Raw genomic sequence first — 115,343 nt, forward strand, 5'->3', positions numbered from 1 at the left:
GCCCGCCAGATCGAATCGACGCTCGGTCTCTCAGTCGGGTGGCTCGACATTGAGCGCGTGCACGAGACGGCGCCAACACCGCAAGAGGCCAAATTCCACAAACTCTCTGCCCGCATCTGGTCGCATGGCACAGCCAAGCAAAAAAGGGCGGCTGTAACTGCGCTGATGGAAATCCTCGAATCTGGCTGACTTTCGATGCTCTCAGCGATTTTGGATTTGACGGCGTACTTTTGAGAGGTATGAAAATTAACTGTGACTTGGCCTGGATGCTGTCATCGCATCCGATCAGGGAAACTTGCTGCCAGGTATCAGGAATCGCGTGCACCACCGTCGGACTCCAGCCCCGGTTCATCGTCCACACGAATGTGCACGCACCCCAAGTCTTTCCAACCCGCGTGAGATAGAAAATTGAAAAATTCGGAAGGCAAAATGTCTGCGGGTAGGTGCTGAACGCACGTTCCAGTAAGAGTCGCACCTTCTGGAACTTCTCTACATGGGTCGCGATCATCTCCATCGGTGCGCACGTGTCGATATACGAGATCACTTGTCCAAGGACCTGCGAGCAGAACAAGGCGTCGCCGGTGTAACCCAGTATCTCGGGGTGCTTCTCCGAAGCGAAGATCTTGCGCCCGAGATCCCATCTTCCTTGGTCACCCCATGTGAGCCGACTGTCCGACGCCACGTACACCGCCGTCGCGACGTTTTGATCGATGGCGACCCACGCAATTAGAGTTGTCATTGTTTTGGTTCCGAGCAGTTTCTAAAGTGGTGGATTCATGGATCACTTTAATGGCGCTTGCAAGGGGTCACTTGTGAAGTGAGGTAGTCAGGTGCTAGCTGCGTGCGGCTAGCATGTGGAGCGGGCGCTCACCGCTCTCGATGTCAGACTTTTACCCGCATAGACTATACTGTACAAATTTACATGCTATCGGCCATCACCTGAGAACTCAACTGATGGGAAAAGACACCCGCATTGAATGGACCCACCACACTTTCAACCCGTGGTGGGGTTGTGTCCGCGTATCCGATGCCTGTGACCATTGCTACGCTGAAACTTGGGCAAAGCGCCTTGGGGAAGACGTTTGGGGGCCGAAGTCCGAACGTCGTTTTTTCGGAGACGTACACTGGAAAGAACCTCTGAAGTGGAACCGTGAAGCAGAGCAAAGCAAAACTCGTCGGCGGGTGTTTTGCGCGTCCATGGCGGATGTCTTTGAGAACCGAGAGGACTTGATTCCGCATCGGCTTCGCTTGCTAGACCTCATTGCAGCAACACCTCATTTGGACTGGCTGCTATTGACCAAGCGTATTCACTTGGTGCGCAAGCAGTTGCCCAAGGGCTATGAATTTCCCTCTAACGTTTGGCTTGGCGCAACAGTCGAGAACCAGAGTGCAGCTGACAAGCGATTGAAGCACTTGCTCCAGTTCAAGACACCTGCCGTCCGGTTCTTGTCGTGCGAGCCACTGTTGGGACCATTGGATCTGAGCCGTTGGCTTCAAATTGGGGAACTGGGCACTCGTGTGGACTGGGTGATTGCTGGCGGCGAGTCTGGGCCTGGATCACGTCCTATGGACCCAAAATGGCCTAACGATCTGCGCAAACAATGCAACAAGACCGGGGTGGCTTTTCACTTCAAACAGTGGGGGCACTGGGCGCCGTTGGAGCAAGCGGCACAAGCCGTGACTGGCCGTACGCCGATCTTCATCGTCAGGAATGGTGGCTCGGAGGTCAAACTCGCTGCTGTTGGAAAAGGAAAAGCCGGTCGTTCCTTGGGGGGGCGTCATTGGGATCAATTCCCAAACACCGGGAGTGGGGTGTAGCGGCGTACGACTTCAGCTCTGCAGAAAGGCTTGCTCTTGGCAAAAAGTCACTACAACTGGGAGGACGGACCGGCAGAGATCGATCCGCATAGCGTCACTAAGCACGAGGTGTTGGTCGGCTACCTGATACGGTATTTCGAGCAACGAACCCTCAATGCGCGAGGGCGGGAGCGTCTTCGAATCACGCTCGTTGACGGATTCTGCGGGGGGGGGCTCTACATACTCAAAGGGCAGGCCAAGGAGATACTTGGCTCTCCGCTGCGCATGCTCAACGCAGTCGAAGAGGCCCGAACGCTCATCAATGCCAAGAGGACAAAGCCCATCGAGCTGGATGTCCAATATGTCTTCATTGACAAGGACCGTCGAGCGTTGTCCCATTTGAAGATGGTCCTGCAGAAACGGGGCTTTGGTCACCAGATCGGCAATACAATACACGTCATTCATGAAGACTTTGTTTCAGCTTCGCCTGCTGTTTTCAAGCTGATTCAGGCCCATACGCCGAGAGCACGCACAGCGATCTATTTTCTGGATCAGTATGGATACAGCGAAGTACCAGCGCCGCTGATTCAGCAGATATTCGCGAACTCACCGGGCAGCGAGGTAGTGTTGACATTTCATGTTGCTGCATTTGCCACCTACACCAATGACCAATTCACGGACCAGGTCTCCGAGAAACTAGCGGTAGATATTCGTGCAGCCTTGGGTGGCAGGACCGTCGAGCAGATCAAGGAAGAGGATGCCGCCGATTGGCGCCGCTTCATACAGGCCGCGTTGTATCAAGCGTTGGTGAAGGGATGTGGTGCCGAGTACTTCACGCCTTTTTTCATTCGTGGTGAGGGCAGCGGTCAAGGCGAATACTGGTTGGTTCATCTTTCTCAACATCCCCGTGCACAGGACGTGATGAAGCAGGTGCACTGGCAGCATCAGAACCATTCCATCCACTACGGTGGGGCAGGACTCGACATGCTGGCCTCGCACATGATGGGTTTTCGGCAGGAGTTCACCGGGGGATTCCAGTTCGACGATGTGGCTCTATGCCAATCAGTCGAGGTGTTGCCGCAGCAACTGGCGGAGCACATTTTCGAGCGGCGCCAACCCTTGCAGATCGGCGAGTTGTATGCCTCCACCTGCAACACGTCCCCAGGCACTTCCATCATGTACAAGCAGGCCTTGGAGCGGCTGTCGGGAGATCAGGACATCATTGTTCGATCCGAGGAGGGCGTGACCCGGAAGCAGGCGAAATACATGCGTGATACGGACTGGGTTGAACGCAGCCCCCAAGTGGCCCTGTTTAGCTTGCCGCGGGGAGCAGATTGATGATTTTTCGTCTCGTCAAAGATGCAGATCCCCTGCCGCATTTGCCCATAGAGCATGGTCGGAACGGTGAAGGCGTGGGTTCGTGGGTCCCCGACATGAAGCACACGTTCCTGGCCAAGTACGTGGAGGGTACGCGTCGGGCTAGGGCGAAATTTAAGCAGCGCGTGTACGTTGACCTGTTCAGTGGTCCAGGTCGCATTCAGGTCAAGGGCGAGGCGACAACTCGTCCAGGTGGCGCCCAAGTGGCCTGGGTACATTCACTGCGGGACGACGTGGCGTTTACATCGTGTTTTGTTGGTGATCTGGATGTCGAACGAGCATCCGCCTCTGCGCAACGGCTGAGGGCCATGGGCGCACCTGCAATAGCGTTTCCCGGTGCTGCTGAATCAACGGTCGACCAGGTGATTGGAAGAGTCCCCAGAGGCGCGCTGTGTCTCGCCTATCTTGATCCATACAACCTGCAGTACCTTTCGTTCAGCGTGATCGAAAAGCTGGCAAGGCTGAGTTTTGTTGATTTCGCCGTGCACTTCAGCACGATGGATTTGAGACGCAATGTGCTGATGGAGTACAACCCAGAGAGGGCGCGATTCGACGCAGCGGCACCAGGTTGGCGCGATCACATCGACCCCCTGGCTTTTGTACGCGGCGATGCCGACGAGGCCTTCTTTGACTACTGGTGCGGGCTGGTACGGGGTCTTGGATTCTCGATCAGTCATCGAATGCCACTCGTTCGGGACGATGGAAATCGTCCGCTGTACCACTTGGTGTTTTTCAGCCGACATGAGCTCCCGAACAGGATATGGGGGGATGTGGCACAGGGACCAAACCGGGAGTTCGATTTCTAGCCTCAGGAATTATCCTGCCGCCCCAGCTAAGCGACCGGTCGAGGGGTCGTGCGGTCGTTCAAGATCCAGCCGTTGTGAACGGCCGGTTGAGGTCTCCAGACAAGACTCAGTCTGCGTATTCGGGTGTCCGCAACCAGCCTAAAGCAGGCGGTTAAGATTGAGCTCGTCTTGAAGTCTTCGCTTTAAAAATTCATGGCAACGTGAGGGCATCAATTATGTTGCCGAATTTCGCAAAGGCGCATGGTGGTTTTAAGACACGCCATGCTTCGCAATTTTTCCATTTCATTAGACGATGACCATCAATCTAAACAAGCCGGATCGTTGGAAAGCCGACATTAAAGCGTCAGTCGATCTTTACAACACATGGTTTATGACTTTCGCTCCGCAGACCTTCAGGGACGAACGCAGCCGTTCGTCAAAGCAGGTAGAAAATGCGTTAAAGAGCACCGATAACCTGCGTAACATTACCCCGGCGCTGCTAAAAGAGCACCCGGAGGTTTTGCCTATGCTGCGAATGGCAACCTGCCCACCAATTGCGCGTGATCGACTGATCGGGCTAGCCGGGGTGTCCAAGAACCTTGTGAAGTGTATGGAGGACAAGGAAAAGCCTGCTGTACCTCCAAAAATGCCCATTAAGCGACTCAATGAGGAGCTGGGCCGCATCGGTGACATCATTGCTCGGTTGGCTGATAAGGACATCTTTGTGTGGTTGGAGTCAGGCAATGTCCCGCAGGAATCTGACCTTCATCGTGCTGCCACCATCGTGGCAGATCGTCTCTGCGGTGCGCAATCCGACCCGATCGTGCGAAACGAGCAGGAACGCCGCCAGCTGAGTGAAATTTCCAAGTGGCTTATTGCCCGTGACTATCAGGAAGTCAAATCTACAGCTTTTGACGCAATGAAACCTGGTACCTTTGCGTTCAGGGTCAACGTACCCGTGGCTTTGGCCATAGAGGAAACAGACACCCTAGAAGCGGACGACGAGGAAGCGGAAGAAGATCGCCTCGATGCCAATGGTGCGCCCCTGATATCCAACCCAGAGGAATTGGTCGAGGTCGTCACCGTTAACATTGCAGTGGATGTGGTCATCATGCCTCGCAACGCCAAGGTGGGAGATTTCCCGTTGTTGATTGAAGCCAAATCCGCAGGCGATTTCACCAACGTGAACAAGCGCAGGAAAGAAGAAGCTCAGAAAATCCGTCAATTGAAGCGTCATTACCATGACCATAAGGTCCGGTTTGGTCTCTTCCTCTGTGGTTATTTTGATAGCGGTTACTTGGGTTATGCTGCAGCGGACGGCATCGATTGGGTCTGGGAGCACCGGATCGACGACCTAGCTGGCTACGATCTCTGACGGGCATTTACCTCATGAACAGTTTAGCGACGGGCGAAGTCCAGTCTTTGACTATCTTGGATGATCTCGTCCCACAGTCTCCTGCCTCTTTGGAGGACCAACGCCTGTTGGTCCAAAAGTCATTGGACTCGCAGAAAACCGGATTGCAACGTAACCAGATGGGCCAGTTCGCCACACCGACGGCCCTGGCTCGCGAGATTTTGTCGTATGGATTGACATTGCTTCCGCCTGGCGATGCTGTCCGTTTCCTTGACCCGGCGCTAGGCACTGGATCGTTCTACTCGGCATTACTCAACACAGTAGGCGACCGCCAGGTGGACGTTGCTCAAGGGTACGAGATCGACCCTCACTATGGGCTGCCTGCTCAAGCTTTGTGGCGCGATCATGACCTGAGAATTGATATTGCAGATTTCACATCGATCAAGCCGTCTATAGACGGCTTCAATTTACTGATATGCAATCCACCATACGTGCGGCACCAACACATGGACGCCCTCACGAAGAAATATTTGCTGGCGTCTAGTAAGAAGGCCGCCGGCGTAAAACTTTCCGGATTGGCTGGGCTTTATGTACATTTCATGGCAATGTCGCATCCTTGGATGCGGGATGGCGGCATTGCAGGCTGGTTGATCCCTAGTGAGTTCATGGATGTGAATTACGGTCGTGAACTGAAACGCTATCTCTTGTCCGAGGTAACGTTGCTGCGCATCCACCGTTTCGATCCAAATGATGCACAGTTCGACGATGCCCTGGTCTCTTCCGCTGTCGTTTGGTTCAGGAAGCAGCGCCCACAATTGAATCATCATGTGAATTTCACCTATGGGGGTACTCTCGCCGCACCTGTTCTAGCGAGAGATGTGGCGGTGGCCGACCTAGCCGATGAGACCAAGTGGACACGATTTCCGCGTCAGTCCGTTCGCTTAGCCACAGTTGGTCCCGTTTTGTCCGACCTCTTTGATATCAAGCGTGGCCTCGCTACTGGCGATAATGGATTTTTCATACTTGATCGGCAACGAATTGAAGAACTCGGTTTGCCGATGAATCAGTTTCGCCCAATTTTGCCCAGTCCACGCCACTTGCAGAACGATGAGATAGTTGCGGACGAGCATGGCGTGCCGCTTATCGATCGCCCATTGTTTCTGCTTGATTGCCGGTTGTCGCCAGAGGATATTCAGACTCAATTTCCTGCTTTGTGGGCTTATCTGCAAAGCGGCCTGGAAACTGTAGCAAAAGCTTACCTGTGCAGCAATCGTCGTAATGGCTGGTATCGCCAGGAAGACCGTCAGCCAGCTCCGTTTTTGTGTAGTTACATGGGACGAAGCGACGGTAAATCAGGTAAGCCATTTCGATTCTTGCTTAACCGCTCGCAAGCGACGGCAGCCAACACGTACTTAATGCTTTACCCAAAACCGCAAGTGGCTTCAGTATTGCGGCAAAGACCAGAAGTTGCCCATCGGGTCTGGGAATGCTTGAATGCCATCCAAACTAATCACATGCTGGATGAGGGTCGGGTTTATGGCGGCGGGCTGCATAAGATGGAGCCAAAAGAGTTGGCCAGGGTATCTGCGCAAGCCATCCAAGATGTGCTTGGACTGACCAATAACGAGTAGCTGTAACCCAAGCCGCATCGTTCTACCCGTACCTTTATAGTGCAGGCCTACTTGCTTGCACCATGGTTGAGAACCTTGGCACCTTTAGAAATTAAGGAGCTTCGTTGAATTCACTGTGATTATTCAAGCCATAGCCAAGTTCAGCTTGCCAGTTCGAAGGCAGGATGCCCAATGACTGATCTCAGCCCCGTTTACACAAAATGCCGTACACCCTCCGCAAAGATGGTCCTTGGCAAAGTTTCTAATCGAGTTCACCACGCCCGCGCCCTCACCCACCCAGCTTGGCGCCTGCCCAGGTCCAGGGTTGGTAATACACGCCCATGTAACGTGAGTCGGCGTTGTCGCTGTTGCGAAACAGCCCAGCCGTTGCCGACCACGTGTTGTCGATACGGTACTCAAAGCCCAGCCCTGGGTTGGCGTTGCGCAGGCCTTTGTCGCTGTCAAAGTGCGCCGAGTAAAACCCGGCGTTGACCCAAAACCGCTCAGCCTCAACTCCCGATGCCGCTGCAATCGTGGGCACGGCGGTCTAAAGCACGACCGCTCTGACGGCCAAAGCCCCGCACAGCGCAACTCGCATTCAGCGCACTCCAATCGACGCCAGCATTCTGATCGCACCCAGCTGGTGTCTTCCCGCTTGCCAGCCAAAAATGATTCCCTGGGTGTTTTGACGCACCGTCTTAACAAGTCGTGGCGACATTTTCTTTGTACGCATTCGAATCGCAATGTCATCAGGCTTAACATCGCAACGCGCACTGACCATCGCTGTACACAAAAGTGGAGCGTACCCACGCAAGTCAAGCTTCGCAATCGCTTCCGCGTTGAGTCCGCCCTCGTGCAACACTTGCCTGAGGATCTCGGGCAAGACGACGAAACTGAGCTCGTCGTTGAGTTCCATGCTCGTCAGCTCGCCGCTTTCTTTGAGCCAGGATATGTACTGGTAGTACGCCTCGGTCTCATCCTGCGTGAGCTTCAGATCCGGCTCAAGCCGTGGTTGTCCCTGCGTCAGAACTTCTTTCAACTTGCGTTCGCACTCAAGGAAATACTTCCGCGCCACACGACCGGCGTCTGAGCGCTCAAGCATCGCGAGTTCTTTGGCCATGTCCAGGCTCAGCCAGAAATCCTGACTTTTTCGATCACCACCATGGGCTTCAACTTGATTCCCCCAAACGGGGGAATCAAGTTGGGTTTTCGCCCGTTCGGGGGAATCAAGTTCACCAACCCCCATCTCCCAAAAGTCCGCACCTGCTTCAAAACCATACCGCGTGATGCGGCTTTTGAGCCAACTCGAAAAATCTCGCCCGACACCCAGCGCCTGGTGCACCGCTTTCGCAGACACAACGAGCCCGCGATCACCGTGCTGCACCACCGTCATCACGTGGCCGTCTTCCGCTGTACCAGTTCCAGCCGTCCCAGCTCCCCGGGCGGCACCAGCACCGCCAGCACCCGTCACTTTTGCCTTCGATCTTGAATTTGCCATGTCAATCACCAAAAAAATAGTAGGACTGACACATTCACACAGCAAATCGACCGCTCCAGCTCAAATAACACGCCTTTCGTCACCTCTCTCGACCGCCCAAATTTGGGCGGTCGTCTGAAAAAAAACCTCAGCCAAAAAAAACCGCCCCCGCCCCATCGGGCGGCCTCTCTCAGTTTGTCTGTTTAGCTAGTCGATCGGGGGCAGCCCGTTGAGCCTGCTGTACCCTTGTAAATTGAGCTTGAGCTCAGATCGGAAGTCGAGCGCCTTTCCCATCTTGACGTGACCCCTGGCAGCATCCGCCAGAAGCTTGTCGTACCTGATGTCAAGTAAATCACCCCCACAATCGAGATCCGCAGCCGAAACGCCGTCAATCTTTAGTGCGCCAATCATGCCTTTAGCCCAGTCATAAACGGTCAAACTCTTGCACAAATCCAGGCTGACACAGTCTGCAAAGTATTCCGAATCTATGGTGTCCCATGCTGACATCTTCCCATCAATGACCTCCCGACCTCGACCATACTGACTCAATGCGTGACCTACCTCGTGCCCTGCGATCAATTGAAGCCCCTGCCATGTATGCCGGTGCAGCATCTTCACACCAATCAGCATTGTCGAACCATCCCATGTGGCCCCCACTGAGCACATCTTCACGTCAGTAATCGGCATCCTCCTCGCCCTCACACAATACCGATAGACCAATTCCTTAAACCTCTCAAACCTTTCCTCAACCTTTAGCCTCTCTTGGCTTGAGAGTTTGCTGAGGTACGTCGCCACAATCATCTCGTCAATCTTTGTATTCATACGTCACCTAATCCATTCGTAATTTTGGAACTATCACTCACCCGCAAGCAGCGTCAACCCAATGGTTTGCATCCGATCTTCAACATCAGCAAATATGCCACGGTGTTTTCTTACCAGTTGCTTCACGCTCAGCCGATCCACTTCCCGGCCGTCCAACACAACCTGCGCCGTCACGTAGGCCAGTTGCGCTTTCTCACGCGGCAGCACCGATTCCCCGGGCCGACCCTCAACTGGTTCCGGCTTTTCGCTCACCCACAACAACACCTCGCCCTCACCAAACCCCACAATCGCCTCGCCAAATCGGTGGCCCAGCGATGCGTTGGGCTTGGGTTTGTTGCTCTCTGTACCGATGTAGGCAGACGTGATGATCTCTCTGTTGTGCCCAAGGGTCCTCGATGCGTCGTAACGCGCTGCCGTTCGGCCCCTCTCGCTTGCCATGTCTTTTGTACCGCCCAGGGTCGATGGCAATACGCCCCGCAGCAGCATGATGTCTTCCGCATGCCCAGCCCTGAGCCCGTGCCCAGTCATCCCCAGGTCCTTCTTCGTCAGGCCCAGTTGGCGGTTCAGCCAGTAATAGCGTTGCTCAGCCTGCGCCAGCGTCACATCGGGCCAAGCCATGGACTCCCAGCGTCGGCACTTGCCCTTGGCGTAATCAAGAATCTGCCGCTGCATCTGCCCGTACTCTCCCTCGCGTATGGCAACTTCACGGTAGCGTCCGTTTTTCGTGATCTCGCCCACCAACTCCAGCTTGTCCCCTTTGTCCGCTTTCCACAGCTTGATGAGCAGCACTTCTTTCTTCCGCAGTCCAAACGCCCTCTCAAGCATCAGCATCGCCGCGTACCGGCTGTCAAGCTCACGGGCCTTGCTAAATAGCTCTGCAATGTCAACTTCGGCCCCTCGCCACGACTTGGATTCTTCGGCAACGGTCTTCACTCGAAACCCCTGCGGCAGCTTGTCAACGTAGCGCTCATCTATCCGGCTAACGTAGTCAGCTAGGTTCGGTTTGCCCAGCCAGTGCATGAACTGCTTCACCCTCGATTTTTGGTTCTGTAGTGTTTTGTTCGACAGCTCTTTTTCGTGCACCCAGCTATCAAACACAGCGTTGGCATGACGCTCGCCCAGGTTCTCACACGATTCAACGATGTACCCCTTGTCGTGCAACGTCCGCGCAAACTGCTTCATCACTTCGATCTGCATACGAAACGTCCTCTCAGACGCAACGGCACCGTTCACACGCGTCCTGCCTTTGGCCTCGCACACAGCCTCTATCGTGGCAATCAGTCGCTTCAGCTTGTTGCTATCACCCATCACGCTCATCTCTGTACTCCGCAAAATTTACTCAGCAGCCCAGGCGGTCACACCCCCTTTAGCCGACAACAGCACCTAACACGGCACAGCTCACCGCCCGGCACCATTTCAACCACCAAAAACACCATAGACACACGACTTAAACGAATCTCTGCTTCAACATGAAAGGTGTGTCCAGCCCTTCCATGCCCCCGGCCCTCACGGGTCTCAGGTGGGTCGTATCGCAATCTCTTGCAACACCACCGTAGGGTCGTCTCATGACCCCAATCGCTCCGGCCCACCCCAAAACGGGCGGATTGGGGACCGGATTCCCCTATTCATTACTGGCTTCAATCTGACCCATGCCATACGCACTTCGTCAGCACCGATTCAACTCACATCGCTATCCCTCTCGGACAGTCCTGCAAGTCCGGGCGCTACCCCGCTTCGGTCAACTTCTCGCTTCTTCACCACCGCCATTCGTCGCAAACTCGCAACTCAAATAGCGTTCTGTTGCTTTGCTGTATTGCTTTCTTCAACGTAAGTCGTTGTTTCCATTACGTTTGCTAAGAAAAAATGGACACTCTGTATTGATCTGTCGTACAGACCCGTAAGTGTGAATTGGGGTATTGCGCCAGGTGGGCAACAAAAAAAACGGCGCAGTCATGGCTGACCGGCCTGTTGGTTTCATGGGTAGCCATCATGTTGTTGGCTTTCAGGACCCTTCCGCAATTGCGGTGTTGGGAAATCTGAGCGGTATTGCACCGCGTGAAGGTATTAAACAGCAAAGCCACAAAAAAGTGGGCATCGAATGTCGCGTGTTTTCATGCGTCATTCGAATGCCAAAGGGCGGGCAAGCTCATCAAACTTGGGGACATGACGAATCCGCTGTTTGAGCAACTTCTCGACACTCAGGTGTCAACATTTCGCCGTTTGAGCGACTTCTTGTCACTCGTGTGTCTTGTTCTCGCTGATTCGGCGAGTTCTCAACACTCAAATGTCAACTTCTCGCTGTTTGAGCGGATTGGGGTTGAGGGGGGGCGTCGGCCATGCTGATCAGATTCACCATGTTCCCGATGGAGGCAGACCTCTTGCCAATTTACGAAAGGCTGCTGGCGAGTGACGAGCGAACTGCTGCTCGTGTGTTGCGTGCGCTACTGCACCGGCACGATGCGCCAGGAATGCCTTCGTGGTTCGAGGAGATGCCCAGCAAAGGCTTCCCGAGCACAAGAGCTAGGACGATCCGTCTGAATATCACCGCGTTCGACCCCGCTTTGTCTTCCCTGCGGGATACGTTGGAGCCCCTGAGTGGTACCGAGAGGGTTACAGCATTGAAGGCCGTCTTGCTGCAATTGGTGAAGCCGAAACCGGCAGCACCTCAGCCGACCTTGCCCATGCCTGTCACCGAGACTGCCCTCGCCCTGGTGCCGACAACGACATTTCAAATCAAATCCAGCGAACCCGAAAAGCCAACGATGACCGACGAACAGGGTCAAGCTCATAAGGCGCAATTGACCCGCAGGACGAGTCTGATGTTCGCGTTCTAGTTCGAGGCAAATCCATTACCCCAACCCTAACCCAAACTGAAAGAAAACCATGAGTCAAAACTTGATCAATCGAACCGTCGTTGCGGTCGACATTGGCTACGGCAACACCAAGATGGTCTGTGGCCATGACCTCGACAAGGCCGGGCGTGCCCAGTGGAAAGAGATTGTTTTCCCGTCGATCGCACCCGAGGTGGTGGTCGATGAAGAGGCATCGGGCTTCTCCAACCCCGATCGAATCATGATCAGCCACAACGGTCGCCGCTACTACACAGGCCCCAAGGCCACATCAGGGGTGGTGTCTCGCGTGATCGAGCCGGACTACATCGAGACAGATTTGCACGAATTGATGTTGCTCACAGCCCTGCACTTGGCGATGCGGGAGTCCAAGCGTGTGATACGTGTGATTGACAAGTTGGTGCTCGGCTTGCCGGTCTCTGGGCACAACTCCCAACGCATCCGTCTGAAAGAGTTGGGCATGCAGACTCGCCGAGTGCCGTTGCCGAAAAGTCTCATTCATCCAGGTGGCCCGAAGGAAGTTGAAGTACATGTACGCGACTGCTTGATTTTGCCGCAGCCTTATGGAGCGATGCGTTTGGCGGCGCAGGGGCTACCAGTCCAAGACGTAATTTTCCAAGACGGCAAACTCGCCATGGTGGTTGACCCCGGCTACCGCACGCTCGACTGGTTCGTGTCCGAGGCCATGACGCCGGACATGAAGCTCTCGGGCAGTTATGACGGCGGTGTATCGAGCATCTTGCGCGAAGTCAGCCAAAAGATCGGCTTTGATCATGGCACCGGCTCGCTTGAGTTCGACATGGTTGAGCGTGGTCTGCAAACGGGATCTATCAACCTGGGCCACAAAATCATCGACATGCGCGATTACATCGCGATGGTGCCCGCAATTGCTGGACAAGAAATTGGTGTGTTCGTGACCCGCCTGGGCGGTCGCCGGCAAAACATCGCCAGGGTGTTTATCGCGGGTGGCGGTGCAGCTTACTACGAGCAGGCGATGCGCGATCGATTGCCTGGCTGCGAGATCACGCAACTTGACAGACCCATCTTGAGCAATGCACGCGGCTATTGGCTGGCTGGGTGTGATGCCCTGTCTGACTGATCTCCTGATTTTCGAAATTTGACCTCGCAAAGTTGCGTGCTACCTTGAAAGAAGGCATATCGCCATGAACAACGAAACAGGAAATCAAGATGAACAAATACAAACCGAACTACGAGAGCGATCCGCTCAAACAAGGCGTGTGGAGCCTGATGCAGCCCAAACAAGGCAAAGCCTACCCTCTGGTTCTGGTGCTGGCGGCGATGCTGATGTGGGCAATGGCGGGTCTTTCCTTGCTCGCATTCATCGAACCCAGCGACGAGCTGGCGAGCAAAGCACTCCGGTGCCTTGGTTGGATCTTGTCGGGCCTTTTCGTGCCGCTGACGCTCTCGGGGGCGGCAGATCTGATCAACCGCAGCCGGGCTCCAGTGGACTTGTTCAAGGGTCTGGACTGAGCAGCCCCGACATGGTCTTGAGAGTGATGACCGTCTTGGATGCTGTCTTGCAGGTGAACATGGCCAGACATCAGATCCGAGACTCGCTGATTGAAGCGTCTGGCAGTGCCGAGCAGTCTTGGCACCGGTATCGCCTGGTGCTGACTTGGTGGGCGTTTCGATCCCCGGTGGCATACCTGGTGATTGCAGGCCTCGCCAAATTCGCTGCCCGCAGCCTTGAAGGAGAGACCGGAACGTCCGGTGTCGGGCTCTTTTTCGGGGCTGCGTTCTTGGTGATGTTGGTGATGTCGGTCGTATCGGCATTGCGACTTTTGCCGATCAGGGGGTTACAGCAGCCGCCTAACGACTGGCTTGATAGCCAGAAGCATTTTTTGCGCGTCGGCGAGTAATCGCCAATTTTTAAAATTTGACTCAGTAAGCCAAATGAGCAATTCATCCATCCTTTTTTCCAGCGACCGCAATCCACGCGCCGCATCGAGCATCGAGCGCCCGGACGAAATCATCCAAGAAAGCCTCGCATTCGTGGGCGGAACGATTTACGTCAAGGGGGGCGTACAGATTGACGCCAAATTGAAGAATGTCACCGTTGTCGCCCTTGATGAAAACCCGGTGGTCTTGAGCGCATTGGGGAGCATGGATCACTGCGCCATTGATGCATCGGATGTCCTGATCTGTGGCGATTTCACTGGCGAGGTAAGAGCCAAGGGCGACTGCGAGGTCGCACCTACCGCCAAAGTTCGAGGTCTTATCCTGGTTCGTGGTCGTGTGCTGATCAGTACTTTGGCTGGTGATTCAGAGGAAATCCGGGTGGGTCGGCTGACCAACGAGATGGTGACAGATATCGCATTTACCGAGTCATCAATGGCGGACGGCACCAAATTGTCAGGGACATGACCGGCTGAGTTTGAGTCCGACACGCTTTCGCTAAAAGTGCCTCAGCCAAGCCAACGAAACGAGCATCCATGCCAGATATGAATTTTGAGACTGAGAATCAACGCGCAGACACTGAAATTGCCAAAGCTCTCGCCATGAGTTCTGCCGTCGAAATCAAGCATCGGTATAGGATGTCCCGAATCGAGGCGGAGCAAAAGACGATCCAAGTGCGACTGCGCCGAAATTTTTGGCGCAGTCGCACTGCTCGGAATCTGAATTACACGCTGTGTATCGCATTTGGTTTGGGGCTGGGTGTGCTGGCGCATAGCCAATGGCTGCTTTACGAAAGAGCAAGTGAAGGCGTTGCTCAGGCTGCAACCCAGGCGCAGCTTGTGCTAGGCAATCAGCTCTCGGGTGTCGTTGGTGCGAGTGTGGCCGATGCTACGCCAGCAAAGAAAGCCAAGTCTGCCGAGGCTGCTACCCTTGTTGTGATGGACTCAATAGATGTTCCATTCCTCCGTGCCAAATCCATCTTGGCCAAGAACGGCCTGACGGGAGTGCTGGATTTTGTGAAAGTCAACGACAAAGCCCAGAAAATGCAGGTGACAGGTGTGTATGGGCCAGCTGAAAATCCGGCCATTGCGGCCAAGAGGGCGCTGTTCGTTGTTGATGTGTTGATGAAGGCTGGGCTGTCTCGTCAGGCCGTGGAGGTGATGCCGGTTGTTCCCTCTAAAGAGGATGGAAAGATCATCTCTGGCGCTCGCCTTTCTTCAATGGGGCCACGCCTTCGGGCAGCAGACAGCATCAGCAAAGGAGCGCCACTGGGCCCCGGTGCTGCAGTTTTGCCACTGCCATTCAATTCCGCCTTCTCTCAGGGCGCAACGGTGGCCCCCATGCGCCCCCCAGAAAGCAAGAGCGAACTGACGGCACCTTCTGTCCAGCGCCAAAAGCTCGCAACGGATGATGAAGGAGAAGCCAACGCGAAAGAGCTGGAGAAGGCGGTGCAGTTGGCGGCAAGCAGGCGGCTCATGGAAAACGCTCAGCCAAAGCAGAAGCCACCTCCGGCAAAGGTTGCCAGCAAACCAGAGAGCGGGCTTGAAACCGCGCAGGTGACTGGCAATCAGGATTCAAAGCCAGCCACTGCCACAAAATCCAGCGCTTTCACCATCGTGTCGAAGCTGGAAAACGCCGTACTCATCAGGGTTGGGCGTGAGGTGCGGCATATCCAAGTGGGTGACCCGTTGCCGGATGGCACAGTGCTCGGCAAAAACCTAGAGCCGATCTCCCCTGCACCTTGAGCCTGCTCGAACGCCCAAATTTGGGCGGTCAAAAGGCGTATCGAATTCTCGCCTATTCATGGCACATCGCAACTCGTAAGTTGCAATCGCCTCGACGCTCGGTAGACTCATTACCGAAAGCGGCAAATTTGGCCGCGTTGAAAGGTGCAAATGCAAACTTTGATTCAAGCTGGCGGCGCAATGGATGCTGTCATTCAAGTGGTTTATTGGCTACTGGCCCAAGTTGGTAATGCCTGGGAGTGGGTGAAGGTTGGGATGTCGCTGGTGTGGGCAACCATCGGGTACGGCCTGGATTGGATCTGGCTATGGGTGGACCCATCTGGTAAGGGATTTTTGGCGACCATGTGGGGATATGCCAAAACAGCGCTGATCGCTTTGGGAGTATTGTTTGGGCTTGCGGTGTTTGCCGTCATGGCAGTGGCGGCATCTAAAAATACCAAAAAATCCAAAGCCAAGCCTTCAAAGAAGCAGGAACCCGTTCGAGACGAATACAAGCCAGACGCCTACGAGCCGACATGGCGTTTGGGCAACAGGACCTACACCCACAACCCCGGCCGCGGCGCCCGAGAGGTTTGAGGCGATGACCGGAGAGAAAATTCAAACCAAAGGGGCTGCAGGAGCTGGCCCAAGTGCGCCGATATTTTGCGGCGCGATGGCATCGGCCGCCCATTACAGGGCACTCGCCGGCATTAGCGTGGTTCCAAGAATGCAGATCGAAGAAGCCATAGCGCAAGACCGCATACGTTGGCGCAGGCGGTGGTATCTCTACCCATTTGGCTATGGGCTGGTCGTAGAGATGTTCTGGACGCAAATTCGACGAATAGCCGCTCGCAACCTATTTTGGGCATGGGAGGCCCACGCAAGGACATGGCTTTCTCGCTGGGGCGCAGAGATCGAGACCATCACGAGCCGCGGTGCAGCAGCCGAGGCGGTGGTTCATACGTGGATCGACACGATTTGCAGGGTAAAGGCTCAAGGCCACATGCAAAGCTGGATGCCAGCCTGGAGTGGCATCAAGAGTATTGTCCTGCCCCCAAGCGAAATCAATGACACCAGTCAAGAGATCGATAACCTGTTGGTCACACAGCACGGCATCTACGTCATTGAGGTCAAGGGTTGGAGAAAGATCGGTGCGGACGGTCTTGGTGAAGCCAAAACCGGCGAGTCACTTGGCTCACCCGTGGCGCAATGCTCGAAGAAAGTCGAGCACATCAAGTCCATTGTTGGTTACGGCGTTCCTGTGCGTGTGCTGGCGGTGCTGCCTTATGCCAAGGAAAGCGATGCTGCGTTTGAGTTGGACTCGCGAATCGTTTTTTCTGTCGACCAACTGGGTATCGTTCTTCGCACTGCACACCAGCAGATGGTCAAAACCGGCGCTCACCGCTTGGACGTTGCCGCCTTGAGCCAGAAAATAATGTCCAGACTCGACACCCGTGACGATGCCAAGGTACGTCATATGCTCTGGTTATCTGAGCATCACCCAAGCCCGGACACTCTTCGAGTGAAAGAAATCGTGGCGATGGATGCGGCCCTACGATCTGAAATGAGCGCCCCTTTTACGTTTGAGGACCGCCCTAGAAGGCCGCTTGGGGTGGTGCTGGCCACCCTTGTGAGTTTGTTGCTTTATGTGGGCATGACTGACCCTTTGGCATACGAGCGCCACGGCATACAATTTCCGAAGGTTGAGCGTTCTTTGGCATCGCAAGCGGCTCAACCCAGGCCCGCAGCGAAGACACCAGGAAAAAAGGACGCGCACGAGACATCCACCTCAAAACAACCGCAAGCAAAATAGCCCCTTAACAATTACTCACTGGGAACAAAATGCGACTCATCATTGCCATATTTCTGCCATGGCTCTCATTCTTTTTTATTGGCAAACCGATTGCAGGCGTCATCTGCTTGATCTTGCAAATCACGTTAATTGGCTGGATTCCAGCGGCTATCTGGGCTGTCTACGCGCTGTCGCAGTGGAAAACCGATAAGAAAATTCAAGAAGCTTTGAGCAATAGGCGGACTACTTGAGTGCGAATTTGACCTGATATAACGTTCGTTTGTTTAGGTAGTCCAGCCTCACCCAACCAGTCCACAACATTTCACACACGCATGCATTGAAATGAAGGGTGATGCGCTCCATTTTTGAATCTTTCAACTGTTGTTTTATACACATATATACTCAGGCTCGTGACGTACAAACATGCATCTTTTTTCAGCGGAATCGGAGGCTTTGACATTGGGTTTGAGGCTGCAGGAATCCAATCAGTCAGCCAATGTGAAGTTGACCCTTTTTGTTTGCAGGTTCTAAGAAAGCAGTTTCCCAATGTCCCTAAATTCCAAGACATCAGAACTCTCGACCCGCTTGCAATCCCTGTTGCCGATGTCTGGAGTGGAGGATTCCCATGCCAAGACGTTTCGCTCGCAAGAATGGGACCACGACCAGGACTTGCTGGAAAAAGAACTGGTCTCTTTTACGATTTTGCTCGACTGCTTGAGCAGCACAGCCCCAGAGTTGTTCTCCTCGAAAACGTTGCAGGGCTTCTCAGCTCACATGAAGGAAGAGACTTTGCCGTCGTTACCCGCACGCTGGCCGAGCTCGGGTATTCTGTCGGATGGCGTGTACTTAACAGCCAACACTTCGGAGTACCTCAATCAAGGCAGCGAGTGTTCATTATTGGGTGTCATCGAGACCGGTCGGGTCCACTCCAGATACTTTTTGAACCCAACGGCGGCACAGGGGATACTGAGAAGAACAGACAGAATGGGACGAAACCTCTTTCCCCCTTTAAGGAAGTCATTAGAGGGTCTGGCACAGAAAACCCAGTCTTCCAAAAAATAGCGTATTGCCTGTACGCAACGTCAGCTAGACATACTGGTACCGACTGGAGCAGAACGTATGTTAGCTACCCTGATCAAGGAGAGGTACGTCGACTCACACCTGTTGAGTGTGAAGGGATCATGGGGTTCCCAACTGGATGGACACAACTTGACGAAGTCAATCACGAAGAAGATGTCGACTCACCGCGATACCATGCCCTTGGTAATGCTGTAACACCTCCTGTTGTCGCGACACTTGCTTTACGGATACGAGACTATCTCCATAGTTCTCCCGTCTTGCACGAGGAACCTAAGTAATGCAGATTCGCTTACGTCCCAGTGGTGGTCGCGGCGAATATGAACTTGCAGGTTCACATGGTGCTGTCCGTGGAGCTGACCTTTATGGTCTGGACTTGGTATTCGAATTCGGCCTTGACTTAAGGATTCCACTTTACGCAATCGCTGATGTTCATGATGGCAAACCCAGAATTCGCTTGAGCGATCCACATTCATCATCACACGCGGCAAAAGTGATTGCCGCATTGCTCTTGCTTCCACAACCGATTCGTGAAATTCGTCAAACGAGCGGTACCGATACAGATGTGGACTTTGGACGATGTGCATACTCCTCGATAGTTGTTGATGTCGTTTACAAAGACACAAGCAAAGCCATCCTCCGGCCTAGAACAATTGTTGCGCTTAATGGACTTGGAGCAAAAGAGACGATTGATGTCTTGAATCGATTTGAATTCATCAAATCGATATGGGCAAGAAATGACTTTGACTCTACCGAATTGTTAGATGCAATTGCCAATCATCAATCGGTGGCAAGTGCTGCTTCCATTGATCATCGAACCCTAATAAAAGCGGCAGAGAAAGTGTTGGTCTTACCTAGTGCTTTAACTTTGTTGAATCCAAGGATAACTTTGCCGCCAAGCGAAGAAGCAGGTCTTATCACGCCATCATCCCTAAACGAGGACGACCCAACCAGCCCAATCGAGGTGAATCGAGAAATTCGGAAAAAGCTAGCATGGCGTGTTGAGCGCGGGGCAGAAGGACTGCAATTCAGGAGGGCGATCAATGGTGCCTATGGCTATAGGTGTGCATTCACCGGAGCGCGTCTCCCACCGTTGGATAAAGGTTTCCAGCCTGGTGTTGATGCGGCGCATATCTACCCATGGTCGCGTAACGGTACCAATGATGTAACTAACGGAATTAGTCTGAGCAAGCAAATGCATTGGGCTTTTGACGAAGGTATTTTGCGGCTTCAATATGCATCCATAGAGGACTCGACTTTACTAATTGATGTGCCTGCTGACATTGAAAAAATGGTCGAAATTAAAGGTTTCGATTTGGACGCATTTAAAGCAGTCTGCGGACCAATACCCGAGCAACACCTGCCAATCAATCGCAATCAATGGCCGAGTAGAAAGTCTTTAGACCTATACAACGAACTGATGTTTCCATTGCTATAACCGACAGACTTGTTTGATCGAGATTTCTCGTCGAAGGCGGTTTCGTGCAAACCCTTCGGCTTACTTGAAGCTTGTGAAGCCACTGTTGACCCTGCGACTTTTTTGAGTTGTTACTCACCAGTGTCAGGGATGTCTTTGAAGCAGTACATACAGACGTTCTGTTCATCGACTGGAACTTCGCACTCACAGTTCGGGCAAAAGTCAAAGTGATCAACAGGCTCGGCACCCTCTGCCGGGCTGCTAGTCAGGCCGCCACGTTCAAAGACGTAAGTGCCAATGGGGATGTTTTTTGGATCGTCATTTCAAGCTCCTTCTGTATTCACAGGCCGCGCCAGCGCCTGCTTGATAAGCTCGCACGCGAAATTGAGGGGCAGCAAGCCATGTGGGTGTCTTTGCACAAGCAACGCACGCCATCCATTGTGAGCGCAGCCGCAAGGGTGTTCATCGAAGGACAACATGCTTAAACGATTCCTGCAGCAGAGCGCCAGCGCCCGTAGCCGTGCAGTATATAGAGCAAGACAGACCTCCAGCAAAAAATTAAGGGGCTTTGGGCATTGTTGCAATACGAGCCATCGCTCACGCCCATGCTCACTTGCTCAGGGGTCATGCCCATCTGACCGAGCCAGTTTTGTTGAACGCTTGACAAGGGGCCACCTTGGAGCATGCCATTGATGGTGGCGTAGCCCATGCCGGCACCGGCTGCGATGGTAGTTCCGGCGATGGCATTTGCACCAACAAGGGCAAGGAAACCAGCGTTGCAACTTGACCCGTTCATTCCCCGTGGTATCTTATATTTAAGGCCAAGAAAGCCGAGACAATGTAATCACTTAGGAGAATTATCATGAAAACTTTACGCACTTTTGCACTGCTCGTGTCCACCGCTGCTTTGTTGGGGTTGGGGGGGTGTGCTGACTTCATACACAGCCCAAGGACATGCTTGCTCAATTTGGGACGGGCGAACAAAAGCTGTACTGTAGTTGTGCCAGGACAGCCGAAAAAATTAACAGACGTCAAAGATTTTCAAACGCATTGTGGAAAGCAGGTGCTAAGTGAAATCATGGCGCCATCGGTAAATACTTGGACTGCGGATAATATTTGTCCAGATATCAGTAAATGGCAAATTGTCGCTGGCGTTTACCAAACCAAAGTGTGGGGAATGGAAGGCTTAAAGTCTACAACAGCGTATGCACCAGCGAATTGGAAAATTGATACGGATGATATTCTTGAATTGAGTTTGCATATTTCAGCAGAGGGTCTAATAACGCGGCCCGGAATCGTCAAACGTGTCGCCCGAAAAGCCAAAGACGCCACCAAAGAATCCGGTTGCTGGTGGGATGGCGGAAAAGGTGCCACCACAGCATTCATTGGCGGTGGTGCCGTCTGCGATGGCTGGAACTGGCGCGATCAGAAGTTCGCCAAGGAATGATCTGAATCTTCATGTCGATCACAAAGGGCCGCAATAGCGGCCCTTTGTGTTGGTGCCCTGTCGGCTCAATCGGGGCTGTCAGACTCGTCGGTGAAGTAAGCCGTGGCCATGCAGTTATACAAGGTCTTCTGATCGCGGCCAAAGCCTGCATTGATACACGCCTGACGCTTGCGAGTAAAGTCCTTGGCGTTGTAAGCAATGTTGGGGTGTGTGTCCGCACGGGGTGTGCCACCTGGCTCAAGTCCTTGTGCGAGGCATTGCGCCCGGGTCAAAGTGACCGGGCAGTTGCCCTCGATGAGCTGGCGTGTGCCTTGAAAGTTGTTGCCTGACTCCGGTGTGCCAGGATTGCCAGACTGGATATGCTTGGCCGAAGCGGCTGCATACAAGCCTGTGCAGTGGGCATTGTTGCAATACGAGCCATCGCTCACGCCCATGCTCACTTGCTCAGGTGTCATTCCCATCTGCCCGAGCCAATTTTGCTGAGTACTGGACAGGGGGCCACCTTGGAGCATGCCGTTGATCGTGGCGTAGCCCATGCCGGCACCGGCTGCGATGGTAGTTCCGGCGATGGCATTTGCACCAACAAGGGCAAGGAAACCAGCGTTGCAACTTGACCCGTTCATTCCCCGTGGTATCTTATATTTAAGGCCAAGAAAGCCGAGACAATGTAATCACTTAGGAGAATTATCATGAAAACTTTACGCACTTTTGCACTGCTCGTGTCCACCGCTGCTTTGTTGGGGTTGGGGGGGTGTGCAACGTTAACGCCAAACGACATGCTTTCTATGCATTCACCCGGTGAACAGTCTTTGTATGGAGTCGTAGCTGGTAAACCTAGAAAACTTCATGAGCTGACCGATTACAAGGACTTTCGAGAAAACTGTGGGCAACAAATTCAACCTGATGTAATTGCCGCCTCTGCGAATGAGTGGTTGAAGAAGCACGTTTGCGGAAACATGGAGAAATGGCAATTTGTGCCTATCGTTTACCACACAAAGGTGTGGGGGGCGAAGGGCATCAAGGCTGCAAGGGCTTTTGCTCCTATAGACTTGATTATTGAAGAAGATGATGTTTTGGAGTTCAGCATGGATACGTCCATTGAGGGAAGGAAAATTCGTCCTGATTTAGTCAAGCGCATCGCCCGCAAAGCCAAGGACGCGACCAGAGAATCGGGCTGCTATTGGGATGGTGGTAAGGGCGCCACCACAGCCTTCAAAGGTGGTGGTGCCGTCTGCGATGGCTGGAACTGGCGAGATCAGAAGTTCGCCAAGGAATGATCTGAATCTTCATGTCGATCACAAAGGGCCGCAATAGCGGCCCTTTGTTTTGGAGCGCTTGCCCGGCTCAATCGGGGCTGTCAGACTCGTCGGTGAAATAAGCTGTGGCCATGCAGTTATACAAGGTCTTCTGATCGCTGCCAAAGCCTGCATTGATACACGCCTGACGCTTGCGAGTAAAGTCCTTGGCGTTGTAAGCAATGTTGGGGTGTGTGTCCGCACGGGGTGTGCCACCTGGCTCAAGTCCTTGTGCGAGGCATTGCGCCCGGGTCAAAGTGACCGGGCAGTTGCCCTCGATGAGCTGGCGTGTGCCTTGAAAGTTGTTGCCTGACTCCGGTGTGCCAGGATTGCCAGACTGGATATGCTTGGCCGAAGCGGCTGCATACAAGCCTGTGCAGTGGGCGTTGTTGCAGTAAGACCCATTGCTCACCCCCATGCTCACTTGTTCAGGGGTCATGCCCATCTGGCCCAGCCAGTTTTGCTGAGTACTGGACAGGGGGCCACCTTGGAGCATGCTGTTGATGGTGGCGTAGCCCATGCCGGCACCGGCTGCGATGGTTGTTCCGGCAATAGGCGCTACACCTGCAAGCCCAGATGAAAGACCAACAATTTGCCCTCCGGCAACTCCCCAGCTACCCGTCCCCGCAATCATCGCTCCCGTACCCCAGGTCAGGGCAGCCGTCACCAGCATAAATGCTACGCCTGTCCAGCTGCTCTTGGACTCGACGTTGCGATAGATCTCCTCTTCGATATTGGGAATGTTGCCCCCCTCTAGATGCTCCAACACAAAGCCTGCAAAGGCCAGTTGATCCGGGTGTGTGCACGTCGTGGTCCGGGGGCAAACCACAGCCATCATTGAAGGGGTAACGCTGTTGCGCTGCGTGGACATCGACAAGGGTGCGGCCAGGTAAACCTTGGGCCTTGCGTAGCCCACGGTGGTAGGTGTTGATTTTCTTTCTGAGCAAGTTACCACTGGTGGACTGGCGTTGATCCAGGCGCAGCGAAGTCTCCACAAAGAATGCATAGGGGGCTTGATGGTGCATCATGGCCTGGCCAACGGCCACCTGCGCGGCGGCAATGTTCATGTTGTAGAACGTGGGATCAGAGGGTGCTCCCGAGTGCTTGGGGTAAAACGGATCAATCCCCCGGGTGTAGGGACTCCAGTTTTCCCCTTTGTCGCGGAACATGCGCCGCACCACGTGCCAGCGCCCGTGCTGGGGGGTGTAGTCGGTGACGAGGACTTTTTGTGTCCCGTCGGGGAACTTGTGGTTCTTGATGATGTTGATGCGCAACTCGCCGCGCTCGGGCAAGAATCTGGCCACAACCCAGGGGTGAGGTTGAATCGTGGGCTGCACCCAAGCTTTGAGGCCGACCTCGGCGCTGGACAAGCCTAAGACGCCAGCAGCGTGCTGGCCCAAAGCCATCCACTGCTCCCCGGCGTAGTATTCACGCCCATCGACCTTACCCCTGTGACCCTGCGGGTTAAAAATCGTGGCCACCTCTTGCCACTGGTCCACGGGAACAGGATATTGAAATGCGCAGTCGATCACAGAGCATTCGTTGCGGAAGGTAGGGGTGTACTGATTCGGTGCAGCTTGTGCTTGTTGTAGTGGTGTGCTGAGGGTGGTTAACACAATGGTGTTGGCCAGCAGTGTGCAAACCACTTTTTTGAAGGCGCGAGAAAAGTTAAAGAGAGGGGTTTTCATGATCTTCCTTTTGGGGTCTAGCATCACGCTGCCAGGGGTCAGTCGGTCAGACAAGAGGTGGCATCGATGCGGATCGCGCCTTCACCCCATCCGGCAACGACCGTGCGCATGAAGATGGTGTTTTGGCCCGAACGCAAATAAGGGCGCAGATCCACATTCAAACCAAAAGACCAATCGCCCCTCGTTTCGACATGCCAACGGAAATGCTCGTAAACTTGAACGCCGACACTATAGTACCAGTCGCTTTCGCCGTCATATCCGCGATCGATAACTTCAAGCCTGTCGCCTCCGTATGGGCCCACATAAACCGTTACGCCGTTTACCTGGACTAGAAGCCAATCCTCAAACCAAACGCCTGCCAGAGTGAAGTTGGTATACCAGTCTTTGTTGCTGATGTTGAACGACATGGAGCGGTCATACGTCCTGCCCCATCCCCAGCCCCAATAGTTGTCAGCAATAGTGCCCAGATATAGACTGTATGTGCCGTTACCTCCCGGCACCCAGCTCATCGCCATGTCGCTTTGTGTAGATTCCAGCTGCAGATTGTTTGCGCCGGTGGATGTGCTGGTTGTGGTGACCGGCGCCAGGTATTGAAGACCTAGCACGCTGGACGATGGCACCAATTCATTGGAAAAACTGTCGATCACCTGGTTGGACAGCGACTGGCTGGCCACGACCAGTGTTTTACTCAAGTCAAAGTTTTCTGTGGGAGAAAGGCTGGTCCCCTCAAAGCGGTTCACCAGGGTGGCCGTTGATTCAGATTCCGTCATCTGGTAACGATCTACCGTGGTCTTCAGGGTGTAGCCGCGTCTGCCGACATTTCGGAAGCTTCCTGCACTGCAGCCGGTCCGGTGATACTCGCGCCTGTCATAGCTGACCGCCATTTGCGGCTGATAAATGGTCTCGCCCGATGATGGGTCTTGAGACTCGGAATATGCCGGAGTCACTTTGCGCACATAGTCGATTATGGCCGCGATGGACTCGGTCTCTTTCATAAGGGTTTTGGCGTCAACGTACGCGTTCGGGCACCCAGAGGTCAACTTGTTGGCCAGGCAGTTGATCTTGAATTCACTGTCAACGGAAGATTCATCGAATGCACCTCCGGTGTAGATGGATTGCCACGCCGTGGCTGCGGTGCCGTCGCGCTTTCTGAGTTGCCACTTTAATACGCCGGCATCAGCATACGTCCATGTCTGTGGCAGGCCCGTTTCTGCGGCCAAGGAGGTGTAGAGCATGTAGACCGTGGTGGGGTCAGAGTCAACGACTTTGGGGTCGCCGGCAAAGACGTGCCCCGTTTCAGTGACGGTCACCCCCCAAGCCAGCTTCATGTCGCGGGTAACTCCCTTGGGCCTGACTTGCTGCTCGTAGATAAACACGCCTGAGCCCACTTTGCCTTGAGCCATCACACTTTTGATGACGGTGGCGATCTGATTGGCTTTGGCGGGCGACATGATGGCTTTGGCGGCTGTCACAATTTCTGCCTTGCTCATGGTGCCCGCGCCGTATTCGCGCACAGTGACAGCCATAGGTCGGACATCGGCTACTTTTTGCTGCTGTCTGGCGTTGACCGCTGCAGGCCTACTTCCCCCAAAGTTGACCGCCACGTTCTCCGAGGTGAGTGCGCTTGTAGGGGTGCTCAGGCCAGTAACTGTCTGAGTCGCACGTAAACCTAGAGTGCGTGCGCTTTGGGCGTGTGCGGCAGAAGGAGTCAGGGCGCTAATGAGCGTGAAAAGGAGACATATCGTCAGACCGCGCCAGGACACAAAAAACTCATAAAAGTCACCGCTGTTGCCTGTGCTGATGTCCTGCTGGGTGCCGTCGTGGCATTGGAGCAAATTCATGGTGCAACTCTTTCAATGAGGTGGTGATGGGATTACTGGGGTTTGCTCAGGCTTGGTGGCATTGCGCCGGGCATGAGGCCAGGAATGGCAGGGATGCCCAGCACGCCGGTGGCCGGTTGTACTTGGATGGGTGTCAGTGGAGAGCCTGCGCGTGCGACTTGGCGGATTTGTGAGTCCACCCACTGCACCTGGACATGACCTGCTGCTGGCGTGCTGGCGGCTACGTCGAGGGTCTCGTCTCCAATTCGAATCGTTCCGCTGGCTTTTGTTACAGGCAAGGAATCGGCCGATGCGGAGCTCCATGATGTTGGGTTTGGAGGGTTGCTTGGCGTTGCATTGCCGATTGCTGGTGGTCTTGATGTGGATGTTGGAGGTGTCGTGCCGGGCGAAATTGACACGGGCTTGATCACAGTCACATTGCCCGACTTAGATTGACCTGAAACTGTCATCTGCGCGATGGATTCGGCTCTTGCCCTGGTTTTTTCTGACTCGGCGCGCAGGTTGGCCAACACCAAGTCTGCGGCGTTTTGAGCTTGCTTGACTTGCTCTTGGCCAAGTTGGGTGAGCAGCTTGGATTTGTTCAGTTGGCGGTGAAGATCTTCTTCGGACAATGGTCGTCCAGTCATGGGGTTTATCGCTGCCTGGGTTGCCTCAATGTTGCTGTGCTGCGAAGCGCCCGGGGCGATGGTTTGTGCCCGTGCTTGTGGGGTAACCAAAAGGGAAGTCAAGGCAATACTCAAGATGGATGAAGTGAGGTGGGCAGAGGGTTTCATGGTGGTTCTCCTGGAGTAAAAAGTGGACAGGTTGGGTTGATGGTGTTATCAGTGAAAGGATTTGGGGCAAAGGATCAAGGTGCGGGGCGCGGAATCAATAGGCCCCGACCACCGTGCGCTCCAGAGTCCCTCCGTTGGGCAGGGTGGTGCTGATTCGTGCGGTATAGCCGGGCGATCGCATCGAGACGGTGCTGTTTTCTGGGTTGCGCACAGCATCGGAGCTGTTGTCCAGCCGAAGCGTGCCGCCCCAAGGGTCGGTCACATCGGCTACAGACAAGCCCAGCACTGTGTGCGCCGAGTTGTTCGTAATGGCCACGGCTGCGCCGCCTGTGTTGGGCATGGAGCCTGCGCTGTCGAACTCGGCGCTCGCGGTGCCTGCTCGGTTCGTGCGTGCAAAGTAATTCACCCCCATATCCCGCGAGGCGTTGCTTTGATACCTGGTCATGAAATAACTGGCCAGTGCAGTGCTTGCTCGGTTAATCTGTCCCATGGCCGTTTCCACTAGGTCTCCAACGACCTTGCGGCCGTCAATGACGATGCCTCTGTCATCGCCCCCAAGGGTGAGGACGCCGACCGCGCTCAAAGCCGTGTTGGCATCGACTGCGCCGTCATATCCAGGTGAGACCACGGCAATGGTGTGGTACGGGTAGGTCAAGCCGTTGATCGTCCAGGACTGGCGCGTGGTGATGTAGACGCACATCCCTTGACCAAAACCGTCCATCGCGCTAACGCTGGCCGAGCTGGGCAAATAGCGGGCAATGGGGTTGAATACGTTGGCAGAAGTTTCGCAGCGGCCGGTAGCATTCGGCACTACTGGATTGATGGCACCGCCCGCGACCGTGAACACGGCATTGGGCACAGCGTCCACCAGTCTGGAGTCTTCTTTGTAAGCGCTTTCGATGGCCAGGCGCAAATCAGCCAATTTGGCTGTGGTGTCTTGTTTCCCAAAAAACGCCAGAGCCGGGGTCAAGGCCTCCGCAATCGTATTCAAGAACAGCGCGGCCAAAACAATGGCGACCATCATTTCAGGCAGGCTAAAGCCCTTTTGTTTGCTTTTTTGACTTGCCCGTTGGTTAAATAGCTTGCGGCGTATTTGGCCTCGCTTTGTCGTGTGTTTGATCGTCGGGTCCATCAAGAGCCTCCCAGTCTTTTTTCGAGGTAGTCGCGCTTGGAGCTGGCAGTCAAAGCTGCATCACGGCTGATCAGACCACTCTCGAACAGCTTCTGTAAGCTGAAGTTCATGGTGATTTGCCCTTCCGAGCGACCTGTCTCCATGCTCTGTTCGATCGAGATCAATTGGCCGGTGGCGATATTGGACCGGATCGCTGGAGTGCATAAGAGCAACTCGGCGGCCAGCACGCGCCCGCCTGCGTTGGCTTTGATAAGGCGTTGCGCAATGACGCCGCGCAAGGTCGAAGAGAGCACGGACCTGGCCAAATCTCGTTCTTTTTCCGAATAAAAGGCGAGAACGCGCTCAATGGCCTCGGTCGAGCTATTGGTGTGCAACGTGGCCACTACGAAGTGACCAGTCTGCGCAGCAGCGAGGCATGCTTGCATGGTTTGCTGATCGCGCACTTCGCCGACCATGATGATGTCCGGGTCTTCGCGCATCGCGGCCACGACTCCCCCCGCAAAGCTGAGGCAGTCATGACCTTCGCCGACTTGGCGCTGGCGTACGCGGCAGCGTTTGTCCTTGTGAAGGTACTCAATTGGGTCTTCGAGGGTGATGATGTGCCCGGACAGGCTTGCATTGATCTGGTCAAGGCAGCTTGCAAGGGTGGTCGTTTTGCCCGATCCTGTACCGCCGACGACCAGAACCAGGCCCGTGGGGTGGTCCAGCAACTTGTTGACACCTGCGGGCAAGCCCAACGACGGCAAGGGCGGGATATGGAAGGCCAGCTTCCTGACGGCCACGTTGACCTCACCGGAGCTGATGTAGACATGCATGCGCACGCGCAACTCGCCTAAGTTGATCGCAAAGTCGTCTTGCCCGCCTTTGGCCGCTATCAGCTCATACAGCGTGCTGGACTGGTAGCGCACCGCTGAGAGCCACGAAGTGATTTCGGCGGGGGTGGAGAGGTGTTCACTGCCAAGCAGCGGCTCCATATCGCCAGATCTGCGCAGCCAAATGGCAGCATGCGGACTCAGGTGGATGTCCGAGACATCATCCTGGCTGAGCTGGTCAAGCAGGGTCTGGAGAAAGCTGGTCTGGATCATGTTGTTGGTTCAGAAAATGAGGTGCAAAAGGGGGAAGTCGCCGGGTTCAGTGTTCAGGGCTGGAGCACCGTTTGCCGGATCTGCCCGCCCCATGGCAAGACCACCCGTAAAGCCACGCTGAACGGCGCGACAGTGGAGCTGTCTTGCAAATTGGAAAATTCGATAGCTGTGCCCAAGGGAGCCGTCACATCGGTGGCTGCCAATCCCATCACATTGGCCACGCCCGAACCACTCAGAGCGGCGTAGGCGTCCACACAAGGCAGGCTTGACTCGGGCTGAGCGCAGTCGCTCGCTCGCCAAAAGTTGGTGTCATGGCTGAACACGGGGTTCACCCCTTTGCGTCCAACAAAAAAGTTCATCAGTGCTCTGGCGGTGTCATTGAGCTTGGCTTGGGTCTGGGCGTAGCGCTCAAAATACCAGCCTTGAGCGCTGTAGATGCGCCAGATGGCATCACCCGTGAATTCGCTCACGGGAAGCCCGTCTTGCAGTGTGGTTGCAGCGGGCGCTTGCGTGGCTGGATACCATGCTGCGATCTTGCGCCACGGGATGCAGCCAATGGTGCCTGCACTACAGCCGGGGCTGGCCATGGAGGTGGACATGGCCAGGCGCATGCCGGGGTAAGTGCGAGGTAACGCGGCTTGCAGCTGGGTTTCTGAGGGTGTAATCCCAGACACAGCGATCGTGTCTGCTTGTTGCTCGTACCAGGCTTGCAAATGGAGCAGGACCTCGTCCACCTCGCGTGCCATGCGATCTTCTGCCCCAAATGCGGCTTTGTGCACAGCCAGCGAAGAAAACGACATCACCATGACTGCCACGGCCCCCAAAATGGCCGCAACAACAATGGCCACAGACCCTCGCTCTGAGTGACTTTGAGAGACGCGAGATGATCCGCTTCGGCTGCGCAATGCGTAGCGTTGGAGTTGGGTCCGAGACATCATGATGGGCGTTCCTGATTCAAGGCGACGTTCAACGTGAGTCTGTGATCTTCATGTCCACGGTGCCGAATTCGGTCGCACCGGTTCCCAAGGTTGCGCGGCATTTGCCATTTGCGAACGTGACGGTGGCCACGGCGTCAGTCCCTGCACACTTTTTGATGTACTCGGTGATGATGGGGTTGGGAACGTTGCTTGCCCGCAGAAAGTAGACCCAGGTGTAGTTGCCGCCGTTGGCAGCGCTGGCAGCTTCCCGGTTGATGGAAATGGTGGCCGCGTCCGCAACAGTGCTCACCGTGATGTTGTTAGATGCATCGACAGGTTGACGTTCAACGTAGGGGCCGCCCCATGTTGTGGTGGCTGTGATGCCGTTGAACATGTTGCCTGCCACAGCATCGGTTCGGTTCCATAAAACAGACAAACGGCTTGGAACGCCGCCCAGCTCCATCTTGGCGCGATTGACCGAGTTACCGATGGTGGTCATGTCCGCCAGCAGCTTGGTGGCTTTGCTGCTGTCACCACTGAAGCTGCCAATGATCACGCTGGCCAGAACGGCAATGATGCCCAGTACCACGGCCAATTCCATGAGCGTGAAGCCTTTCTGTTTATGGGCCCGTTTTTGGGCTGGCTGGGTAATGCCGGCGCATATGGGGGAAGTTGCCGAAAACATGCGTCGCTTCAGCGGGGTGGTGATTTGAGGGGGTTTCATGGTGGTTGCTCCTTGAGAAAAAATGGAGATAAGTGGTTTCAGTTGGGAAAAAAATCAATGCGATCGATCAGGTTTTGAACGCTCAGAGGCTGTTGAGAACAGGGCCGGCGATGGGGTAGTACACGACGTAGAAAATCCCCAACACCGCGAAAGCCATGATCACAAGGGACATAAGCTGAAGCCAGGCTTTGGTCTGTGCCGTGAGAAGCTCGATGTCTTCGTTCAACATGGCGGAGAAGGATTTCAGGCCATCGGACAAAGATCCCGAATCACGCGCTGCGCGGTAGCCAGCCACCACGAATTTGGGAAAGCCAGCGCTTTGCACAGCATCGCGGTCATCGCTTCCTGCGGCTAGGCGTTTGCTCATGCGTGCCAAGGCTTCAGAGGTCGATCTGAGTTGGGTGGCGGGCTTGATAACTGTACAAATGTCTTGGCCTGGGATGCCGGCGGCATACATCAGGCCGTAGACGGACCAAATGGAGGCATGTTCGCTTTTAAGGGATAGATCTCGGAACGCTTTGATCTTGAGAGCGAGAGTGGACCAAATGGAGGATTTCCACAGGGCAATGGCACCCAGTCCCATTGCGATGTAAATCAACGCCGCTATTTGGACATTGGCGTTGACCCAGTCAACCAGTCCGTAAATGATCTTGATGGAATCGGGTATGTTGGTGTTTTGCGTCCCAAGACGTTTGAAAAATTTAATGATTTTTGGTCCCAGTCCCAAGAAAAAGGCCGGCAGAGCCAGGTAGAGCACGAGCATCATCAAAATCGGCATCCGCAGGGCAGAACTGAGGGCTGTGTCGCGCTGGTAGCGGGTGCGAGCTTCTGCGGCCAGATCCGTGAATGCCTGGTGGGCGTTACCTGACTCGCTCAGGGCGCGTACCACCATCGCGTCGCGCAGACTAAACCCGGCAGTTTGCATGGCTGAATGCAAAGCCTGTCCGTCAGTGACTTGGGCGGCAAGGATAGCCACGGCACCTTTGAGGCGGCCGTCCTGCAGGTATTCCTGTGCGGAATCAAGTGCCGCGAGCAAGGAGCCGTCGCGTTGGAGGCGTTTACCCAGCGTTTCATACAAACGGGCTTTGTCCCGCAGGTCAAAGTCCGAGTGCACGATCCAGCCAAAACCGGAACTGAGGGTTTGCATGGCATTGACGCGCACCTGGGGCCGCTTGAAGCCCATGCGTTTGACGCGACCCAAGGCATAGCCCTCCGATCTGGCTTGCACCATGCCCTGGATCTTGCGTTTGCCCCCTGCGTTGGACGCTTGCGCCGTGAAGTCCCAATACATGGCAAACCCTTGACGGGGCTTGGAAGCGCTGCTGCTGGAGTTGATGTTTTGCGTGGGCGTGCTCATCATTTATCCTCCAGTGAGCCGAGTTTCTTGGCCTCTTCGATGGAGGTCAGGCCCTGGGCCACCAGGCGCAGCGCATTGGCAATCAGGGTGTATTCGGGGGTGATGCCTTCTTTGCCGATGGCGCTGGGCGGGTGATCGCGCTCGATCATGTCTTTGACAGAGGGCGAGATCTTGAGCAGCTCATAGATCATTCTTCGCCCCCGGTAGCCGGTGTGGTTGCACTCAATGCAGCCCATGGCGCGGTGTGGCTTGAGCGTTTGGTTGCCGCGTTTCAAAAACTGTTGGTTTTGCAACAACGTCATGGTCTCGATCCGGGTGTCGGGCACAGCGCAGTGGCACAAGGTGCGGATCAGCCGCTGAGCCAGCACACCCAAAAGCAAGCTGGCAACAGCGGTCATGTCCAATCCAAAGCCGCGCAACCTGGAGATGGCTAGCGATGCGCTGTTCGTGTGCAGCGAGGTAAAAACCAAGTGACCGGTGTTGCCCGCATCGACCAATTCGTTGCCGATATCGCCTTTTCGGACCTCGCCAAAAAGGATCACGTCTGGTGCAGCACGCAACAGGCCTTTGAGCAGGTTGTAAGCCCCCGTGGCCTCTGGGCCCCCGGTCTCGGTTTGAAACTGAATCCAGAGCCCTTTGGAGTATTCGATGGGGTTTTCGATGGATTCGATCCAGCGGCCGACCGGATCGATTTCGTTGAGCAATGCGTACAGCGTTGTGGTCTTGCCTGAGCCCGTGGGGCCAGTGATCAGCATCAGCCCTGTCGCTCGTTCTTTCACATCTCGCAGGTAGCGCAGCGTCTCGTCGTCAAAATTGAGCGCATCGAGATCTGCTGATTCGGCTTGCTGGTCCAGGATACGCATGACACAACTGACGCTGTGATTTTCTGATTTGCGTCGTTGCAGAAGTTCCATGCGAAAGCCATAGCGCTGGGCGATTTCTCCGTACTGCTCCATGTCCGTGTCTTTGAACTCAAAACGGGTATCGACTGGAGCTTCTTTGACTTTTTCTGTCGCGCCTGCAACGTTGAGCAGGTGCACAATCACGCGTTGCCAGATCTTCGCCTCCAAGAAGGTGAAAATGGTGCCCATGCCGCCCACCTTGTAGCGCACCACGCCGCCGCTGTTGCTGGTCATGGGTGTCAGGGCGATATCGCTGGCCCCCAGATAGCAGCCGTGACGCATCAATGCAAGGACGAATTCGCGCAACACGCGGTCTGCACCTTCATCCTCAAGGCTGATCACTTTGAGCTTGCGGTAAAGGTCCATCGCATCCTTGCCGCTTTGGGCATATGCCCGCCGGTAGATGGTTTGCAGGCTGCGCTCGCTGCAAACGACAAAGTCGTGCTGCCAATAGGGATACAGCAGGTGCGCTTTGGAGGCGTTGCGCGGCTCACAAAGAGCCAGTTGTAGCCGTCCGTTTTGCACACCCACGGGCAGAAGAGGCTCCATCTTGGTGATGCGCACGTTGCGTTCAGACAGAATCTTTTGAATCTCTCGTGTCGCAATGCCGTCGATTTGCCCTGGTGCGAAGTAGGGCCACTGGCTGATCTTGGCCTGCACTCGGGCTACGCCCTCAGGGGTAAGGAAGCCGTATTCGGCTGAGCGCATGATTTCAGTCAGGGGCTCGTGCGTGAGGGATTGGCGCTGCAAGGCAATCTGGATATGACTTTCTGAAATACCCGCATCGCGCAAAGCGCTTATCTGGACATCGTTTGTTGTGCTGTCATTTGACTGTTCATCGCTTTGCAAATGGCTTTGATGGCTCTCGCTTGCCACGATCCCCGCTGTTTCCGTCACTGTCGGTTGAGGAGTCTCTATGGGGGCTTTCGGGTCGTCTGCTCGCGGCTGAGTTTCAAGAACGACGAGTGTTTGCGGCTGAGCTTCTGGCGCTTCAGGCGGTGTCTCTGATGAAGATTTGGCCAAAGCAGGGGGAGAAAACAAATTGAGCATGGTCGTGGGTGCAGCGTGTGGTGCGGGTTGTGTGTGTAGGCTGCGGCAGCTCACTGCTCCCGGCTGTATATGCCCACCAGCAGCTCAAACGTGTCGCCAGACAGCTTGAGTTGCTCTATGGCCACGGCCTGCTCTGCGTTCATCTCTTGCGCCAGATAGCGCAAGAAATCTGTCAAAGACCGGTATTGACCCTTCAGGGTCAGTCGTTGCACGGGCAGACCCGTCAAGGCGTCCACTTCGCTTAAAGCACTCACGTCCACAACGTTTTGCCCCGTGGATGACTGCGGGGTTGCAATTTGCGTCAGCGTGATGCCGTAATCACGGCTGGAGCCGGTCCATGCGTTCACGGCCGAAGATAGGGCCACGGCGCGATCGCTTAGATTCATCGCACGCACAGGCAAGGCTTGGGCTACGCTCATGCGTGCTTGCATGGCTTGATTGGCCGTTTGAGCTTGTTGTTTGCCCATGCTCAGCCGTTGATGTTGGCCCCAGGCGGGAACCAGCATGTAGTTAGCGAGCAACAGTGCTGAGGCGCTGCAGATCAGGGTCAGATGTTTTGCATTCATAGGTCAGGTACAACTCGCTAATTTGGGGCGTGATGGCAGGTGGCACCCGAGTGCAGCCCTGTGGCGGAGTGATGCTCAATGCCTTGGCCAAGGCTTGGGGGGTCTGATCCGGGCTCTGATCAGAGGCCTGGACCTTGTGGCTGACAGTCAACTTGAGGATGTCGGGCGTGCCGTCAACAACAACTTTGGCCCCCTCTTGCCAGACTGCGCTGGCTTTGTCGATGGCGTCCTCGGCCTTCACACTGCGCCGCTCCAGTACGGCTGCCAAGCGGTCGGTGGCCAGCATCTGGGTGAGCGCTTGTTGCTGGGTTTGCAGTTGAATCTTGTTTTGCTGTTCCTGGGCTGTTGCGCTATGGTTCAGGTAGGTCAATGCAGCCAAAGCGGAGCCCGTGCAAGCCAAAGCACCAAAACTGACCACAGAGCCCATGCGCCAAAGTTTGGAGACGGCGATGCCCAGGACTTCAATCTCGCGTGGATATGGGCGCAAGGCCGAGCCCAAACGCAAGATTTCATCGGCTGTAAAAATGGCCGTACGCTCTTGGGTCCATTCTCCTGACGAAGACAAGCGAACCGACTGCACAAATGAGCGTATCGCGGTTGCGGGATCAAGTCCCGCCAGCGGGACATAATCCATTTGGCTCAGCTCACCATTTTCTGAGCAGACCATGAGCACAAGCACTTGAACTTGACTTGCAGTGTCTTCGCTTTCGAACAAGATACCCGTGACAAAAGGCGCTTGCAGGGTGTGCAGCTGCGGCGAAGTGGCAAGAAGTCCTCTAAGTACCGCTATGCCAGATATCATCTGCACACTGTTCGGTAGATTGTTCAATCTGGCTTGCGTTGTGGCGTACAGCCAAGATCCTTTCAATCGGCGAACAATCTCGCTTGCGGGGTTTTGGTAGGCATTGTGTTTCCCTGCCGCTTTGTTGCTGGTCTGAGTTGGTTGGTAACGCAGCGCAAAGACGGGTTCGCCTACATCGCTAATCATGTCTCTGACCAAAACGCGCTGCGCTTTGTCAATTAAAAGGCAAAGGTCGTCCTTTGGGGCAAAAGAGATATAGGTCCCAGGCAGGGGTTCAGCTTCGGGCTGCGAACTTTCCAGTTGCAGATTTGGCGTCAGAGTCCACCAAGCTTCGCGGCTTCCGCTTTGACAGAAAACACCTGTCACTGCGAGGCTTGGAGGGGCAGATCTGCTGGCCGTGGCGGAAGACCAACTGGGCATCCGCAGTGTGGACATGAAGTTTCGGTTCGCCTTCATCAGATGCTCTCCGAGAACACAATATCCATCGGATCGGGTCGGAGGATTCGTGCGTTCATGATGATCACGGTCTGACGTGCTGACGATTCCTTGCTTCGACCGCTCGCGATGGAGCCGATGAGGGGTGCATTGATGACGCCAGGGATGCCTCGATCAACGCTGTTGCCTCGGGTGTAGCGGTTGCCACTGATCACCACTGTTTCGCCCGAGCGGATGGAGATGCGCTGCCCACCGTTGCGCACCGATTGCTCATACATTTGGATCTGATCGCCGAGCAGTTTTTTGAGTTCGCCCAAGGTGACGGCGCTTGGCACAATCGTCAGAACGGCGTTGTCATCGTCCAAAATGTTGGCGTGGATACTCATTTGAATTCCGTCGCTGGCGTAAGCACCACTTCCACTCAAACTGGTCGTGGCGGTGGTTCCTGACCCGGTTGTGGTTGATGTGACGGACGGGAGAAAAGGCTTTTGGGTGCCTTCAAAAATAACGCCAGAGGAGTTATTGGTGATCACCATGCTGGGCGTGCTGGTGACATCCACGTTGGTCAATGTTTCGAGCGCCTCAATCACGCTGGTCACGGATTCCGAAGAAAAACTGAACGAGCCAGGGGGGGCGGTGCTCGTGCCAACGATAGAGCGGGTATTGAGCCCGAATTTGCGAGTGCTTGCGGCGTTGAGTACCTTGTCCCACTTAATGCCATAGCGGAACTCGTTGGACAATGACACCTCTACGACACGGGCGTTTACTTCGATTTGTCGACGGGCATCAAAGGCGTAGCGTGACAGGAAATCATGCACACGCTTAAGTGCTTGGCCGTTGGAGCGGACGGCAATCAGCCCGGCCTCCAGATAGACCTGAACTCTGGCGTTCGAGCCCGCAATTTCCTCAATGAATGCCTGAAATGCGGCTGGCGAGTTCGTGTACTGGCCCTCGACCTTAAATTCTGCTGCGACGGGCGCGAAAGAGGCCCCTCTTGCGCCGCCTCCAGCTCCGGCGCCACCGCCACCGCCACCGCCACCGCCAGCAGAAGAGCCACCTACCGGTGATCCTCCGTAGTTAAAGCTGGTGTTGAGCAATTTTTTAAGCTCATCCGCTGGCACTTTGAAAACCAACGTTGCGTCTTTCGTCAATGTGACGCTGCGGTCTTGATCGTTGATGACTGCAACATAACCGGCATGCCACGCCAGTTGACGCAGGGCTTGAGCCGGTGTGGCCGCTTTGAGATTGATGGTGATCGTTTTGTTGATATCAACTGATGAGAGGGCGCTTAGTCCGTAACCCATGCGTTGGGTCAGCTTGCCAGCAAGGTCATACAAGTTGGCATTGCTCACCTGCATACTCACGGCTTGGCGTTCATCCATTGCATCGAAAGACCGCCCGACGGGTGGCATGTTGCCCGGCGTTCGAACCACTTGCGGCGAGTTGGCTGGTAACGGTTCAGATTTGATCTTGTCCATGCGGTCGTCGACGTTAGTCTGCAGCATTTTTGGGGTGGTGCAGCCTGCCAGCACGGCTGTGCACGCAAGAACAATCGCGGAGATTCGGAGCGTTTGGGAAAAGTCGGACAAAGTCATAGCGTATGGCCTCATGAATTGGTGTGTGGCTGGTCAAGGGCGGGAGTTGGAGGCGTTGCGCACCACCACGGAAGTCGGGGGTAGGCCCGGTGTGCCGGAACTGCCGAGCGTGGGGGCGGTGTCCTGGCGCAAAACATGCGCAGACAGTCCAAATGGGGCCAGCACTTCGGATAGCGTTGGCTCCAGCGCGGCTTGGGAGGCAAGCCAGGCGCTCTCTATTACCACGTCTCTCACTCGTCCAGGCAACGAGCCCGCTGGCTCCCACGATAAGTTGATGTCTTGCGTTTTGAGCCAAAGCGCAAGCGCCTGACTCAGCCTCTGTCCAGGCTGTATGGCCAAAGGCAAAACGGGTTGAACAACCTTGGCCCCACCAATCCATGGCGAAGAAGCGGAGCGAATTGCAGGAGTGGGGGCGGCAAGGCGAGCATTCATGGCTGAAGCAGTGCCCACCGTATCGGGACCAATTGGAATTGGTGTGGTTGGGAGCGCTCGTACCGCAGGAGATGATTGTGATTGCAAAGCGGGTTGTTTATCTACAAACCCTTGCGCAGAAGTGCAAGCAGTAAGGGCTGCTGTGGAGACCGCCGCGATGGCAAATTTATAGATGGTGTTCATGATGAAGTTCCTGAATTCGGTGATTCAAACGGCAAAGTCAAGGCTCAAAAATTATTTGCAATCATTGGACTGCTCGCCCTTGAGCGTGATGCGAACGAGTGGGGGGGTGTTTGGGTAAATGCAGGCCTCAAGGGGGAAGGCCCCAGCGGCGATGCCGGGCGATCGCAAAACCTGATCAATGGCTTCTGGCAGCGAGCCCGTAAAAATGTTGGTGGCTTCGATCATGATGTGCTTGGGAGCGTCCCACAGGACAGACCAGCCAAGTTTCTTGCCCCATCGAGCAAACGTGTTGCCTAGGTGGATGTCCTTGAGATCGATCTCCCAAGATTGGGATGGCAAAGGCGCAGGCTGTGCTGTCGCCTGAGCGGGAGGCTGTTCTTGAGTCGTTGGAGCAGGCGCCCGTGCAGGAGCTTGAGCTGTGGTTGTGGCTGGAGCTGCAACAGCCCCCTGCCCCTGGGCCACGCGACCGGCGTTGAGGTAAAAGCGATTGGTATTCCAGTCCAGGCGAGCAGTCAATTTTTCATTGGACAGCCACTCTTCCAGCGCCTTGACCCATGGCTCGTCTTGGGTCAATCTAGCGCTTGAGGGACGGTTTGTATCAACCCCGTCCTGAGCAAACCCGCTCCAACTTGTGGGAATCAAGAAACGCGATACGCCCGCAATGGTTGACTGCGAAGTGAGCGATTGAGGCCTCGCTTGACGCGAATTGTCTGCGCTATCTTTGATCGTCATCGACAGATTGGCCCGCTCATGCAGTCTTGGCGTGCCAATATGCTCGATGTTTTGAGCTTGTGCTGAAATGGACATAACGGCCCCCATGAAAACGGCGGCAGAAAGACAAATTGAAGTGAACTTGGGCATAAAAGACATTTGGTGGATGTGTTGTGGCTTTTGGAGCTGCAATCAGCAACTCAGAGTCCGTGGTTGCTGGAATGGACTCCGAAGAATCTGCTTTGCTTGGTGCCCCACTCTCTCGATGTAGGTGGTTTTCAGGGTGGGCGTTTTGGAGTGATAGCGACCAACAGCTTCCCTGATACTTCCGGTGCCGCCCAGGTGCTCTTGAATGATCTGGTCAGCGGCACCGATATTGACAAGCGGGTCAAACGCAGATTCAACCGATGCAAATCGCTTGGAGTTGAAGTGCCAATTGATTTGCATGATTCCCACATCGAAAATCGTTTCGCCGCGAGAAATCAGGGCGCGAGCAGTCTTAACGGCCTTTTCCTTTGAATCGAAGAAGTGGCTTTTGCCTTTGTGATTGATGGTCCAGGGCCATGGTCTGCCACCGCGTCCACTTTCTGTCAAAGAAATTGAGGCCAACACATCGGGCGATGTTTTGGTATTGAGCTTTTCGAAAAGGTTGAGCACCGAAGCAAAAGACCAAATCCCTGCTGATTCGAACATCGCAAGTGCAGTGACATCATCGACCCGGCCATCGAGCCAATAGGCGTTGCCAGTTCGGAGGAGCTGTTTATGGGTGCTCACGTCCTTGGCCTGCCAAACTTGATATTTGACTTGACCAGACTCGCAAACGTAAACGCGAAGCGAGTCGCTGGCGTAGCTTGCAGTGGTTATCCAAAAGAGGATGAGTGATGTGAAGATCAGACGCATGCAGACAATTACAAACATGAAGGCGCGTTTGTAATTCGCAAATGACGCACGATTTAAAGGACTTTTCGACCGCCCAAATTTGGGCGGTCCGAAAATTTTCAAAGGTTAAGCGCCAGGTGCAGCATTCGAATTTGACTTGCCGTTGGACGGTGGGAGCATGGTGATTCCAATTAGCACCACCCAAAAGCATAAATGTCCAACCAAAACCCATCACAGATCACAAGTCTCATCGCTTCGACGTACAGCAACATGCGCGATGCATTCAAAGGATTCAGTCCAAGGGTGCAGCAAAAGGACATGATCAAGCGCGTCAGCGGCTTGATATCCAAGAAGCACATTGGCCTGATTGAGGCCCCGACAGGGACAGGTAAAAGCCTGGGATACCTGATCCCCGGGATCATCAGTGCGGCAATGGAGGATCGAATACTGGTGATATCCACCGCGACGGCAAGCCTGCAAGATCAGCTTGCCAAGCGTGACATTCCAAACGCGCTCAAGGCAATTTCAGCAGCCAAGAGCGAAGATGGCGCCACAGTGATCGGTGTCAAAGTAGCCATTGCCAAAGGACGCGAACGACACGTTTGCAACGTCAACTTAAACGCAGCCGCCTCAACTGCCGACCTTTTCAACGAAACGACACCAGAGGTCCGCAGTTTTGTGGAGACAAAACGACTGTTCGATCGAGGCTTGTGGGACGGCACACGAGATACGCTTGAAGTGTCGATGCCTCAATCACAGTGGCGGAAAATCGCGAACAATGCAGCAACTTGCACGGGCCGAAATTGCAGTCAATTCAAGGATTGTCCGTATTACATGGCTCAAGAGGAAATCAAGACAGCTCGTGTGATCGTGACCAACCACGACTACCTGCTGGCATGCATCTCGAACATTCCTAACAGCCCGTTGGCCAATCCAGATTCAATTTACGTTTTTGACGAGGCGCATCACCTCCCGGACAAAATCATTGCAGCCTTTGCGCAGTCCATCCAATTCTCAGCATTCTGGGACAAAGACATGGTTGACCTTTTGCCATGGCTCGGCGAAGACCGGGAATTGGTTGACCTCGCCCAAGAGAGGGTTACAGGACTTTGGCGGGCGTGCGAAAGATCGGTGGAGACCATGCTTGGCGACGGGCGGCAACACAGGTTCACACTGGGCGAGCCGCCACCGCAGTTTGTATCCTTGATGAGGGATCTTGGGGGCGACATTACAGGACTGCGTGACCAGCTTGACAGAGCTAAGGAAAGCTTTCGCAAGCGTGAAACCAGCACAAGGATTGCAGGCGTGGCCACGTTGGCTGAAATGATGTTTGGCAAGGTTCTTGGGCAGATCAACGACGCACTGGCTTGCATCGAAGACTTCACCAGCGAGGAAAACAGGGCCCGGTGGCTTGCCCGTGAGCGTTTTGGGGTGGAGGTGCGGACCTCGCCTTTTGATGCGAGTGGATTTGCCAAGACTCGCCTATGGCCCGTTGCGAAAAACAGCATACTCACCAGCGCCACACTTGCGCCCCTGGGCCAATTTGACCCCGTGCTGCGATCGTTGGGTCTGGGCCATGGCACGCCCACCTTGCGCCTGAGCTCGCCATTTGACTATTCGCGTGCTGCACTCAGAGTGCCCAAGATGGTTCTGGATGGATCTGACCCAGCGCACGCCAAACGAGTAAGGGCGTATCTCGGTGATTTGATCTCTGACCAAAAAAATGCGGGCGTCTTGGTGTACTTTACGAGTCGTCAGATGATGCAGGATTGCTACGACGCTTTGGAGCCACTGGTCCGCAAAAGTGTGCTCTTGCAAGGTGACTTGCAAACATCGGCCATCATTGCCGAGCATTGCAACCGGATCGATGCCGGTGCTCGGTCTGTGATATTCGGATTGGACAGCTTTGGCGAAGGAATTGACCTCCCAGGCAAATACCTGACAAGAGTGGTGATTACCCGCCTGCCCTTCGCACACATGGATGACCCCATCACAGCCACACACGGCGAGCACCTTGAGGAGAAGGGTTTGAATCCCTTCACGATGATCTTGCTGCCCAAAGCTGGGCAAAAGCTGGCTCAGATTTGTGGCCGCCTCATGCGGCGAGAGGACGACCACGGTGATGTGTTGGTGCTCGATAAACGCTTGGTCACGAAGCGGTATGGGCGTCAACTGGTCAACGGCACCTCATTTACCACCGTGCAGCACAGCTGAAGAAATTGCAGGGCCACAACCCGGCCCTGCAATTCCGGTGTTTTTGTCAGAGGTCAATTTCTGCGCCCGGTTCTCGCAGTTCTGGTCTTCGGAGTAAACCAGCTTCGTCAATGAATGGTGACAACGGCTTTGCCCCGCCAGCGCTCGCCATGAGGTGCTTTCGTGCACGAGTCATGGCCACAAAGAACAAACGTCGCTCTTCCTGTGTGGATGCGGACTTATCGGGGAATGTGCCCTCTTCCGCTCCGATGATCCAGACGTAATCGTATTCCAAACCCTTTGATCCATGAGCGGTCAAGAGTGAGACGGCGCCCGTAGATTTGCCTTCCATCTCATTGTTTCCCTTTTGCAGCTTTCGAATTCGCTCCATTCGTTCACTCATCTCCTGGATGCCGTTGCCGTGTCCTACGGGTTTGCGGAAGACGTCAGAGACAGTTTCAAGCCCACGCAAAGTCCACTTATCAGTGGCCACGGAGCTACTCAAAAAACCAAGAACGCCGTCAATGACGAAATTGATGCCACCCGTTCTGAGTAATATCTGCCAGTCAATACGGCGGCGTAGAATTGCCGAAATCGTTGCTTTTGAAGATGTGGACAAAGCCAACTGGTCAAGTTGCTTTTTGGTGATGTATACGAATCCAGACTTACCCAAGGATGCGTGAATCCCCTTGATTTCATCTTCCGTGACTTTAGACCAGGCCAAAACTTCATCGGCATCTAGCATGCTGTCTTGCGTCAGAAGGCCCAAGGCGGCCAAGAAAACCCCCATCTCACGCGACTGCAAAATCGAGCCGCCTTCGGCCCGAACGTAGGGTGTCGAGCCCTTGATGCACTGTGCCTCGATTTTGTTCAGCAAGGTATTGGTCCGAGCGAGAACCCCAACGCTTGCGCCGTTGTTGATCGCCTCTTTGGCCCAATCATGAACTGCGGCTGCCTCAGCCTCACGGGAGCCAAAACGATCCCATTGAGCTGAACCACCAGGGCCTTTGAAGGACACCAGGTCCTTGACCATCCTGTCTTCGTTGATGGATATGAGCGCGGCAGAAGGGGCGAGAACTTCGGCGTGTGACCGATAGTTCATCCCGAGCACGACGCGGGTGGCCTGGAGCCGGTCTTGGAATTCGACCATCCCGCTGTATCCCATGGCCCGTCTGAAGCCATAGATGGATTGATCATCGTCGCCGACGGCCGTGAGAACGCTGCCAGCATCAGCATGAAGCATGGCCCATTTGAACTGAACGCGGTCCGTATCTTGGAATTCATCAATCATCAAAAAGTCAGTTTTGAGAGGACTGATATCGCCATTGCTGATCGCTTTATTGGTTTCGAGGAGAATGTCCTGAAAGTCGATGACGCCGTGACGCTTGAGCAGGTCGACGTAGGTTTTATGCAGCACCGCATGTTGTTCTGTTTCTGGCTTTTCGTGTCCTGATTTAATGGCCTCGACAATGCGAGTCCCCTCTTCGACTTCGAGATCCAGTCCACTGGCATTGATAGCCCGAGCGACGATTGAGCGGCGACTCGATTCTTTGACGATCTCCCATTGGCGGGAAAGACGGGAATAGCCTTTGCTGAGGATTTCGCTGCCCATGCCCGAACGGACACGCTTTGGGAACGCCATGAGCAGATCAATGGAGTGGAATGTTCCCACCAGCAGGCGGGGAAGCGATTCTTCGCCAGAGAGGGCGACAATTCGATCACGCAGCTCTATGGCCGCGTCACGCGTAAATGTGACTGCGCTGACCGTGTTCCCCTTACTCAGAAGGTAAGCCGCTTTCACTGCGAGCGTCTTTGTTTTGCCCGATCCGGGAGCCGCTATGGTCAAACAGTGGCCCATGCACAAAGCGACCTCGCGCTGATCGCTGTTGAGTGAATCTATCTGTTGCGTGATGGTTTCTGGCGAAGACAAATTTCTCTCCAAAATGATGCGAAAAAACCCGGTCGAGCCGGGTTTGATTGGGGGATGTAGATGAAGCCGCTGCCCAGCTACCAGCGTGAGTTAAGCAGCATCACCAGTGGCATCGCCTTCATTCTTTGATGGCTTTGCTTTGGCTTGGGCCATGCTATTGCGCCGCTTGCTGATGCCACCGATGGTGCGCAGACACATGATGTTCAGCGCCATGAACAGACGGCGTTCACGCTGGCGCATCGTGTCGATCTGACCGATGGATGCCGTGTCGTTGAACTCCAGGGCAGCGAAATCCAGAATGGCCTGGTCCCAGACCTGAACGCCTTTGATGAGGCGCACGGTATCACTGGACTTGACGCCAAATTCAACGTCCAGAGTCTTGGTGGTGTAGGTGGGTTCGAGCCAATCGACGACTTTCAATTTGGCTTCGTCGGCCAGGAGCTTCGCCTGAGCAACAGCAGCTGCGCCTTCATGGCAGTAGGTGTCCACGAGGTCACGCAGGATTTCACGCACCTTATCGACCTCGGCCTGGGTCTGATACAGATTGCCGTAACGGTTGAGCAGGTAGAAGGTCCGGTCCACCAGGCCCAGGAAACGCTGTGCAGAACTTGCGATGTTGGTATCCGACACCGCAATTTTTTGCATGATCACGATGGTGCTTTTATAGACCTTGGTGAGTTCGGCCAGTCCCAACTGGCTTTGCTTCTTGGCCGTTTTGCGTGCCAGCTCGCGGCGCTCTTCGGCCGTCAGGCTTCTTCGCTCGACACCTTTGGCGTCTGGGCCGGCATCCCCGGCGTCGCGGGCCTGATTGGCGTATTGGGTTGCCTCTTCAAGGGCGGCATCGGCTTCCTGATTCAGTGCGTCAATGCTGGGTTTGTTTTGAGGATTTTCTGCAGACGCCGTACCGACTGCAGAGGTCGAGTCGGCTGTCAAAGATTCTGTGGATTCGGTAGTGGTATCGGACATGCCTTGTTCTCCAGGTCAAAAGTGAAAGGTTTTGGGACTTCCATTTTTGAAGTTTCAAGACAATCAAAAATCACAAATAACATTAGAAAAACGCAAGCATTCAAAATAAAACATCATCAAACATAGATCAAAATATAAAAAGTTTAAAATAAATATATGTATTATTGTATTTTGTATTTATATTATTTATATTTATCTTGCTGTATTCAAAACTTATTTAAATAAAATTTGAAATTATTTTTAATATTTAACTCCCCTGGGTTTAAAGGTCGTTGGATTTTCTAGCCATGGCTTTCCAACAGTGACCTCGGTTGGCGAAGGCCTCTCACGAAACGGCATTCTCCAATCGACCAGGCCAATTCCCCCTGCCGAAATTAGCGGCAATTGAGTGCCGCCAGTGCCGGTAGAACACCGACGTTGTAGGTGGCTAACTTTGCGAAGCATGGAGTGCCATCCATGTTGCCTCATGGTCTTCTTGACCAAATTGCGCGACATGCCCAGTTTCTTCTGGGCCGGGAGGATGTCAACGGCCAAATTCCCTTGTGGACCGCCCAAATTTGGGCGGTCAAAAGACACCATAAATTCGATCGTATTCATTTCGACAACTTTGGTGCGGTCATCGAAGATGAAACTTGAACCGAACCATCCTGGTGGCAAGATTTTCATCACAAGGACAAATATGCTCAGCCCTCGATACCTTCACCCACTAAAAAATCCTGCTCCCACACCGGTGCATCAAGCGGCAGCGATGCTTCAATTCGTGATCCACACGCTCGAGTCAGAACACGGCATACCAAAAATTCGTGCCGATCTGGACCGCATACAAGGCGAGCTGAAAACGGCAGCTGCGCTTGGCCCATCTTCTGTCACTCCCAACCTCCCCCTTCACTGACCATGGCAAGCAAACATCCTGTCCTCTTTTTCATAGGCCCTCATGGCAGTGGCAAGACAACCGCTGGACGATCTCTGGAGGCTCACCATGGCTTCAAGCACATGAGCCTTGGTGACCTGGGGAGGCTGGCTAGACAGCGAAAAACTGCGGGAGACTTCTCGTTGCGCCTCATGTGCCTACTTGTTGCACAGAAACCCAATCAGCCTCTTGGGCACCATCTGGTCGATGCGTTGCTCAGAAGCATTCATGACATGCGGCAGCGCCAGCCGATCTCAGTGGATGGATTTCCGGCCGAACCTGATCACTTGAAGCTACTTCCGGCCGGCAGCACGGTCATCAATTTCGACGTGCCGGATGATGTGCGAGAAGCCCGTTTGACGAACCGTAGCGAGCATGGCCCGCGCAAATGGGTGCAGGGTGGCCAATCATTGAGGGATGCCAGCTTGCCCGCCCTGTTGAGCGAAGGGGCCGGGGAAATTCAGACGATTGACGCCAAAGTTGATCCTCAGGCCGTCATCAGACAATTGCTTGCATTTGTTTGAGCGTTTCGCCAAATTTTGGCCAAAAAAAAGCCCCCTTTCGGGGGCTTTTCTGTTGCTGGGTCAATGACCTGGCGCATTGCTCGATGCATCTTCCATGACCTGAATGGCCACGGCGATTCCATCTTCACAAATTTGCTCCAGGCGATTTCGCATTTCAAGAATCTTCGCGCCTGAGCCCATGGGGCCGAAAATGGTGCGGAAATACTTGAGAACGAGTCCCCCGTCAATGTTGTTGCTGCAGCAAAAAGCCAAGATGCCCACGTAGTCTTTGGTCTTTTCGCCAAAGCGAGGGACCAATTGACTCCATGTCTCTGATGCAAGCTTCTCGTCGCCATTGAATCGCCCACCAATCCAAATCGCCAAATCATCGGCATATCCGTAATCGGCTGCGTGTCCCTTCATGGCTGCAACATCATCCTGGTTTTTCATGGCGCCACTGGGAACCCCTTGCGGGGTGCTTGATGGCACGGAATGACCGGGCTGAATGTTTTGATTCGCTTCAGGTTTGGGGCTGTTTGCGCTGTTGTGATCAACCAAGATTTCTCCGGTGGACATATCGGCACTCTGAACCCATGCTGAAGGGGCCGCTGATACAGGCAATGCATCGATGATCGGAGATTTTGGAGCGGCAAGTTCGGGCAATGCACCCGTTTGACGCAGCCACAAAACCTTCGGCATCTCGATCTGCATCTCCAAATCAGGCACCCACTGCTCAGACACCTTGGCGTTGCTTTCGGCGTCAAAGTAGGGCCGCTGGACCTTCACTTTGGTAAGCCAAAACAATGGACGGCCTTTTTGGTCATAGTTTGTCAGCTGCCCGTTGGTTGCCCGAATTGCTTCGGACAGTCGCAGGTAGATGTCGGTGGCCGCCTGGGTGCTCCCTGTTGCCAGCTGGAAAACTCCAGCGCCAGCGATGCCGTGAATGTAGAAATTCACAGTACCGTTGAACCTGCAAACGCCAGACGCATATTCCATGCAAGTGGCCGTGTCACACAACCCGCGAATGACAGGCTGTCTTTCTGGCTTGCGCAAAGGCTTTTTGTTGTCGCGCTGCGCTTTGTCATGTGCGACCACTGGTGGCAAATGCTTGCAGACCCTTGCTCCGCTGTCGTCGTAATCGCTCCAATAGCGGATGGTGTTGGGACCACCGCCTTGAACCGACAAGCCCCCTTTGATAAGGGAGTCGATTTTGCCGCCAACCTCGGGGAACACGACCGGAAAGCGGTAAAGCTTCGGCTTGGTGTCTCCTTCCCGCATCTCGCCGTAGAGCGAAAGCAGTTGCTCGGTGATGGCCGCACTGCCGACACCCATGTCCCAGGGATGAGCGTGAAACTCTTCCGTGTTACGTGGGTAAAAGGGGTTTTTGCAACCGAGTTGATCCAGTTGCTTTTCAGCCTCTTTGAAGCTGACTTGCCCAGCGTCCACCTTTTTAAGGATGGCTGCGATGGCTGGATTGGCTTGGCCCGCCTCTCTCGCTCTTTTGGACACTGATTTGGTGCCCACGCGAATCTTGCGACCCACGGAGAAAGATTGCAACTGGCCGCGCTGTTTCAAGCGCTCGTCGAAGAAATTGCTCATTTTTCACTCCAATAGACGGCAACCCGTCTTTGGGTTATCACCAGTCGACATGACTGGCGATCTTCACTTTCCATACGAACGGAATTTGGAAGATCAGAGGGCTCTCAAAATGACCCCATTGGTGTGCTCACGAACTTATGAAAGAAACACCGCGGCACCACCCGCAAACCTGCAACCGACATCGTGAGCACGCCAATGAAGACGCTCAATTGAGAATATGGTTAATCGCTAAATAATGGGAACTGAATGAGGATTGATATTCGCGGTCATTCAAAACTTGCATTCACTTAATTGAGCGGTACTGTTTGGATGTGAATGACTCTTCGAAACTCGCATCAATCGGTTGCCATGAACCTTGGCAGGTTCTGTTGTGCCTGCCCAAAGGCCACGTTGACCGCCGGGGGGCTTACGGTGCGCTGAACCGGGCAACTCGTGGCCGGGCGTGCTTGTTGCGAGCGAGACTTGTGTCGGCGGTTGGGTACGACCGCGCAGACCAGGTGACGAGAAGCCCATACCCTGCGTACATCAAGGCCCAATTGGCATTTGAAGACGAGACGGTGTACACGCGCTTTTACGGGAGCGATCCCGATGAAGTGATTGACTTGATAGGCAAGTCGGTGGTCATCCAAGCCACGGTAGACGGCAATGGGCGTCAGACTTTTTTACGGTCCCCCTCGCTTTCACGCATCACAGGCCGCATTGATCCCGTCTATGTGGGTGCGCAAGGCTTGGTCTCTGGCGAAGTAGTTGAATCTGCTGTCCAATCTGCCCTCAAGTTAGGCGATGCGCTCAACGCTGCGGCCAACGCAATTCATTCCAGCCAGCCGGCCATGGAGGTGCTTGGGCGTCACGGCATCACTCCCCTGCCCTTGCTTCAAGGTCTGCATGCACCCCAGAGCCTTGCATTGGCCGACCTTGCTCTGCGTGTCGCTAAAGAATGCTGCATCAACGAAGTTAAAGCTGCGGCAAGACCGAGCCGAATTCAACTCGCGACCCCTTACAACCTGGACGATGCGTTGATCAAGGTTGTGGCCGAGCAGCCCGAAACGCTCAGTGAGTCGCAACGCAGCGCCCTGAACGTCATTCGAAAGGCCTGCAATTCAAACAGGCCGGCGCACATCCTGCTCAATGGCGACGTGGGCTCAGGTAAGACCTTGGTGTTTCTCACTGCCCTTGCTGCAATTGCGCGGGCCAGCGGTGGAAAGGTTGCCGTCTTGGTACCCAGTGACTTGGTGGCCAGGCAGATTTATGCCAACGCAGCAAAGCGATTCCCTGATCTTTTTCCATGCATCGTGAGCGGTGACCCCGCAGTGGATGCGAAACAGGAGCAAATGGCTGCGTCCTCGATGTTTATCGGCACCCAAGCACTGCTGACGCGTGAACTGCCCTGCCTTGAAGCCCTTGTTGTCGATGAGCAGCACAAACTTTCGGTGGATCAGCGTGGCGCACTTCTGGGGCTCAACACGCACGTCATTGAGGCCAGTGCCACACCAATCCCGAGGACTTTGGCATTGGCTCTCTACGACGGCTGGACCTATGCGGTGATCAAGCATTCACCGGTGGCCAAGACCATCCATAGCCACGTGGTTAATCAGGATGACAGGGCAACGATCTCAAAAATGGTGATGGATCATTTGGGTGCCGGCCGGAAAGTCGTCTTCCTCTATCCCAGTGTGGCCGGCAAGGGGGACGGTGTCATCAAAAAGGCCGAGGCCCTTGGTGCTCACTTTCCTGGCAAGGTAGCCATGCTTCACGGCAAGCTCAAGCCGGCCGAGAAAATACGGGCGCTTGAATCCTTTCGGGAAGGCACATGCCCAATCGTTGTCGCTTCTACGGCCATTGAAGTGGGCGTCGATGTGCCTGATATCGGCCTGATGGTGGTCCTTGGCGCAGATCGGTTTGGCGTTTCTCAGCTTCACCAGCTGCGCGGACGCTTGGTGCGAAATGGCGGTATGGGCGACTTTGTGATGGCGGCCCCGTCAAAGATCAAGGCGCCAACCAGAAAGCGACTCGATGCTGTCGCACAGCACGCTGACGGGTTTTCCTTGGCACAGCGCGACTTGGAGCTTCGCGGCTTCGGCGAGCTTTTAGGGGATGCTCAAGTGGGTGACTCGACGACGCTGTTCAAGCTTAATCGTTTGGAGCCAGAAGACTTTTTGCCGAGGTGAGCTTTCTGCTGGCCCCTGCAAGCAGGTAAGCCAGTAGAAAGCCCCCATTTACGGGGGCTTGAGTGGAGCAAATTTCACTGCCGCTTGGAACGCCTGAACTCCCAGGGCGGAACAGGCTGCGGATCGCTCCACAGTCCGATCCTTGATGCCCTGACGATCGGCTCAAGCGACAGGAGTTCCTTGTCGGTTGCATAACGGGCATAGACCCATGCAAGTCCATTGCCGACCATGTGCTGTTGTGCGTCAACTCCAGAGCAAACCACTCGACTGACAATTCGACCGTACTGGTCTTTATTGGCGGTAGAGATGGTTGCTTCCTTGCCAAAACACACTTCAGACAAAGCTTGCTTTGACTTCGCACCAAAGGCCTGTGAAGACTCGGGCGCATCGATTTCAGCAAGTCGAACGCGCAGGCGCTCGTTCCCTTTGGTCAAAACGGTGATGGTGTCACCGTCGGAAACACCGACAACTCGACCCACCGTCATTGACGAATGCGCTGAAAAAGAAAACGCGACCAGCGCCAGCAGGATGAACGATTGAAATTGATTTTTAAGCATTTTTTTCAGCTCCCATGTGGATGACCGCTTTTTTAATGATGATTCCCGCGATCAATCCGTCCAGAGCGTCTTCGTCATTGACGATTTTGCCTGTTTGGATCGAGGGTCGGGTCAGCCTGACGTGCTTTCGTGTGCCCTCTTCAATGGCCTTGGCCGTCAAATAAGCATCGACCAGCGTTTGCACCTGATCTGGATGACTCATGATGGCCCAAGCCACCATGTCGGCAACCACAGGAGTCACGTCGTTTTGGATTCGCAGATGCGAACCAGCAGCAGATGGTTTTTCGAAAGTGACTCGCATTACACAAGCTCCAGTTGGAATTGAGGAAGGGATTCGGGCAAGCCGGGGATGACTTCTTCTTTGCTGACAGATCGACACCAGGCATAGAGGTCCTGGATCAGCGTAGGCGTTTGGACTTGTTCGACATAAGCCCACAAGTCCCCTTCCACCGTTTTCGGGTTGGTGTAGACGCCTACGGCCGTGGCCAGCGTCTTCATACCCATCAAACGGACGGAATTCTTAGACCGGCAATTTGCTGCGATGGTCTGTTTCAGACGTTCACGGACAATTGAAGCCGAGAAGCGACGTTTGTGAAAATTATTTGACATGGAACTCCTTCAAATGAGGTTGAAAAGGAGGGGGTCAGTGCCTGGGGCGGCATTGACTTTGGGTTGCCACGCAGGCAATCCGAAGCCAACGCTCCGCCCCCAGCGAGTGCTGCGGGGCGGTGTTGGAGGTTTTTAAGTTGGGCCGCAGGATTCGCCGTGAGCGCCCAGCGGCATCACCCATTCCGTCATGCGAACAGATATGCTCAAAACCTTTGAGTTTGCGATTTCGACCCAGTAAGTGTTCGTGACATAAGGCACCCCCTTTTGGGCACGTTGCATCACTGTTTCGCTTCGATGGATCGTGACCTTGAAGGTTCGCTCGTAATCAGCAATTGCCTTGAAGGCGTCAGGCGCCACCTGCCTGACTGTTGCCCATTGGTTGGGACTACCAAAGATGCATTGGCGACAAGAGGTTCTGCCCCAGCCTAAGTAGTAGGCCGGATGCGGAAGGATCTTGTAGCGCTCAATGATTTCCCAGACCTTTGTTTCATCCCACTGATGAATTGGCCTCCAATGGTCGATGTGGCGCTGGTAGCGTTTGCCATGGCGTAAATCACTTCGATGTGGCTCAAATGACAGGTACTTTGCCCGCGCACTGCTTTCTTGAGCTCGCTCTCCGGTGATAACCAATGTTTTCCCGTGGTTGAACACGGTATGGTTAGCCAGGTAGCGTGCACCAACGTCGATTTTCAAGGCGCTGCTACACCAACGGACAGCCAAATTTGCGCTCACCTGGGGAAATTTATTCCTAGTTCCCAATGGACCGTCTCCACCCAAACCAATATGTGAAGTTCCATCTTCTGAGGGAATCCACACAGGCGCAGTTGCTTGACTGTCACGAGTCATCTCGCGCTCGAAGCCGCCTTCTCGCCAGCTTGTGCGGTACGAGCACCCCAGGGCACTTGCAATGGCGGCGCAGTATGCGTCCGTAACCGGCCAGTCCATAAGATCAGACCCCTCGCGACCATCCACCAGATGATGGTGTAGCTCTATGCGATCTGCTGATACGCCCTCATCCAGAAGGTGAAGAACGCAGGCCAATGAGTCTTTGCCGCCAGAGAAAAAAACGATGAAGCGGGCGTATGACGATAGATCTGGAGTTGCGCCACCCAAAATGCTTGAGTTGGCTTCATCGCAGAAAAGGCTTAGTTGGTTCGCAGGTCCGGTTTCTGATTTGTAAAACAATTTTTCCATGGAGTCCTTTCTTGCCAATGCAGGCGTTTTGAAAGGGCTAAGCCGGTGGGCTTTCTGTTACGGCCACGTAGCGGCAAAAGAAAGACTTCACAAACCTCAGGAAGGTGATTTTTAGAAGCTCAGAGCCTATTGCGCAGAGCGAACAAGAACAACCGATTGCTTTGTGTGACGCAGATTGATGCTCCGGTGGCCATCTGGAAATGAGACGACGTAGCAAAACTTGGAACAAGGCGCCGTTACACACTTGGACCAGTACCAACCCTGCTTTTGAGCTTGGGGGCTACCGACCAATGACGTTAATTCCTCGAAAGAAGGAAGTCTCCAATCCGCATGCCCGCGATTGATGTCCCGGCGCAGGTTCACTTCAACAACGAGGGCTGATGCATCACCAGGACGAAAATCACCCATGTTGGTCCATGCCGTTGCGAAGTCAGGCGGCAAGTCCAACACCTCAAGTCGTGACTGGTTACTGATTTTTGAGTTCATGGGGGTTGGTGAATTCTTCCGCAATTGCGTAATTGGTCTCGCTGCGAAAAAAACGCAGAAAGCCTCATTCACCTGAATTGATTGGATACTGCCAGAAGATTTTTGGGTGATTGAATGCAGTTCGTAAAAATCAACAATTCAAAAAAAAGCCCCCGACCCATCGCAAATATGCGGTGGACGGGGGGCTGTTTAATCCTGGCTCAAGGCCAGGGCCGATTTATCATCGGCATCGATTTCCAGTGCTTCATCGATTTCAGCTTGACGCTGCAACGCTTGACTGAGCTTTTGAGCATGTTCGAAAACACGTTCAGAGGCCGAAGAAAAGTTTGCTGCTTCAATGTTCAGCTTGGCGATGATGCTTTTCAGTTCTTGGATTCGCTTGGCAAGTTCTGGTAGGGGCCCACCATCAACAAGCCATTTTTCGATGCGCTCAGCCCCGTAAGGCATGTCGCTGACCACGAAAAAACCTGTCTCCGGCATATCCGCGATCCGAACTTGAAGCTCTTTAGCGAAGAAAGTGATCCGCATGCTTGCGATCAGATTACCCGACTCAAACATGGCCACCTCATTGACCGAAGAACGGTTTTTCTCCATTTTCATCACCTCTGAAGCATGCTTGTTGGCATCCATCAAAGCTTCGCTGGCCTTTTGAGCGGACGCATGTTTAATGCCTCGCACATTGACAGAGCTGACATCCCATCGTGCATTGCTCAGCAGGGTCTCCAGTTTTTTTGCGGTTTTGTCGTAGTACGTGACGTCATCCAACGCCTGAGTGGCCCTTCGCTTGTGGCGTAAGGCATCAGCTTCGTGCACATCTTTGATCGCCATGAGTTTGGCGACCTCAGCGTCCACCGCAGCCTTCTCGATCACGATTGGGTTACCCGATGCCAAAGCTTTCACTTCAGCAAATGACAAAGACTGGCTTGTCACGTCTTCCACGCTTCGGGCTTGACCGTCGTTTTCCATCACTTGCGCGATGAACGAGGCCTTGCGCTCGAGCGTCTGCCACATGTACGCGTCGAAGGTTTGCTCCGTGACGTACCTGAAGATGTGAACAACTTCATTCATGTTGCCTTGGCGAATGATCCGTCCATCGCGCTGTTCAACATCACGAGGGCGCCATGGGGCGTCCAAGTCATGTTTGGCGACCAGGCGGTCTTGCACGTTGGTGCCGAACCCCATCAACTCGGTTGAGCCAATGAGCACGCGAATTTGGCCTGAACGCACCAGGCGGTGCAATTTGGCCTTTTTCGAGTCGGTGTCCCAGTCTTGCGCGAAGGCAATTTCCTGTTCGGGAATGCCTTTTGCAATCAGGAAATCTTTGAGGTGCTGATAGACGGAAAACCCCGACTTATTGGGCACACTGAGATCGCAAAAGACCAGCTGCGTGAGCCGCTGTTCCTTCGTCCGTTCCCAGATCTCAAACACCTTATCGGCACAGACGTTGACCTTGCTTGTTGGATCGTTTTTCGCATTGGGATTGACACAGCGCATGTCCAGGGCAGCTTTGCGGCCGTCACCTGTCACGCACAACATGTTGTCCTCATCAGGTGTAACTTCTCCCGATCGGATATCCTCGGCTCGCTTCACGAGCTCTTGCACGTAGTCCTTCTGAGCCTGACTCGGCTGGACAACGACCACTTCATGGCCGCCACCGTAGAGCTTGGGTTCAGGCAAAGCCAGCATTTTCTTCGTCCGAATCTCGGCGATCTCGCGAAAGACCAGCATGAGTTCCGGGACGTTGACAAAGCGGGCAAACCGGGTGTGAAGCCGGTAACCAGACCCTTCGGGCTTGACCTCGACGCAAGTGACCTCACGCGCAAAGTTAGCCGACCAAGCATCGAAGTTGTCGATGTCCAACTCGCGCAGGCGATCTTCTTGAAGGTACGTCTGCATGATGAACATCTCAGCGATGGAGTTGCTGATCGGCGTGGCCGTTGAGAACATCAAGCCACGACTGCTGTCACCGCGTCGCTCAAACACCACCCTGCTCTTGATGAACAGATCCAGTGCGCGAGACGAGAACGCGCTTGCAATGCCGGGAATGCGCTTTTTCTTGGTGAAGAAGAACAAGTTTTTGAACAAGTCGGCCTCGTCTACCAAGATCATGTCGATTCCCAGATCCTCGAAAGGCAGAATTCCGCTGTCGCGGTCAACACCCATTAGAGATTCAAGCTTTGTTTCCACGGCTTTGGCCGCCCTGGATGCCTCGCGAACAAGGTTTCTGTCCGAAATACCCAACACAGCCTCACGGGCACGCTCTTTGATCGTGTTCGCATGCGATTTGATGGTTTGCTGTCCCAATCCGATTCGCCCGAAGGTGGAGTGCGTCACGATGATGCAGTCCCAGTTACCTGTAGCAGCACGCATGAGCAGGGTCTTGCGACCCTCACCTTCGAAGTCATCCTTTGACGCTGCCAGCACCTTTGCACGTGGGAACGCACGCAGGTATTCGCCGGCGAAGGCTTCAAGCATGTGGTTGGGAACCACCAGAACGGGTTTGTTGGCAATCCCGAGCCGCTTGCTTTCCTGTGCAACACAGATCTGAATGAGCGTTTTGCCACCGCCAACAGCCAACGCATAGAGCGTGTTGCCGCTGACGATTCCACGCCAGATAGAGTCCTTCTGAGCGTCCCGCAATTTGATCATGGGGTTGAGCCCAGGGATCATCATGTGAGAGCCGTCGTAGGTTCGATTGACTGTACCGTTGTAGCGCAGGTTGTAGTCGCACTCCAATGAATGGCGCACGGTGTCTTGCTCAACTAGCCACTTTTCAAAACTTTGGCCGATGGCCTCTGCTTTGGCTTGGGCGGCCAAGGTCTCATCACGGTTGATGACACGCTTGGTTTTGTTGTCGGGCAACTCAATTTCGTCGTACACCTCGGGCGTCTGTTGGTTGAGCATCAAGCGCAGCAGGTCCCAGAATCCCTTGCGGGCAGTTCCCCACTCTGACTTGAAGATCGCCGCTTTTTCCATGTTGCACTCGACCGTCCAAGAGGCGGTTTCGGGCACGTGGTTGACAGAGGCAGTGGTGTGTTCAAGATTACCTTCGCCAAGACGTAGAGTGTCTTTAAGCCACATTTCGATGACATTGGCAGGCATCCACGGCACACCCAAACGGATTGCAACCTGCGAAAGGCTGATCCAAGGGGGTTGCACGGCGTCAAGCGCCTTCACGTTGGCCTCGAAGCTTTGGTTATTCACCGCAGCGTCTTTGGCCAGTTGAAGTTTTAGCCGGACGTTACCGCTCAAGTAGTCCAACGAGTCCACCCACTGCCCCGTAAGGGGGTCCAGGAAAACGCGTTTGTTCTCAAGCAGCTGCGCGACCACATCATCTTCGGAGCAGTCCAATGCCACTGCGATCGTGGACACCTCAAGACGGCCATACTTGTTGTATGACAATGCGATGGCGTCGTCGATGCTTTCTACCTTTTCGGGAAGAGTGGCCACCGAGACCGTACTTCCAGTGAAGATGTCGGCTTTTTTGGCCTGTTCCGACTCATCGTCCCAGAACTCAAGCGACCACAAAAGCGGTGCATGGGAATCTGACCTGTAGAGCCGGCGGTTCACCGGGCTGAGCAAGTAGCCATAACGACTCACAAAACCGTCGTACAACGCGTTGAGCTCTGCGCGAATTTCCTGCGCATGTGATTTTTGGCCAGCGTCGGCTTCCATGAGCCGAAGCACACAGTCGCGGATGCGGGTCATACCCTCAATGCGCAAGATCGATGCACCCGGCAGGTGGTCTTGACTTTCGACTGTGTTGGTGTGGGTCACCCGCATGAGGCGGCCGTCATCAGCAAAGAAGAAGCCCTGGGCCACGAAGCTCTTGGTGCCGGCGGGATCTTTGACTCGGCTTGCCGTCGATTGGTTCTCACCAATGTTTTGCGCCGGATCGAAGACCTTTGGGATGCCGTGGGCGATCTCTCCAAGACGCTGTTGCCAGCAATCATCGGCCGAGACGCCGATGCCGGAGCCGAATCGGCCAGAAACCCTCACCAATTTGCCCAAGACCTGCTCGGGCCGATCTGCGAAGTACGCGTTGATTTTCGGTCTCTGCCAGTTCATGAACTCTTTGCTGCAGCACAGCTGCCCTGGGGCTTGCTTGGCTTGGCAAATGGAGAACACGGGCAAATCAACTACCAACTCGTCTTCAAGAATTGCGCTTCGCTTTTGAAGAAGCACGATGTCCGTTAAGACGTCGGTGCCTCCCAGTCGCTTGAACGCACCGGAGGGCAGGCGCACGATGGACAGGATGTTCGACTTTTGCAGCATTAACCGCTTGATCGAAGAGTCTGCCTTGTCCATCATCGAGGCGGTAGTGATGAGCGCCACCAGGCCGCCAGGGCGAACCATGTCGAGCGATTTGGCCACGAAGTATTCGTGGATGTTGAGCTTCAAACGGTCCAAGCGACGGTCGCTCACTCGGTAGTTGCCGAACGGGATGTTGCCGATCACGAGATCAAAGCAGCCCACGTAGGACGTATCTTCGATACCGCAGTTGCGCACCATGGTGCGATCATCGGCATAGATCTCGACGGCCATTGTCGCGGTCAACGGGTCGATTTCCACCATGTGGATGTGCGACGCTTCACGCAGATCGTCGGGCATGCACCCGACGAAATGACCGTTACCACACGAGGGCTCGATGACTGCACCGCCGGCAAAGCCAGCGCTGCGCACCATCTGCCACATGGCCCGAATCACTTCGGGCTCTGTGTAGTAGGCCGTCAGGACCGAGTCTTGCGCCTGAGCGTATTCGCTTGGGCTCAAGAGTTCGGCCAAGCGACTGCTCGCCTGGGCGTACTCAGAGTTTTTGGCAAATACCTCGGAGAGACCACCCCAGCCCGTGAAGGCTGCCATGGTGCGGCGCTGCTCTTCGGTGGCGGGCTTGCTTGATCCGCGCAGAGAGATCGCCGTTTCGATCGCAGCCATGTTGGCTCGAACTTTGGCGGCTGGACCGCTCAGTGGGTCCAAGATGTCGTCGCTCATGCGGAAGTACGAAGACTTCGCCACAGGTGCGAACGCTTTGGAGATCGAGTTGGCAACTGCTGTTGCCGGTGCGACCTCAACGGGTACTTCGGCCACTTGCGCGGCGTCGAAGAAATCGAAAATGCTCAGTTGCAGCATTGGTTTGCCTTTCGTTTCCCAATCGGGAAGGGGTTAATGAAAGGAAAAAGCCGAGAGGCTTTCTTTTGACGCCGTATGTAGCAGGGCCAAAAGAAAACCCGACATAGCAGGTCAGTGGATTATTTTTTTAACTGAGTAGTCCGCACCAACCGAACACAAAGATCGTTTCGTCGGTTGTTCCCATTCACCAAGCCATCGTTAAAACTAACGAACCAAGCGTGGCTGGAGCCGCACACGAAGAGCGAAGAGGACCAGAACAACCCCCACACCATGCAAGCGGATCAAAACGCCGCCATCAACATTCAAAGGGCGGGGCACGCCCGGTTAGCCTGTGGAGAGGACATCAGTCAAAGCGAAAGCGGTGCAGCCTCAATGAAGCAGGAACACTCCCGTGCGGATCGTGGGAGCCAGTAATGGCATCACACCACGCGCATTGGAATCCCGGTCCTTCAGGGCCGTGAGGATGTCAATCGTGTTCGTTCGCCCATTCCGCACGCAGCGAGTTATTGGAGGCGACGAATCGATTGTTTTGACCAGTGATCAGATTGTGAATTTTCACAGTTGCCGGTATTTTTTGGCAGTTGAATGTTGGCTTGTTCGCACGCTCTTTTGACCGCCCAAATTTGGGCGGTCAAAGATTTCCATCCAGCTATCCACCGCCAAAACTTGGTCGTTTAGGGCCGGGAAATGTCAGCCACGCCAAGAGCGTAGACGTCCATCGTCAACATGGATAAAACCCCGCTCAACGTAGACACCAACGCCGCCGCCGCGAAGGTACTTCGCCGTTTGCGCAAGCTGGGGAGTGGGTGCGCCCAAAGTGCGACCATCCCAAGCCCTGCCCATGGTATGCAAGCTGTCACGGGCCGCACCTTCCGTGAGTTGATTTGTCCGTCCCGATCTGTACCCTGAATGTGTGATTAATGGGGAATTGTCGATGCCGTTTGCACCCAAAACACCCTGCATTCCGCAAAGAATATCGAGCAGCACGGGAGACATCTGCACAGCCTCGCCTTGCCTCACATCTCGTAGAAGCAGGCAGATTTTCAGGTACTCATCCCAGATGATTTTCCCGTCAGCGAAGTAGACCCCTTTGAACTCCTCAACGGTGTTTCGAGCAGTTTGACGACGAAGCCAAAGGTGTCTTGGCTGAGACCAGAAATCAGATGCAAGGCCCAAAGCCGGACTGAGGAAAACACCGGTCACAAGTGCTGAGCCTGCTTTCAAAAAGTGTCGTCTGGTCATATCTGCATCCACCATATTCAATCCCAAGCCTCAAGCTGCATCGCCCATGAGAAAAAAAATAAGCCAGAAAGAAAAATTCATGAATTCGATCGCTCAAACATGGTTTCAATGTCCCGTCGTGGACAAGATACTCAAGACCACAGCAAAACTCTGGGCCAGTGACTGCGACAGCCAATTTAGAGCGCCCTCATCAGGCAAAAAAACCGAATCACGCGCATGTAAATAGTCACAGGGTGGACGTGAATTCTTCGAATGAATGAATGCGAATTATTGGTTTTTTTTGATTAAGAGACGCAATCATCGTCAATCAAGATTGAGTGACAATGAAACAAGAAACCCCATACATTCTCAAATCCGCAGCAGGCAAAATGTCGTTGTATGTCGGTAACCGAACCAACAAAGAAACCGGGGCGTTGATTTTTGAGCCCCTGGTCATTGAGGACGCTCAGATTCTCATGCTCGAAGACCTGGGACCGCAGCTTATTGCGGGCAGTCAATTGTGGCCAGTGAGAACCTACAGGTCTGCGTACAGCCTCGATAAACTGATGTATTCGGATCGCTTCAAAAATAACCCTCAAGCGATTTCGCTGTATTCATTTGAGAGACAAGCCGCAGCAGGCTTTTTCTGCCGCATCGAGCCCGAACCGTCGGAGATGGCAACCTACTCGTATGGTGAGCTTCGATGCGTTGCCTTGAGCACTTTGCGGTCACTAGAAAATCGGGTGCTCGTTCTGCCGACCGAACGCCGAAATGAGCTACGACTTCTCAAGCCTTTTTGTGAGGCTGTGGCCGAGATTGAAGCATCTGCAGCTGTGCGCGGTTGCTGACAAGTGAATCTTTACCCAACCATGAACCCATGAGCCGCAGCCGAGAAAGCGCGTTTTTCATCGTTGCATAGCCGTATCCGGCCTCAATCCAGCTTAGGACCAAAGCATCGACATGGGAACTTTTTAAGCTTCGAGGACTCTTGATGTGGTAGCCGAGATGCCAAATCCGGGTGACACAGGCCACTAGGACCTCCGTGGTGCTTCTTATGGTGGCCTCGGATGCGATCTCCCCGGATTTCGTTTTGCCCGCGTTGGCATGCGACAAAGCCCGCGTTTTAGCAACCAGAACATGCAGTCCTTGGTTGCCAACGGCGGACTTTGAGTTGCGACCGCGGGACTCAATCATTGCCATCTAGCACGGGGAGCAGCAGATGTGGCTTGACGGCGAAGTTTGTCGAAGATTACAAGATCCACGGATTTATTGGCATGCGCGGATTGGGCAGAAAGCACAACATAGGCGCCATCAATTCGCCAAGGAATCGGACGGCCATCAATACCGAGAACATCTTGGACGATTACACCTTTTTCAGGCACGATGTACAGATCGCCATTTGCTCTCAAAAATGCGGTCGATATATCGCGGGCAGGTGGCACAAATATCGCGCCGTCGATATGAGTTTCGAATGGGTTTGCGCACCCAGCTATAGACAGGGCCACCATGCCGGCGGCCATCAAACGATTGAACATATCGATTACCTCAGATAGGGTTCCAGCTCAACGTCACGCGAGAGTGTCAAGGTGAAGGGCGTACCAATGGCCACTGAGCCGGTCGGTGGAATGATGAGGTTACGTGCGATTGTGGACTGAATGACTCGATTCAAGGTCTGGCCTAAGATTGTTCCACTCACGGTGATCTGACCACCTACACCCTCTCTTGATGAAATAGTTTGATCCTGGGTAGGTAACAATTTTGAGACGGCACCCACGATCAGTGCCGTTTTGAATATTTTCCAAAAGTGATTGTTGATCTCGGCAGGAAGTCCGCTTGCGCCTTGCATGTCTGAGGCAGTAGCAGAGCTCAGTGCAAACGATTTGCCGTTGGGAAGCCTGATCCTTGAGCATGCAGCCAGGACCAAAGCCTGTCCTACCATCAACTCGGATTGATACGAACAAGTGATCTCGCTCCCCCGGGGCACCAACAAAGTTCGCTGGGTCACGGAGTCATAAAGATCAGAGCTAACTTTTGCCGTAATTGTTCCGGGCAGATCCGTTTTGAGTGCCCTGGTCAAGACGGTGCGAACAATCGTTCCTTCATAAAGTGTGTGTACGGATCGGGCCGCATTTAACTGAGTTGCCGGAGGCAGGGCCACACCTGCATTTTGTTGGCTCAAGAACCGAGCGTGGGTGCTCTGAACTTCCGAGCTGCCATTGGACGCGGGTTTTCCATCGCCTTGCAGCGCCATTTTTTCGGCAAATTTTTGAGCATCTTCCATCATTTTTTCTGCCTTGGCTTGGCTAGAAAGCAAAATGGTGCCTACGTCAGTGTCTTGGGATTTTGTGGCATCCTTTTTCCGAATCGTCACATCTGTAGCGTCCATGCCCGACAAACGTGCCATTTCTTCTCGTTCATCTGCAAGGCTGGGGGTGGGTGGCGACGTCGGTAGTGGCGGCGTTAAATTTTTGAGAGGGAAATCATTGCCTGATGGACTTACTGGGGGTGTAGGGGACTGCTCTTGTCCAGGGTTCACCACTTCTTTATTTCTCAGCACGTCGTCAACCAAATTGATGGATGTTGGCGCCAGTGGGGGTTCCAAATTCGTTTCTTGGGCGGTTTTTTTGGGCTCAGGCCAAAACAACCATCCCAACAGTAAGACGATTGCAATTACCGAGAGCACCCTTTTCAGGGTTCTGGGAGCAATACCCCTTTGTATCTGGTCACCGTTAGAGCCCACATCGTCGAAATCGGCATTTATGGCCTGCTGTGGTTGCTGGAGGCTGGCCCTGGCCTGTGGGATTTTTGGCCCGTTATTCTGATCGGTCATAAATCTTGGCCTTTATTCTGTAATTCGGACTTGGGCCTTCTCGCCAATCTGCAAGACCCAAATTGGGGCAATGCGATCGATGATCAAAACGTCCCTGTCGCGGGCGTTTTTACGATCAACCACCGTGTAATTGACCGGCATTAGGGTTTCCTTGCCGCGCTGGTTCACCTCGACCATGAATACCGCGGGCAGGTCCTGGATAGCTGGAGGCATGCGTATGTAGGTCCGAATGCCATCGGTATAGGCGTGCATGCCATTGAAGGCAGGGTTGGAGACCTTGACCGTCATGAAACGGAGATCTTCGGGTTCAATAGAATTGGAGCTGAGATTCTGTGATCGAACTGCATCAGCCCTGGATTGGGCTTCTTCGCGGGCAGCAGATGAGGCAGCTTGCAACCTGAGTTGGATCTTTTCTTCGTCATCTGGGTAGCTAAAAATGGCTTTTTGCACTCTCTCGTTGGGTTTTTGAGTCGCTTTCAACTCGAACTGATAAACCCGTTTGCTGGTTACCAGGCTCAAAGATGTATTGATGTCGGGTGCAAGAGCCTTGATGTACAAGTTCTTCTCATTGCCCTCAACCCGCCACCGGATCTTGTCGCCCAATCTGGGTAACTCAATCAGATCTTCATCTGGCCCGAGCACAATGTGTGTGTGCATTCCGACTGTGACATTCAACCCGTACACAACGTCAGGGGTGTATGCGTAGGTGACCACACGAGAATCAAGGTTGCCTGGCAAGGCCGCCACAAGATTACTGCGGTTCGTAGCGTTGGCCGTTGTGACCAGGGAGGTCAAAGAAAAAAGGCTCGCCGAAATGATCGTTGCGACAGCGAGGCTTGATAAATTTTTGAGATGTTTCATGAATTTTCAAAAGTGGTTGCAATGTTTATCGACAGGTCGTTTTATTTGCGCTGGCCAGACTCCATTGAGACGCTGAATCCAGAAACAGCCAGGCCTTCCGGGTTGCGAAAGACATCCTCTCTGGTCTTGTGGCCCACGTTGACGAGGTTGATCGTTGCTGCGTAGGTTGTCTTTTCAGGGTAGGACCCTGGCGAAGGACGGCTAGTAATTTCATACCGCACGATGTACGTCATGTTGGCGATCTTGTTGACCGAGATTCGGGAATACTCGCGCACGTACCCAGGCTTGTCGGCCAAAAGCGCAGCCGGGTTGTTGTCTTGTTTTTCAAGATAGCTGCGAACCTGATCGGCGGCCGTGCCCACCACTTTGGACTGGACGAGCGTGAGATTTCGTTTCCACAGTGCTGGTGACACTTCCACGAGCTCGGACAGAAAACGAGACGCCCATGCCATTTGGATGTCCTCGTCTGCAACAAACTTGCTTGTGGCAGATAGGACTTGCACCTGCCCGTTATCGCCCTTGGCGACTTGGAACACCTCGATATTCGACCGCATGGCCATGGTGACCATGCCTGCTGTACTCACCAAAGCGATGGTTGCAGCGATGAAGCTAGACATACGCCAGGAATTTTTTTCCAGAGACTGCTTCGATCCGCGCTCAAAGTACATGCGAACTGCAGCTTCTTCCATGGGCCCAGGAACGTGGTCTGCAAGTGGTTGTTGCGATCGTGAGTTGGGGGAAAGCATGCGGGTGGTACCTATATTGATTGGACGCAATAAATGATGACCTGCCTAGATTCGTGCTGTCGAATGAATGACGGCGATTTTTCGTGATTTTTTGACCGCCCAAAATTGGGCGGTCCCGCCCAAAATTTCGTTAAAAAAAACCAGCCAATCGGCTGGTTTTGGGCGTAGTACGTGGATTAGGCTTTTCGACTACCAAATTTTTGAGTAACCCTGCAAGGCTGCAACCGGAAATATTGGGTCTGCTGGAGCGATTGGACTGTATCCAGCCGGGACGTTTGAATTGTGGGCTTGCGTCCGATAAACGGTCGGAGCCACATCGTGCCGATGATCTGTTTTTTCTACTGGTCGAGCAGCGAGACGAGATTGGTTTGCGGCTGTCTGTTGGCAAATCGAATTTGCTCTCTCTGCACCAAGGGTGTTCTGCCAAACAAGGGGCGCTACAACATCCCCTGATTCAGTCACTTGGCATTGGATCTTGGACTGGGCGGCAGCCGATCCCGCAAAAATGCACCCAATGAACACGGTGGTTGCAGCCAAGTTAGTGCGAAGAGTTTTTCTCATGGTAAAAATTCCAGGTTGAATTGACACGGCATGAAGGATCATGGTTTTTTACCGCCAGATCCACCAAAATTGGAGTTGAACGAACTTTGGACATTGTTGATCTGACCTTTGGACATTCCAGGGCCCAAACTGCCAGCTGGCGACACTGGTGATGACGATTTAGCGTCGCCAGTCAAAGTCTCGGCGGCGCGAGTGCCGCTTTGTGCGGCACCCGTAGCCATGCCTTCCAAGGCCTTTCCGGCGTCAGATGAACGAGCCTGATCTCCAAATGAACTGATTCCGTTGGTGACAATTTTTGCGGCACTCTTGATTGAATCGCCAGCGCCATTGAGTGCGTTTGTGAGGTTCGTTTTGGCGTTCAATCCAGCAATGGTCGCGTTGGCCACGGCTGCACCGGTAGCAGCAATTTGGCCTGGTCCTGCTTTGGCCAAGTCAAGGGCCATTTTGGCGCCGGCCATACCGGTGACAGCTCCGGCCAAAAGACCCCCACCCATGCCGCTTGCAATAGATCCACCAGCACCGGTCCTGCCTGGGAATAAGGCATCTGTGATAGCCGGGACGGACTCGAATAGTTTGGAAAAACTCAAACTCAAAATAGCAACGCCGATCATGCTCATCAGTGCGCTGTTCCCGCCCACACCAATCCTGTCCACAGTCCCCGTCACGATGGCCGAAATAATCACAAGCACAACTGACGCAACGACCGTCAGCATGGCAGATCCGACTAAGAACTCAAACCACTTGTTGAACCATGGCCGGGTGTAATCTGCGGCAAAGGTTGCAATCATTACAGGGCCAAAAACAATCCCGATTCCAAAATACACAGGCCCCATCACAAAGATGCCAATAATTGTTGCCAGCGAGGTAACCATTAAAAAAATCACCCCAATCATCACAACAAGGGCTCCCACGGCATCGATGACCATAACGGAACCACTAAGAATTCCTACCTCTGACCAAGCGTTTGTGATGTTGGTAAATACTCGGCCCAATGCATCCCAAAAGGTAGATACATAAACTCCAATTGCCGAGCTGCCGTTCGGAGCCAGTGAATTCAATAATGAATTCGCAAGATTCCAGATTTGATCAACCACGATTGAATAACTTGTCAACAAGGCCACAGTGATCGTTGCATAAATAATCACTTCAATCGCAGAACCCATCACAGACTTCTTCTGCAGCATGTCGATGAGCACTTTCCAAACCAAGGATGCGACTGCCAAAGCTGCGGCCAGGCTCAATGCAATTCGGTTGGTTGTGTTTGCCATGGAAAGTGCAGCTGACTTCACGGTATCTGTAAAATTACCCAGTACACCGTTGACAATCCAGTTTGTCATGTCAACAAATGCACCCGCAAGCCCGACAAAATAGCCGGCCCCCAAGGGTGTGGCTGCGTCTCCTGGCTGAATTGGTGCAGCTGCAGTTCCACCACTTTGAGCGTTCGCCACCTGCACAGCAAGCATGGCGAACGAAACCAGCAGTATTTTCAAAAATGGTTTAAGCATTATTTTCGAACCGTTTGGCGCAGGAATTCGGACTCTCTTTCGGAAAGTCTTTGCGCTGACTCAATGTAGGCTTGTTGAGCGGCTTCCTTCTTTTCGCGATCAATGGCCTCTTGCTGAATTTTCTCGCCATCCGCTTGCGCTCCGCTCGACATCATCATCAGCATGGCTTGGTTTTGCTCTATCAAAACACCAACCATTTCAGAGGTTGAAAGCGCCGCATCGGTAACGCCTTGGATTTTTGGCATTTCTTTGGCAATTCGCATATGTTTTTCATAAGCAAGCCGGAGTGACTCTTGTCCAGAGTTGGCAGCTTTGTAAAGAGACTCTGCGGTTTTATCGCCATGAACTCTTCGTTGGCCGATGCTGGCAATAAAGTCTCGCCAAGTCAGGTATTTGTTTCCACCGACGAAAGACCTGTTCAGATCATTTTGAATTTGACTGACTTGGTAGACCGCACCTTTGAGGTTATTGCCTGTTCGGATGAACTGCTTCATGAGCTGTAACTCGTCGGTATCAAGACCCAATTTACCGATGACTACGGAGTCGATATTTCGGGTTGTTTGCCGAACATCCTGAATCGCAGAGATGTAGCTGTTAGCAGTGTTCAAATACTGCTGGATTGACGTATATGTATTCTTTGCGTAATTGGACGGGTCGAATACTATCCGCGCCATCGCTACGCCGGGTGCAATCAAAGCAATGAAAGCGAAAATTTGTACGTAAATGAGACGGCGAAAAACTACTGAGATGACCATGACTCAAGACCTTTCAATTGCGTGATTGATATATGCACTTCTCCAGTCACTCCGTCTTGCAGATGACAACTCATCGTAGAGCTTTTGGAACCGTGGTTCAGAGCGAATTGCAGCAAGAATATGATGATCGAAATTGGTTCGTAAGGTACGGCAAATGTTGCCCGTTACGCGCAAGTAATCACGTTTGGGCATCAGCGTCCCGATCATGTCAATTTGATCGTTGCTCATGCCAAACATGTCCTTGTAGACCCCCCGATGCTGCTCCAGACGCGGATTAGCACCAAGGATCAGATTGGGGATGTTGTCAGCGATGGTGGCCTTCAAAACCTCAGAGTTGATCCCTGAAATACTTTCGGGTGACTGTACTGTCAACCAGACGAATGCATTTTTCTTGCGGAAGGTTTGCAGCCACTCCGTGATGCCAGCTAGGAATGAAGGATTTTTCAGAGCAAAGCTCGCCTCTTCAACGTAAATGAACGTAGGGCGGCCATCAAGCTTTCTCGCGATACTGGTGAATGCGTGATCGAGGAAAGCTCTTGATAGTCGCTCTGACTTCATGATTTCTTTCATCTCAATACAAGTCCATGAGGACAGCTCAAGCTGATCAGATGGACCACCGAAAAATGAGAACGGACCGCCATCGACCCATTCATTGAGCTTGATTTGAATGTCACGCGACAACAACGAATGCAGCGTATTCAAGCTCAGCTCGATATTCTCTGACTTAGCAATCGCACTTATGCGCTGATAAATCTCTTGACGCTGTTCGGCAGTTAAACGCTCTCCGGCCTCTTCAACGCGACGCACGATAAAGTCAGTCGCCCACACAACCTCCAAGTCAGACTCACGAATGTGAGCCAGTGGATTGAGTTGTAACCCTTCGCGCATATCCAGGTGCTCGCCACCAGCAAGGCCTGTGACTATTCGGCAGGAATGATCACGATCAAAAATGATGACTTGTGCGTCAGGAAATCGACTAAATTTCCCAAGGCAATAATTGACATAAGTTGTTTTACCACCGCCAGTTGGGATGACCACCAAGGCGTGTCCCACCTGACCCACAAACGGGTCCATGTGGACCTCAGTACCATACCGTGATGTGAACGTGGCCAGAGCGGGCATGGTTGTGCCATAAACCTCGCTCATGTTCGGTGAGACAGGAGAGCCAGGTCGCAATGATGTGATTGGCATCATGTTGCTGACAAGCTCGGCATTTGCCAGCATGAGTCGCTGGTTGTGCGCCCATTGGCCTGGAATCCCAGACAGAACAGCCGCCTTAAGCCCCAAGCGTTCACGGACGACTGGTAAACGGCCAAGCGACCTCAGCACTGTTGTCGCCAAGGGTGCGAGCGCCATCAGCCGTGCTGGAGAAGAAACTAAGACTACATGAGTGGTAGATAAATCCGAGGTTCTCAGCATTGTTGCGACGCATAGCATCCAAGCACTGAAGCGTATAGATCGTGCATCCCTGGATCAACTTCGGCAGGCTGATTGGTCAAATACGCTGCAACGCGTTGGCGCAGCGTGCTCTGGCTCATTTCGTAGTAGTTGGCATTTTCTTGAACTGCCTGCCGAGACTTGTCGAGGCTTAGACAGTGCAAAACGTGGACCACACGAAATTCAATTGGCATCGCTACGATGTTCGCCAAAGTCTGTACGTTTCCCGGGTACCCATTGAGGGAAACGGTGTAGTTGTACTTCGTTGTGTCAGGCCCGTGAAATGCTACAACCTCACGCCCAAACCTGACGTCAGATGCGGATAACGCTGTATCGAGCAAAGTCCCCGAGCGCAGGTCAATACCGGCTTCAATGTTCAATGTTGGATTTGCGCACCGATACAACACGTCATCCAGATCCATCCCCAAGATGGGTTTGAAGCGAAGAGCGGAGTGCGCAGAGACAAAGGCATTGAAACCGATTTTTGCTTGATCAATGTTGACGTCAAGCTGCCGGGCGTCATACAGCGCCGCCGACTTTGTGGCATTGGATGGATTGAGGGCGTATGCGATCGCAGACATCATGGATGCGCCATCGTCTGTCATGCGTTGGCGGACGTTGTCCATGAAGCGATATACACCCGTGTCACCCGTAAAAAGGATGAACACGTAGGTTTTGAGCGAGAAAACTTGCCCATCCGAGTATCTGGCTGCATCACGTTGAGAGATCAAATCACTCAAAAAGTTGCTTTGCATTCCAGGGAACGGGTCTGCCTCGGTTTTTTTCCGTTTGTCAGTCACGACCCACAAGTAGTAGCGTTCATCCAGTTTCTGCAGTGAGTCCTGCATTTCAAGGAGTGCCCGAGGCAGGTCTTGTCCACCCTCTTCTTCAATGTCCACACCAATGAGTTCATAGGCCGACATGATCGAGCCGTCCTTGTTGAGGATGAGCTCTGGCGTGACTTGTACCAGCCATGGCAGGTGTTCGCTCAAATGACCATCCGAACTTGGCAGTGGCATTCTTGATGGAGTTGGCATGGATGACTTGTCCTATAGCGATGAGCTTTTAGTGAAGAGGCAGGTTTTGGGCATACCCCCTGGGGCGAGAGACCGATGAAGTACCGTGAGAAGGAGAGCCCGCGTGCAATGTGTTGGGGACGACCGCGTGGGTGGAATACACGGACAAAATCCGGTGGTCTTTTTCGTAGAGCCAACGCAACCCGAGGTGCGCCATGGCTCCGAGTGCAAGGCCTAGCAACCCCCATGGAACGCCAAGGATCAACAAAATGATGACCGCAGCAAGCCAGATCATGGTGGCTGTTTTTGCGCCCACTCCCGCCTTCAAACGGGGTTTTCGTAACGCGGGGTAATCTGACAAATTGCTCATCAGCAACCAACGCCGCCTGGCATCACACGCGCAATGATCATCGAAGCAGCTGCGATGACAACAAGTGCCATGACAACACTGGTGATGATCTCGGCAAACAACGATGATTTGCCGAACATCGAATTGATGGCGAAGAGGATGACTGCGAGAACTGCGGTCGCTTTGGCAATCTGTTTCAAGATGTCCACCAGATTACAAATACCGGAGATATCGACACCCTGCGCAACTGCAGTTCCGCTCAGCAAGACAGTAGAAGCTAAGATCAGCCAGAAAAATGATTTCCGGCTTGGTTGGATTTGACTTTTATGCAAGTCATAATCATCTTGCTTCGAAAACAAATTCCATTTCATATGTGCCATTTTTGGATCCTTTAACAGTTGCGACTTCGGTGACTTTTCTCTGACTTTTGAACAGGCCTTCTTCGTCCCGCCAGTAATTGCGTGAGCAGTAAACAACCAGGTTGATGCAGCTTGCGATGTATCTCTGGGACTGCTCTGGTCCCATCTGTACGCCCGGTGGAAGCGACATTTGGAAGAGCATTTCAAGTGTGCTCAAGGCGCCTTCGGCAGACGATGCGTGGAGCGTGGTGACTGATCCGTTATGTCCAGACGAAAGCGCCCGCAGCAAATCGAACGTGTCATCCCCGCGGGTCTCGCTCAAGATGAGGCGGTCATATCGCTCGCGCATAGCGTGTTTGACGAGGACCTTGGCAGTGAGGCCGGACTCGGGTGCGGCCAAGTAACAGTTTTTGTGCAATACCCGCAGAGACATTTCTCGGGCGTCCTCAATGAGACCAATGCGTTCATGAGACGGAAGATGCATCAAAATGGCGTTGGCCAGCGTCGTTTTGCCACCCGATGTAGGTCCAGCAAAAATGCAATTGAGCCGCTTGACGATGATGAGATCAATCAACAGATCGGCCGTCTTCTCGTCCAACATGCCCCACGCAATCAGATTCTCAAGGGTGGGCCTGCTCTCAGGCGGGAGATGTTTGCGAATTGCCAGCGTGGTGCCCAGAGCGTCAACACCTTTGAGGGCGCCGGCAAATCGCAATCCCCCAATGCTGGTTGACACCACTGCGTTTTCCGTGCCGGACTTGAGATCCTTGCCGTGGCCCCCTGCACTCTTGGCGACAGCCGTCAGCGCCATTTCGCGAGCGATTTCTGGAAGGACAATCCCTGTGTTCTCGATAGCCCCGCTGCGCTCAACAAAAACGAGGCCGCCGCCAATGACCATGATTTCCGTGACGAACGGATCATCCATCAGGTGGTTGATAGGCTGCAAGTTCGACGCAATGATGCGTTCGAGATGTGTGGCTGAGAGCATGTGAATGATCTTGCCAACCCAAAGTCCTCAACAAAACATGAATAACACTTTAAAAAATGGAGGATTTGACCGCCCAAATTTGGGCGGTCCTCAATTTGCCAAATCGCAGACGAAAAAAAACCCCGACTGCGAACAGGCGGGGTTTTTCTTGTTAGAACAGTACGTTCCTATTTCATGCACGCGATGGCATGACAACGGCCTTCCAATTGGGGCTGGAGTTCCATGTATCGCCTTCGCGGCTCGCTTGCCGGATGAAGATCTTTGAATCCACCGATTGACCCTTGCGGAACATCACAAACTCGCTTGGAACGCCATCCAGGGAGTTACCCAAGACGGCCGAGGAGAAGGAACAGTGCAAGGCCAAGCCAGCAGCTGAACCCTTGATGCTGTGCACAGGTACGAGGTCTTTTTGTTCGTCATCCAAAGATGAGATCACGACATTTTCGGCCATGAACTCCATCTTGAGATAGTTACCCTCTTTTCCCGACACCGAAGCAACGCGGTTGATTGCGGCTGCAAGAGACCTGCGCGAAAGGACGACTTCGATGCCCTCTTCACTTGAACGAGTTTCATCGGTGAACAAACGCTCACACTCTGGGAAGAGGCCCTCAATGAGGTTCGATACCCAGTACATCTTCTCGGTTTTGAATCCGAGCAGTGTCGTCCCCAGCTTCTCAATGGTGATCACCTCGTCTGGTTCAAACACCGAGATCATCGCTTCAGCACAATTGTGCGGAATGATGACGTTCAGGTCATTGTCCAGCGCGTGGTTGGTGATGTTTGCGTGCATTGCAAAGCCATCCGTGGCTTCGAGAACCAGTTTCCCATCGCGAGACATCAGGTGGACGCCGCAAAGGAAATACCGCATGTCCTTTGTGGCCATGAAGGTTGTGGCTGACTCCGCTGCAAGGCTCAGTTCCTGACCCGTGAGAGTCACGATGGTGGATCTCGTCATTTTCCGGTGCCTGTTGGGGAACAGGCCCTCGATGTACGTGGTGGGCTTCTTCAGTAAGAGGCTTGCACGGGCGTATCGAATACGTGCTCCCCGGTCATCTGACGTGACGGTTAACGCCGTGTCATGTTCCTCGCCCGTCAGCAAGACATTGACCAATGATGCGTCAATTTCCGCCTCGCAACTGTTCCCAATGGGTCCAGTGTTTGGTACTTTGACCGAGGCATAGCCGCCGGCAGTGGCCGCCTCTACGCGCAGTCCATCGCTATCAACGATAAAGATGGCACTTTTTGCGCCCGTGGCGGTCGTAACGCGCTTGAGCGCCGCTTTGAGTTGGCCTACGGTTGTCACTGTAGGGATGATTTTTTGGGTCATAAGACTCCTTTCGATGCCCCGACATGGGGTTGTTAAAAAAGGAGCAAGCCTGAGTGGCTTTCTGATGCAAACACAAACGTGTTGACATGAGAAAGCCCCCGAGGGGGCCTGTTTTAAATTCGCACGCTGGTGATGTCACCGCACTTGAATTCAGGAAGAACACTCGCCAAATGCATGGCGAAATTGATTACCTTTTTTTCCCGCAAATGCGGATGTTGATGAAAGGTGAAGCTGGTGGGCTTTCTTGTGAACTCAGAGCGTGTTCACAAGAAAACCCGCCGAAGCGGGTTTAGGGTTTCAAGCTCTCAAGAAGCTTGATGGTTTGATCATTCAAAGGATCGCACCAAACGAGCCGTGTAGCTGTTGTTGCAGTATTCGCTGGTTTCCCTGCCGTCCTGAAAATTGAAGCAAGCGGCGTAGAACTCATCACCTTTCTCTTGTGATGATGACCAGAAGATGCCGGCCTTCGGTGCGTTTTCGTGACCGAAAATGCTTTTCAGCTCATCAATCGTTGGCAGTCGCCAATTCGAGTGACCGAACCCAAGGGCCGGATCTGTGTTGACCTTTGCGATCAACTCGGATGTATCACCATCACCAGTTCCCCCCGAGCCTGCCCAATTGGTGAGATTGTTCTCCCCTTCGTCAGGTAAAACAAGCCATTGAAGATCGGGTGTTTCGACAACGCATGGCTTATGCGCTTGCGGTTCATGGATCGTGATGTGCCGGGGCTCATTAATTTCGGCCCCCTCTTCTGAAGGCACCCAAATCCATGCGCTGACCCATGCACCATTCTCCGACGCTGCAATCAAAGGCTCATCGTCAATTTCCAGTTCGTCATTGACCTGGGCCCTTGCGATTGCGATGGCGCCAGCATGATTAATGCGGTCCTCATCGATCCTTGTGAGTACATTGGAGAGTTCGCGGACAGCGGCCGCGAGATCGCCCTTCTCCCAGTTTTTGACCACTTCGCGAGCGGCCGATTCAATAATGAGCATGGCTCATCCTTTCAAAAAATATGAAGTTTTGCTTTACCCAGCAGCGTGAGGGTTGAGAACGCGGGCTGGTGATCGAATGCTTTCCGTAGCATGGCCTTACTCAATTGCGCGGGGTAACCGAGTTCCTTAAGTTTGGTGTGGTACGGAGTAGCGATGTCCAGCAGTTCTCGTTGCATGGACTGGGTTGGGGCCTGATTTCTCAGGTGTTTTGATTTGCGTACGAACTCACTGAGGATGGTGTCCTCAATGGTTGTCGTTGTTGCTGTGCTCATTGATGCCTTTCGTGAGCCCAGTCGGGCGTTTAAGAAAAGGCGCAAGCCGTGTGGGCTTTCTGCTGGACTGATGCTCATCACAATCCAGTAGAAAGCCCCCTTGTGAGGGGCTTGGAGCGGTTTTTAAACCGTCTGTGTCTCGGCTTGTGATTTCTTCAAACGTCTCAGTTTGAAGGCCCCAATGTCGCCTTGATTCCAAAGATCATCCCAATCGATGCCCTGGGTGTCCGGGATCTTGATGATCGCCTTGATACCTGCTTCGACGGCTCTTTCTTTGAGAATCTTGGCGTGATGCAGTCCTGGCCGCAGGCCTGTCTTGGGGTTCACTGCATCGTGGTCAGAGGCGATGAGAATCGCCTTTGTGCCCATCGGCCACTTAAATTTAGCCAAGTTGCCGCAGCTGATAGCGGCATAGACCGGATAACGGTTTTTGCAAGCCATGACCCACGCGAGACCTGATTCGATGCCCTCTGTGACGATGACAAGTGCTCCAGTTGCGGTGTTGAGTTGGATTGATTCGCCGCCAATCTTCTCCACCGTAGCCGGCATCAGTTTTTTAACCTGATCCGGGCTTACTCCCGCTTTCTGTCCCGTGCTGCTCAGGTAGGTCCTGTGCAACGTGACTACGTGACTGGGCGATGAGGCATCCACCACCCGCGAAAGCAGACATGGCAAACGCGACTTTTTCGCGGTCTCGCTGTCAAAGTGAAACAACTCATCCCTGAAACGGAATGATGATGCAAGCCAGGACAGATTCAGCCCCACTACCCTGTTTTGAAGGTACAGCTGAGCAGGAGTGTCAATGATTGCTTTGGCTTTGCACCAAGCACGTTTAAGGCCGTCTCTGGCCTTCTCAATCTGCTGAGGTGTTTTGACATCGGGTTCAACCGGTTTGGCTCGTCGAAACTCTGGCTGGTGTTTAGTCCCGCCAATAGCTCCGCGAATCAGTTGAATTGCTCCGCGAACATCTGTGCCATTGACCTTGGCGACCAAAGAGACGCCGTCGCCGGCACCGCAGTGGTTACAGATCCACGTCCCTCTTCCCGCTTTGTTGTCAAAGCGGAACCGGGTTTTCCCGCCGCCCTCAATCGGGCATGGCCCGGATCGCTTGGGATTTTCAATGAGTGCTGGCTCTACCCCAAGCATTGGCAGCACGCGGTGCCAGTCAAGCTCTGCGAAGTTGATTTCCATGTGGTTCCTTTCCGCAATTGCGGGTTGATAAAAACCACTAAGCGATCAGGAAAATCGCTTGCTGCTGAGCCCTGCAATGCAAGGCATCAGGAGCAAGCCCCCTGGGGGACTTGGGAGCGCCCAAATATGAGCGCTCCTTTTTTGATCAAATTGACAAAGCAAAAGCTCGTCGCTTCATTGGGTCAGCGAAGGGGATGTCATCGTCCAGGTCCATGTCGTCAAAACCACCGCCTCCACCCGCTGCACGGGGTGCAGGTTGTTGAGGGGCACGATTTTGATAACCGCCTTGCGATGGCTGTCCCTGTGCAGGCGCGTTACCTTGCGGTTGCGCATTCTGACGAGGCTGGCCGCCAGCAGAATCACCGGAATCACGACCGCCGAGCAATTGAAGCTCGGTGGCCACGATGTCGCAGGTATTCTTTTCAACCCCTGATTGGTCGGTGTACTTGCCGTATTTCAGACGACCTTCGACGTAAACAGGTTTGCCCTTTTTGACGTACTCGCCGGCGATTTCTGCCAAGCGGTCATAAAAGACGATGCGGTGCCACTGCGTGTCTTCAATGACCTCTCCAGTGGCTTTGTTCTTGCGTCGACTGGTGGTGGCGACACTGATGTTGGCAACAGCCCGACCGTCGGGCAGATAGCGAACTTCTGGATCGCGACCGCAATTGCCGATGATTTGGACTTTGTTTAAAGATGCCATGATTTTTTCTCCTGAAGGAATGATTAGGGTTTTTAGGCCCGAGAGGTGAATGAATGAAAGGCCTTAGAGCCCTTCATTTGGTTTAGAGGAATTTCAAGCTGGGAAAACGCCGTAACAGTTACGGTGCGACTTTTTCCACTGCCCGTCTTCCTTGACGTCGACGGTCTGCTTTCCATAGGAAACAATCTGTACCCGGTCGCCAGACTTAAAAGCATCTGTGCCGGTGAACTTTGATTCCAGGTCCACGCCAGTGAAGGCGACTTCCTGGCCGTTTTCTTTTCGCAAGCGAACCGTAAAACTCGAATATGCGGGTCGACCACCCTTGGACGGGTAGTCGCGCATTTCGGCAAACATGACGCGTCCGATGTCACCCTTGGACTTATCGACCGCATTCGCAGTCGAATCGTTGGGCTTCATGCGCTGAGACTCCATGGGGGCGTCTTGCTTTGGTGGAGGGCGTGAACTCGCAGGCTGTTCAACACAGGCCTTTTGCTCGTTTTCAGGGGCTTGCTGATGTGAGCTGCTGTCATCCTTGGCTAACGGCACTGCAGGCGGCTGCTCTTGGGCATCGTCAGTTGCTGGAATGATCTGGCCGGTTGGCGAGACTGCGATCCAGGGGACGGTTTCTTTGAACACACCCTGGTCGAACTGTCGCAGCGTGTAACGCAACGCAGATCCCAGGTCGTTCTCCATGCCTAACGCACAGAGTTCACCTGGAACTATGATGCTCAGCTCGATGGGCCCAACGAATCCATTTTCGTCAATATGGCGGATGAAACGACGGAATTCACCATCGTTACATCTTGCGATATTGAGCAGATTCTTTGGATCAAGCGGATGCTGAACAAAGTCCTCCACAGCTGCTGGTGTCGATGCTGTTGAATAGCCCAATTCCGACTTCCCGTAAAAAATTTCTACGAGTGGAATCGTCAATTTTGGCCAAACCGTTTGAAGTGATTCGACGCCAATGATGATGCCAACGAAAAAGCATGGAAGACCAATTGGGGACGTGATGATTCCCCAAAATATCCACGCAAGTGGAGGCGGGTCTTTACTGAAATCTGGCCCAATTGCCAGGTTAGGTTTTTGCATGGTTTTTTCTCCGATTCTTCCTTTAGAAAAAAGGTGTTGATGAAACGGTGGGCGATATGAAGTCGCTTTCTGATGGGCGCAACGAACGCACATCAGAAAGCGGCTTAGGAGCCGCTTTGGATTGATCAGTTGAGTGGCATGGGCTTTTGTTGTCTGCGCCGCTGGAGAAAAATGAATTTCTTGACCATGGCAACGACAAAAGCAACGATCCAGATGGGTCCACCGAAACAGACGCGAGTTATCACGACCGTTGGCAGCATCATCAAAAAGACAATCGCCGGCACACATCGCGGGCGTGCCCAGCGAAATACGATGGCGATGTAATGAAACAAGCCTTTTTTGTTCAACATGAGGTTTCCTTTGATAGCCCATAGGGCATAGATGGCCCCGGAGGGGGATGGAGTTTTTTGGGGACTGGGTCTTGCAACCAAAAATGGTTACAAGATCCGGGCTAGGCTCTCAGTGCAAGTTAATGCATTTGCTGGGAGAGATCGATGTAGTGACGCATCCGAAGGATCAGATTTGCCCGCTCTTCCGGGTGTTGGGCCACCACGGCTTCAAACATTTGCCGAATCTCTTTTGCAAATGTGTGACTGATGCGCCCACGAATGGATTCGGCATCAGCGTTGACCATGGCGCAGGCTGTATCGAAGGTGATGTAGGCAGGAGTTGCCCACAAGTCGTAGATCCACATGAACTCTTCCCATGCCTCTCGCCTGACTTGCCCAATGGCCTGGGATTCGCCCAGATTCTTGAGTTTGGCGAGCGTTTCAGCCGTTTGCTTGAGTAGCATGCCGTCGAAGACGACATCTTCGAGCACTCTTTCAGACTCATCGTTAGTGAATGCTGGCGTCTGCATGGGTTGCCCCCTGTAGACGTTCATTTCTTGACCAAATAGGTCTTGCATGACTTTCCTTTCCCGACTTAGCGGAGTTGAATAGCCGTGCAGGGTTTCAACCCTTCCAGGAGTCCTCGCCTTGAGGGCTCTTGGAAGGGCTGCAAGCAGCCCCTCGTTTTATTGTTTTAGATCTTCGAGACGTCAATGACCGCGTCACACATACCCAGAAGCTCTGGGGTCTGAGTGATCAGGTATTCGCGCTCGTAGCCACCACGCTCAATCACCGCACGCTTCATCGCCATGTACTGGCGTTTGCGACTGGGATCGAGTGGTCCGTCGGACTCGTCGGAGAACAAAGTCGATGCACGTGTGTCGCTGACCTGGGCCATGTAGAGTGCAATGGCTCGCACCAGACACTCATTGATCCAGACCTTCTCGCCACCCGACATCATCTCCAAGAACTTCGTCTCGCCGCGTTCGTTGTCTTCAACCTGGATTCGGAAAGTTTCCTTGGCTACGCCGGCTTGCGTGTCTTGCTGAGTGACCAGCGAGAGCGCAAACCGACCGCCGTAGCAGTCTTCCAGGAGGTTGTTGGCAATGGACGCAATGGCAGGACCAGCATCGTCGATGGACATAGCGATGATCCCGTCGGTTCCCAAGGCCTTGACGAGCAAGACCCAGTGAGCGATTTCCGCAGCAAGCGCTTCACAGCGCCTGCGTTGCTGGGCCACTACCTCACGACTGAGCCCAGCTTGATGCAGCTTGGCTTGGGCGTGGGCAATGTCCTGACCGCGAGCGGACAGATCGGCTTGGGTCTTCTCGATATCGGCACGCAAACGTGTCTTTTGGTCGGTGAGGACATTCACGTCGTCGCTTTGCGAGATCGCTGGCAACGTAATGCGAATGCGCTCAAGGCCTTCCAATGCATTTGCGTGAGTGGTATTGATGTGCTTGATTTGCACGGCAATCTCACTGTCCACGGCGTTCAGCTTGGCTTGAGCTTCGCGGACGCGAACCTCTGCCTGGGCCAGATCGTCGAGAGCCGTAGTAAGCCGATCACGTATCGCGGGGATGCTTTCTTGGGCTTGCTTGACCGCTTCTGCAGCCAAAGCCGTGTTTTGGCACTGCTGCAACTGCACGTCGATCTTGCCGATCTCAGTTCGAATCCCGGTTGCCTCAACTTCGCAGGCCTTGAGCCGATCAAGCTCCGTGAGTAGCACACTGCGCTGATCAAGCTTTGCGCGATAGCCATCGCGAGCGCCTTGGAGCTTTACCTCGGTATCTGGGATATTTTCTGCTGCCCCGTTGGCTTGCGTAAGCAGTTTGCAACGACCACTCAAGTCGGTCCCTTGGCAAGGCACCTCACTCAAGAGCTTGGCAGTTTCCTGCGCCGCCACAAGTGCGTTGGCCAGATGTTCGCCGTCCTTCTTTGCGTTGGCAAGTTCAGTGGCAAACACCGTGACACCAGACTGCACCGATTCAAGCTTGAGCAACTGCGGTGTCAACTGATCGAGCCGGCCCTGTTTTGAAGCCTTGTCAGTCTGCAATTGAGGGATGGTACGAACGGCCGCATCTACTTTGGCGAACGTGGCTGCTACCTGAGTCAGTCGCTGGAGTTCGTTTTGCAACGAGCCAACAACCTCTCTGGCAGAGCGTTCGCCACTTTGGACAGAGTTGAGTGAGTTGTTGGCCTCACGGCGCAACTCATCTCGTTTGGCGTCAATCCCGGCCAAAAGGTTTTGGTGGGCGGTGACCGCTTCGTTGAGTTGGCGATTGAAGGCTTCGTGCGCTTGACGAGCTGCTGCAAGCTGCTCAGCATCTTTACCCGCCGCCGCGATGCGGGCGATGAGTTCGGACTCGCGTGACGTCATTGTTGCCAATTCCGTCTTTGCGATTTCGCACTGAGCTGAAAGGTCGGCAATGCTCTGAGTGATCACCCCCTCGTCGGGTATGTTCGCCTCAGTGCGGCTAACCTCATCTTGCATCGCCGAGAGTCGCGGCTTGAGGGCCTTGACGATCTCGTTGGCCTTTCCCGAAAGTTCGGATGACCTGTTGGCGCCAATCATATCAGCGATCAGACGTTTTACGTCACTCGCCGACATGTTTCCGATTGGCTCTTTCCCCTGTGCGCTGAACTGCGCTTGGAAAAAGACTTCGGGTTTTCCGAGGACCGCCTCGATGGCCCCATCGTAGGTGTCGGTCTTGCCGTCTGACTGAGCGCCTGTTTTGAGATCTGTCCAAGGTGTTGTCGCACCATTGGCATCGACCACATAGAGGTAAGCCTCTGTCTTTTTGGTTTTGGCCGTTGAGCGAAACCGCAAAACGCTTTGGTACCGAACACCACAGTGCTCCCACAACAACTCCTTTGAGCCCTCGCCGCCTACGATGTGCTCGTAGTAGGAGAAAGCCGAAGGACTTGGCTTGGATGCCCGGGAAGGCATCAGCCTGTATGGCGTGAGGTTGTCCATGATGGTCGTTTTGCCTGCACCGTTAGGGCCGGCAATGGCGACGATTTGGGCGTCCATGGGGACCGACTGTTCCAGATCCAGGATGATCTGTTTCTTGCCTTGTCCGCTGGCGATTCCAGCGAAGTTTTCCAGTGTGAGACGAAGTGGTCTCATGGTTGACCTTTCTCCCGAATGAACGGGGTGTTGATGAAAGGGTCAAGCCTGTGGGCTTTCCAAAACTCACTTTTGAAGTGAGCAATGGAAAACCCACCGAAGTGGGTTGGGTTGGTCTAAGCCAGGTTTGGTCTTGGCTTGAAAGTGAATTTACAAGTTCGCCTGCGCGTCCTGAACGGCCATACCAAATGTCACCCAATCAGGATCGGTGAGTGGATATTTGGAGTCAGAAGCATTTACGGTACCAACATGGATCTCCTTCAAATGCAGCAACTGTTCAGGCGAGAGTCGTTTTGATTCTTGCTTGGAAATCGGGTAAATCTCTTTACTTGGAACTTTCTGAACTTCCGCATGCGGAATAAGCCGCTCACGCAGCCTGCTTGCAAAGTGTTGGCAAACATCATGGCTATTGAATGGAATGGCCGTGACGTTTTTCAGTTCCTCTGCAACTGCTTCGTCAAAAGCGCTTGGTAATGATTGCTGAGCTTTCCCCGCAATCCATTCTTCCAATGACACTTGATCGCGAGTCCAGTCTTTTTCATCGTGGCAGTATGCAAAACGTGCGCACAAACTTCGATGAAAGTTTTTAAACTCGGCTTCCCAATTGCGCTGATTACTGTCGCCTGTTTTGATCATGCCGGGCGGTTGTTGACTCAGATGTTCGGGAAGTTCTTTCAAGCCCTTGAGACCCAGCAAAAGATGGGGCCAAGTGAGGACCGCGTCCGTATTGATGATTCCGTAAGCAACCAGAACATCAATAATTGCCGCTGCAATCGTGGCTTCCTGATCGGTTGTGATGGGGTTTAAATTGGTCATTTGAGACCCTTTCTCCGCAAATGCGGTGTTGTTGAAAAACAAGCAGGCCGGGTGGGCTTTCTGCTGGGTGGGGCCCAGTAGAAAACCCGCCGAAGCGGGTTTGGTTTTTGAGGCGTCAGCACCACTGCAACCGATAACGAAAGCAGTTGTACATGACGTACTTGTTGCGAAGGGTTGGTCTGCCGCTGGAGTACCAGACATGGCGAGCCACGGGCCTGGTGCATTGCGCATCGGAATAAAGGACAACATCCGACCGATCGCCAAGGCCATGAGCCTTTGCGATCGAATCGGTGGTTGCCTCCCGACGCCCGAAGAGCGTCAGGAGTTCCATTACGCAAACGCCATGAGGAGCTTGGACTCTGCTGCTGCCTTGAGGTTGGCGCTGGCGCCAAACATCGAGCTGCTGAAGCGGTTCTCGGCGTTGCGTGCACGGACATGGTGATCCGCGTACTCTGTCACCGCGTTGAGTAAGCCCCACGCAGTTCCGCTGACACCTGGAAGTTCTGAGCCCTTGGCCTCGCCGTTGAACAGCCCCATGATCTTCACGAAAGCCTTGGATTCGCGAACTTCCTTTTCGCCGCCAGTGGTGGCGGGCAAGAGGCTTTCGACGAAGTTTTGGGCGTCGTGTTGGGTCATGTTGACCTTGGCGAGGTTGCGCATGTTGCCCAAGAAGTGGCTGAACGCCTGACTTCCGATGAGGCCCATTTGCTCCTTCACAGCGTCCGGGTTGAACACAGTGTTGTGGCGGACCTTGACGGTTTGACCATCCTCGCAGTGCAACGCGATCGCTTGCGTATTCCAGCAAACAACACGGGTGCTGACAAATTTGGCCGTTGTCGCCAGAGAGCCATCACAGCTCGTGATGAGCAGCAAATAGGCCTTCAAGCGGTCCGAACCGAACACGTCGTTTTCGATGTTGGTCTTGGCCAAGGCCCAGATACGGCGACCTTCTTTGAGAGCCCCCAGGGTCTCGATTGTGAAACCTTCTCGCTCGACGAGCGAACGGAAGAATTCAATCACCTGCTTGGGTTGCACCACCTTGTAGGCGGAGCCGACGATGGACAGGGGTACGTTGTTGTCGCTGCGGTACAGCACCTTGTGTTCGGGGAAATTGCGTAATTCACCATTGGTGAACTGTGCGACCGAATCTTTGATGCTCCACTCCAGGTGTCCCAGCTTGAGCCACTCTTCGAGACTTGCGTCAGGAGGAACGACTTGGCCGAGACCGTGCCATGGTTGTGCGCCTGTGTAGGCCATTTCTGCTTGGCCATTGAAGAGACTGAGATGGTGTGCCATCTTGATTTCCTTTCGTTTCCCAATTGGGAAGGGGTTGATGAAAGGAATAAGCCGGGTGGGCTTTCTGCTGGGTCCTAACTTAGGGACGCCCAGTAGAAAGCCCCCAATGACGGGGGCTTAAAGTGGTTGTGTTTAGGCTACTGCCGTCACTTTGGCAACCAATGCCTCGGCAATTTCGCTCGCTGGAGTTGTTTCCAACAATTGCAAGCGTTCACCAAGTGCGTCAACATCTGGAGTACCTGTAACGGTAGCCCAGAGTCGAAGCTTGTCACCCATGGACACCGTTGAGATGCCTTGAGCGCGTTGCCTTGTGACGATCAGAATTTTTCCCTCAATTTTGAGGTCTGCCGCTTTTTCCAGAATGAGTCTGATGGCGGCTCTGTCCACATTATGGCGGTACTCCTCGTCAACGGCGTACTGAATGCGAACGTAAGCACCCTCACATTCAACTGCCCGAGCCTTGATGACATCAAGATCAGGCGGTCCGTCGAAGACAATGTCCACATTTTTGCGTGACGGCGTGGGCACGAAATCGAGAGATGTCCCCTCCTCCATGGCGTCCTGTTCGGACGACAAGGTGTTGATGGTCCATTCGATCCAGCCTTTTTCGCCAATCTCACCGTGGTGGAATCGTCCGATCGAGCCGGGGTAAGCGATGACTCGCCCGCCCTCTTCCCATTGCTGGTGCTTGTGGATATGGCCCAGCATGACTGCGTTGGCCTGCGAGCCAAACAGTGTGTCAACACCAAGTTCGTGATCTGTGCCCGCCATGGGAACGCCATGCTCCGAGATGGAGTTGAAGACGGTCCCGTGGCTCAGCACCACAGTGGCTCGGCCTTGACGGCGTTGCTCCAGGTGAAAATCTGCCCAGCCGCGAATGATGCCGCTGATGATTCCCCTGGCATGCTCGCTGGCAGCGTCTACCACACCCTCACACAGCGAAGCCACTGCGGCTTTGTTGAGTGTTGGCATAGCGCTCACCACCATGGTTGCCGAGCTTTCGACATCGTGGCCTCTGAGCTGGATGAATCCTGCGTTGGGCACAAGTGCCCATTGCGAGATACCGTCAGCAACGCTGATGGGGTATTTTTCATTCACCATGGAGATCATCCGCAAGAACCCAGGAGGCTCGTGACTGAATGTCCCTTGAAGCATGAGAACCGGACACACTCGACTCAATCTCTTGAGCTGGGCGGCCAGTGCACGTGTAGCCGGTGAATGAGCGTCAAGCGCGTGGTCTGTGCTGTCACCTGTAATGATGACGGCATCGACACCGCGAGAGATGGCTTCTGTCACGCCCGCCGTGAAGCAGCGATCAGCTTCTTCAAGGTGGTTGGGGCAGTAATGGAGATCACTGAACTGCGCGATTTTGATGGTTGGCATTGAAATCCTTTCCGCACTTTGTGCGAGTTGATGAAAAAGGACTTACCGATACGTTGGTTGTCGCATCGGCAAGCCTTCTTTCGAAGGCGTGCTGTTTATGGTTGCCAGCGCTCACGCATCTTTTGGATACGTTCGGCCGTTATCTTGGATTTAGTGAATTTGCCGTTGCCAGGTAGGCCGCGGACGAGGACTAGCTTAGCCATCAGAAGAAGAGATCTTCACAATCCAAGTTCAGCCAAGCTGGTTTACCGGCGACATCAGTACCAAGGTACTTATCGATCCAGTAGCCCCAGCCCACTTTTTCACTCAGGTGCTTTCCAGCTACTTTCTCAAGAGCCAAGGAATTCACGCCAGGAGCGATAAAAAACCGCTGTCCGTCGCTTTCGCGCACCAGGTAGAACCCGGGCGTAAAGCCTGCGTCGTTGGGAGCTGTTGTCGTGATCAATGCTGCCATGGGCCACCTCAGAACAACGCCGGCTGGCTTTGCAAAACGAACTCAGCTTTCACCGAGTCGATCACATAACGCAGCGAATTGCAGGAAGGACTGCTGATTTTGGCCAAATCCCCAAACGTAGTGGAGAACTGAGGCTGTCCGTCATCACCCTGTCCCAGCAAGTCTCGAACTTCACCGATCTTTTCCTTCATCCAGCGATCAGAATATCCTTCGCAGTCAAACCGAATGACGGTGTCATCGGGTAGAGACTTCGGTGACGCAAGGGCATTTTTGAGGGTTTTGAGCAACGGACGCAGCACCTTCTGACCTGTCTTCAGGTGAACATCAAGCGCGGACTTCACCAGCGCCTGTGTGAGGCAGTAGTTGTCGTACTGAATGCCACCGAAGTAAATCGGTTTATCGTTCAACATGGCCACGAAGGCGTTCTCTGGATCGGCGCCGTTGCCATAACCGACGTTGATGTCGGTGGCATAGACCTCCAGATCCAACTTCGCCAATTGCTCGACTGCTTGGATTTCGTCTGTTGGACCGAAGCTACCATCGGCGTGCAGGCAAGTCATGCCATCGCTATAGCGAAAAACCTTCCATGCTGCGATGCCCTTTCTTCGGGTGCGATGGTCATTGATGTCGAGGCCGTCGTACTCAACACTGTTGATGATGCCACGCAAGGCCTGAAAATCATCGTCGAGAACAAATTCAACCTTTTGGCTGGAGTCGCCTGGTTCTTCGATTTTTTCCGCAAGATCAAGGCGACCAATCTCCCGAAGGAATTGGCGAATAGCTGCCCTGTTGTGTGGTGTTATGGCGCCGTAGAAGGCCTTACCGTTGGTGTTTTCCAACAATACCGTCTCACAACGCATGTGACCCGGCGAGTCAAGCTTTTTGAGCATGGCGTCGATGAAGGCGGTGACAGACTGGCCGCCCACCTTGAGCATGCCGCTGGCCACCGATTCGGCCATGAGGTAGATGCGCCGGATGATGTCGGCTTTGTTGCCAAACGCCATCACGCACCAGTTGCTATCACCGTCACCGCGCAGGTCATGTGTTTCCTCTTGCCAGAGGTATACCACCTCACCGGTGGCTGTTGTTCGAGATGTGACGCGGACTGCGTCCAAAACTGTAGCGCCCATAGGGCCCCCTTTCGTTTCTCCGTTATGGAGTGGTTGATAAAAGGGTTGAGCAAGGCTGCTCAGGTGTGCCGTTTGGCACAACTCAGCGGCCTAAAAATTGATTTTTTATAAAGGAGACGCCAGAGGCTTTCTGATGCGATTGGTACGCATGAGAAAGCCCCCGAAGGGACTTAGGTTGAACAAGTCGGTCGAGAGACTTGATTGGTTATGCGTACAAGGCTTCCATGCTGGACAAGTTGCCTTTGAACTCCGTCTCAGGGATTGTGGCAAGGTGCTTGATCACATCGATGGCCGAAACTGAATCCAGATCAAGGAACGCACCGAGGTGTTGACGCTCAATTAAGATTTCTCCGCATGTGCTGACCTCCACCAAAGTACGGTACAACCGAAAACTTTCAATGGACTCGGTTATTGCTTCACGGAGCAGATCAGATGCCTCAATTTCTGATGTTGCCAAGTCATGGCCAACAGTGACTTGCGCTGGTATTTGCCAGCCACTGTCTTCGACTTTGATTCGCAAAGAAGTCATCCACTTGTTGGCGGAGAACCAATCCAAGATCAAGCCTCCGAGGGTGGCAATTTCGCCACGAACTCGAACTTCTTTTGCCCTCGCGGTAAGTCTTGCGAAATGCGCTGCATGACCGTTGCCTCTTGCAAACCCACCATCGTCTTTTTTGCTGCACAGGGCATCGACAGGCGTGAGAACCGTTTGCTCAGTGGGATGCACTGGAGCGTCCCAACTGCGGATGCTTGTGTGCCCACCATCTAGCCACGTTGGCCCGACACAACCGAAGTTATCTTTGGCGATTTTTTGGGCTTGTTCGTAAGTTGAGGCTTCGATCTCCACCACTGCGGTGAACATGGCCTTAACATGGATTTCGTGAGTTTTCACATGACCTTTCTTTTCCTCATGTCTGAGGTTGTTGATGAAAGGATTAAGCTGGCGAGCTTTCTGCTATTCACACCAAATGGGAAGAACAGTAGAAAGCCCCCGAGGGGGCTTATGGAAATCAGAACAGGGCTTTGCGCAGGGCCTGTTTCTCGCAGATGCGCTTGGCCTTGTTCGACTTGCGGTGGACCTTGGTGCCGCCGCCTCGCTTGAGGAGCGCCAAGGCTACGTGGTTGCGTTGCATGTCAGATGCCTTATTGAAATTGAGACCAGGAAGCCAAATTCAATTCATGGGGGCAATCCGCTCGCCCCCGATAAACAGCACCAATTGGCCTTTTGCGAAAACAACGCCGTCAGCTGTGTTTTGAACAAGCGTGACGATGTTCCCACTTTTCAGGATGATAGAGATTTCCTGGCCTTTCAACGATTTGTTTGACCTTCGAGCAACTTCGGCGCCAGCGGCTCCAACAACTGTTGTGCCTAAGGTTTGTCCGACGTATCCTCCTCCAAGCTCAGACCCAATTGCGTGACCAACCAGGCCACCTATGACAGCTCCAAGAACTGCTCGCTGGGGCGAATTGGTAGTCACAACAACGTCTCTCACCGAGACGACCATGGCTTGCTCAGCCCTCTGAGCTTGTTGCACACGCTCGTAACCCGTTGATGTACCGGACATTGGGTTGGTGGCGCAACCAGTGAGGGCAAGGGTGCCTACGGCCACCATAAGGGCGAAAAATTTTTTCATGATTACCTTTCTATTCCGCAGTTGCGGTGTTGATGAAAGGCGGGCCTTGAGGCTTTCTGATGGAGCTAAGGGGGTCCATGAGAAAGCCCCCCGGTTAGGGGAGCTTTGATTTTGTGGTTTTGGCTTGAGTTTGCGTAATCGAATGACGACGCTTTTGGCCCACCTTTTGACCGCCCAAATTTGGGCGGTCGTGGGTTTTGCCTGGCGCTCATGATCAAAAGCGGCTTGCGCCGCCCAAATCACTGACGGGCACGCACCAACCGAACTTGGCCGTTGTAGTTGCGGTTGCTGTCGTAGACGTAGCCGTCGTCGAAATTGACGTTCCAGGCGCCGCTGCTATTGCCCACATGCGGCGAAGACGACCAGAACCAGCCACTTTCGGGTTCGGACTTAGTGCCTATGAGGCTTTTGAGATCCTCAATCGTTGGCAAACGCCAGTCGCTGTGCCCCAGCCCAAGGGCAGGATCACCGTTGGCGTTGGTCACCAAGGAGGATGCGTCACCCTCGCGGCCATCACCGTGGTTGGTGTAATACTTCTCTCCCTCGTTGGGGAGAACCAGCCACTGCAAACCAGGGGTTTCGACGATCTTGGGTTGCAGTTGCATCTTTTCTGCATCCTCGGCGAGCATCTCATCCAAGGCTTCCTTGGCATCTTTGCCCACATGCGGACTCTCCAAGCCGCTGATGGTGCCCTCAACCACGAAGGCCGTAAAGTCATCCTCGTGATTGCTTTGCGTGGCAAGCCATTCAAGCTTAGCCTTCTCGGAATTGAACTCATGGAGTTCTGGGCCGCAAGCGGTGATCGCTATAACGCAAAAAATCTTCTTCATATTGCCTTTCTGTCCCCAAATATGGGTAGTTAAAAAAAGCATAGGCCAGTAGGCTTTCTCATGGCCTCGTAGAACCCATGAGAAAGCCCCCGAAGGGGCTTGAAAAGTCGTGATGTGAATCATGCAAACAATAGCTGCTGATCTTGCATGCCGACATCCTCTTGCGAGGGTTTTGCAGGCTGGTTAGCTGCCGTTGTAGCAATGACGCATGGTTGCAGAGCCGCTAGGACGGATCGTTTTGCTCGGTACGTGCTGCAGTACAACCACTCACCATTTTTGAAGATCTCGTGTTCCACGGAAAAGTGGCGATTGTCAGAATGCGCATTGACGACTTTCAGCCGATCACCGTTCCATTGGAACGTGTCGCCAGCCTTGATCGACCGTGCACGCTTTCGGGTCGAAGCCGCCTCTTGATGATGCTGCTCGACACGTTCTCTCCACGCTATTTCACTCGGATCTTCTGTTGGCGCTAAAAGCGCAAGCAGAGAAAGAGGCATGTCGACTTCATCACGTTCAGACACACTCTTGTGCCCCCAACCATGATGAGGCCAGCCGGATTGGATGAGGTACAAGGCCGGTGAAATTTCCCCGGTGCCCGTGTGCTTGACGATCATCCAAAGGTGGTTACCCACCAGTCGATGTTCGACAAGTCTCCAGACCGCATCGTCTGACTTTTGCCAGGCAACGAGCCTGTTGACCTCGGCGGCTTTGTTGTGGCTTTTGTCGATGGCGTAAGACCAGCCCATTTCACACCTCCCGTCCGATGCGCCATGACTCACGCCAAGATTCCACATCAGATGAGTTGGCGAACAAGGCCACACGTGCATCTACCAGCGTGAGTGCGGCATCAAACTCTGCAGCCGTTAAGCTGCAAGTATCGCGGTTGCCGCCATCCAGGCACAGCCCTTCATTCGAAAATTCCCTGAACTTCAGGGTGGTGTAGTAGTACCGCGAAACGAACCAGCCGCGGCCATCTTGCATGCGACCGTTGGAATTTTTAAGATAAAACTCCACCAGAGGTTCGGCTTTCTCCCATGTGAGCACGTCATTCAGGCCGTATTTCATGCCCTTACGAACGATGCGCACACCGAAGTTGCCGATGTTGCCATCAAGATCATCGCCATTTGTCAGCGCGATTTGTTTGTCAGTTTCCATGACTTCCTTTCGTTCCCCCGTGTTTATGGGGTTGTTGATGAAAGGAAAAAGCCGGTGGGCTTTCCTTTGTGGCCATGGCGGGCCCTCAAAAGAAAACCCGCCGAAGCGGGTCTAATGATCGAACTGTCACGGTAGGTTTACCGACTCAGTTATTTGTTTTTGTTGCCTCATAGGCAAGTGCGAAGGTGCGCACCAAACTGGCATGCAAGGTCCCGATCTTTGGTGAAGAGCCGTATGGCGTCCCTGGCGCGGTTCGAAAAAATCTCTCAGTCCAAGGCAGGTCAACGATCGTCTTCATGTTGAACTTGGTGTCATATGAAAGACCGGCTGTTCTGTAGCCTTCTGGGCTCAGAAGCTGACAGATGGCCACCTCACCAGTTCTGAGATTGTTTAGCTGTTTAGATGTGCCGTATACGACTCGAACGATCGCTCCATCTGATTTCTCAATGACACCAAAGACAAGCGCAGGCCTTGGTTTGGGACCGGGTTTTAGTTCTGGTAACTCTGGAAACAAGCACCAGACTATATCTCCGGGTGTTGGTAGCTTACCCGGCGGCCTCATCCGAACAAAACCTCTTCTCGAATGGTTTCCCCAATGGGCAAAAGGTCGTTTGCATCACGTCTCACTGCTTTGATTTGCCTTTCGCTAAGTGGCCCATCGTCTGGCTCGTAGCTAGGCAGAATTTCGGATGCCAATTTAGACAAAGCCAAGTGAACCACCTGGGTTTCATTGACATCCAATTGTTGAGCAAGCGCTTTGACAGTGAGTCGAGTCACGCCGTGCAAAGAGTCTCTGGTTCTGAACTTCAACAAGAGAGAGTCGTGAGTAGTTGCCATGGCATTTGCTCCAAAAATATATTTTGAATATATATCTTTTATTGGATTAAAGCAATTGGAGTTGCAAATCTGACTGGACTGTTCATGAGACATATTGCCTCCTTCTAAAAAAAGAAAACCCGCCGAAGCGGGTCTGTGATGGTCACCCTGCGGCATGCGCCCGGGCGATGTCTTGACACTGCACCTTGAGCCGATTGAGTCGGCGCAGGCGATTTTTCTTGGCAACCGAGAACTCGTCGCGGCCAATGCCAGAGACATGGAACTCGCCGATGTTGAGCTTGCGGCCAAACGTCTCAATTGCTGCTTGGTCCAGGGCCTTTTCGTAGAGGCCTTGCAGCCGCTGTTCAAAGTCCTTGAATTTTGCTACGGCCAAGCGATGCTCTTGGGCGCCGAACTCCGGGAAGAGTTGGCGGATCATTCGACGATGCATCCCACGGTTCGCGAACGAACTGAAGATCGTGACTGGGCCGCTGATGAGGCGGAATTTAAATTGGTGCTGGTACCGTTGAAGGTTCATGCAGTCCTTTCGTTTCCCCGCGTGGGGTTGTTGATGAAAGGTGGGCCTTGAGGCTTTCATATTTGTTGGCTGGGCCAACAGATACGGAAACCTCCTCCGTTGAAGAGGGCAAAGAAAAACCCACGCCTCAAGGAGACGTGGGCTTCTATCGTCAAGTAGCGTGCCGCTATTTGACTTGTGAAGCATGCTTTTAGGCGTGAGCAAGGGTGACCAATGTCCTCCCTTGGTGATCCACTCCGGTGAGCAAGGGACCCAATGGTTTGGGTCAACCACCGTTAGCGTTTGTGCTGCCTTCGCTTCAGCCTCAAGTACCTCAATGCGCTCGGATAATTCCGTCAAGGTGTTGACAACCTCGTCCACAGACTTTGCGTAGACCTCGTGGCCGCTGCCATCGCCCGGCACAATGGCAAGCATGATTCGTCGCACATCAAGGTGTTCTGGCACAAGTGCTGCGGGGGCTAGATGCTTCTCAAGCAGTTCCGCAGCCTCTAAACATCGGTCAATGCTGTCGCGCCATGTGTGGTGATCTTCACGCAAGCGTCGAATGGTCCCTGAAAAGGCAGCATTCGCCACAGGCTCCTGCACCGGTGGTGCGGTGGGGATGGTGTAGAGCGTGTCAATACTTTTGAGCAACGCAGTGCGATACTGCCCAAGGCTCTGAAAGCTCACGGCCAATGTGTCATCAGCAATAACTCGTCGAAGGTCAGACAGCGCCGATTGCGTTGGCGCTGGCTGTGAGGATGGCACGTCGGTTGATGTGACTGGTTTAGCCTCAACCACTGGTGTGATTTTTTCATTCGTCATAAATTACCTTTCTTGCCTCAAAAGTGGCTGTTAATAAAGGCGTGAAACCGAATGGCTTTCTCATGCACCCTGACATCTGGACGCATGAGAAAACCCACCCGCGTGAGCGGATGAGTTTGGAAAAAAGAACCGACCCACGAGGGGTCAGTTCATTTCGTTTAGCCGCAGCTACCAATAGTGCCGCAGTTGGTGCAGAAGTCGCAGCCGTCTTTTTTGATGACGGCGTGCGCACCGCACTCCTTGCATTCCTTACCGGCCACGACCTGGGAGCTGCCGTGAGCAGTATTCCCTTGGTGCGTATGCCGCTCGGTTTGCTCGGATTGCAACGGTTTGGCGCGTACCTTGGTGGGCACAGGATTGCCATCGACGTCCAGGACGCCTTTGGAGATCAGTGCCTCCTGGACCGCATAAGCGATCAAGGCCACCTCGGAATTGTGGAAATCGTGGCACTTTCGTACCGTCATCCTTCTCGTACCAGCCATAGCGCACACGTCCTTTGTCGGAGCGAACGGCACGGCCATCTTGGAGCGCCTTGGCCAGCATCGGCACACCGGAGCGGGCCAACAGTGATAGGCTTCTGGCATGGATCGCAATCCACTCGCCGGGTACGCCATCAGGCGAAGCAGTGATGAACACTTCGACGGGTCTCTCGACCTCGACATTGACGCCACCAACAACCCCTTGCACGCTGGCAAAGGAGACAGTCAGGTACATCGATGAGTCGCCGGTAGAGCCGCTGTAGGCGACCTTCTTGACGACAGCTTGGAGGTCATCGCCACCGGGGCGGTGCGTGAGCACCACACTTGCGGGGTCCACGTCGGCGGACACAGTCACCTTTTCTTCTGGCTTTTTGGTTTCAGTCGCGGGCGCAGCGGGTGCAGCAACCAGGACAGATCCCAAAATGGCGTTTGGACGGTAGCAAGCTACGCCCTTAAGCCCCAGTTTGTTGGCTTTGAGGTAGATGCCCTTGAAGTCTTCGAACGGGTAATCAGCGGGGACGTTGATCGTCTTGCTGATGGCCGCATCGATGTAAGGCTGCACCGCCGCCAAGACGGACAGGTGCTGATCGACCGAGAGCGTCTGTGCAGTCACGAATGACTTAGGCAGAACATCACTGACCTTGTAGGACTTAGCGTCGAACTCAAACTCAGTTTTGAACTGCACAATCGCATCAAGCAAGGCCTGCTTGAACGCCACCGCATCGCCTCCGACGTGTGCCGATACATCGCCAACCTCAATGAACACGCGCAAGGCGTGATCGAGGACCGCGAAGCTCTCTTTGCCGCCGTCTGCCGTACGCTTGTTACGCATATAGGCCAACGAAAACATAGGCTCAACCCCGTTTGAGCAGTTGTCACCGAATGCCAAGCTGACCGTGCCCACGGGGGCAATAGACAGCAAGTGGCTGTTGCGCAGGCCATGTTCGCGAATTCCTTCGCGTATGTGATCTGGCAAGCGATTTGCAAATCCACTTTGCAAGTACTTCTCGCGATCGAGCAATGGGAATGTCCCGCGCTCTTTGGCGAGTTCGATCGACGCTTCGTATGCCGCATCGCGCATGGCACAGGACACGGACGAGGCGAAATCATCACCGTCGGCGCTGCCGTACTCAATGCCCAACATCGCCATGCAAGAGCCAAGGCCCGTGAAGCCACCGCCAATGCGACGCTTGTTTTGCGCCTCTTGACGTTGCTGCTCAAGCGGCCAATGGGTCACGTCAAGTACGTTGTCCAAGAAGCGCACAAGCGTCTTGACGGTCGCTTTGAAATGGTCGAAATTGAACGATGAGTCCTTCGAAAACGGCTTACTCACGAACTTGGGCAGAATGATCTGACCGAGGTCGCAGCAACCGTATTTAGGCAGGGGATGCTCCGCGCAGTTATGCACATACAAACCATTTGCATCAAATGCGTGCACATCGTTGACCGTCACATCAAAAACTTCTTCATTTCCAATGCTGACCAGGTCAATCACTTCGGAAAAGAATCGTTCTTTGTTTGGCGTCCGTTTGTAGCTTGAAAGAAGCGATTTCAGTTTCTTGGCTTTAGCGTGGTGTTTAAACCCAACTTGATTTTGGAAGAATTGCAGACTGTCGCCCGACACAACCAAATCATGCGTTGGCTTTGTTTTGTACATGCGCTTTTTCCCTTTGCCGTCAGGCAAAAGCATCTCCGCATTGTTACGGCGATTTTGGTAAATCGTCGATATAACGCCAAGTCTCGCCAACATACGCTGAACAGTCTTCAAAGATTCAGGGCTAGATTGCGACAGCCGAACGCTGACGCCTTTCTGTTGTTGTCCTTGAACCGAACCATCTGCATCAAAGAAGCCGCAAAGGAATCCTTTGTAGAAATCCGAGGAGCCCTCTTCTACGGTTGCCGGGATGCTTTTGATACCAGAAGTAATGCCAAATTTCGCGGCAAGGTCACCCAGTCCGCGTGATTTAAGCCGATACTCTGCACGTCCAGAAATTTTCGAGAAACCTTTGAAATCAGAACGACTTTTAAGATCCCGAATGGATTTCCGAACTGTTGCCATCATCGACAACGCACTTTCGTCAAGCACGTCTTTTCTCTCGGTCCACACACTGATCTGCCCCACACCATTGCTGGAGTGAACAAAGCCGTCGCCGAACAATACGCCAAGCATGTAACCCTCATTCCAAGATCCTTTGCCCGCCCACTGTGAAAAACCACGGTGGTTGTGCAAAACGACCTTATCACCGGCATTCAAATTTTTGGCCTCAACCCAAACTTGCTCGCTGCCCTGCTTGACCAAAACCTTGTGGTTTCCTGTCAACTTGAGATCAAAGCCTTTGGATGTTCTGAGCAAGAACACTTCCTTCTTGCCGGTCTCAAAGAAGCCATCGCTTACGGTGGCATAGCCTTCGCCGTTGACCACCGCAGAAAACTTCTTGCCAATCAGGTCCTTGACTTGACGAGGCCCGTCGGTAGTTGTCACCCATGTATCACGAGTGACGCAAGGATTGGTTGCCTCAAGTTTTTCGCAGTACCAGAGGTTGTTTTCACGGGTGAAATTGCTGCCCAGCAAAATGCCTGGTTCAGCGAAGTCGTAGTTCGACTTCATGACCGTGTCCCACATTTCCTTGGCTGACACTTCACGGTAAACCCACAGACCGTCAGCACGCTGACGCACACCGGGGTTGTTGGCCACGAAGCGATCGCTGGGCTTGGCTTTGTGGACCAATTCCCATGTCTCACCCGCTTCCAGTGCTTCAAAGAAATTGTCTTCGACGAACAAACTCACGTTGAAGTTGTTCCAGCGCCCGGGGGTGCGTTTTGCCGTGATGAAATCGAGCACGTCTGGGTGATCCATTCGCAAGACGCCCATTTGGGCACCTCGCCTGGCGCCGGCACTTTCTACGGTGCCACAGGACTTGTCAAACACGTCCATGTAACTGCAAGGGCCGGATGCCTCAGAGTGAGTGCCGCCCACGAAAGCGCCTTGGGGGCGAATGCGCGAGAAGTCATACCCCACACCACCACCGCGACGCATAGTCTCGGCGGCTTCACGAAGGGCCTCGTAAATGCCGGGATTTCCATCCTCGTCAAGACCTTGAATGCAGTCACCCACAGGCTGAACGAAACAATTGATGAGGGTGGCCTTGATGTCGGTGCCTGCGGCGCTCATGATGCGACCGCCGCCGACGCCGCCGTCGTGCATCATTTTCAAAAAAATCTCAGCAAACTGCTCGCGCATCTCTGGGGTTTTTTCGGCTTGAGCGATGCCTCGGGCTACTCGAACGAAAAGATCGTCTGCGGTGTTTTCACCGGATTTGAGGTACTTCTCGGCCAGAATGACCGAACTGATTTTTTGAGGGCTCAAAGAGACCAGATTGTTTGACATTGCAAACTCCTAAAAATTGCAGCATTGAGCTGCGTGGTTGAAAAAGCGGGCATAAGAAAACCACCCAAAGCTTGTCGCCAGGGGTGGTTTTGTTTTGACGCCTTGTGAGGGTCTAGCGGGCGTAGTGAACTGGTCGCTCGTAGCGGCCCTTTTCATCCCGGTAGACGCTCACGAAATGGCCGTTCTTGCTTCCGTCATCGAAAGTGAAGGAGAACGTCTCCCCGTAGGCAAGCGACTTGCCCAGAGGCCAAACACCCACCAGCCCTTCCGCGGCAAGCGCTTCGTTGAGGACTGGAAAGTAGTTATGACGGCTCACCTTTGCAGGTGTCTCGGTTGTTTCGTAGAGGTGCGTCGCGCTGCCATCTGATTGCATTTGCATGGTGACCGTTAGCACCGATTCGCAAGTGTCTTTTGGCCGCATGGTGATGGTCATGCGCCCTTGGGAGAGCATCTGCACAGAGCACTGGACGGGGCTTGCGATGGACGCAGCCAACTTCATGAACTCACTGGGTGTGAGCTGTTTTTTTGACATTGGAGCCTTTCTATTCCGCAGTTGCGGTGTTGATGAAAGGCGGGCCTTGAGGCTTTCTGATGGAGCTGTTGAGGTCCATGAGAAAGCCCCCGGTTAGGGGAGCTTTGATTTTGTGGTTTTGATTGAGGGTTGTGCGTTTGAATAACAACGCATTTGACACACCTTTTGACCGCCCAAATTTGGGCGGTCGTAGGTTTTGCCAACCCGCCAGATGACCAAAGCGGCTTGCGCCGCCCAAATCACTGACGGGCACGCACCAACCGAACTTGAAAGTCGTAGTAGCTGAAGTTGTAGCCGACGTAGTCGTCGCTGAAACTGACGCACCAACCGCTGTAGCGGCTACCGCGCACATACTGCGAAGAAGACCAGAACCAGCCGCCTTTGGGGGCGGACTTAGTGCCGACGAGGCTTTTGAGTTCCTCGATCGTTGGCAAACGCCAGTCGCTGTGCGTCAGCCCGAGGGCAGAGTCAGCGTTGACTTTCGCCACCAGCGCAGACGCATCGCCCTCTCGGCCGTCGCCCCAGTTGGTGTAGCGGGTATCGTCTTCATCGGGCAAGATCAACCAATCAAGCCCTTCTGTGACCACAATGCGGTGCTGTTCAGGCACTTCAACTTGCAAGCTCCCAAGGCTGTCATCTCCTTCTTTGCCTCGTGTGTACACGTCGACGACGATGCCTTTATGAGCAAGGTCGCGGATGCGAACGCTGAAGTTAGGGGTGCCCAGCCAGGCTGCGCCATCGGTTAGCTCATAGTCGCCATCGGGCAACTCCAGATCTGAGGCTTGGAGCCGCAATCCAAAGTCGCTTTTGAGCGTCATGAGCTCGATGCACGTAGTGCTGCAGTTGAACCCGTCGTGGCTCACTGTTTCGAAATGCACGGCGTCTGCGCTGACGACCATCTTTTCAACCTGGGTGTTCAAGACGTTGCCGTCTTTGTCGGCCCAACTCACGACCGTGGACAGGGCTGTTGCTGTGACGAGCTTTTGGTCCAGCACCATCTGTGCAAGTTCGATGATCTTGGCTGCGATCGCCTTGTCGATCATCGCTGTGGCGATAACGATCTTGACCATTGGTTCGCCGGCATGACGGGAATGCAGTTGGTAGCTTTTTGAGTCCATGGGACTTCCTTTCGATTCCCCGTAACTGGGGTGGTTGATGAAAGGAATAAGCTGGTAGGCTTTCTGATACGCCCGCCGGACGCAGTAGAAAACCCGCCGAAGCGGGTGTGGTGATCCTAGACAGCCTACGCCGCCTGGTTGTTACTGGGCAGACTCGTAGTAGCCCTTTGCACGCTCACGGATCGCATCAAGCTTTGTCATTGCCGCCGCATGCGCGGTGTCAATCAGCTTTTGCGTTACGCGTGCGCAAGGAGCCTTGGAGATCACCTCGGCAAAGTCGCCTTTGCCAAATTGACTTATTGAGTAGGCATGGCTTTTGAGACCATCCTCACCCAACCAATAAACCATGGCGCCTGACTTGAGATTACCCGACGACTTGTCGGTCTCGATTTCGAGTTGCGCTTGCTCAGCGCGACCCATCTCATTGCGGCGCAATGGCAGCATTTCTTTGTGCAAGGCTTTGTTCGCCATATATTCCTTTCGATTCCGCAAGCGCGGTTGTTGTAAAGGAATGGGCATAAGTCCATGTCTGCCACAAGGCAGGCATCGAATCACGACTCGAACTAATCTACCAAGAACCTACTAAAAACGGTGCTCGAATGTTGCCGTTGTAGTCGAAGCATTTGGGCTGGCTTTCTTCTGGGCTCATTGAGCGCAGAAGAAAGCCCCCGAAGGGGCTTAATGCGACCTGGCCTGGCCGCTGTTTTAACCTGTAGCTTGCGCCAACCTGTAGGCCGGAACAGTTGAGGTATGGGTCTCTGCACAAGATTCCAAGGACTGACCAATGCGCTTGAACAACGCCTTGACGGGCGCGTACAAAACACTTTGGCCCAGCAATTCATGTGCTTTGGTCTGGGACATGCCTTCTACCAAATGCTCAGGAATTTGCTTGATCCTAGCGTGCTCCTTGGCCGTAAAAAGCCTATACAGGCCTTCCTGGCTCGGATGCTTGAGCAGCGGATCTGTTGAGCCGCCTTTATGGTAGCCCTTGCGCAACACCGGGACGCTGGTGTCGGACGGGTCAACGATTTGCATCGCAAACCCATTGCCCTTCTCCGCGTCACGCACAGCCTTGGTCTTGAGGTACTGGAAGTCCCGCCACGACGCGTCGTTTTCGGGGATTTGCTCCAGCACCTCGCCAACGGTGCGCACCGGTGTACACACTGGAGCCATGGCGTCCAGATCGATGGTGATGCCGTTGGTGGCGGCAACCATGAACCAGCGAGTCCGGTTTTCCAGGACGCCAAAATCCTTCCCGTTGAGAATGACTTCGTTGACCTGGTAGCCGCTGTCTCGCAGGTGCGACCGGATGATCTGTGCGGATGCCGTTTTCTGGTACTCCTTCACGCACTCCACCACCACGATTGCGGGCTGAACACGTTGAACCGCCAAAAGCAAGCTCGCCGCGAGGTGACCGACTTCTGGATGGTCTTCCATCATCTCAAGTCCCCGTTTGGACACGCCAGCTCGGGAGGCTCCCGAGCAAGGAATGCCTACGGCCAAGATATCCACGGGTGGCAGACGATTCATCAGCCACTCATCCTGAACTGCTTCCTGCATGGGTGCTGCGATGCCGATACTGTCCGAATCCCAAACATCGTTGACCGAGCTGGAGTGTTCCAGTAAGGCGCCGTCGAGTTCGTTGGCAAAAGCCAACTCAGGCTTGATGCCAGCTTCCTGGAGACCGTGGTGAGCTGCATTGTCCAGAATCCCACCGCCATGAGACAGTGAGGCGCTAACGATGCGGCCGTTTGCCAGGTTCTCACGCAGGCGGGCGATTCGGCGCTTGGCGTTTGCTTGAGACGCGGTAGCCATCATGCAGATCATGCCATCCTGAATCACCAGGCGAACGGCTTTGAGGCCGTCAAGAGGGCTTAAACCATCTTTGCTGTTGATGTCGATGACCGGCACCGTCTCGCCGCCCTTGTCTTTTTTGGAGACGGTGTAGCGGCCGTTTTCATGCAGGCGCAGGATGAGCTTGCCCTCCTCTTTCAAGCGTTCATACGTAGCGCCGGGTGTGAAACCGGCAGACGTGAGGGCCATGGTATCGAGGTAGATGCGTGGTGCTCCGCGGTGCTCTCCGATTTCTCGGACTATGTAGCGGCGAATCATTGAAGCGCTCATAGGATCACCTTTTTTTCAAAAGAGGCGTCTGCAACATTCGCCAGCCATTGAGGGCCAAGTTGGTTACGAGCCCGAATGCTCAGCACCACAGGGTGACCGAATGCCTTGTTGGCTTGCAATGTCTGAGCGTCCATCACATCAACCCCATTTGTGCCATGCTGGCGATCTCGGTGCGCGTCACGATGAAATGGTCCAAGACCCCGACGTCGATGAGCGCAAGAGACGCTTTGATGGTTTGTGTGAGGAGCTCGTCGGCACGACTGGGCGTCGTAGATCCGCTGGGGTGGTTGTGAGCCAGGATGACCGCGGCTGCATTGTTGTTCAATGCAGCCTTGACGATTTCACGCGGGTAAACGCTGCATTGACTGAGCGTGCCCGTTGCGAGCTTTTGGGTCGTAATGACTTGGTTTTGCGAGTCCAAAAACATGACCCAGAACGACTCAAAAGACTCGTGCCCAATGATTTGCCGGATCTTCTCTTTGACTGCATCTGGTGAAGTCATCGTGGGCAGCTGACTCAGTGCCATGCGCTTTTGAATTTCCATGGCAGCATCGAGTCTGGAGCGCAGTGGATCGCTGTGCCAGTCCATCGCGAAGTGTTCGCCATGCCGCGGGAAAAACTGCTGTTCAGCTTCTTCGGCCTTTTTGCCATTTACGCCGAAAGCAAATGCGATCAGCTGGCTGTTGGTTAATGTTGACAAGTCCATTCTTTCCTCCAGTGGGGGGTTAAAAAAAGGACGAGCGCAGATGCGCATTGCGTTGACAGAAAGACTGCCAAAGCAATGCGCACCAGATCGATTTTTGTGTTTTCTTGTCGGTAAAGTGATTACCGAGCCCCATAAAGGCCAAACCCCCCAACCCACGAGGGGCTGGGGGGTCTACTGAGAGTTGACAATATGTCAACCACTGACGTTGAGGGTAGGCGAATCCACACAAGACCCACATGGGTCTTGCGCGTGGTTGATGCGCATCCCATGTGGGTCCATGATCTTTCTCGTGCTTTTAACTACGAGCAAAGACGGCAGGTTCACCGTTTGTCTGACAAAGACAATTGCCTCAACGGGCGCATTCGAGCTGGGGAGTCTGTTCCAGCAAGGGACCGAAGTCCGGTTAACGGTGATCTCAGTCTAGGAGCAACTAGGTTTTTGAGATCACCACCTTCCGCAGATGCGGTGTGGTTAGTGGTTCTATTATGTCGGTGTGCATTTTTTTTTGTAATTGATTGATGCTTATAAATCGAGCCTATTTAAAAGATTTTTGGGCCCTCTTATCTTGGTTTGTCCTGGACTCTGCTTGGCAAATGTCAGGTTTGTTAAGTGGTTATGAATAGTGCCCCGATTGCGTGAATTTTCAGCAGTAACTGCGCTTGCTCATGCTGACAATCAATTACATGACCAATGCACTTCTCACTTCTTCCGACAGCATCCCCGAATCACAGCTTTTGGCTGCTGAGACGTTGAACGCTGAGATCGATCTTTCCACCGACCCCCTGGTGGTGCAAATGAAGAACACGGATCGTCTGGAGCGCATCCGAACGAGCATGCTGGCCAGAGCCGACCTCATCTTCCAAACGTCACCCGTGTCACGCGTCATGCGCCGGGATTGGAACATTGTGAGTGCCAAGCTGTTTTTGAATTCTCTCGATCCGAAAATCCGCCAGCGAATTTCGGAGGACCTGGTGGAGCTGGTCTGGCAAAGTACGGACCTCCTGGATTCCCTGCAAACCCTGCGCAAGCCAGACGATGAGAACTTGTGGATGCGACCCCGCAAACTTCAACTACAAGTCATCCACCCTCTGGCCGCGCAGTGGCTGCGCTGCATGCGAAACATTGATTCGTGCTACCTGATCATGATCAATGCCGAGAAATCGGGTGTCATCACCCGCAAACACCGCTGGGCCATGCTTGGCCCCACACAGATGGCCTATATGGGTTTCAAGGCGAGCGCCATGAATCTTCCACTCCGCGCCGCCAAAGATCTGCTTGAAGAGATCGGACTCTAAGGTCCAAGTTTTTAGGGAAAAACGACGACCGCCCAAATTTGGGCGGTCAAATAAAGTCGAATTTCATGCGCCTTTTGACCGCCCAAATTTGGGCGGTCCACAAAAAACACGCTTTAGGTACCCGTTTGGAGATTGGCTGCGGTGGTCCACAGGGAGAGCGCGACCCCTGCAACGGCCAAATAAAGCACCGTGACGCTGATTGGAATGGGAAGAAGCGGCAAAATCATAAAAACGCCCGCAACACTGATTGCGCTGTGTGCTGAAGCCCAAAAAATCACCGGGTTATGCTGCCTGAACTGGTCCAATTTACGCCCACGAATGGCCAGTCCGTCAACGATGGCTGGCAAAACGACACACAGCAGCAGCACTGACAAGACGGGCCATAGACCCGCGATTCTCCAGACGGCCCTGTAGACCAGGTGCCAGAACCCGAGGACGTAGCTGTTGCTGACATCAGCGGCAACTTTGACACCGTGTTGTGTGATTGGTGTCGCTGTCGTCAACAATGAATGTGAATATGCCACGGCTCCCGTGTCCACGAACGCGCTTCGAAAGATCGCGTTGGCCTGTTCTGTGATGGCCTTTGTATCTCTGCCAAGGGTCTTCAATGTCTGGATCTCTTCTGCAGGAACCTTGAAATCCTCAGAGTCCAGCATGACTGGAGCCAACAAAAGAAAGAGGACCGGGAGGGTCACTATCCAGAAAAGGATATTGCGGGCAAATTGGTTTTTGATCTCAATCATGCCGGTGCAACCCTTTTCGCTTCGATGAACTCAACGACGCCTTTGAACATTCCACGGCCAGCCACAAACGCAAAATAATGCAGTGGCGGCAAGCGCATCAGCAACTCGGGCGGCACGAGGGCCGAGGCCTGAGATTTGAGCGAGCGTGACGTGTTGGAGCGGAACTCAGTGAACGCCTGACTCGATTCTGAGCCCGAGCTGTATGACACCTCCATAGAGCGTGTCATGACCTCTCCGAACATGTCGCTGACGTATTTCGCCGTGTCCACGCTGCGCACGCGTAGGCTGATCAGGTTATTGAGGTTGGCCAGCACCTGCTCGGCCTTGTCTTTGGACCCCAGGCGGACCACCAAGTCCGCAATGGACTGCATGGCAAGAAAACACTTGATGCCCGCGCCACCACCCTTGTTGAGGATCTGGATGAGTTGGTCGTTGGCCACCTCGGCTACCTCGTCGACAAAAAGGTAGCAGTCAGCCGGTGTCTTGAAGTTGTAGATGGCGCCCAAGGTAGATGACAGATCGGCCAACAGGATCGAGCCGATGGCCGATGCAATGATTTTGTTGGACAGCGAGTCCAGGCCGATATACAGGACGGCCCCCTCGTCGATGACCTTGGCCATGTCGTAGATCGGGCGCGTGTCGTTTGTATCGAGCGGATCGGGCGAGAGTAATTCACCGATCTCACTGGAGCCAAGCATTTCCAGCAGTGGCTCCAGAACCTGAACCATTTTGGAAAAGTGCTCCTTGGAGTGCTCAACCATGGAAATCATGCCTTCGATGGCGTCGTCACTGTGGCCTTCTTTGCGGAACTTGGCGATCATCAGCTCCAATCGCGTGACGGCTCCTTTTTTGTCTTGGCCAGGCGTCGCTTGCAAGTTCTTGATGTCCTTGTCCCACTCCGGGCCGCCCAGCTTGGCGAAGTGCAGGCTCAAGATTTTTTCAGTCAAACCTTCCACACCCATTTGGACGTACCGCTTGGTGCTCTTGATGTCTGGACGCTCACCGGCGGCGATGATGGCCCTGTGGACCCTGTAGATGGTTTTCCAAGCGAACGCCGCGAACGAGCCGTCAGCATCCACAAGCTGGCCGATGCGGGTGGCCGGCTCTGAAATGTTGTTCCAGTTTTGCAGGGGGTTCAGGCGAATGCTTTTTTCGGGCTTGGCGGGGTCGAAGTAGAGAAACTTGCGCCCCGTCTTTTGGCACATGGTGTTGAGCATGGCCACCCAGTCGGCATCCTTTTTGGGATCAATGACGATGAGCGCAGGTGGCTTTCCACCTTGTTTTGAGGGCGGGAGGCAGACGATTTGAGCCGTCAACGCTTCATACAGTCGGGTTTTCCCTGCCCGCGTGGTGCCCGTGATCATCGTGTGGCCGGGCATGGCAGAAAACGGGATGCCGATCTCTTTTTCTTCGGTCACGCCAATCCCATGTATCCAGGGGGTGCCGATATCCGAATCCAGAACGGGCTTGCTGTTGGCGGGCAGGATGTTTTTGATCGCCATTTCAATCGCCTTGTCCACCATCGTGCGTTTTGCTCTTTGGATGGCTTCGAGGCGGGTCAGCTGGTTCTTGATGAAGTTCGGGACATCTGGCAGCTCGTCGGGATTGCGGTTCAGGATCTGGGTGGCGATTTCCGCATGGCGCTGGGACCAAGGGAATCCCATTCCCGTCGGGAGAATTTGACGGGTGGACTGAAGCCGGCGCAATCTGGCTACCAACCTGGACAGCTTGATGGTGCGCATGCGAGAGAGGGTGATCGACGCCCTGAATCGCCACAGCCTGATTACATCCAAGCTTCGCAGGCAGCTCATGGCAAGCGTGGCAATGGCAATACCCCACCAGTACGGCGGCCGATAAATAACCAACCCTGCGGTCGCTATAGCCCAAACGACAACAGCGGACGCCTCTTGAGATGGACGGAAGAGGTTTTCGAACTGTCTTGTACTCATGGCTTTTTGTGACGATTAGCTGGATGAACGGCTGGCTTTTGCTGCGAGGTAGATGGCAGCTGCTGCGGCGGTAGTCTCTATCCCATCTGTAAGCTTTTTGTCCATATGGCCTGCGTCAAGCAGCATGCGAGAGTTGACGGTAGGCAAGGCGCCGAAGCCCATGGCTTTGCGCTGGAGCAAGATACGCCCCCCACTGATTTCGGTGACGTAGGGGTCCATTTCTGTCATTGAGCCCAAGGCAGTCAGCCATTCGCGGGACTTGACTTGCGCTGGGTTTTCCTTGGGTGCTGATTGAGGGGATGGCGCGGATATTTCACCGGTTTCCTCGTCAATGGTCAGGTCCGTACTGGGTTGGCCCGGGGGACTGGTCATTGGACTCTGAGGGGGTGCAGCGTCGCCGCTTGCCGTGGCTGGATTGCCCGGAATAGGCTGACCGCTGGAATCTGCAGGGCCGGGTGTGGCTGTTTGCCCGGTAGAAGGCGGTTGTTCAACCCAGCCTGAAATCATGCTTTTTTCATCCGCGATGATTCGCTCAATCGCTTGGCGAACGATTCGGGCGAGAGGCCCCTCCGCAGAGGGCGTGGCCAGTGAGGGGTTGATGGCGGCCCCAAAGTCTGAGGTCAATGTCCTGGGCAGGTGCGCAAACTGGCCCGGGAAAAACAGTGGGGAGAGGTGCGGGTGCAGCCGGCTCAGTAAATACTGTGGTTTGTTCACCCAAGCCATTTTTAGTGTGGGGCACCAGTCGATGAGGTGGGTGTCGTCGCTCCAGCTGTAAGTTCTGGAATCTTGTCCGTCGTCAGAAAGCACATCGACACTGGCAGTGCAGATCAGGTAAACAGTGCTCAGGGCGGCGCAAAACGCGAGCCAGCGGTATCTGGCATCGTTAGTCAGCCTTTCGGAAGCGCCGGCCGTGGGGGAAAAGATCGTCGCATCACAGGCCCGCAATGCCAGGGTGGAGGACCTGACGCCGCAAGCAAACGCGCCGCCCAGCGATGCGAATGCGGCCTTTTGTAGCGGCACTTCCTGGACGCGATCGGCGAACCGCTCCAGAACAGGCAGATAGTGACCGTTGAAGGCCTCAGCGCCTCCGACGTTGACGATCGCATCGTCAATCAATCGCATCAGTTCATACCGATGGACGAGCTGGGCGAGACTGGTGGATTGGGTTTTTGCAATGATCACAAACCGAGATTGCATGACTCGCTCAATCCATCAAAGTCAAATACTGTCGATTTCGATTGATTATTCAAATTTGACAACGGGTTCCCATGGTTAATCCTAGAGGCGTTTCAACAACTAGGAGCACCACGCCATGCAATCCAATCTTGCAGTTATTCCAACGCAAATTTCCCTTTTGGGGGTCGATGAAGCGACTGAGCGCCACCAAGCGATAATGGCCCACGCCATTTCCGTGGTCCAGAACTACGCCGCCATGAAAGAGAGCGCCGCCCGTTTGTGCGTCTCTTTGTTTGCCTGCCATTCGGAATTCAAACAGTCGGGCGAAGTCGGCTGGGAGAATTTCTGCGCCGTTAACTTCGCGCCGCTGGGTCTGAGCCAGGGCAACATACGCTCAGCGATCAAGGCTGGCCGGGCCATCTCTCACTACCTCAGCAGTCTTCAATCACGGGGCGAAACGGCTGAAATCAAGCAACTCGAAACGATGTCTCGGTCGGCCTTGATTGTTCTTGGCGAAGCGCCCGATGATGTGCGCGACCAACTGATTGACCGTGTTGTCCAGGCCAACGAAATGATGGGCTCTGCCATGCCGGCCAGGGGGGTCAGCAGCGAACTCGAACGAATCCAGCGCGAACGTGACCAGGCGAATGAAGATCTGCGTACCGCCGAGGGCCGATTGACCCAAGCCGGCACAGCGACGCAACGGCTGAACGACCTGGTGCGGGACAGAGAGTCTCAGATCGAGGAGCAGCAAACCAAGATCGATGAGCTGTCGAATCGCCTTCGCGAACTCTCAAACGCCCCCAAAGTCGAGGTGCTTGAACCCAATCCGAATTCACGTGCGGATTTGGAGGCTCGTCGCAATCTGGAGCAACAGCTGTCAGATCTGAATCACCAGGTCTCCGTGGCATCGGCCGATCTCAGCGCTCACAAATCAGAGTTGGAAAAAATTAGTCGCCAGGCGTCGTTGCGCAAACAGACTGACAACGCCATGGGGGAGCTTGAGCAACAGGTCACGCGGCTCAAGGCCCAATGGTCTGACGCCTACGCACAAAAAATCCGCGCCACCGACCCTCACCAGTATGGCCCGGTGCTGTCCCGCATTGCCAACGACATGAGGCTTTTGGCGGACCAGCTCGACCCAACGCTTTGCTGATTAAGGAGATTCACATGACCAAGAAATCAGCAGAAAAAAGCACCCCAAAAAGCACCAAAGCCTCGCGCTCACCGGCCCCAGCTGCAGCACAGGACACGAACAAAAGTCCAGGTTCAGAAGCCAACCATTCTGTGGTTAAGGCGCCGCGATCCCTGGGCAAGAAGCAACTCGCTCGTGCCGCCGCCCTGGTAGCCACAGACGCCCCGCTGCCTCGCCAGCTCAAAACTGAATCATTCGCCTCCAGCGATTTTGAGCAACTGCCGCACGTCAGTGCGGTGGCCGGCGCCGCTTTGCAGGCCGACATCGTCGAGGTCAACAGGGCGATTATCCGACTGCTCAAAACCGCTGCACGCATGGGTTCCGCAGAGCCTCTGTCGCCCATTTTACTGGGGACGACCCAAGAGATGATCGATCTGTTTTTCAGCCCGAGTGCGGGCGAAAGACTGCTCAGCCAGTCGATTGGCTTCCCCCTGTTCCAACTTCGCATCCACGACGTCGGGGTGATGCGCCAACTGCTGTCTGACGGGCTTGTGAGCGCAACATCAGTACAGGCGCTCACGAAGACGTTCCCTCTCGAAGTCGTGCAGACATCCACGCGTCAACGGAGGTTTTAACCATGGGCACTTCAAACGCTTCTTTGTCGCACCCGGCTTACCCGTGGGCAGTCATGATGGTGCGTATGGGTGCCCGCGCTTGTGTCGTCTCTCAAATCACCGGCCTCGCCCAGTTGGATGCACGCACAATTTGGAAACAAATAATGGGCGAAAGCTCGCCCAGCGGACAGCAACCAAACGACATGCTTTGGTATACACGCACACCGCAACGCAGGAGTCATGCAGCCCTTTTGGTAAGGCTCTATGACAAGGCCTGCGCGACCTTACCCGATTATGCGGCCTTCGCGCACGCTTACTACCACTACGCACGCATGACAGCATCCCCTGCCACTTCTAATTCATGGGTGAGCAGGGATGAGCCGGCATTCCGCCGCAGTGAGCAAGACTACGTGATTCCGTTTGGTCGTGGCTTTTTCTTGTGCCAGTCTTACACCGATGATACCTTTGCCGGGGGCCGGCGCAAATGTGAGCTGATCATTCGTCGGTGCCGAAAATGCCAAGGCCAGTACATGTCACACGATAGCGAAGCCGCGCAAGTCTGCCCAAACTGCGGTAAAGATCATTTGGCAGGAGATGGTTGATTATGGAGACGACCATCCGGGCCACCCCCGAAAACGCGCCCCTCATGCGCAAGGTTATTGCGGAGTGGCCAGAGCTCAACAATTGCATCGACAGTCTGCGCCAGCAGGGGGTGTTTCCTGGGCTTCGGGTGATGTCGATCACGGTTCCCGAGGGTTGCACCCTCGATGACCTGATCAAGCCTCACGACACTACAGAAAAGAACAAAGGATCGCCAAATGAATGACTTGCCCCATGCCTTGGACGAACTCATACAGGCCCAAATCCGAGATGATCGGTGCTTCAGATCCGCAAAGGATCAAAACGCTCATCCAGTCTCTGTGTACGAATTGGAAACCAACTGGTTCGCCTCAGCAACAGGTAAGGGGCGGACATGAGCCTCAACCGCCAGCAACTTTGCGCCGCCTTGGCAATCAGCGAAAGCACCGTCCGCAGACTTGAGCTTTCTGGTCTGCCTTACACTCCCGTCGGCGTGCGGTCTAAGCGCTACGACTTGGACGAGTGCAAAACGTGGCTGAAGGAGCATCAACCGTGTCAATCTGGGACGACAAGAAGGGCCGCAAGCACATCGGGATCATGGTCGATGGACAACGGGTCCATCGCATCCTTGCGCCGGGTGCAACTGCGGGTGATGCCAAGCGCATAGAAGCTGAGCTGCGGGCGGCCATGGCCAAGGCCTCCGGCAGCTCCCCGCAACTGGGCGACATGCCCATGACCACGGCGCTGCACCTGTACATTCAGCACGCTGCCAGCTTGCGCAGCGCGTCCACCAGCGAACAGCACGCCTTGCGCCTTGCCCCTTGGGCCGAAAAGTACACCGCCGCCCAAGCGCGTGAATTCACGGCGCACGCGGTCAAAGACCTGAGCACCCAATACGCCCCGGCCACGGTCAACCGGTCGCTGGCCACGCTCAAAAAAGGCCTGACCATTGCATGGGAGCGCGGTCTGACACCTGAAAACTTCGGCCTGCGCATCAAGTTTGTGCCGGTGAACAACAAGCGCGAGGTGTTCCTGAGCATCGAGCAGGTCGGCCAGATCGCCCAGCATTGCACAAAGCAGGTGCAGGCGGTCATTTGGGCGGCACTGCTCACCGGGGCCAGGCGCGGCGAGCTGGTGAAGATCCGCGCCGAAGACATCGGGCCCGACACCATCAACCTGCCAAGCAGCCACACCAAGACCCTGAAGGCCCGCGTGATCCCAATCATCCCGGCGCTGCGCCCGTGGCTGGTGTACTTTCCGACCGAGGTGGGCGTGGAAGGCATCAAGACCGCTTGGCAGCGTGCGCGGGTCAAGGCGGGTATGGAGCATGTGAATTTTCATGACCTGCGCCACAGCTGCGCGTCGATCATGCTGGGCTTGGGCGTGGACCTGTACACGATCAGCAAGATTTTGGGGCACAGCACGGTGCAGACCACTCAGCGGTACAGCCACCTGCAAGTGGACGCTCAGCGCCAGGCGCTGGAAAAGCTGGGAAATTTGATGGTGAAAGTGTCTTAGCCGGATGAGTCCACCACCGCGAAGGTGGTGGGCGGTGCAGGTTTCGAACCTGCGACCCCCACAGTGTGAATGTGGTGCTCTACCCCTGAGCTAACCGCCCGGTTTACACATGAAATTACACAGGGCGCGTGTAACTTGTTGATTCTTAAGGGCTAAGCAGTGCAGTGTGAATGCAGTGCTCTACCGCTGAGCTAATCGCCCTGCGCTTTGCAGCGAGGACAGCCATTATGACACACAAAGCCTGGTGTTTTTGCCGACGAAGGGACTGGATGGATTGTGAGGCGGCTGCATAGACCCCAAGGCAGGCGGGTTCAGCTCGCCTGGGTTTGTCGCCAGACGGTTTTGCCGCCGCTGGATTTGTCGAGTTGCAACAAAAGCTCTTCGTGGGCAGCGATTTCCTGTGGATTGGCCGTCAGAACGGGCAGTGCATATTGGCTGAGATCGGCCCCCACCAACGAGGAGTGCGCGTCTCCTGTGGCATCGGCGGCAACGATCAGCAAAGCCTCTTGGCCGCGTGTCATGTTGATGTACACATCGGCCAGCAATTCAGCGTCGAGCAAAGCGCCGTGCAGGGTGCGACCCGAATTGTCAACTTCCAGACGATCGCACAGGGCATCGAGGCTGTTGCGTTTGCCTGGAAACATTTCCTTGGCCATGACCAGGGTGTCGATGACGTTGCTGACGTAGGATTTCAGAGGTTGTTTGCCCACCCGCTCCAGCTCTTTGTTCAAAAAGCCCATGTCGAATGCGGCGTTGTGGATGATCAGTTCCGCATCACTCAGGTATTTGAGGATGTCATCGGCCAGCTGGGCAAACTTGGGCTTGTCACGCAAAAATTCGTTGCTGATGCCGTGCACCTTGAGCGCGTCTTCATGGCTGTCGCGCTCGGGGTTGAAATAAAAATGCAGGTTGTTGCCGGTGAGCTTGCGGGCATACAGCTCCACACAGCCCAGCTCGATGATGCGGTCGCCACCTTCGGCCGACAGGCCCGTGGTTTCGGTGTCCAGAACGATTTGACGCATGGTTCGACTTCGCTCAGTGCAGCTCTTTGGCGTGGTTGATGGTGTAGCGCGGGATCTCGATGACCAGATCGCTCTTGGCCACAAAGGCCTGGCAGCTCAGGCGCGAGTTGGGCTCCAGGCCCCAGGCGCGGTCGAGCAGGTCTTCTTCGGTTTCTTCCATCTCACCCAGGCTTTTGAAGCCTTCGCGCACCACCACATGGCAGGTGGTGCAAGCTGCGCTCATGTCGCAGGCGTGTTCGATGTTGATGTGGTTGTCGAGCAGCGCTTCGCAGATGCTGGTACCCGCAGGCGCGGTGATTTCTGCACCGTTGGGGCAGTATTCGGCGTGGGGCAGGATTTTGATGACGGGCATAGGGGTCTTTGAATTCGATACAGGGCAGACTTTACAAGGACTGGATGTTTTGACCAGACAGCGCCTTTTGGATGCTGTGGTTCATGCGCTCGGCCGCAAAGGCTTCGGTGCCCTTGGCCAGCGCCTGGGTGCAGTCTTCCAGGGCCTTGGCGTCTTGCTCGGTCTGGACAGCCGCTTGCAAGGTGGTCATCAAGGCGTCGATGCTGGCGCGCTCGGCAGCGCTCAGCAATGGGCCGTCAGCGGCCAAGGCGCTGCGCGTGGCCAGCAGCATGCGGTCGGCGTCCACTCGCGCCTCGACCAAGGCGCGGGCTTTCATGTCGGCTTGGGCTGTGGTGAAGCTTTCCTGCAGCATGGTGGCAATCTGTTCGTCGCTCAAGCCATACGAAGGCTTGACGTCAATGCGCGCCTCCACGCCGCTGATTTGTTCTTTGGCACCCACGCTCAACAAGCCATCGGCGTCCACCGTGAAGGTGACGCGGATGCGGGCCGCGCCTGCGGCCATGGGCGGGATACCGCGCAGCTCAAAGCGGGCCAGGCTGCGGCAGTCTTGCACCAGATCGCGCTCGCCCTGCACCACATGCAGCGCCAGCGCAGTTTGGCCGTCCTGATAAGTGGTGAAGTCTTGCGCCATGGCGGTGGGGATGGTCTGGTTGCGCGGGATGATGCGTTCGACCAAACCGCCCATGGTCTCGATGCCCAGAGACAACGGAATCACATCGAGCAGCAGCAACTCACCTGCGGCGTTGTTGCCTGCCAGTTGGTTGGCCTGAATGGCCGCACCCAAGGCGACGACTTCGTCGGGGTTGAGGTTGTTGAGCGGGGCCTGGCCAAAAAACTCGGCCACGGCCTGCTGAATTTGCGGCATGCGGGTGGAGCCACCCACCATGACCACGCCTTGCACATCGTCCTTGGCCAGTTGCGCATCGCGCAGCGCTTTGCGCACGGCGGTGATGCAGCGGGCTGTCAGGGCTTGGCTGGCTTGCTCGAAATCTGTGCGGCTGATTTGCACCAGCAAGCTGCCGCAGGACAAGGCCGCTTTCAACGTGACCGCATCGGCGCTGCTGAGGGCTTCTTTGGCGGCGCGGGCAGCGGCCTTGAGCACGGTCTTGTCTTGGGCCGTGGCCGCCTGCAAGTCGGGCTGGCGGGCCATGGCTGCATCGGCCAAGGCTTGGTCGTAATCGTCGCCACCCAGGGCTGAGTCGCCGCCAGTTGACAAGACCTCGAACACGCCTTGAGTCAGGCGCAGGATGGAGATATCAAAAGTGCCGCCACCCAGATCGAACACGGCGTAAACGCCTTCGCTCGAATTGTCCAGGCCATAGGCAATCGCCGCGGCAGTGGGTTCGTTGATCAGGCGCAACACATTCAGGCCCGCCAATTGCGCGGCGTCTTTGGTGGCTTGGCGCTGGGCGTCGTCAAAGTAAGCGGGCACGGTGATCACGGCACCATACAGGTCGTCGTTGAAGGTGTCTTCGGCGCGGTAACGCAGCGTGGCCAAAATTTCGGCGCTCACTTCAACAGGCGACTTGGGGCCTTGCACGGTCTGGATGCTGAGCATGCCCTGATCGCTGGCGGTGAACTCATAGGGCAGCTTGCTGCGGTCGGCAATGTCTTGCAGGCCACGGCCCATGAAGCGCTTGACCGAGGCGATGGTGTTGACCGGGTCTGAGGCGGCAGACTGCACCGCATCAAAACCAATCTGACGGCCCTGCCCCGGCATGAAGCGCACCACCGACGGCAGGATCACCCGGCCATCGTCGTCTGGCAAACATTCGGCCACGCCGCTGCGCACCGAGGCCACCAGCGAATGGGTGGTGCCCAGGTCGATGCCCACGGCAATGCGGCGCTGGTGCGGGTCGGGCGACTGGACCCGGTTCGGAAATCTGCAGTAAGGCCATGGTCAATCGGGAGGAGGTCAGTTCAATCGGTCGAGTTTAGCGTTCACTTCTTGCGTGAAGCGCTCAATGAACATGAGCGCCCTCACCTGCCCCACGGCTTGGGCGGGGTCTTTGGCCACATCCAGCAAATCGCCCAGCGTTTGCTCGACAAGGCGCTGCTCTGCAGCCACCTCATCAGCCAGGGCTTCAAGGCCTTGGACACTGCCCGTCTCTTCCAGACTTTCGCGCCATTCCATTTGCTGCATCAGGAATGCTGGGGGCATGGCGGTGTTGTTTTCGGCCTGCACGGGCGCACCTTGCAGTTCGCACAAATAAGCCGCGCGTTTGAGCGGGTCTTTCAGGCGCTGATAGGCCTCGTTGATGCGCACCGACCACTGCATGGCCACGCGTTGGGCAGCAGCGCCATCGGCAGCAAAGCGGTCGGGATGGGCTTCGCGTTGCAGGGCTTTCCAACGGGCATCGAGTTGAGCGCGGTCCTGTGCGTACTGCACAGGCACATCAAACAGCTCGAAGTCGTTGGCTTGAAGCGAAATCACACGCGGAAAGACTCACCGCAACCGCAGCGGTCACGCTCGTTGGGGTTGTTGAAGCGGAAGCCTTCGTTCAGGCCTTCGCGCACAAAGTCGAAGTTCGGTGCCGTCGATGTAAGCCAGACTTTTCGGGGTCCACCAACACCTTGACGCCGTGGCCTTCAAAGACCACAGTCTTCGGGGGCGATGTCGTCCACGTACTCAAGCTTGTAAGCCAAGCCCGAGCAGCCCGTGGTCTTGACGCCCAGACGCACACCCACACCCGAGCCGCGTTTGGCCAGGTAGCGGGTGACATGCCGAGCTGCGGCAGCAGACAGTGAGATGGCCATGTCAGTTCAGGTGTTTCTTTTTGTAGTCTTCCACGGCCGCCTTGATGGCGTCTTCGGCCAGGATGGAGCAGTGGATTTTGACCGGTGGCAGCGCCAGCTCTTCGGCGATTTCGCTGTTCTTGAGGGCTGCAGCCTGGTCCAGGGTTTTGCCCTTGACCCATTCGGTGACGAGTGAGCTGGACGCGATGGCCGAGCCGCAGCCGTAGGTTTTGAAGCGCGCGTCTTCGATCACGCCGGTGGCCGGGTTGACCTTGATCTGCAACTTCATCACGTCGCCGCAAGCCGGTGCCCCGACCATGCCGGTGCCCACGCTGTCGTCGCCCTTGTCAAAAGAGCCGACGTTGCGGGGGTTTTCGTAGTGGTCAACCACTTTTTCAGAATATGCCATGGTGTTTTCTCCGTGTTCAGGTCAGTGTCAACTCAGTGGGCAGCCCACTGAATGGTGCTTAAATCAATGCCATCTTGGTGCATTTCCCACAGGGGGCTGAGTTCGCGCAGCTTGGCCACGTTCTCGCGGATGGTTTGGATCGCGTAGTCGATGTCTTCTTCGGTGGTCCAGCGGCCAATGGTCATGCGCAAGCTGCTGTGGGCCAACTCGTCGCTGCGGCCCAGGGCGCGCAACACATAGCTGGGCTCCAGGCTGGCCGAGGTGCAGGCCGAGCCCGACGACACCGCCAAGCCCTTGATGCCCATGATCAGCGATTCGCCTTCGACAAAGTTGAAGCTCATGTTGATGTTGTGCGGCACGCGTTGGGTCGCGTGGCCGTTCAGGAACACCTGCTCCATGTCGCTCAGGCCATTGATCAGGCGGTCGTGCAAGGCACGCGCCTTGGCGTTGTCTTGCGCCATCTCCAGCTTGGCAATGCGAAACGCCTCGCCCATGCCCACACACTGGTGGGTGGGCAAGGTGCCCGAGCGCATGCCGCGCTCATGACCGCCACCGTGCATTTGTGCCTCCAGCCGCACGCGGGGCTTGCGCCGCACATACAAAGCGCCGATGCCTTTGGGGCCGTAGGTTTTGTGCGAAGCCAGGCTCATCAGATCGATGGGCAACTGGGTCATGTCGATCTCGACCTTGCCGGTGGCTTGGGCCGCATCGACGTGGAAGATGATGCCTTTTTCGCGGCACAGGTTGCCAATCGCGGTCACATCCTGGATCACGCCGATTTCGTTGTTCACGAACATCACGCTGATGAGGATGGTGTCGGGGCGAATGGCGGCCTTGAGCGCATCCAGGTTGAGCAAACCATCGGCCTGCACGTCCATGTAGGTCACTTCAAAGCCCTGGCGCTCCAGCTCGCGCATGGTGTCGAGCACGGCTTTGTGTTCGGTCTTGACGGTGATCAGGTGCTTGCCGCGTGACTTGTAAAAGTGCGCTGCGCCCTTGATGGCCAGGTTGTTGGACTCGGTGGCGCCGCTGGTCCAAACGATTTCGCGGGGGTCGGCACCGATCAAGTCGGCCACTTGCTCGCGGGCTTTTTCGACAGCGGCCTCGGCCTCCCAGCCCCAGGCGTGGCTGCGCGATGCAGGGTTGCCAAAGTGTTCACGCAACCAGGGGATGATGGCGTCCACCACGCGCGGATCGCAGGGGTTGGTCGCGCCGTAGTCGAGGTAAATGGGGAAATGTGGGGTGGTCATGGCTTGTACTGCTTCATCGATCAGGATTTTGCGAACATGTTGCCCAAGTCAAACACCGAGTTGGGCACATTCACGCGGATGGGTTGGCTGATCGGCATCGGGGCAATCGCGCGCTTGAGGCTGGGCTTGTTTTCAACAACCAAGCCTTTGGCCAATTGGTCGTCCACCAACTTTTGCAGGGACACCGAGTCCAAGAACTCCACCATTTTGGAGTTCAGGGAAGCCCACAGGTCGTGCGTCATGCAGCGGCCCTCGCCGCCATTGCAATTTTCTTTGCCGCCGCAGTGGGTGGCGTCAATCGGCTCGTCCACCGACAAAATGATGTCGGCCACCGTGATTTCAGTGGATTTGCGACCCAAGGTGTAACCGCCGCCAGGGCCACGGGTGGACTCCACCAGGTTGTGTCGACGCAGCTTGCCGAACAACTGCTCCAAATAAGACAGTGAAATCTGTTGGCGCTGGCTGATGGCGGCCAATGTCACAGGGCCTGCGTCTTGACGCAAAGCCAAGTCGATCATGGCGGTGACGGCAAAACGACCTTTGGTGGTTAAACGCATGGCAGACTCCTGAAGTGGTGAGAGGCTTGGCCCGCAACCTGCTTGACAGGTTCCCGAGTAAAGAAGTCAAGTATACCTAATCCCGATCAAATCACTCGGGTTATAGGGCCATTCAGGCCCTGATGAGCGGCACGATGGGGTCGCCCCCTGCCGCGCCAAAGGCCTGCTCCTTCAGAACGGTCAGCTGGTCGCGCACCTGAGCGGCTTTTTCGAACTCCAGGTTGCGGGCGTGCTCCATCATTTGCTTTTCCAACTGCTTGATGGCTTTGGCGATGTCTTTCTCGCTCATGTCCTCCACTTTGGCCCGTTGCACCGCCGCCAGTTCCAAGCGCTCGGCTTCTTTGCCCGACTTTTCGCTGTACACGCCGTCGATGAGGTCTTTGACCTTTTTGACAATGCTCTTGGGCGTGATGCCCATGAGCTCGTTGTGGGCCACTTGCTTGACGCGGCGCCGCTCGGTCTCGCCGATGGCTTTTTTCATCGACTCGGTGGTGCGGTCGGCGTACAAAATCGCCCGGCCGTTCAGGTTTCGGGCCGCACGACCTATGGTCTGAATCAAGCTGCGCTCGGAGCGCAAGAAGCCTTCTTTGTCGGCGTCCAAAATCGCCACCAACGAAACCTCTGGAATATCCAAGCCCTCGCGCAGCAGGTTGATGCCCACCAGCACATCGAACGCGCCCAAGCGCAGGTCACGCAAAATTTCCACCCGCTCCACCGTGTCCACGTCGCTGTGCAAATAGCGCACCTTGACGCCGTTGTCGCTCAGGTAATCGGTGAGCTGCTCGGCCATGCGTTTGGTCAGCGTGGTGATCAGCACCCGCTCGTGCTTGTCCACCCGGATGCGGATTTCTTGCAGCACATCGTCCACCTGGTGCGTGGCGGGGCGCACCTCGACCTGCGGATCGACCAAGCCCGTGGGGCGCACCACCTGTTCGACCACTTTGCCCGAATGCGTTTTTTCGTAGTCGGCGGGCGTGGCCGACACAAAGATGCACTGACGCATGCGTTTTTCAAACTCTTCAAACTTGAGGGGGCGGTTGTCCAGTGCGCTGGGCAAGCGAAAACCGTATTCCACCAGCGT

112 protein-coding genes, 1 tRNA gene and 3 pseudogenes (1 of these 116 running past the window's edge) are annotated in these 115,343 nt (G+C 54.4%); 32 read left to right on the forward strand and 84 right to left on the reverse strand.

Annotated features, from left to right (window positions below):
- From HEQ17_RS00085 to HEQ17_RS00110, 6 genes are all read left to right on the forward strand, one after another.
- Positions 1–189: hypothetical protein (locus tag HEQ17_RS00085; RefSeq protein WP_296290679.1), on the forward strand; the 189-nt coding region annotated here is incomplete at its 5' end.
- A gap of 765 nt (positions 190–954) precedes the next feature.
- Positions 955–1,818, forward strand: coding sequence for a DUF5131 family protein (locus HEQ17_RS00090; RefSeq protein WP_296290680.1), 864 nt, complete (start codon positions 955–957; stop codon positions 1,816–1,818).
- Positions 1,819–1,854: 36 nt separating this feature from the next.
- Positions 1,855–3,135: a three-Cys-motif partner protein TcmP gene (locus tag HEQ17_RS00095; RefSeq protein WP_296291186.1), complete on the forward strand. Its 1,281-nt coding sequence runs from the start codon at positions 1,855–1,857 to the stop codon at positions 3,133–3,135.
- On the forward strand, positions 3,135–3,980 hold the full coding sequence (locus HEQ17_RS00100) for a three-Cys-motif partner protein TcmP (RefSeq protein ID WP_296290681.1): 846 nt from the start codon (positions 3,135–3,137) through the stop codon (positions 3,978–3,980). Before HEQ17_RS00095 ends, HEQ17_RS00100 begins: the two co-directional genes overlap by 1 nt.
- A 292-nt stretch (positions 3,981–4,272) precedes the next feature.
- The gene (locus HEQ17_RS00105) at positions 4,273–5,334 is read left to right on the forward strand and encodes a XamI family restriction endonuclease (RefSeq protein WP_296290682.1); all 1,062 of its coding nucleotides are present in this window, start codon (positions 4,273–4,275) and stop codon (positions 5,332–5,334) included.
- A 14-nt stretch (positions 5,335–5,348) separates the two neighbouring features.
- The gene (locus tag HEQ17_RS00110) at positions 5,349–6,944 is read left to right on the forward strand and encodes an Eco57I restriction-modification methylase domain-containing protein (protein ID WP_296290683.1); all 1,596 of its coding nucleotides are present in this window, start codon (positions 5,349–5,351) and stop codon (positions 6,942–6,944) included.
- Positions 6,945–7,212: 268 nt separating this feature from the next.
- On the opposite strand, the gene HEQ17_RS00115 is transcribed toward HEQ17_RS00110, so the two are convergent.
- From HEQ17_RS00115 to HEQ17_RS00130, 4 genes are all read right to left on the reverse strand, one after another.
- Positions 7,213–7,464, reverse strand: coding sequence for a hypothetical protein (locus HEQ17_RS00115; RefSeq protein ID WP_296290684.1), 252 nt, complete (start codon positions 7,462–7,464; stop codon positions 7,213–7,215).
- 57 nt (positions 7,465–7,521) lie between these two features.
- Complete coding sequence (locus tag HEQ17_RS00120) at positions 7,522–8,421, reverse strand: antA/AntB antirepressor family protein (RefSeq protein WP_296290685.1); 900 nt, start codon at positions 8,419–8,421, stop codon at positions 7,522–7,524.
- A gap of 186 nt (positions 8,422–8,607) precedes the next feature.
- Positions 8,608–9,222 carry a hypothetical protein gene (locus tag HEQ17_RS00125; protein WP_296290686.1) on the reverse strand — a complete coding sequence of 205 codons (615 nt, stop codon included), beginning with the start codon at positions 9,220–9,222 and terminating at the stop codon, positions 8,608–8,610.
- Positions 9,223–9,255: 33 nt separating this feature from the next.
- A complete protein-coding gene (locus HEQ17_RS00130) occupies positions 9,256–10,539 on the reverse strand; it encodes a phage integrase N-terminal domain-containing protein (protein WP_296290687.1) in 1,284 nt (427 codons plus the stop codon).
- Between the two features lie 608 nt (positions 10,540–11,147).
- Here HEQ17_RS00130 and HEQ17_RS00135 point away from each other — a divergent pair.
- The 13 genes from HEQ17_RS00135 (at position 11,148) to HEQ17_RS00195 (ending at position 20,483) form a co-directional block, all read left to right on the forward strand.
- Complete coding sequence (locus HEQ17_RS00135; protein ID WP_296290688.1) at positions 11,148–11,405, forward strand: hypothetical protein; 258 nt, start codon at positions 11,148–11,150, stop codon at positions 11,403–11,405.
- 153 nt (positions 11,406–11,558) lie between these two features.
- Positions 11,559–12,056, forward strand: coding sequence for a hypothetical protein (locus tag HEQ17_RS00140; protein WP_296290689.1), 498 nt, complete (start codon positions 11,559–11,561; stop codon positions 12,054–12,056).
- 49 nt (positions 12,057–12,105) lie between these two features.
- Positions 12,106–13,170: a ParM/StbA family protein gene (locus tag HEQ17_RS00145; RefSeq protein WP_296290690.1), complete on the forward strand. Its 1,065-nt coding sequence runs from the start codon at positions 12,106–12,108 to the stop codon at positions 13,168–13,170.
- 89 nt (positions 13,171–13,259) lie between these two features.
- Entirely contained in the window at positions 13,260–13,562 is a 303-nt protein-coding gene (locus HEQ17_RS00150; protein WP_296290691.1) for a hypothetical protein, read from the forward strand.
- Between the two features lie 47 nt (positions 13,563–13,609).
- A complete protein-coding gene (locus HEQ17_RS00155; protein WP_296290692.1) occupies positions 13,610–13,951 on the forward strand; it encodes a hypothetical protein in 342 nt (113 codons plus the stop codon).
- A gap of 34 nt (positions 13,952–13,985) precedes the next feature.
- Complete coding sequence (locus HEQ17_RS00160) at positions 13,986–14,456, forward strand: polymer-forming cytoskeletal protein (RefSeq protein ID WP_296290693.1); 471 nt, start codon at positions 13,986–13,988, stop codon at positions 14,454–14,456.
- Between the two features lie 68 nt (positions 14,457–14,524).
- A complete protein-coding gene (locus HEQ17_RS00165) occupies positions 14,525–15,733 on the forward strand; it encodes a hypothetical protein (protein WP_296290694.1) in 1,209 nt (402 codons plus the stop codon).
- Positions 15,734–15,883: 150 nt separating this feature from the next.
- Positions 15,884–16,309, forward strand: coding sequence for a hypothetical protein (locus HEQ17_RS00170; RefSeq protein WP_296290695.1), 426 nt, complete (start codon positions 15,884–15,886; stop codon positions 16,307–16,309).
- A 4-nt stretch (positions 16,310–16,313) separates the two neighbouring features.
- A complete protein-coding gene (locus tag HEQ17_RS00175; protein WP_296290696.1) occupies positions 16,314–17,525 on the forward strand; it encodes a nuclease-related domain-containing protein in 1,212 nt (403 codons plus the stop codon).
- A gap of 29 nt (positions 17,526–17,554) precedes the next feature.
- Positions 17,555–17,755 (forward strand): YqaE/Pmp3 family membrane protein, encoded by a 201-nt coding sequence (locus HEQ17_RS00180; RefSeq protein WP_296290697.1) that lies wholly within the window; start codon positions 17,555–17,557, stop codon positions 17,753–17,755.
- Positions 17,756–17,914: 159 nt separating this feature from the next.
- Entirely contained in the window at positions 17,915–18,862 is a 948-nt protein-coding gene (locus HEQ17_RS15950) for a DNA cytosine methyltransferase (RefSeq protein WP_366938014.1), read from the forward strand.
- Positions 18,862–20,019 carry an HNH endonuclease gene (locus HEQ17_RS00190; RefSeq protein ID WP_296290699.1) on the forward strand — a complete coding sequence of 386 codons (1,158 nt, stop codon included), beginning with the start codon at positions 18,862–18,864 and terminating at the stop codon, positions 20,017–20,019. Before HEQ17_RS15950 ends, HEQ17_RS00190 begins: the two co-directional genes overlap by 1 nt.
- A 107-nt stretch (positions 20,020–20,126) precedes the next feature.
- Positions 20,127–20,483: a hypothetical protein gene (locus tag HEQ17_RS00195; protein WP_296290700.1), complete on the forward strand. Its 357-nt coding sequence runs from the start codon at positions 20,127–20,129 to the stop codon at positions 20,481–20,483.
- On the opposite strand, the gene HEQ17_RS00200 is transcribed toward HEQ17_RS00195, so the two are convergent.
- The gene (locus HEQ17_RS00200; RefSeq protein ID WP_296290701.1) at positions 20,480–20,707 is read right to left on the reverse strand and encodes a hypothetical protein; all 228 of its coding nucleotides are present in this window, start codon (positions 20,705–20,707) and stop codon (positions 20,480–20,482) included. The two genes, HEQ17_RS00195 and HEQ17_RS00200, sit on opposite strands and share 4 nt — an antisense overlap.
- Positions 20,708–20,860: 153 nt before the next feature.
- Here HEQ17_RS00200 and HEQ17_RS00205 point away from each other — a divergent pair, with 153 nt between their 5' ends.
- Positions 20,861–21,445 carry a hypothetical protein gene (locus HEQ17_RS00205; RefSeq protein WP_296290702.1) on the forward strand — a complete coding sequence of 195 codons (585 nt, stop codon included), beginning with the start codon at positions 20,861–20,863 and terminating at the stop codon, positions 21,443–21,445.
- Between the two features lie 65 nt (positions 21,446–21,510).
- On the opposite strand, the gene HEQ17_RS00210 is transcribed toward HEQ17_RS00205, so the two are convergent.
- Positions 21,511–21,981 carry a hypothetical protein gene (locus tag HEQ17_RS00210; protein WP_296290703.1) on the reverse strand — a complete coding sequence of 157 codons (471 nt, stop codon included), beginning with the start codon at positions 21,979–21,981 and terminating at the stop codon, positions 21,511–21,513.
- 153 nt (positions 21,982–22,134) lie between these two features.
- On the opposite strand from HEQ17_RS00210, the gene HEQ17_RS00215 reads away from it, so the two are divergent.
- Complete coding sequence (locus HEQ17_RS00215; protein WP_296290704.1) at positions 22,135–22,722, forward strand: hypothetical protein; 588 nt, start codon at positions 22,135–22,137, stop codon at positions 22,720–22,722.
- 67 nt (positions 22,723–22,789) lie between these two features.
- Here the strand turns inward: HEQ17_RS00215 and HEQ17_RS00220 are convergent, their stop codons facing one another.
- From HEQ17_RS00220 to HEQ17_RS00295, 16 genes are all read right to left on the reverse strand, one after another.
- Positions 22,790–23,260: a hypothetical protein gene (locus tag HEQ17_RS00220; RefSeq protein WP_296290705.1), complete on the reverse strand. Its 471-nt coding sequence runs from the start codon at positions 23,258–23,260 to the stop codon at positions 22,790–22,792.
- Positions 23,261–23,354: 94 nt separating this feature from the next.
- A complete protein-coding gene (locus HEQ17_RS00225) occupies positions 23,355–24,428 on the reverse strand; it encodes a hypothetical protein (RefSeq protein ID WP_296290706.1) in 1,074 nt (357 codons plus the stop codon).
- A gap of 38 nt (positions 24,429–24,466) precedes the next feature.
- Positions 24,467–26,269 carry a hypothetical protein gene (locus HEQ17_RS00230; protein ID WP_296290707.1) on the reverse strand — a complete coding sequence of 601 codons (1,803 nt, stop codon included), beginning with the start codon at positions 26,267–26,269 and terminating at the stop codon, positions 24,467–24,469.
- 32 nt (positions 26,270–26,301) lie between these two features.
- Positions 26,302–27,042, reverse strand: coding sequence for a hypothetical protein (locus HEQ17_RS00235; RefSeq protein ID WP_296290708.1), 741 nt, complete (start codon positions 27,040–27,042; stop codon positions 26,302–26,304).
- A 94-nt stretch (positions 27,043–27,136) separates the two neighbouring features.
- Positions 27,137–28,174, reverse strand: a complete 1,038-nt coding sequence (locus tag HEQ17_RS00240; RefSeq protein WP_296290709.1) for a type II secretion system protein — start codon at positions 28,172–28,174, stop codon at positions 27,137–27,139.
- On the reverse strand, positions 28,174–29,259 hold the full coding sequence (locus tag HEQ17_RS00245; protein ID WP_296290710.1) for a type IV pilus twitching motility protein PilT: 1,086 nt from the start codon (positions 29,257–29,259) through the stop codon (positions 28,174–28,176). Before HEQ17_RS00245 ends, HEQ17_RS00240 begins: the two co-directional genes overlap by 1 nt.
- A 53-nt stretch (positions 29,260–29,312) precedes the next feature.
- Positions 29,313–30,107 carry a hypothetical protein gene (locus HEQ17_RS00250; RefSeq protein ID WP_296290711.1) on the reverse strand — a complete coding sequence of 265 codons (795 nt, stop codon included), beginning with the start codon at positions 30,105–30,107 and terminating at the stop codon, positions 29,313–29,315.
- Between the two features lie 118 nt (positions 30,108–30,225).
- The gene (locus tag HEQ17_RS00255; RefSeq protein WP_296290712.1) at positions 30,226–30,900 is read right to left on the reverse strand and encodes a type II secretion system protein; all 675 of its coding nucleotides are present in this window, start codon (positions 30,898–30,900) and stop codon (positions 30,226–30,228) included.
- Between the two features lie 82 nt (positions 30,901–30,982).
- Entirely contained in the window at positions 30,983–32,257 is a 1,275-nt protein-coding gene (locus HEQ17_RS00260; protein ID WP_296290713.1) for a type II secretion system F family protein, read from the reverse strand.
- Complete coding sequence (locus HEQ17_RS00265; RefSeq protein WP_296290714.1) at positions 32,257–33,909, reverse strand: ATPase, T2SS/T4P/T4SS family; 1,653 nt, start codon at positions 33,907–33,909, stop codon at positions 32,257–32,259. Before HEQ17_RS00265 ends, HEQ17_RS00260 begins: the two co-directional genes overlap by 1 nt.
- Positions 33,910–34,259: 350 nt before the next feature.
- Positions 34,260–34,775, reverse strand: a complete 516-nt coding sequence (locus HEQ17_RS00270) for a hypothetical protein (protein WP_296290715.1) — start codon at positions 34,773–34,775, stop codon at positions 34,260–34,262.
- Positions 34,720–35,340, reverse strand: a complete 621-nt coding sequence (locus tag HEQ17_RS00275; protein WP_296290716.1) for a hypothetical protein — start codon at positions 35,338–35,340, stop codon at positions 34,720–34,722. Before HEQ17_RS00275 ends, HEQ17_RS00270 begins: the two co-directional genes overlap by 56 nt.
- A 692-nt stretch (positions 35,341–36,032) precedes the next feature.
- Entirely contained in the window at positions 36,033–37,607 is a 1,575-nt protein-coding gene (locus HEQ17_RS00280) for a hypothetical protein (RefSeq protein ID WP_296290717.1), read from the reverse strand.
- Positions 37,608–37,640: 33 nt separating this feature from the next.
- Positions 37,641–38,222 (reverse strand): hypothetical protein, encoded by a 582-nt coding sequence (locus HEQ17_RS00285; protein ID WP_296290718.1) that lies wholly within the window; start codon positions 38,220–38,222, stop codon positions 37,641–37,643.
- Positions 38,223–38,273: 51 nt separating this feature from the next.
- Positions 38,274–39,092, reverse strand: a complete 819-nt coding sequence (locus HEQ17_RS00290) for a TcpQ domain-containing protein (protein ID WP_296290719.1) — start codon at positions 39,090–39,092, stop codon at positions 38,274–38,276.
- A 33-nt stretch (positions 39,093–39,125) separates the two neighbouring features.
- Positions 39,126–39,833 carry a transglycosylase SLT domain-containing protein gene (locus tag HEQ17_RS00295; RefSeq protein ID WP_296290720.1) on the reverse strand — a complete coding sequence of 236 codons (708 nt, stop codon included), beginning with the start codon at positions 39,831–39,833 and terminating at the stop codon, positions 39,126–39,128.
- A 192-nt stretch (positions 39,834–40,025) separates the two neighbouring features.
- Between HEQ17_RS00295 and HEQ17_RS00300 the strand changes: the two genes are divergently transcribed.
- Positions 40,026–42,026, forward strand: a complete 2,001-nt coding sequence (locus HEQ17_RS00300; protein WP_296290721.1) for a helicase C-terminal domain-containing protein — start codon at positions 40,026–40,028, stop codon at positions 42,024–42,026.
- Positions 42,027–42,072: 46 nt separating this feature from the next.
- Here the strand turns inward: HEQ17_RS00300 and HEQ17_RS00305 are convergent, their stop codons facing one another.
- From HEQ17_RS00305 to HEQ17_RS00315, 3 genes are all read right to left on the reverse strand, one after another.
- Positions 42,073–43,935, reverse strand: coding sequence for an ATP-dependent helicase (locus HEQ17_RS00305; RefSeq protein WP_296290722.1), 1,863 nt, complete (start codon positions 43,933–43,935; stop codon positions 42,073–42,075).
- Positions 43,936–44,025: 90 nt separating this feature from the next.
- Positions 44,026–44,901 (reverse strand): hypothetical protein, encoded by an 876-nt coding sequence (locus HEQ17_RS00310; protein WP_296290723.1) that lies wholly within the window; start codon positions 44,899–44,901, stop codon positions 44,026–44,028.
- Positions 44,902–45,141: 240 nt separating this feature from the next.
- Entirely contained in the window at positions 45,142–45,570 is a 429-nt protein-coding gene (locus tag HEQ17_RS00315; protein ID WP_296290724.1) for a hypothetical protein, read from the reverse strand.
- Between the two features lie 225 nt (positions 45,571–45,795).
- Here HEQ17_RS00315 and HEQ17_RS00320 point away from each other — a divergent pair, with 225 nt between their 5' ends.
- On the forward strand, positions 45,796–46,335 hold the full coding sequence (locus HEQ17_RS00320) for a nucleoside monophosphate kinase (protein ID WP_296290725.1): 540 nt from the start codon (positions 45,796–45,798) through the stop codon (positions 46,333–46,335).
- A 60-nt stretch (positions 46,336–46,395) separates the two neighbouring features.
- Here HEQ17_RS00320 and HEQ17_RS00325 read toward each other — a convergent pair whose 3' ends face one another.
- A complete protein-coding gene (locus HEQ17_RS00325) occupies positions 46,396–47,913 on the reverse strand; it encodes a hypothetical protein (RefSeq protein ID WP_296290726.1) in 1,518 nt (505 codons plus the stop codon).
- Between the two features lie 536 nt (positions 47,914–48,449).
- On the opposite strand from HEQ17_RS00325, the gene HEQ17_RS00330 reads away from it, so the two are divergent.
- On the forward strand, positions 48,450–50,081 hold the full coding sequence (locus HEQ17_RS00330; RefSeq protein WP_296290727.1) for a helicase-related protein: 1,632 nt from the start codon (positions 48,450–48,452) through the stop codon (positions 50,079–50,081).
- Between the two features lie 74 nt (positions 50,082–50,155).
- On the opposite strand, the gene HEQ17_RS00335 is transcribed toward HEQ17_RS00330, so the two are convergent.
- From HEQ17_RS00335 to HEQ17_RS00350, 4 genes are all read right to left on the reverse strand, one after another.
- On the reverse strand, positions 50,156–50,638 hold the full coding sequence (locus HEQ17_RS00335; RefSeq protein ID WP_296290728.1) for a thermonuclease family protein: 483 nt from the start codon (positions 50,636–50,638) through the stop codon (positions 50,156–50,158).
- The gene (locus tag HEQ17_RS00340; protein WP_296290729.1) at positions 50,631–50,939 is read right to left on the reverse strand and encodes a hypothetical protein; all 309 of its coding nucleotides are present in this window, start codon (positions 50,937–50,939) and stop codon (positions 50,631–50,633) included. The genes HEQ17_RS00335 and HEQ17_RS00340 overlap by 8 nt, the downstream gene beginning before the upstream one ends.
- Positions 50,939–51,247: a hypothetical protein gene (locus HEQ17_RS00345; protein WP_296290730.1), complete on the reverse strand. Its 309-nt coding sequence runs from the start codon at positions 51,245–51,247 to the stop codon at positions 50,939–50,941. Before HEQ17_RS00345 ends, HEQ17_RS00340 begins: the two co-directional genes overlap by 1 nt.
- 132 nt (positions 51,248–51,379) lie before the next feature.
- A complete protein-coding gene (locus tag HEQ17_RS00350; protein ID WP_296290731.1) occupies positions 51,380–52,441 on the reverse strand; it encodes a phosphoadenosine phosphosulfate reductase family protein in 1,062 nt (353 codons plus the stop codon).
- Between the two features lie 406 nt (positions 52,442–52,847).
- On the opposite strand from HEQ17_RS00350, the gene HEQ17_RS00355 reads away from it, so the two are divergent.
- The gene (locus tag HEQ17_RS00355) at positions 52,848–53,003 is read left to right on the forward strand and encodes a hypothetical protein (protein WP_296290732.1); all 156 of its coding nucleotides are present in this window, start codon (positions 52,848–52,850) and stop codon (positions 53,001–53,003) included.
- A 113-nt stretch (positions 53,004–53,116) separates the two neighbouring features.
- On the opposite strand, the gene HEQ17_RS00360 is transcribed toward HEQ17_RS00355, so the two are convergent.
- Entirely contained in the window at positions 53,117–58,057 is a 4,941-nt protein-coding gene (locus tag HEQ17_RS00360) for an N-6 DNA methylase (protein ID WP_296290733.1), read from the reverse strand.
- Positions 58,058–58,747: 690 nt separating this feature from the next.
- Positions 58,748–59,326 (reverse strand): DUF882 domain-containing protein, encoded by a 579-nt coding sequence (locus HEQ17_RS00365; RefSeq protein WP_296290734.1) that lies wholly within the window; start codon positions 59,324–59,326, stop codon positions 58,748–58,750.
- A 296-nt stretch (positions 59,327–59,622) separates the two neighbouring features.
- Between HEQ17_RS00365 and HEQ17_RS00370 the strand changes: the two genes are divergently transcribed.
- Positions 59,623–60,126, forward strand: coding sequence for a hypothetical protein (locus tag HEQ17_RS00370; RefSeq protein WP_296290735.1), 504 nt, complete (start codon positions 59,623–59,625; stop codon positions 60,124–60,126).
- Here the strand turns inward: HEQ17_RS00370 and HEQ17_RS15955 are convergent.
- From HEQ17_RS15955 to radC, 39 genes are all read right to left on the reverse strand, one after another.
- The gene (locus tag HEQ17_RS15955) at positions 60,065–60,478 is read right to left on the reverse strand and encodes a phage integrase N-terminal domain-containing protein (protein WP_366937994.1); all 414 of its coding nucleotides are present in this window, start codon (positions 60,476–60,478) and stop codon (positions 60,065–60,067) included. The genes HEQ17_RS00370 and HEQ17_RS15955 overlap by 62 nt on opposite strands.
- On the reverse strand, positions 60,469–60,813 hold the full coding sequence (locus HEQ17_RS00375) for a hypothetical protein (protein ID WP_296290736.1): 345 nt from the start codon (positions 60,811–60,813) through the stop codon (positions 60,469–60,471). The genes HEQ17_RS15955 and HEQ17_RS00375 overlap by 10 nt, the downstream gene beginning before the upstream one ends.
- Before the next feature lie 5 nt (positions 60,814–60,818).
- Positions 60,819–62,108 (reverse strand): TrbI/VirB10 family protein, encoded by a 1,290-nt coding sequence (locus HEQ17_RS00380; protein WP_296290737.1) that lies wholly within the window; start codon positions 62,106–62,108, stop codon positions 60,819–60,821.
- Between the two features lie 12 nt (positions 62,109–62,120).
- Positions 62,121–62,969, reverse strand: coding sequence for a TrbG/VirB9 family P-type conjugative transfer protein (locus tag HEQ17_RS00385; RefSeq protein WP_296290738.1), 849 nt, complete (start codon positions 62,967–62,969; stop codon positions 62,121–62,123).
- A gap of 41 nt (positions 62,970–63,010) precedes the next feature.
- On the reverse strand, positions 63,011–63,658 hold the full coding sequence (locus HEQ17_RS00390) for a type IV secretion system protein (protein ID WP_296290739.1): 648 nt from the start codon (positions 63,656–63,658) through the stop codon (positions 63,011–63,013).
- 656 nt (positions 63,659–64,314) lie between these two features.
- On the reverse strand, positions 64,315–65,766 hold the full coding sequence (locus HEQ17_RS00395) for a type IV secretion system protein (protein WP_296290740.1): 1,452 nt from the start codon (positions 65,764–65,766) through the stop codon (positions 64,315–64,317).
- A 14-nt stretch (positions 65,767–65,780) separates the two neighbouring features.
- The gene (locus HEQ17_RS00400) at positions 65,781–66,536 is read right to left on the reverse strand and encodes a hypothetical protein (RefSeq protein WP_296290741.1); all 756 of its coding nucleotides are present in this window, start codon (positions 66,534–66,536) and stop codon (positions 65,781–65,783) included.
- 3 nt (positions 66,537–66,539) lie between these two features.
- Complete coding sequence (locus tag HEQ17_RS00405) at positions 66,540–67,892, reverse strand: hypothetical protein (protein ID WP_296290742.1); 1,353 nt, start codon at positions 67,890–67,892, stop codon at positions 66,540–66,542.
- Between the two features lie 56 nt (positions 67,893–67,948).
- Positions 67,949–69,010, reverse strand: a complete 1,062-nt coding sequence (locus tag HEQ17_RS00410) for a hypothetical protein (RefSeq protein WP_296290743.1) — start codon at positions 69,008–69,010, stop codon at positions 67,949–67,951.
- Positions 69,011–69,358: 348 nt separating this feature from the next.
- Positions 69,359–69,718 (reverse strand): TrbC/VirB2 family protein, encoded by a 360-nt coding sequence (locus HEQ17_RS00415; protein WP_296290744.1) that lies wholly within the window; start codon positions 69,716–69,718, stop codon positions 69,359–69,361.
- Positions 69,678–70,685 (reverse strand): ATPase, T2SS/T4P/T4SS family, encoded by a 1,008-nt coding sequence (locus HEQ17_RS00420; protein ID WP_296290745.1) that lies wholly within the window; start codon positions 70,683–70,685, stop codon positions 69,678–69,680. The genes HEQ17_RS00415 and HEQ17_RS00420 overlap by 41 nt, the downstream gene beginning before the upstream one ends.
- A gap of 172 nt (positions 70,686–70,857) precedes the next feature.
- Positions 70,858–72,012: a hypothetical protein gene (locus HEQ17_RS00425; protein WP_296290746.1), complete on the reverse strand. Its 1,155-nt coding sequence runs from the start codon at positions 72,010–72,012 to the stop codon at positions 70,858–70,860.
- Between the two features lie 326 nt (positions 72,013–72,338).
- Positions 72,339–73,007 (reverse strand): DUF1566 domain-containing protein, encoded by a 669-nt coding sequence (locus HEQ17_RS00430; protein WP_296290747.1) that lies wholly within the window; start codon positions 73,005–73,007, stop codon positions 72,339–72,341.
- 11 nt (positions 73,008–73,018) lie between these two features.
- Complete coding sequence (locus HEQ17_RS00435; protein ID WP_296290748.1) at positions 73,019–73,357, reverse strand: hypothetical protein; 339 nt, start codon at positions 73,355–73,357, stop codon at positions 73,019–73,021.
- Between the two features lie 45 nt (positions 73,358–73,402).
- Entirely contained in the window at positions 73,403–74,470 is a 1,068-nt protein-coding gene (locus HEQ17_RS00440; protein ID WP_296290749.1) for a toprim domain-containing protein, read from the reverse strand.
- A 145-nt stretch (positions 74,471–74,615) separates the two neighbouring features.
- The gene (locus tag HEQ17_RS00445) at positions 74,616–75,173 is read right to left on the reverse strand and encodes a single-stranded DNA-binding protein (RefSeq protein WP_296290750.1); all 558 of its coding nucleotides are present in this window, start codon (positions 75,171–75,173) and stop codon (positions 74,616–74,618) included.
- Positions 75,174–75,266: 93 nt separating this feature from the next.
- Entirely contained in the window at positions 75,267–76,265 is a 999-nt protein-coding gene (locus tag HEQ17_RS00450; RefSeq protein WP_296290751.1) for a hypothetical protein, read from the reverse strand.
- A gap of 125 nt (positions 76,266–76,390) precedes the next feature.
- Entirely contained in the window at positions 76,391–76,615 is a 225-nt protein-coding gene (locus HEQ17_RS00455) for a hypothetical protein (RefSeq protein ID WP_296290752.1), read from the reverse strand.
- A 119-nt stretch (positions 76,616–76,734) separates the two neighbouring features.
- Positions 76,735–77,172, reverse strand: a complete 438-nt coding sequence (locus HEQ17_RS00460; RefSeq protein WP_296290753.1) for a hypothetical protein — start codon at positions 77,170–77,172, stop codon at positions 76,735–76,737.
- A 116-nt stretch (positions 77,173–77,288) separates the two neighbouring features.
- Complete coding sequence (locus HEQ17_RS00465; RefSeq protein WP_296290754.1) at positions 77,289–79,724, reverse strand: AAA family ATPase; 2,436 nt, start codon at positions 79,722–79,724, stop codon at positions 77,289–77,291.
- A gap of 150 nt (positions 79,725–79,874) precedes the next feature.
- On the reverse strand, positions 79,875–80,810 hold the full coding sequence (locus tag HEQ17_RS00470) for a hypothetical protein (protein ID WP_296290755.1): 936 nt from the start codon (positions 80,808–80,810) through the stop codon (positions 79,875–79,877).
- A gap of 60 nt (positions 80,811–80,870) precedes the next feature.
- Complete coding sequence (locus HEQ17_RS00475; RefSeq protein ID WP_296290756.1) at positions 80,871–81,836, reverse strand: DUF932 domain-containing protein; 966 nt, start codon at positions 81,834–81,836, stop codon at positions 80,871–80,873.
- Positions 81,837–81,968: 132 nt separating this feature from the next.
- A complete protein-coding gene (locus tag HEQ17_RS00480) occupies positions 81,969–83,219 on the reverse strand; it encodes a metallophosphoesterase (RefSeq protein ID WP_366937995.1) in 1,251 nt (416 codons plus the stop codon).
- 202 nt (positions 83,220–83,421) lie between these two features.
- Positions 83,422–83,673, reverse strand: coding sequence for a hypothetical protein (locus tag HEQ17_RS00490; RefSeq protein ID WP_296290759.1), 252 nt, complete (start codon positions 83,671–83,673; stop codon positions 83,422–83,424).
- Between the two features lie 8 nt (positions 83,674–83,681).
- Positions 83,682–84,803, reverse strand: a complete 1,122-nt coding sequence (locus HEQ17_RS00495) for a hypothetical protein (RefSeq protein WP_296290760.1) — start codon at positions 84,801–84,803, stop codon at positions 83,682–83,684.
- Positions 84,804–85,008: 205 nt separating this feature from the next.
- The gene (locus HEQ17_RS00500) at positions 85,009–85,695 is read right to left on the reverse strand and encodes a hypothetical protein (protein ID WP_296290761.1); all 687 of its coding nucleotides are present in this window, start codon (positions 85,693–85,695) and stop codon (positions 85,009–85,011) included.
- A gap of 118 nt (positions 85,696–85,813) precedes the next feature.
- Complete coding sequence (locus tag HEQ17_RS00505; protein WP_296290762.1) at positions 85,814–85,936, reverse strand: hypothetical protein; 123 nt, start codon at positions 85,934–85,936, stop codon at positions 85,814–85,816.
- 39 nt (positions 85,937–85,975) lie between these two features.
- Complete coding sequence (locus tag HEQ17_RS00510) at positions 85,976–86,437, reverse strand: hypothetical protein (RefSeq protein WP_296290763.1); 462 nt, start codon at positions 86,435–86,437, stop codon at positions 85,976–85,978.
- A 239-nt stretch (positions 86,438–86,676) separates the two neighbouring features.
- Positions 86,677–87,267 carry a DUF1566 domain-containing protein gene (locus HEQ17_RS00515; RefSeq protein ID WP_296290764.1) on the reverse strand — a complete coding sequence of 197 codons (591 nt, stop codon included), beginning with the start codon at positions 87,265–87,267 and terminating at the stop codon, positions 86,677–86,679.
- Between the two features lie 119 nt (positions 87,268–87,386).
- Positions 87,387–88,013, reverse strand: coding sequence for a hypothetical protein (locus tag HEQ17_RS00520; RefSeq protein ID WP_296290765.1), 627 nt, complete (start codon positions 88,011–88,013; stop codon positions 87,387–87,389).
- 1 nt (position 88,014) lies between these two features.
- Positions 88,015–88,422, reverse strand: a complete 408-nt coding sequence (locus tag HEQ17_RS00525; protein ID WP_296290766.1) for a hypothetical protein — start codon at positions 88,420–88,422, stop codon at positions 88,015–88,017.
- 558 nt (positions 88,423–88,980) lie between these two features.
- Positions 88,981–89,352, reverse strand: coding sequence for a hypothetical protein (locus HEQ17_RS00530; RefSeq protein ID WP_296290767.1), 372 nt, complete (start codon positions 89,350–89,352; stop codon positions 88,981–88,983).
- A 49-nt stretch (positions 89,353–89,401) separates the two neighbouring features.
- Positions 89,402–90,580 (reverse strand): hypothetical protein, encoded by a 1,179-nt coding sequence (locus tag HEQ17_RS00535; protein ID WP_296290768.1) that lies wholly within the window; start codon positions 90,578–90,580, stop codon positions 89,402–89,404.
- A 249-nt stretch (positions 90,581–90,829) separates the two neighbouring features.
- Positions 90,830–94,447 carry an LAGLIDADG family homing endonuclease gene (locus tag HEQ17_RS00540; RefSeq protein WP_296290769.1) on the reverse strand — a complete coding sequence of 1,206 codons (3,618 nt, stop codon included), beginning with the start codon at positions 94,445–94,447 and terminating at the stop codon, positions 90,830–90,832.
- A 112-nt stretch (positions 94,448–94,559) separates the two neighbouring features.
- Positions 94,560–94,979: a hypothetical protein gene (locus tag HEQ17_RS00545; RefSeq protein WP_296290770.1), complete on the reverse strand. Its 420-nt coding sequence runs from the start codon at positions 94,977–94,979 to the stop codon at positions 94,560–94,562.
- Between the two features lie 239 nt (positions 94,980–95,218).
- A complete protein-coding gene (locus HEQ17_RS00550) occupies positions 95,219–96,097 on the reverse strand; it encodes a DUF1566 domain-containing protein (protein WP_296290771.1) in 879 nt (292 codons plus the stop codon).
- Between the two features lie 141 nt (positions 96,098–96,238).
- Entirely contained in the window at positions 96,239–96,568 is a 330-nt protein-coding gene (locus HEQ17_RS00555) for a hypothetical protein (RefSeq protein WP_296290772.1), read from the reverse strand.
- 234 nt (positions 96,569–96,802) lie between these two features.
- Positions 96,803–98,209 carry a DNA cytosine methyltransferase gene (locus tag HEQ17_RS00560; protein ID WP_296290773.1) on the reverse strand — a complete coding sequence of 469 codons (1,407 nt, stop codon included), beginning with the start codon at positions 98,207–98,209 and terminating at the stop codon, positions 96,803–96,805.
- A gap of 145 nt (positions 98,210–98,354) precedes the next feature.
- The gene (radC, locus tag HEQ17_RS00565) at positions 98,355–99,083 is read right to left on the reverse strand and encodes a DNA repair protein RadC (protein ID WP_296290774.1); all 729 of its coding nucleotides are present in this window, start codon (positions 99,081–99,083) and stop codon (positions 98,355–98,357) included.
- 509 nt (positions 99,084–99,592) lie between these two features.
- Here radC and HEQ17_RS00570 point away from each other — a divergent pair.
- A complete protein-coding gene (locus tag HEQ17_RS00570; RefSeq protein ID WP_296290775.1) occupies positions 99,593–100,222 on the forward strand; it encodes a hypothetical protein in 630 nt (209 codons plus the stop codon).
- 113 nt (positions 100,223–100,335) lie between these two features.
- Here the strand turns inward: HEQ17_RS00570 and HEQ17_RS00575 are convergent, their stop codons facing one another.
- From HEQ17_RS00575 to HEQ17_RS00585, 3 genes are read right to left on the reverse strand one after another with little or no spacing between them, the layout of a single operon-like run.
- Positions 100,336–100,965 carry a DUF4400 domain-containing protein gene (locus tag HEQ17_RS00575; RefSeq protein ID WP_296290776.1) on the reverse strand — a complete coding sequence of 210 codons (630 nt, stop codon included), beginning with the start codon at positions 100,963–100,965 and terminating at the stop codon, positions 100,336–100,338.
- Positions 100,962–102,914 carry a conjugative transfer system coupling protein TraD gene (traD, locus tag HEQ17_RS00580; protein ID WP_296290777.1) on the reverse strand — a complete coding sequence of 651 codons (1,953 nt, stop codon included), beginning with the start codon at positions 102,912–102,914 and terminating at the stop codon, positions 100,962–100,964. Before traD ends, HEQ17_RS00575 begins: the two co-directional genes overlap by 4 nt.
- 15 nt (positions 102,915–102,929) lie before the next feature.
- Positions 102,930–104,111 carry a TraI domain-containing protein gene (locus HEQ17_RS00585; protein ID WP_296290778.1) on the reverse strand — a complete coding sequence of 394 codons (1,182 nt, stop codon included), beginning with the start codon at positions 104,109–104,111 and terminating at the stop codon, positions 102,930–102,932.
- A gap of 115 nt (positions 104,112–104,226) precedes the next feature.
- Here HEQ17_RS00585 and HEQ17_RS00590 point away from each other — a divergent pair, with 115 nt between their 5' ends.
- From HEQ17_RS00590 to HEQ17_RS00610, 5 genes are all read left to right on the forward strand, one after another.
- On the forward strand, positions 104,227–105,246 hold the full coding sequence (locus HEQ17_RS00590) for a hypothetical protein (protein WP_296290779.1): 1,020 nt from the start codon (positions 104,227–104,229) through the stop codon (positions 105,244–105,246).
- Between the two features lie 14 nt (positions 105,247–105,260).
- Positions 105,261–105,860 (forward strand): hypothetical protein, encoded by a 600-nt coding sequence (locus tag HEQ17_RS00595; protein WP_296290780.1) that lies wholly within the window; start codon positions 105,261–105,263, stop codon positions 105,858–105,860.
- A gap of 2 nt (positions 105,861–105,862) precedes the next feature.
- Positions 105,863–106,441, forward strand: coding sequence for a FlhC family transcriptional regulator (locus HEQ17_RS00600; protein WP_296290781.1), 579 nt, complete (start codon positions 105,863–105,865; stop codon positions 106,439–106,441).
- Between the two features lie 2 nt (positions 106,442–106,443).
- Entirely contained in the window at positions 106,444–106,665 is a 222-nt protein-coding gene (locus HEQ17_RS00605) for a hypothetical protein (protein WP_296290782.1), read from the forward strand.
- A gap of 305 nt (positions 106,666–106,970) precedes the next feature.
- The gene (locus HEQ17_RS00610; protein ID WP_296290783.1) at positions 106,971–107,936 is read left to right on the forward strand and encodes a site-specific integrase; all 966 of its coding nucleotides are present in this window, start codon (positions 106,971–106,973) and stop codon (positions 107,934–107,936) included.
- Positions 107,937–107,961: 25 nt separating this feature from the next.
- Here HEQ17_RS00610 and HEQ17_RS00615 read toward each other — a convergent pair.
- From HEQ17_RS00615 to uvrB, 10 genes and pseudogenes are all read right to left on the reverse strand, one after another.
- Positions 107,962–108,036, reverse strand: a tRNA-Val gene (locus HEQ17_RS00615).
- Positions 108,037–108,247: 211 nt separating this feature from the next.
- Positions 108,248–108,958, reverse strand: a complete 711-nt coding sequence (gene dnaQ / locus HEQ17_RS00620) for a DNA polymerase III subunit epsilon (RefSeq protein WP_296290784.1) — start codon at positions 108,956–108,958, stop codon at positions 108,248–108,250.
- Between the two features lie 13 nt (positions 108,959–108,971).
- Positions 108,972–109,310, reverse strand: a complete 339-nt coding sequence (gene fdx / locus HEQ17_RS00625) for an ISC system 2Fe-2S type ferredoxin (RefSeq protein ID WP_108352481.1) — start codon at positions 109,308–109,310, stop codon at positions 108,972–108,974.
- 31 nt (positions 109,311–109,341) lie between these two features.
- Positions 109,342–111,208 (reverse strand): annotated as a pseudogene (gene hscA, locus HEQ17_RS00630) (Fe-S protein assembly chaperone HscA).
- A 17-nt stretch (positions 111,209–111,225) separates the two neighbouring features.
- Positions 111,226–111,741: a Fe-S protein assembly co-chaperone HscB gene (gene hscB, locus HEQ17_RS00635; RefSeq protein ID WP_296291187.1), complete on the reverse strand. Its 516-nt coding sequence runs from the start codon at positions 111,739–111,741 to the stop codon at positions 111,226–111,228.
- A pseudogene (gene iscA, locus HEQ17_RS00640) lies at positions 111,741–112,067 on the reverse strand (iron-sulfur cluster assembly protein IscA). The gene hscB and the pseudogene iscA overlap by 1 nt, the downstream one beginning before the upstream one ends.
- A gap of 1 nt (position 112,068) precedes the next feature.
- Positions 112,069–112,455, reverse strand: coding sequence for a Fe-S cluster assembly scaffold IscU (gene iscU / locus HEQ17_RS00645; protein WP_296290785.1), 387 nt, complete (start codon positions 112,453–112,455; stop codon positions 112,069–112,071).
- A 32-nt stretch (positions 112,456–112,487) separates the two neighbouring features.
- Positions 112,488–113,705 (reverse strand): IscS subfamily cysteine desulfurase, encoded by a 1,218-nt coding sequence (locus HEQ17_RS00650; protein WP_296290786.1) that lies wholly within the window; start codon positions 113,703–113,705, stop codon positions 112,488–112,490.
- Positions 113,706–113,725: 20 nt separating this feature from the next.
- The gene (iscR, locus tag HEQ17_RS00655) at positions 113,726–114,262 is read right to left on the reverse strand and encodes a Fe-S cluster assembly transcriptional regulator IscR (RefSeq protein ID WP_296290787.1); all 537 of its coding nucleotides are present in this window, start codon (positions 114,260–114,262) and stop codon (positions 113,726–113,728) included.
- A gap of 112 nt (positions 114,263–114,374) precedes the next feature.
- Positions 114,375–115,343, reverse strand: a pseudogene (uvrB, locus tag HEQ17_RS00660) (excinuclease ABC subunit UvrB); it runs 1,144 nt beyond the window's last position.

The organism is Limnohabitans sp. (assembly GCF_023910625.1).
GTDB lineage: Bacteria > Pseudomonadota > Gammaproteobacteria > Burkholderiales > Burkholderiaceae_C > Limnohabitans_A.

Excerpts from the sequence above, each read along its gene's own strand:
- HEQ17_RS00215 (WP_296290704.1), top strand. The coding sequence starts at position 22,135 with ATGAAAACTTTACGCACTTTTGCACTGCTCGTGTCCACCGCTGCTTTG.
- HEQ17_RS00350 (WP_296290731.1), bottom strand. The coding sequence starts at position 52,441 with ATGGAAAAATTGTTTTACAAATCAGAAACCGGACCTGCGAACCAACTA.
- HEQ17_RS00605 (WP_296290782.1), top strand. The coding sequence starts at position 106,444 with ATGGAGACGACCATCCGGGCCACCCCCGAAAACGCGCCCCTCATGCGC.
- HEQ17_RS00450 (WP_296290751.1), bottom strand. The coding sequence starts at position 76,265 with ATGCAAAAACCTAACCTGGCAATTGGGCCAGATTTCAGTAAAGACCCG.
- HEQ17_RS00495 (WP_296290760.1), bottom strand. The coding sequence starts at position 84,803 with ATGGGCGCTACAGTTTTGGACGCAGTCCGCGTCACATCTCGAACAACA.
- HEQ17_RS00150 (WP_296290691.1), top strand. The coding sequence starts at position 13,260 with ATGAACAAATACAAACCGAACTACGAGAGCGATCCGCTCAAACAAGGC.
- HEQ17_RS00200 (WP_296290701.1), bottom strand. The coding sequence starts at position 20,707 with ATGGGCTACGCCACCATCAATGGCATGCTCCAAGGTGGCCCCTTGTCA.
- HEQ17_RS00360 (WP_296290733.1), bottom strand. The coding sequence starts at position 58,057 with ATGCTGCAACTGAGCATTTTCGATTTCTTCGACGCCGCGCAAGTGGCC.
- HEQ17_RS00230 (WP_296290707.1), bottom strand. The coding sequence starts at position 26,269 with ATGAATTTGCTCCAATGCCACGACGGCACCCAGCAGGACATCAGCACA.
- HEQ17_RS00555 (WP_296290772.1), bottom strand. The coding sequence starts at position 96,568 with ATGGCGAACAAAGCCTTGCACAAAGAAATGCTGCCATTGCGCCGCAAT.
- iscU (WP_296290785.1), bottom strand. The coding sequence starts at position 112,455 with ATGGCATATTCTGAAAAAGTGGTTGACCACTACGAAAACCCCCGCAAC.
- HEQ17_RS00390 (WP_296290739.1), bottom strand. The coding sequence starts at position 63,658 with ATGGAAGAAGCTGCAGTTCGCATGTACTTTGAGCGCGGATCGAAGCAG.
- HEQ17_RS00530 (WP_296290767.1), bottom strand. The coding sequence starts at position 89,352 with ATGTCTCATGAACAGTCCAGTCAGATTTGCAACTCCAATTGCTTTAAT.
- HEQ17_RS00270 (WP_296290715.1), bottom strand. The coding sequence starts at position 34,775 with ATGAATGCAAAACATCTGACCCTGATCTGCAGCGCCTCAGCACTGTTG.
- HEQ17_RS00435 (WP_296290748.1), bottom strand. The coding sequence starts at position 73,357 with ATGAGCATCAGTCCAGCAGAAAGCCCACACGGCTTGCGCCTTTTCTTA.
- HEQ17_RS00410 (WP_296290743.1), bottom strand. The coding sequence starts at position 69,010 with ATGCCAACTCCATCAAGAATGCCACTGCCAAGTTCGGATGGTCATTTG.
- HEQ17_RS00245 (WP_296290710.1), bottom strand. The coding sequence starts at position 29,259 with ATGATCCAGACCAGCTTTCTCCAGACCCTGCTTGACCAGCTCAGCCAG.
- HEQ17_RS00455 (WP_296290752.1), bottom strand. The coding sequence starts at position 76,615 with ATGTTGAACAAAAAAGGCTTGTTTCATTACATCGCCATCGTATTTCGC.
- HEQ17_RS00335 (WP_296290728.1), bottom strand. The coding sequence starts at position 50,638 with ATGCTTAAAAATCAATTTCAATCGTTCATCCTGCTGGCGCTGGTCGCG.
- HEQ17_RS00235 (WP_296290708.1), bottom strand. The coding sequence starts at position 27,042 with ATGAAACCCTCTGCCCACCTCACTTCATCCATCTTGAGTATTGCCTTG.
- HEQ17_RS00525 (WP_296290766.1), bottom strand. The coding sequence starts at position 88,422 with ATGGAAACTGACAAACAAATCGCGCTGACAAATGGCGATGATCTTGAT.
- HEQ17_RS00480 (WP_366937995.1), bottom strand. The coding sequence starts at position 83,219 with ATGCCAACCATCAAAATCGCGCAGTTCAGTGATCTCCATTACTGCCCC.
- HEQ17_RS00460 (WP_296290753.1), bottom strand. The coding sequence starts at position 77,172 with ATGCAAGACCTATTTGGTCAAGAAATGAACGTCTACAGGGGGCAACCC.
- HEQ17_RS00355 (WP_296290732.1), top strand. The coding sequence starts at position 52,848 with ATGTTGGTCCATGCCGTTGCGAAGTCAGGCGGCAAGTCCAACACCTCA.
- HEQ17_RS00105 (WP_296290682.1), top strand. The coding sequence starts at position 4,273 with ATGACCATCAATCTAAACAAGCCGGATCGTTGGAAAGCCGACATTAAA.
- HEQ17_RS00475 (WP_296290756.1), bottom strand. The coding sequence starts at position 81,836 with ATGGCACACCATCTCAGTCTCTTCAATGGCCAAGCAGAAATGGCCTAC.
- HEQ17_RS00310 (WP_296290723.1), bottom strand. The coding sequence starts at position 44,901 with ATGTCCGATACCACTACCGAATCCACAGAATCTTTGACAGCCGACTCG.
- HEQ17_RS15955 (WP_366937994.1), bottom strand. The coding sequence starts at position 60,478 with ATGGCAATGATTGAGTCCCGCGGTCGCAACTCAAAGTCCGCCGTTGGC.
- HEQ17_RS00440 (WP_296290749.1), bottom strand. The coding sequence starts at position 74,470 with ATGGAAATCAACTTCGCAGAGCTTGACTGGCACCGCGTGCTGCCAATG.
- HEQ17_RS00415 (WP_296290744.1), bottom strand. The coding sequence starts at position 69,718 with ATGGCACATATGAAATGGAATTTGTTTTCGAAGCAAGATGATTATGAC.
- HEQ17_RS00190 (WP_296290699.1), top strand. The coding sequence starts at position 18,862 with ATGCAGATTCGCTTACGTCCCAGTGGTGGTCGCGGCGAATATGAACTT.
- iscR (WP_296290787.1), bottom strand. The coding sequence starts at position 114,262 with ATGCGTTTAACCACCAAAGGTCGTTTTGCCGTCACCGCCATGATCGAC.
- fdx (WP_108352481.1), bottom strand. The coding sequence starts at position 109,310 with ATGCCCGTCATCAAAATCCTGCCCCACGCCGAATACTGCCCCAACGGT.
- HEQ17_RS00130 (WP_296290687.1), bottom strand. The coding sequence starts at position 10,539 with ATGAGCGTGATGGGTGATAGCAACAAGCTGAAGCGACTGATTGCCACG.
- HEQ17_RS00405 (WP_296290742.1), bottom strand. The coding sequence starts at position 67,892 with ATGGCGCTCGCACCCTTGGCGACAACAGTGCTGAGGTCGCTTGGCCGT.
- HEQ17_RS00595 (WP_296290780.1), top strand. The coding sequence starts at position 105,261 with ATGACCAAGAAATCAGCAGAAAAAAGCACCCCAAAAAGCACCAAAGCC.
- HEQ17_RS00420 (WP_296290745.1), bottom strand. The coding sequence starts at position 70,685 with ATGCTCTCAGCCACACATCTCGAACGCATCATTGCGTCGAACTTGCAG.
- HEQ17_RS00425 (WP_296290746.1), bottom strand. The coding sequence starts at position 72,012 with ATGACCCAAAAAATCATCCCTACAGTGACAACCGTAGGCCAACTCAAA.
- HEQ17_RS00470 (WP_296290755.1), bottom strand. The coding sequence starts at position 80,810 with ATGGCCTTGGCGATCGGTCGGATGTTGTCCTTTATTCCGATGCGCAAT.
- traD (WP_296290777.1), bottom strand. The coding sequence starts at position 102,914 with ATGAGTACAAGACAGTTCGAAAACCTCTTCCGTCCATCTCAAGAGGCG.
- HEQ17_RS00100 (WP_296290681.1), top strand. The coding sequence starts at position 3,135 with ATGATTTTTCGTCTCGTCAAAGATGCAGATCCCCTGCCGCATTTGCCC.
- HEQ17_RS00340 (WP_296290729.1), bottom strand. The coding sequence starts at position 50,939 with ATGCGAGTCACTTTCGAAAAACCATCTGCTGCTGGTTCGCATCTGCGA.
- dnaQ (WP_296290784.1), bottom strand. The coding sequence starts at position 108,958 with ATGCGTCAAATCGTTCTGGACACCGAAACCACGGGCCTGTCGGCCGAA.
- HEQ17_RS00650 (WP_296290786.1), bottom strand. The coding sequence starts at position 113,705 with ATGACCACCCCACATTTCCCCATTTACCTCGACTACGGCGCGACCAAC.
- HEQ17_RS00490 (WP_296290759.1), bottom strand. The coding sequence starts at position 83,673 with ATGGCAGCATTGATCACGACAACAGCTCCCAACGACGCAGGCTTTACG.
- HEQ17_RS00260 (WP_296290713.1), bottom strand. The coding sequence starts at position 32,257 with ATGAGCACGCCCACGCAAAACATCAACTCCAGCAGCAGCGCTTCCAAG.
- HEQ17_RS00510 (WP_296290763.1), bottom strand. The coding sequence starts at position 86,437 with ATGAAAAAATTTTTCGCCCTTATGGTGGCCGTAGGCACCCTTGCCCTC.
- HEQ17_RS00255 (WP_296290712.1), bottom strand. The coding sequence starts at position 30,900 with ATGAAACCCCCTCAAATCACCACCCCGCTGAAGCGACGCATGTTTTCG.
- HEQ17_RS00585 (WP_296290778.1), bottom strand. The coding sequence starts at position 104,111 with ATGCAATCTCGGTTTGTGATCATTGCAAAAACCCAATCCACCAGTCTC.
- HEQ17_RS00160 (WP_296290693.1), top strand. The coding sequence starts at position 13,986 with ATGAGCAATTCATCCATCCTTTTTTCCAGCGACCGCAATCCACGCGCC.
- HEQ17_RS00570 (WP_296290775.1), top strand. The coding sequence starts at position 99,593 with ATGCTGACAATCAATTACATGACCAATGCACTTCTCACTTCTTCCGAC.
- HEQ17_RS00385 (WP_296290738.1), bottom strand. The coding sequence starts at position 62,969 with ATGAAACATCTCAAAAATTTATCAAGCCTCGCTGTCGCAACGATCATT.
- HEQ17_RS00120 (WP_296290685.1), bottom strand. The coding sequence starts at position 8,421 with ATGGCAAATTCAAGATCGAAGGCAAAAGTGACGGGTGCTGGCGGTGCT.
- HEQ17_RS00430 (WP_296290747.1), bottom strand. The coding sequence starts at position 73,007 with ATGCTCATTATTGAATCGGCCGCTCGCGAAGTGGTCAAAAACTGGGAG.
- HEQ17_RS00345 (WP_296290730.1), bottom strand. The coding sequence starts at position 51,247 with ATGTCAAATAATTTTCACAAACGTCGCTTCTCGGCTTCAATTGTCCGT.
- HEQ17_RS00320 (WP_296290725.1), top strand. The coding sequence starts at position 45,796 with ATGGCAAGCAAACATCCTGTCCTCTTTTTCATAGGCCCTCATGGCAGT.
- HEQ17_RS00400 (WP_296290741.1), bottom strand. The coding sequence starts at position 66,536 with ATGGTCATCTCAGTAGTTTTTCGCCGTCTCATTTACGTACAAATTTTC.
- HEQ17_RS00090 (WP_296290680.1), top strand. The coding sequence starts at position 955 with ATGGGAAAAGACACCCGCATTGAATGGACCCACCACACTTTCAACCCG.
- HEQ17_RS00225 (WP_296290706.1), bottom strand. The coding sequence starts at position 24,428 with ATGAAAACCCCTCTCTTTAACTTTTCTCGCGCCTTCAAAAAAGTGGTT.
- HEQ17_RS00540 (WP_296290769.1), bottom strand. The coding sequence starts at position 94,447 with ATGTCAAACAATCTGGTCTCTTTGAGCCCTCAAAAAATCAGTTCGGTC.
- HEQ17_RS00535 (WP_296290768.1), bottom strand. The coding sequence starts at position 90,580 with ATGACGAATGAAAAAATCACACCAGTGGTTGAGGCTAAACCAGTCACA.
- HEQ17_RS00205 (WP_296290702.1), top strand. The coding sequence starts at position 20,861 with ATGAAAACTTTACGCACTTTTGCACTGCTCGTGTCCACCGCTGCTTTG.
- HEQ17_RS00170 (WP_296290695.1), top strand. The coding sequence starts at position 15,884 with ATGCAAACTTTGATTCAAGCTGGCGGCGCAATGGATGCTGTCATTCAA.
- HEQ17_RS00210 (WP_296290703.1), bottom strand. The coding sequence starts at position 21,981 with ATGGGCTACGCCACGATCAACGGCATGCTCCAAGGTGGCCCCCTGTCC.
- HEQ17_RS00505 (WP_296290762.1), bottom strand. The coding sequence starts at position 85,936 with ATGCAACGCAACCACGTAGCCTTGGCGCTCCTCAAGCGAGGCGGCGGC.
- HEQ17_RS00300 (WP_296290721.1), top strand. The coding sequence starts at position 40,026 with ATGTCCAACCAAAACCCATCACAGATCACAAGTCTCATCGCTTCGACG.
- HEQ17_RS00375 (WP_296290736.1), bottom strand. The coding sequence starts at position 60,813 with ATGTTCAATCGTTTGATGGCCGCCGGCATGGTGGCCCTGTCTATAGCT.
- HEQ17_RS00575 (WP_296290776.1), bottom strand. The coding sequence starts at position 100,965 with ATGATTGAGATCAAAAACCAATTTGCCCGCAATATCCTTTTCTGGATA.
- HEQ17_RS00290 (WP_296290719.1), bottom strand. The coding sequence starts at position 39,092 with ATGTCTTTTATGCCCAAGTTCACTTCAATTTGTCTTTCTGCCGCCGTT.
- HEQ17_RS00180 (WP_296290697.1), top strand. The coding sequence starts at position 17,555 with ATGCGACTCATCATTGCCATATTTCTGCCATGGCTCTCATTCTTTTTT.
- HEQ17_RS00445 (WP_296290750.1), bottom strand. The coding sequence starts at position 75,173 with ATGGCATCTTTAAACAAAGTCCAAATCATCGGCAATTGCGGTCGCGAT.
- HEQ17_RS00520 (WP_296290765.1), bottom strand. The coding sequence starts at position 88,013 with ATGGGCTGGTCTTACGCCATCGACAAAAGCCACAACAAAGCCGCCGAG.
- HEQ17_RS00175 (WP_296290696.1), top strand. The coding sequence starts at position 16,314 with ATGACCGGAGAGAAAATTCAAACCAAAGGGGCTGCAGGAGCTGGCCCA.
- HEQ17_RS00560 (WP_296290773.1), bottom strand. The coding sequence starts at position 98,209 with ATGATTCGCCGCTACATAGTCCGAGAAATCGGAGAGCACCGCGGAGCA.
- HEQ17_RS00140 (WP_296290689.1), top strand. The coding sequence starts at position 11,559 with ATGCTGATCAGATTCACCATGTTCCCGATGGAGGCAGACCTCTTGCCA.
- HEQ17_RS00515 (WP_296290764.1), bottom strand. The coding sequence starts at position 87,267 with ATGAAGAAGATTTTTTGCGTTATAGCGATCACCGCTTGCGGCCCAGAA.
- HEQ17_RS00240 (WP_296290709.1), bottom strand. The coding sequence starts at position 28,174 with ATGGACCCGACGATCAAACACACGACAAAGCGAGGCCAAATACGCCGC.
- HEQ17_RS00145 (WP_296290690.1), top strand. The coding sequence starts at position 12,106 with ATGAGTCAAAACTTGATCAATCGAACCGTCGTTGCGGTCGACATTGGC.
- HEQ17_RS00280 (WP_296290717.1), bottom strand. The coding sequence starts at position 37,607 with ATGACTTTGTCCGACTTTTCCCAAACGCTCCGAATCTCCGCGATTGTT.
- HEQ17_RS00465 (WP_296290754.1), bottom strand. The coding sequence starts at position 79,724 with ATGAGACCACTTCGTCTCACACTGGAAAACTTCGCTGGAATCGCCAGC.
- HEQ17_RS00550 (WP_296290771.1), bottom strand. The coding sequence starts at position 96,097 with ATGGACTCAAAAAGCTACCAACTGCATTCCCGTCATGCCGGCGAACCA.
- HEQ17_RS00295 (WP_296290720.1), bottom strand. The coding sequence starts at position 39,833 with ATGCGTCTGATCTTCACATCACTCATCCTCTTTTGGATAACCACTGCA.
- HEQ17_RS00285 (WP_296290718.1), bottom strand. The coding sequence starts at position 38,222 with ATGAACACCATCTATAAATTTGCCATCGCGGCGGTCTCCACAGCAGCC.
- HEQ17_RS00590 (WP_296290779.1), top strand. The coding sequence starts at position 104,227 with ATGCAATCCAATCTTGCAGTTATTCCAACGCAAATTTCCCTTTTGGGG.
- HEQ17_RS00325 (WP_296290726.1), bottom strand. The coding sequence starts at position 47,913 with ATGAGCAATTTCTTCGACGAGCGCTTGAAACAGCGCGGCCAGTTGCAA.
- HEQ17_RS00600 (WP_296290781.1), top strand. The coding sequence starts at position 105,863 with ATGGGCACTTCAAACGCTTCTTTGTCGCACCCGGCTTACCCGTGGGCA.
- HEQ17_RS00545 (WP_296290770.1), bottom strand. The coding sequence starts at position 94,979 with ATGTCAAAAAAACAGCTCACACCCAGTGAGTTCATGAAGTTGGCTGCG.
- HEQ17_RS00380 (WP_296290737.1), bottom strand. The coding sequence starts at position 62,108 with ATGACCGATCAGAATAACGGGCCAAAAATCCCACAGGCCAGGGCCAGC.
- HEQ17_RS00370 (WP_296290735.1), top strand. The coding sequence starts at position 59,623 with ATGAAACAAGAAACCCCATACATTCTCAAATCCGCAGCAGGCAAAATG.
- HEQ17_RS00125 (WP_296290686.1), bottom strand. The coding sequence starts at position 9,222 with ATGAATACAAAGATTGACGAGATGATTGTGGCGACGTACCTCAGCAAA.
- HEQ17_RS00110 (WP_296290683.1), top strand. The coding sequence starts at position 5,349 with ATGAACAGTTTAGCGACGGGCGAAGTCCAGTCTTTGACTATCTTGGAT.
- HEQ17_RS00220 (WP_296290705.1), bottom strand. The coding sequence starts at position 23,260 with ATGGGCTACGCCACCATCAACAGCATGCTCCAAGGTGGCCCCCTGTCC.
- HEQ17_RS00165 (WP_296290694.1), top strand. The coding sequence starts at position 14,525 with ATGCCAGATATGAATTTTGAGACTGAGAATCAACGCGCAGACACTGAA.